The organism is Pseudomonas sp. WS 5503, assembly GCF_012985385.1.
Taxonomy (GTDB): Bacteria; Pseudomonadota; Gammaproteobacteria; order Pseudomonadales; family Pseudomonadaceae; genus Aquipseudomonas; species Aquipseudomonas paracarnis.
In genome coordinates this window covers 228,146-342,966 of the sequence record NZ_JAAQWI010000009.1, presented here as the reverse complement: position 1 = coordinate 342,966, position 114,821 = coordinate 228,146, and the positions used below count along the sequence as shown (strand labels likewise).

Below are 114,821 nucleotides of genomic sequence, written 5' to 3'. Positions count from 1 at the left end.
ACACTTACCTCGATGGGTTGGGCCATGGCACAAAATTGAGGATGGAATTCAAAGCCGCCGTCAGTCTTAGCAAGGTTGAAGCCGAGGCGATCAGCTTTCCGGTGGTGGAGTACACCGTCAATACACTCCCGGCAGAATTCCCTGTTCCCAAGTTGATCCAGGCCACGGGGACGGGTACCTCAGTTACCCTGGCGCCGTTGAATGCACAAAACGGCGCCACGGTGTCCGTGGAGTACACACCGATGTACACCACAGACAGCATCAAGGTGACGATGGTGGGGACAGCCGGAGCGGGTTCTCCGGTGATCCCGGCCAAGAATGGGGTAGCGACAGGCAAAGCCACGTTCGATATTACCAAGGCCGCGATTGCCGCCAACGTCGGCAATGCCAACAAGACGCTCACGCTTAAGTACGACGTAACCCGTAGCGGCAAGGTGGTTGCGTCCAAGGTGTTGACGGTGACGGTGACACCGATACCGACAACTGAGTTGGCAAAGACAGTGATCCGGATAAATGAAGCGGATGCTGCTACCAAAGTCCTGGATTTGAGTGGATCGGTTACCAATAAAACTCTACGCGTTGGGTCATGGCCGTTTATCGCGAGCTTCCAACCGGTAGCCATGTTATTGAGTGGCTTCAAGGCCGATGGATCGGTACATGAGCTGCAGGTATGGACTCTGGCGAGCAACGCGGTGACTGCTGGGTGGTTCAGCAATGGTTTCTATGATCAACGCGTCGCCGCCTCGTACTTCCTTGAACTGGGTCATGATACGAAACTGAAACTTCAGTTCAAGGCGACGCTTTCATCTAGTCAAGCCGAGGCTGACGCCATCATCTTCCCGATAGTGGAATACACTGTTAATACACTGCCGGCAGAATTCCCTGTTCCCAAGTTGACCCAGGCCACGGGGACGGGTACCTCAGTTACCCTGGCGCCGTTGAATGCACAAAACGGCGGCACGGTGTCGGTGGAGTACACACCGATGTACACCACAGACAGCATCAAGGTGACGATGGTGGGGACAGCCGGTGCGGGTTCTCCGGTGATCCCGGCCAAGAATGGGGTAACGGCGGGCAAAGTCACGTTCGATATTACCAAGGCCGCGATTGCCGCCAACGTCGGCAATGCCAACAAGACGCTCACGCTTAAGTACGACGTAACCCGTAGCGGCAAGGTGGTTGCGTCCAAGGTGTTGACGGTGACGGTGACACCGATACCGACAACTGAGTTGGCAAAGACAGTGATCCGGATAAATGAAGCGGATGCTGCTACCAAAGTCCTGGATTTGAGTGGATCGGTTACCAATAAAACTCTACGCGTTGGGTCATGGCCGTTTATCGCGAGCTTCCAACCGGTAGCCATGTTATTGAGTGGCTTCAAGGCCGATGGATCGGTACATGAGCTGCAGGTATGGACTCTGGCGAGCAACGCGGTGACTGCTGGGTGGTTCAGCAATGGTTTCTATGATCAACGCGTCGCCGCCTCGTACTTCCTTGAACTGGGTCATGATACGAAACTGAAACTTCAGTTCAAGGCGACGCTTTCATCTAGTCAAGCCGAGGCTGACGCCATCATCTTCCCGATAGTGGAATACACTGTTAACACACTGCCGGCAGAATTCCCTGTTCCCAAGTTGATCCAGGCAAGTGGCACTGGCACCTCGGTAACGCTCGCGCCCATGAATGCCCTAAACGGCGCCACGGTGTCCGTGGAGTACACACCGATGTACACCACAGACAGCATCAAGGTGACGATGGTGGGCACGGCCGGAGCGGGTTCTCCGGTGATCCCGGCCAAGAATGGGGTAGCGACGGGCAAAGTCACGTTTGATATTACCAAGGCCGCGATTGCCGCCAACATCGGTGGTACTGCCAACAGGACGGTCACCCTTGATTACGAAGTGACCCGCAACGGCAAGGTTGTATCGTCCCAGGTGTTGACGGTGACGGTGACGCTGATTCCGGTAACCGTGCTGGACAATACTATTGTCCGTATCAATGAGGCAGACCCGCAAACCAAAATATTGGATCTTTCAAGCGGTACGGCGAATAGGACAATTCGGATCGGCACCTGGCCGTTTATCACTTCTGGTCAAGAGGTGCTTCTTGAACTCCGAGGTGTTTCGGGGGGAATTCCTCTTCGTTTTCCAATTTGGAATGGTGGCAGCTCGAAGGTGAATCCAACGTGGGTCAGCCAAGGGTGGTGGGAAGTTACTTTAAGTTATGAGGCGTACTTGAAGAGATTGGACCATAACACCAATCTTCAAATGATGTTCAGTGTGCTACTTACTTCCGGTGTCGATTCAGCTTTAATTCACATTCCATATACGCTGTATTTTATTGTTAAGCACGCCACTTTTTATGATCTGACGACATTTAATAATTATAGTATGAATGGCTGGAGTATGTCTTTTGGCCAGTCAGCTGAAATTAAATTCCTAGAGGGTAATTATTACTTGGCCTTGGGGCTAAAGCGCGACTCCACTTATAGAGTAAGGCTGGATAAATACTATAGCAATTTGCAGCCCGGCAGGCGGTATAAGTTCTCGTTTGAAGTGAAGCGCGTCAGTTCCAATTACATTGCGACGGTGCTAGTGGAGGATGCGCAATATAACGCATCTTATACTAATATTGGGGCGTGGTTTGTATATATTGGGAGTTTTACCGCGGGAACACAATCTTCAGGAAAACCTATACGTGTTTCGCTGGTATTTGATACACATGACGCCAGCCTTGACTCTTTACAAGTTGATAATATTCATCTGCGTCTTTTATAATGATAGGGGAGGTGATGCGGGGCAGGCCTATTTAAAGATAAGTCTGCTCCGTATGTTTCTTGATATGAATGGCGTAAGGGGCAGCCTTATCGAAATTTAAGAGAGGACAAGTGATTTATTAATCAGTGTCATGGCAGTGGGGTGCAGTTTTATTTAAAATAATTCTGTTTCGTATGCTCTCAATTTGTTACGGGTCAGCCGGTCTCGCCCCGGTGGCGAAGACAAAGACAGTCTGCCCAGCCACCAGGGGTTGGTGTATGCGATCCCACCGGAGATCTTGCTGCATGGCGTCAATCAGGAGCAGGCACTGGCGGGGGTCAAGATCATCATTCGCTACTGGTTGAACATGCGTGCCTATGACCTGATCACTCTGGCCTGGGGATCTCAACAGGTTTTGCACTGAGTTCAGCCTGGCGAGGTGGACCGCGACATCACCTTGACTGTCGACTACGCCACCATCAGCGCCGCGCTTCAAACTCCGCCGCCAACCGCTGCGCCGTGCGCCCATAACTGCCCTGCAGGTCCGCGAGCATATGGCTCAACTCCCCGATACACGCATGCAGCGAGCGCGGCACGTCGCTGCGCAACAGCAGCAGTTCCGACACCGAGCGGGCATTCAAGGCATTGGGAGACAGCTCGGTGTATGCCTCGAATGACGACAATTCGTGGAACACGGACTGATTCAAAAGCGGGTTTGCCCCATACTTGATGCTAGATAACAAGACCCGGTCCTGAACTGGAATTGAGCGACGGTCAAATGTGGGAGCTGGCTTGCCTGCGATGGCATCAACTCGGTGTTTCAGTTGCACCGAGTCGTCAGTATCGCAGGCAAGCCAGCTCCCACACTTGAGTGTATCGGCCTCAGGGCTTTGCCATCACGGCGGTAAACAGTGGGGACTCAAGGAACCGCTGTAACCAAATCTGCAAACGCTGATACGGCGTCCCCGCAAACCACTCCCGATCCACATGAGCAAACTGCCGCACAAACGGCGCCAGCGCCACATCCGCCAGGCTCAGGTGTTCGGCGAGCAAGTACTCACGCTCCGCCAGCAAGCCTTCCAATTTCTGCAAGAACCCCTCACCCTCGGCCCGATAATGCTCCATCGGCTGCTCCGGGTAGCGCTCGGCATACTTGTATCGATTCAAGTGATGCTTGAACACCTGATCATTTTCGTCAATCAACGCCAGCACCGCAGGGTCACCTTGCAGCAGCCAATCATCCGGGTCGTGCTGCGCCAGCGCCCATTGCATGATCTCCAGGCTCTCCTCGATCACTCGACCTTCGACACTCAACACCGGCACCGTACCCTTGGGCGACAGCGCCAGCATCTCGGCTGGCTTGGCCTTGAGGCTCACCTCGATGATTCGCACAGGAACGCCTGAGTAACGCAAGGTCAGCCGCGCCCGCATTGCATAGGGGCAGCGCCGGAACGAATAAAGCAGCGCTTCGTTCACTTGACCTCCAGGGTACTCAAGCCATTGCCCTGGCGCTGGACCTGGATTTGCACCGGAATGCGTTCATGCATTTCCTGTACGTGGGAGATCACCGCCACCTTGCGGCCCTGGGCCTGCAAACCATCCAGAGCGTCCATCGCCAATTGCAACGACTCCGGATCAAGGCTGCCAAAGCCTTCGTCGATAAACAGCGACTCGATCTTCAAGGTGCTCGACGCCATCGAGGCCAGCCCCAACGCCAGTGCCAACGACACCAGGAAAGTTTCGCCACCGGACAGCGAATGCACCGAGCGCAGTTCATCGCCCATCTCTGTGTCCATCACCAGCAGCCCCAGCATGCTGCCGCCGCGTTTAAGCCGGTAGCGGCGCACCAGTTGGCGCAGTTGCACGTTGGCATGGTGCACCAGCAAGTCGAGGTTGTAGGCCTGGGCGATCTTGCGGAAGGTGTCGCCGGTGGCCGAGCCGATCAGCGCATTCAGGCGTGCCCAGCGCTGCCACTGCTCGTAAGCCTTGGCGATCTGTTCGGCCAGGGCCTGGTTGGCATTCTGGCGGCGCTGGTCTTCGGCCTGGCGTGCGCGCAGTTCGGCGCAGTGTTTCTCACCCTCGAGCAGTTGCTGGTCAAGCGTTGCCAGGGTGGCGTCCAGTTGCTCGGCCTCCAGGTTGCCGTTGTGCAGGGCCTGGTGTTCGGCCAGGCGCTGTTCGCGCTCGTGCAGCAGAACCTTGGCTTGCTCGACGGCCTTTTCGCTGCTGTGCAGGTGCTGACGCAACTGCGCGACCTGGGCTTCATCAAGGGCCAACAGGCGTGCCAGGCCCTGATCCTCCAGGTCTGGGTGCTGGGCGCGCCATTCGCCGATGCGTGTCGCAAGGGCGTGCTGCTCCGCTTCCAATGCCTGCTGGCGTTGCTGCTGGGCCTTGAGGTCGGCGGCCAGCTGTACTTGCGCCGTGTGCACGGCGTGCAGTTCCTGGTTGGCGTCGGTCTCGCTTTGGCGCGACTGCGTGACGGCTTGCTCCAGCTGCTGTTGCCAGTGTTCGGCGCTGGGGGAATCCCCTAGCAAGGCGCGGAGTTTTTCCTGGACGGCGTGTTGCTGGTCGGCCAGCTCGGCGACTTGCAGATTCACAGCGTCGAGTTGCTGCTGACGATGCTGTTGGTGGGTGTGTTGTTTCTCGATGGCCTGTTGGCGCTCTTGCTGCTCGGCCTGCTCATCGCGTTGATGGCCCAACTGCTCAAGGCGCTGGCTGACCTGCTGGTCGAGCTGCATGAAGGTCGCCGCAGGTGCGCTGCGCAAGCCTTCCAGCGTCTGGGCGGGCAGCAGGTTGGCGAAGGCGCTGAGTTCCGCCTCCAGGCGTTCGCGGTCGCCGGCCAGTTGCCGCTGTTGGTCCACCAGCAATTGCCGGGCTTGCTGGCTGGCATCCTGGGCCGCTTGTAATTGTTGCTGCAAGCGCCCGGCGTTCTGTTGCAGGTTGAGCAGGGCGCCTTGGCGTTGTTCGTCCTGGCTGATGCTTTGGGTCAATTGGGCCAGTTGCTGGGCCAGCCAAGGGCTGCGCTTGGCGGCGTCCTGATTGAACAGCGAGGCAGACAGCGGGTGGGCTTGCAGGCTCGGTGCCAAACCCTGCTGCTGCGTGGCCAACTGTTCCTGCTGTTGCAGGAGCTCTTTTTGCTGAGCGATCAGGCCGCCGACTTCACCGCGCAGTTCGGTAAGTTTTTCCTTGAGGCTGTCGACGGCTTTCTGCGCCGCCGCCTCTTCACTTTCATCATGGCGGCCCAGGCTTTGCAGCAGGGCTTCAGGCTGGTGATAGGGGTGTTCGTGGCTGCCGCACACCGGGCAGGGTTGGTCATCCTGCAACTGCTCGCGTAATTCCTCGACGCTGGCACTGCGGGCCAGGCGTTGGCGCTCAAGCAGTTGCTTGGTCACCGCCAGGGTTTGTTCGGCAACGGTGAGTTCGGCCTTGGTTTGCAGGCCGGTCTGGTTCAGTTGTTCGCGTTTTTGCGCGGCCTCGGCAAGCCTTTGCGTGAGCGCAGCGGCCTGTTGATCCAACTGTTGCTGGCTGTCCCACAAGCGGGCCAGGTCTTCGAAGGCGCGCTGTTGCTTGCGATTGTCTTGCAGCAGGCTGGCCAGCAATTGGATTTGTTCGGCCACCGCGTGCGGTTCGGCACCGGCCTCATGGTAGAGCAAATCCAGGGCTTCGCGCTGTTGGGTGAACTGTTCGCTGGCGGCGTTGGCGCGCTGTTCGAGTTGCCCCAGCTCGGCCTGGCCTTGGTTGAGGCGATTGCCGATCAAAACCAACTGTTGCAGGCGGTCACGGTAGGCGTTCCAGGCATCGCTCAGCGGCGCGAGGGCGGCGCTGTGCTCAAGCTCGGTGGCCAGGCGTTGCAGGCGCTCGGTGCCTTGGGCCTGGGTGTGTTGCAAACCGTCGAGCAGGGCCTGGCCTTCGGTGCAGGCGCTTTCGTGCTGGTGTTTTTCCTCGTTGCGCTTGACCAGTTCGCGGCTCACATGGGCGAGGGTGTTTTGCTCTTCGATGGCCTGGCGCAGCAGGGGTGCGGCGTCGGCCTGGTGTTTCAGGGCCTCGGCCAGTGCTGCCAGGGCGGCCACTTGCTGGTGTTGCGCCTGTTCCTGGCGGGAATGCAGGGCGGTTTGTTGCTCGAGGTGCTGCGCAATCTGTGCCGCCAGGGGCGTCAGCAGGGTGCCGAGTTCTGCCTGGCGCAGGAAGTGATGGCGTTGCGGTGCCAACTGCTCCAGCAGGCTGAGGTCTTGGCGTTGCTGGCCTTGGCTGGCCCAGGTTGCTTCGTCGCGTTGCAGTTGCTCCACTGCGTGTTGATGGCGCTCCTGCCATTCACGCAGTTCCTTGAGCCAGGTGTGCTGCAACTCCAGCTGCTTGAGCTGGGCTTGTTGGGTCTTGAGCTGCTGCTGGGCGTGGGCCAACTGTTGATCCAGCTCGGCGCGGGCTTCGGGGGCCAGGGGTACCACGCCGGTGGCTTGGTCCTGCAGCTGTTTGTGGGCGTCCTTGGCCTCTTTGGCCTTATCGAACGCACGGCGGCCGAGCTGGGTGTAGAGCGCGGTATCGGTGAGCTTTTCCAGCAGTTCGCTGCGCTCATTGTCATTGGCCTTGAGGAAGGCGCTGAACTCGCTTTGCGCCAGCAGCACTGCACGGGTGAACTGTTCGAAGTTCAGGCCCAGGGCCAATTCGAGCTGGGTCTTGTATTCGGTTTTCTGGCTGGCCAACAGTTGGTCGCTGTCCAGGTCGATCAGGCTTTGCCGGCTGTTCTGCAACTTGCCGCTGGCCTTGTCACGGGCGCGGTTGGCTTCCCAGCGCGCACGGTAGCGACGGCCACTGACACCGACAAAATCCACCTCGGCATAGCCACCACCGGTGCCGCGTCGAATCAGGGTGCGCGGGTCGCCGATGGAAATATCCGTGTCGGCGTCCGGCATCTTGGCCTGGCCGGTGTCACCCAGGCGCGGCACCGCGCCAAACAGCGCCAGGCACAGCGCATCGAGCAGGGTACTTTTACCCGCGCCGGTCGGCCCGGTGATGGCGAACAGACCCGCACTGGCCAGGGGCTCGGCGGTAAAGTCGATTTCGAACGGGCCCGCCAGGGAGGCGAGGTTTTTCAGGCGGATGGCGAGGATCTTCATGGCTGTTCGCCCTCCTGTTGCACTTCCTGGAGCAGCACGGCGAAGTCCTTCAAGGTCTGTTCATCCACTTCACTGCCGTAGCTGTCCTGCCAGGCGCGGCTGAACAGTTCCTGGGGCGTGAGCTGGTCGAGTTCGATCAGTTGCGCATCGTCTACCTCTGCGCTGCCGCGTGTGCCGGCATACTCGGCGGCGATACGCACCAGGCGCACGGCCTTGCCTTGCAGGGCGGTTTCGATCTGTTGGCGCAGGTCCGGTTGCGGCTCGTCGAGGCGCACGCGCACTTCCAGCCAGGGGTGGCGCTGGGTTTCGGCGAGCAGGTCGATGTCGGGCAGCTCACCGAGTTGCTTGAGGATATCGGCCAAGGGCGCGGCATCCAGGCGTTGCAAGTTGACGGAGCGGGGAATCAGGATCGGTTCGCAGCCCACCAGCCTTTCGCCCTGGAACGTCACGTCGAGAATCTGGTGCTTGTAGCCGATTTCGGAGAACGACAGGGGGATTGGCGAGCCGCTGTAGCGAATGCGCTCCTCGCCATTGACCTTTTGCGGTTTGTGCAAATGGCCGAGGGCCACATACGCCACGCTTCGGTCGAACAGTGTGGCAGGCAGCGCCTCGGCATTGCCGATGATCAGGCTGCGTTCGGAGTCTTCGGATACCGACCCACCGGCCATGTGCGCATGGCTGATGGCTATCAGCGCCTGGCCCTTTTTGCGTTTGGCATTGGCCGCCGCGATCAGCCATTCATGCACTTGGCCGATGCCGCGCAGGTAATCATCGCCCAGCTGTGCGCCGGTGACTTCCGCCGGGCGCAGGAAGGGCAGCGCCAGGCACCAGGCGACGATCTTGCCTTTGGCATTGGGCAGCGGGATCAGCAGCCGGTCGGCATCCAGTTGCCCGTCATCCAGCCACAGCACCCGGCCCAGGGCATGGGTGCGCAGGCGGCGCATCAGAGGCGCAGGCAGCTCAATGCGCGAGCCGGAGTCATGGTTGCCGGCAATCATCACAATGGTCAGTGTCGGCTGTTGTTCGTGGGCGCTGATGATGAAGTCATACAAGCGCTCCTGGGCCTTGAGCGGCGGGTTGACCGTGTCGAAGATATCGCCGGCGATCAACAGCACATCCGGGCGCTGGGCCTTGAGTTGGCCCAGCAGCCATTCAAGGAAACAGGCGTGTTCGAAGTCGCGTTCCTGGCCGTGGAGGTTTTGGCCCAAGTGCCAGTCGGAGGTATGAAACAGACGCAAGGCGAACTCCGTGGAGAAGATGAAAAGGAGGGGAGTTTACCTGTAAAAGTGCGCGTGGACTCATGGCTGACGCGATCAACGGAGTGTGGGCCAGCCCTGATGGCTGATTGTAGGAGCGAGCTTGCTCGCGAAAAACGTCAACGATAACGCGTGTTTCCTGGATAAACGCGGCGCCTGTGAGTTCTTCGCGAGCAAGCTCGCTCCTAGGGGGTTATGGCGTGGCAATCGAGCGCACGGTCGGCGAGGGTGCGGGCCATGTCGATCAGGCGACGCAGATCCACTGTGGGAGCTGGCTTGCCTGCGATGGATGAGTATCAGCCAGCACATCTGCCGACTGTTACACCGCCATCGCGGGCAAGCCCACTCCCACAGGGTTTTGTGGTGTTGGTTGAGGCTGGGTTACTTGGAGTAGAGCGGCGGCAAACTGGTGGTGTCGGTGGCCGGGTCTTGCTCGCGTTCGGCCACGGGGATCGCTTTGATCGCGCGCCATTGATCGTTCCCACGCTTTGCGTGGTAATGCATCCCGTGACGCTCTGCGTCACCGTTGCACAGGGCGTGAAACCTGGACGCGGAGCGTCCGGGGCGGCATTCCCACGCAGAGCGTGGGAACGAGCAGGCTCGGGGGTTACTTGGGGTAGAGCGGCGGCAAGCTGGTGGTGTCGGTGGCCGGGTCTTGCTCGCGTTCGGCCACGGGGATCGCCTTGATGGCGCGCCATTGATCGTTCCCACGCTCTGCGTGGTAATGCATCCCGTGACGCTCTGCGTCACCGTTGCACAGGGCGTGAAACCTGGACGCGGAGCGTCCGGGGCGGCATTCCCACGCAGAGCGTGGGAACGAGCAGGCTCGGGGGTTACTTGGGGTAGAGCGGCGGCAAGCTGGTGGTGTCGGTGGCCGGGTCTTGCTCGCGTTCGGCCACGGGGATCGCTTTGATGGCACGCCACAGGTCGTCACCCAACCAGTATTGGCCGCTTTCGCTATACAACGCGCCATTCAACCCATCCAGGGCATCGGACAGCGGCACAAACCGCGCGGCCATGTCGGCCAGCGTTTCCGGCTGTTGCCGTGCCCAGGCGTCGAGGGCCTGGCGGGTAGCATGAGGGTCGTTGGCCTGGGTGGCGCGCTTGAGGTCGTCGAGCAGGGTGCGTGGGCTGGGGCCGGTTTGCGCGGCGCGTTGTACCGCCGGTTGCCGGCGTGCGCGCCACCACAGGCCAAAGCCCAGCAGGGTGGTGCAGGCCAGTATCAGTGTGCTCAGTTGCCACAGCCACAGGCGGTCATCATCGGGGGCGGTGATGATGGTCGGTGTCGCCGGGGTGTCCACCACCAAGCTGGGGTTCACCGCCACTTGCACGGTGCGCGCCGGCAGGCTGGTGCGTTCCAGATGATCTTCGTGGGTGTTCCACCACACCACTTCCACGGCGGGCAGTTCCAGCTCGCCGGCGCGGGTCGGCACCAGGGCTTCGCGGTCTTCACGGCTGCCGGTCAGGCCGCGGTCGCTGGTACGGTTAGCCATCACTGGTTGGTCGGGGTAGCGGCGCAGGCCGTTGACCTCGGTGCCGGGCAGCGCCGGCAGCTGTGCGCTGGACAGGCCTTCGGCCTCCACGGTAAGGCTGCGGGTCAGGGAGTCGCCGACTTGCACGTGGTCCGGCGTGGGGTTCCAGCCTTCGCTCAAGGTCAGGCTGCGCGCGGGCAGCCAGGGAGTGTCGGCGGGGTAGGCGTCCGGTTTGGGTTTGACCGTCAAGGGCAGGGGCGCAGAGCTGACATGAATCATCTTGCCCGGCTTGGTGCCCTGCAGGGTGTTTTCCTGGGGCGGTCGCGATTCCACCAGGGTGGCGCTGAAGGTCTGCGCCGGAATCACCACGGCGCCACTGTGTTGCGGGTAGAGGGCGTAGCGGGTTTCGATCACGCCATGGCGGATGCTGTTGATGACCTTTTCATAGGTGCGTGATTCGCCCAGTTGTTCGACACGTGCATCCGGTATCTGCAAGGGCGTGAGGCTGCTGTCGTCATACAGCGACACCGAGTGGTACACGCGTACGGTCAACAGGGCCTGGGCCTGGACGTACACGCTGGTCTGGTCGAGGCTGGCTTCGATGAACACCGGGGCCAGTTCGGCGCTGGTGTTCTGGCTGGCGCTTTCCACCACTTGCAGGGTGATCGGCTGGGTCTTGAGCGCGCCCACCTGCAGCGGCGGGATCACCACGTTGCCGTTCACCTTGGGCAGCAGGGTGATGATCCAGCGGGTGGTGGCGTGGTTGTCGCCGTCCAGCGTGGTGAGTTGGTTGATCTGGCGGGTGCCGCTGACTTCGAACTGCGCGTCCAGGGGCGACAGGTCCGGTTTGCCAAACTGGGTCACATCACTGGATTGCACCGTCAGCTCCACCGTTTCCCCGGAGTTGAGGCGGCTGCGGTCTACGCTGGCGACCAGGTCCGCCGCCTGGGCGTGGCCTGCCGACAACGCGAGCAGGAGCAAAAGGGTGGTGCGGCGGCTCATCGAGTGGTGTCCTGATGTTGTTGCTGTTCGTACCAGAATTTGCGGCGCAACAGCTCGCCGGGGTTGTCCGGGATCTCCTGCAACCATTGCTCCAGTGCTTGGCGGCGCTCGCCCTCCAGGCGCGTGTCGGCAGGGCGCAGTGGCGGCGTGGTGGTCTGCTCGTTACCCAGTTCGCTGCCTGGCACTTCATTGCCGCCGGCCTGTGGCGGGGCGTTTGGCTGAGTCTCACCCGTGCCGGCTTCGCCCTGGCCGTGGGACGATTGCTCGCCACCCTGGGCCGTTTGTGCGTTGGTGCCCGGTTGCGCAGTTTGGCCGGGTTGGGCGGTTTCGTCATCTGCGTTTTTTGCAGGCGGGTCCGGCTCGGGCTGCGTTTGCTCCTGCATCAGCGCTTCAACCAAGGCTTTGTTTTTCAGCGCCGGCTGCAAATCGGGCTGGGCTTCCAGGGCTTGTTCATACGCATCAATGGCCGCTTCAAGTTCACCGGCCTTGGCCAGGGCATTGCCGCGGTTGTAGTGGGAATAGGCGTCGCTGCCTTGGGCAAACCGCTTGATGGCCTCGGCGTAATTGCCGGCTTCGTACAGCGCCACGCCTTGCCATTGCGGGTCCTGGAAGTGTTCTGCGGCTTCGGCCGGGCGTTTGTGCTTGAGCAGGTACTGGCCTTGTTGGTCGGGGCGCAGCCACAGGTCCTGCAGCCCAAAAGCATAGCTGGGTTGCGGCGCGCCCATCAACAGCAAGGGTAGGCAGAACAGCCAGCCGCGACGCCCGGCGCACGCGGCCAGCAGCAACAACGGCAAGAGCAGCCAGTAACCCTGATCGGCCCAGCTGTCCAGGCGCAGCCGTTGGGCGTCGTCGCGCAGGGCTTGGGCGCTGTCGAGCATGCCGAGTTGGCGCAGGTCCTTGTCATCCAGGCGCGCCGCACGGTAGCGGCCACCCATTTCGCTGGCGAACGCCTTGAGGGTCGGGCTGTCGAGGCGCGGCACCAGGATCGCGCCCTGGTCGTCCTTGAGGAATTCGCCGCTCTCCTGAGTCACCGGCGTACCTTCGCGACTGCCGATGCCGAGGATCGACAACGTTGGAGCCTGGGCACTTTGCAGTTGCAGGCGGATGCCTTGGCGCTCTTGTTTGGACAATGAGGAACCGATCAGCAGCAGGCGCCCCTGGCCGAGACCGCCTTGCTTGAGCAGGCCCAGGGCTTTTTCCACGGCAAGATCGGCACGATGGCCGGGCTCGGGCATGATCGACGGGCGCAGGGCTTCCAACAGGTTGCGGCTGGTGGCCAGGTCATCGGACAGCGGCACCAGGGTATGGGCGCTGCCGGCATACACGATGATGGCTGTTTGCGCATCGGTGCGCGCTTGCAGCAAGTCATACAGCTTGCGCCGTGCCTGTTCCAGGCGGTTTGGCGGGCTGTCGGTGGCGAGCATTTCCGGGGTCAGTTCCAGCAGCACCACCAAGGGGTCGGAAGGTTTCTGGCTGGCCTGTTCAACCCGTTGCCAACTGGGGCCCAATAACGCGAGCACGGCCAACAGCCAGGCGATGCCGAGCACCACCCACGGCGATTTACTCTCGCGGCCATTGCCACCGCTGAGCAACTCGGCATGGAACGCCGGCGGCAGGATCATCTGCCAGCGCCCGGCGCGCTTTTGCCGGTGCCACAACTGCCACAGCAACCAGCCAAGCAGGGGCAGCAACAACAGCCACCAGGGGTGCAACCAGTGCGGCCACAGCGCGATCATCGACGCCTCCGCAAACGCAGGCGCTGCAGACGCTGGCGCCATTCAGGGTGTTGCTGCAAAAAAATGCCCCTGCTCGATAGCCTATTGAAGCCGCGTTGCAAAGCGTTGTTCGGCCAGCGTTCCTGGATCACCAGCAACAGGCTCAACACCAACGCCAAGGCCAATGGGCCGCTGTACAGCGCCTGGGCCGGGCGGGCCTGGGTGGGTTGTTGTTCCACGGGCTCGAGGGTGTCGAGGGTGTCCTTGATCTTCAGCAGTTCCTCGCCGTCTCGGGCGCGGAAATACTGGCCGCCGGTGGTCTCGGCCAGTGCCTTGAGCGCCGGTTCGTCGAGGTCCAGGCTCGGGTTTACGCCTAGGATGCCCAGGGAGCCGGTTTGCTCGGGGTCGGCGCCGATGCCGATGGGGTAGATTTTCACGCCTTCCTCGGCCGCCAGGCGCGCGGCGGTCAACGGGTCGATCTGCCCGGCGTTGTTGGCGCCGTCGGTGACCAGGATCAGCACACGGCTTTGCGCCGGGCGCTGGCGCAGGCGTTTTATGGCCAGGCCGATGGCGTCGCCGATGGCGGTGTTCTTGCCAGCAATGCCGATGCGCGCTTCATCCAGCCAGGTGCGCACGGTGCGGCGGTCAAAGGTCAGGGGCGCTTGCAGGTAGGCTTGGCTACCGAACAGGATCAGGCCCACGCGATCACCTTCACGCTCCTCCAGAAAGTCTCCCAGCAGGTGCTTGACCAGGGCCAGGCGGCTGACGTCCTCGTCCTGCCAATGCATATCGGGAAAATCCATGGAGCCGGACACATCCACCGCCACCAGCAAATCCCGGCCGCTGGCAGCAATCGGCAAGGGTTCGCCCAGCCATTGCGGGCGGGCGGCGGCGGTCAACAGCAGCAACCACAGCACCACGAATGGGGCTTGCTGGCGCCAGCCGGGCAGGTTGACGCGGGCACGGCGGCGGGACAGGCCTTCGAGGTCGCTGAGGTAGCTGACTTTCAGCGCCGGTTCGCCGCTGTCGGCCACGGGCAGCACCAGGCGCATGACCCAGGGCAGTGGCAACAGGGCGAAGATCCACGGCCAGGCGAACTCAAACATGTTTGCGAATCCAGGTGTCGACGGCTTGGGTGAGGCCGGCGATGGCTTTGTCGTCGAGCTTGCATTCGGGTTTGTAGGCGCCTTCCACCAACACCATCCAGCGCGTCAGGCCGGCGGCAGGGCAGCGGTTGTCCAGGAAGGCCAGCCATTTGCGCCCGTTGAGGGTATGGCTCTGGCTATAAGGGTAGTCGTTACGGCACAGGCGCTTGAGCAGGCCGTTGAGTTGCTGCAGCCAGGCGCCCGCAGGCGCACCGTCGTAGGGCTTGGGCATCAAAGCCAGCTCGGCCAGGGCGGCGATACGCAACGGGTCTAGCGGTTGTTCGGCGCGGGCCACAGGGCGGCGGGCCGGCAGGAAACGGCGCAGCCACCACAAGCCCCAACCGAGCAGTGGGATCACCAGCAGCAACAGCCACCAGCCCGGTGCCGGTGGCCAGAAGCCAATGGCGGGCGGGGCGATCAGCGGTTGCAGTTGGTCCAGGCTGCTCATGGTTTTTTAACCGGGCGTTGCGGGTTGAGATATTCGCGCAGTTGCTCGACCATTTCACTCTGGGTGCTCAAGGGCATCAACAACAGCCGCAGCTTCTGCGCGAGCAGTTCCCAGCGGGCGATACGCGCTTCGGCCTGAGCCTTGTAGGCCTGGCGCAGGTCGATGTTCAGTGTGTCCAGTTCCAGTTGCGCACCTCTTTGTGCGAAACGCAGCAGCCCGGCGGCGGGCAGGGCGTGGTCCAGCGGGTCGGAGATCGGTAATAACAGCAGGTCGCAATGGCGCGCCAACAGGCTCAGCTGTTGCTCGGCGCCTTCGGTGAGGGCGCGCTCATCACAGATCACCACCACCAGGCTGCCGGGGCGCAGCACCTCGCGGCCACGGCGCAAGGCCATGCCCAGGGCATCCGCTTCCGGTTGACGCTCGGTGTTCAGGCTCTGGTTGACCCGCACCAGCCGGTTGAGCAGTTGCAACAGGCTCTGCTTGCTGCGCCGTGGCTTGATCTCGTAGTGCTCGTTGTCGCCGAACACCAGCCCGCCCACCCGGTCGTTATGGCCCAGGGCGGCCCAACCGATCAGGCTGGCGGCCTGGGCGGCAAGCACCGACTTGAACATTTGCCCCGAGCCGAAAAACAGCCGGCAACTTTGCTCGACCATGATGAAAATCGGTCGCTCGCGCTCTTCGTGGAACAGCTTGGTGTGCGGCTCCTGGGTACGCGCCGTCACGCGCCAGTCGATGGTGCGCACATCGTCGCCGGCCTGGTACACGCGCACCTGGTCGAAATCGACGCCACGCCCGCGCAGCTTGGAGTGATGAAGGCCCACCAGCGGGCTACGCTGGCCAGGCGTGGAGAACAACTGCACCTCACGCACGCGGTGGCGCATCTCAATCAATTCACTGAGGGTTACGCGGATGCCATCGCTTGCGTTCATCGACTTCAAGCGACGGCAACGACGTCGAGAATGCGTTGCACCACGCGGTCCTGGTCGACACCGGCGGCCTCGGCCTCGAACGACAGGATGATGCGGTGACGCAGCACGTCGAACAAGACCGCCTGGATATCTTCCGGGCTGACAAAATCGCGACCGGCCAGCCAGGCATGGGCCCGGGCACAACGGTCCAGGGCGATGGAACCACGGGGGCTGGCGCCATAGGCGATCCACTCGGCCATTTCCGGATCGAACTTCGCAGGGGTGCGCGTGGCCATCACCAGTTGCACCAGGTATTCCTCCACGGCATCGGCCATGTACAGGCCGAGGATTTCCTTGCGCGCAGCAAAGATGGCCTGCTGGCTGACCCGGCGCTCGGGCTTGGTTTCGCCATTCAATGCTTCGCCACGGGCCTGTTGCAGGATGCGGCGCTCGACGGCGGCGTCCGGGAAGCCGATCTTGACGTGCATCAGGAACCGGTCGAGCTGCGCTTCGGGCAGCGGGTAGGTGCCTTCCTGTTCGATGGGGTTCTGCGTGGCCATCACCAGGAACAGCGGCGACAGCTCGTAAGTGCTGCGGCCCACGCTGACCTGGCGCTCGGCCATGGCTTCGAGCAATGCCGACTGGACCTTGGCCGGGGCACGGTTGATTTCGTCTGCGAGCACCAGGTTATGGAAGATCGGCCCCTGCTGGAACACGAAACTGCCGGTTTCCGGGCGATAGATCTCAGTGCCGGTGATGTCGGCGGGCAGCAGGTCGGGGGTGAACTGAATACGATGGAACTGCGCTTCGATCCCTTCGGCCAACTCCTTGATCGCCTTGGTCTTGGCCAGCCCCGGTGCGCCTTCGACCAGCATATGGCCGTCAGCGAGCAGGGCGATCAGCAGGCGATCGATGAGTTTTTCCTGGCCGAGAATCTGCGTAGAAAGAAAGGTTCGCAGCGCAAGCAGCGCTTCACGATGTTCCATCGATGACGGTTCCTGGAAAGATGAGCCTGGGTGTCGTGACAGAACACCGGGCCTGGGGCGTTTACTTTAATGCATCGCGGGGTGCGGCGACTAACGGCTTGATGGGTATTTTTGGCGAAACTTACAGGATTGCGGTGTGAGAGGCATAACAGCTGGGTAGGTAGAGCACGGTCACTGTGGGAGCTGGCTTGCCTGCGATCCAGTCAACTCGGTGATTCAGGCACACCGAGTCGATACCTTCGCAGGCAAGCCAGCTCCCACATTTGGATCGCCGTGCCTCAGCCAGATCAGCGTCGGCTGTCAGGCCGTCACGGGAGCAAGCTCCCTCGCCACAGATTTAGCGTCGTGACGAAGTTTCAAGTGACCGGTTTCAAGTCCGAATGAACGTGCCGGTGCCTGTGAGGATGTTCTGCAGGGTTTCCTGCACTTCGGCCATGTCTGACGCTGCGGTGCTGTGGGTGATCTCCAGCTGGTCCTTGCCGCCCAGGGCATCGGCATCGCCGGCCGCCAGTTCGATCAATAAGGTGGTCTCGCCCAACGTCACTTTCAGCCCATCCAGGGTCGAAGGTTCGTAGTCCCAAGTCAGCTCCACTTCGTCTTCATCCGGGTAACGGGTGAGCATGAACATTTCGCCGTTCTTGCCGTGACAGCAAAGCATGGCCATGTTGTCTTCTTCGTCGTCGCACGGGGTGGCCATCAGGGCGTCGGTTTTCAGCTGCAGCATGGGGCAATCCTGTGTAGGGGAGGGCAATTGTGCCACTGCGGCGAATTTTGTGCTTCATCCTGTGTCGGAAGTCAGGCATGACCTGACGGGCCGGATCGGTCATTTCTGGTACTGATGGTGTGCAAAGTAGCAAGATTTTCTACCGAAAATCCTGGGTTGCCCAAGTTGCAACCGACACCCTGCTTACCGATGACCGAATATGTCGCAGCGTCGCAAGCAGCGTTCTTCCTACACTCGTTAAGCTGCGCAACGGATGTGCCCTGTGCCAGGCGCCTGACCTGCCCGTCGTATCGTCATCTGGCCAACGGCATGCCGTATGGAAGTTGTATGTGACCTGACTGTCCTGTCCAGCTTCACCCACCTGTCACCCTGATTCGTTTATGGTGCTTGTCAGCACACCAGCGAACAGAGCTGACGGTCTCCCCGCAAGGGGATAACACGCGACGCTTTCATCAATAACAAGCCCAAGCGGAGTACCACAGATGGCGTTCTTCACCGCAGCCAGCAAGGCCGACTTCCAGCATCAACTGCAAGCGGCACTGGCGCAGCACCTCAGTGAACAGGCACTGCCACAAGTGGCGCTGTTCGCTGAACAATTCTTCGGCATCATTTCCCTGGACGAACTGACCCAGCGTCGCCTTTCCGACCTGGCCGGTTGCACCCTGTCTGCCTGGCGCCTGCTTGAGCGCTTTGATCACACCCAACCGCAAGTGCGGGTCTACAACCCCGATTACGAACGTCATGGCTGGCAATCGACCCACACCGCGGTCGAAGTGCTGCACCATGACCTGCCGTTTCTGGTCGACTCGGTACGCACCGAGCTGAATCGCCGGGGCTACAGCATCCATACCCTGCAAACCACCGTGCTCAGCGTGCGTCGTGGCAGCAAGGGCGAGCTGCTGGAAATCCTGCCCAAGGGCACCCAGGGCGAAGGCATCCTGCAAGAATCGCTGATGTACCTGGAGATCGACCGCTGCGCCAACGCCGCCGAACTGAACGTGCTGAGCAAAGAGCTTGAGCAGGTGCTGGGTGAAGTACGCGTGGCTGTGGCCGATTTCGAACCGATGAAAGCCAAGGTCCAGGACCTGCTGGCCGGTATCGACGCCAGCGCGTTCGCCATCGACGGCGAAGAAAAAGCCGAAATCAAGAACTTCCTCGAATGGCTGGTGGGCAACCATTTCACCTTCCTGGGCTACGAAGAGTTCGTGGTACGTGACGAGGCGGACGGCGGTCATATCGAATATGACGCCAGCTCTTTCCTCGGTCTGACCAAGCTGCTGCGCGCCGGCCTTACCGCCGAAGACCTGCGCATCGAAGACTACGCCGTGGCCTACCTGCGCGAGCCGACCGTACTGTCGTTCGCCAAGGCCGCCCACCCAAGCCGCGTGCACCGCCCGGCCTACCCGGACTACGTGTCGATCCGCGAGATCAGCGCCGACGGCAAGGTTATCAAGGAACACCGTTTCATGGGCCTGTACACCTCCTCGGTGTACGGCGAAAGCGTGCGGGTGATCCCTTACATCCGTCGCAAGGTCGCGGAAATCGAACGTCGTTCGGGCTTCCAGGCCAAGGCGCACCTGGGTAAAGAGCTTGCCCAGGTGGTGGAAGTACTGCCCCGTGACGACCTGTTCCAGACTCCGGTTGACGAGCTGTTCAGCACCGTGATGTCGATTGTGCAGATCCAGGAACGCAACAAGATCCGCGTGTTCCTGCGCAAAGACCCCTACGGTCGTTTCTGCTACTGCCTGGCGTACGTGCCACGCGACATCTACTCCACCGAAGTACGCCAGAAGATCCAGCAAGTGCTGATGGACCGTCTGAAGGCCTCGGACTGCGAGTTCTGGACCTTCTTCTCCGAGTCCGTGCTTGCCCGTGTACAACTGATTCTGCGGGTTGACCCGAAGAACCGCCTGGACATCGACCCGCTGCAACTGGAAAAAGAAGTGGTGCAGGCCTGCCGCAGCTGGCAGGACGACTACGCCAGCCTGGTAGTGGAAAGCTTCGGCGAAGCCCAGGGCACCAACGTGCTGGCGGATTTCCCCAAAGGCTTCCCGGCTGGCTACCGCGAGCGTTTCGCCGCGCATTCGGCTGTGGTCGACATGCAGCACCTCAACAGCCTGACCGAAGCCAACCCGCTGGTAATGAGCTTCTATCAGCCGCTGGGCCAGGTCTCCGGCCAGCGCGAGCTGCATTGCAAGCTCTACCACGCCGATACGCCGCTGGCGCTGTCCGACGTGCTGCCGATTCTGGAAAACCTCGGCTTGCGTGTGCTGGGCGAGTTCCCGTATCGCCTGCGCCATGCCAACGGCCGCGAGTTCTGGATCCATGACTTTGCGTTCATCGCCGCCGAAGGCGTGAACCTGGATATCCAGCAACTCAACGACACCCTGCAGGATGCATTTGTGCACATCGTGCATGGCGATGCCGAGAACGATGCGTTCAACCGCCTGGTCCTCACTGCCGGCCTGCCATGGCGCGACGTGGCGCTGCTGCGTGCCTATGCCCGTTACCTGAAGCAGATTCGCCTGGGCTTCGACCTGGGTTACATCGCCAGCACCCTGAACAACCACACCGATATCGCCCGCGAGTTGACCCGGTTGTTCAAGACCCGCTTCTACCTGGCGCGCAAGCTCACTGCCGACGACCTGGAAGACAAGCAGCAACGCCTGGAGCAAGCGATCCTCAGCGCCCTGGACGACGTTCAGGTGCTCAACGAAGACCGCATTCTGCGTCGCTACCTGGACCTGATCAAGGCCACCCTGCGTACCAACTTCTACCAGACCGATGCCAACGGCCAGAACAAGTCGTACTTCAGCTTCAAGTTCGACCCGCGTGCCATCCCCGAGCTGCCCAAGCCAGTGCCGAAGTTTGAAATCTTCGTGTACTCGCCACGGGTCGAAGGCGTGCACCTGCGCTTTGGCAACGTGGCTCGTGGCGGCCTGCGCTGGTCCGACCGTGAAGAAGACTTCCGCACCGAAGTGCTTGGTCTGGTAAAAGCCCAGCAAGTGAAGAACTCGGTAATCGTGCCGGTGGGCGCCAAGGGCGGCTTCCTGCCGCGTCGCCTGCCATTGGGCGGCAGCCGGGACGAGATCGCGGCCGAAGGCATCGCCTGCTACCGCATCTTCATTTCCGGCCTGCTAGACATCACCGACAACCTGAAAGACGGCGCGCTGGTGCCGCCGGCCAACGTCGTGCGTCATGACGACGATGACCCGTACCTGGTGGTAGCGGCGGACAAGGGCACTGCGACCTTCTCCGACATCGCCAACGGCATTGCCATCGACTACGGCTTCTGGCTGGGCGATGCGTTCGCCTCCGGTGGTTCGGCTGGTTACGACCACAAGAAAATGGGCATCACCGCCAAGGGCGCGTGGGTAGGTGTACAGCGTCACTTCCGTGAGCGCGGCATCAACGTGCAGGAAGACAGCATCACAGTGGTAGGCGTCGGCGATATGGCCGGTGACGTGTTCGGTAACGGCTTGTTGATGTCGGACAAACTGCAACTGGTCGCAGCCTTCAACCACCTGCATATCTTCGTCGACCCGAACCCGAACCCGGCCACCAGCTTCGTCGAGCGCAAGCGTTTGTTCGAACTGCCGCGTTCGGCCTGGACCGACTACGACACCAGCATCATGTCTGAAGGTGGCGGTATCTTCTCGCGCAGCGCGAAAAGCATTGCCATCTCGCCACAGATGAAAGAACGCTTCGACATCCAGGCCGACAAGCTGACCCCGACCGAACTGCTCAACGCCTTGCTCAAGGCGCCGGTGGACCTGTTGTGGAACGGCGGTATCGGTACCTACGTCAAGGCCAGCACCGAGAGCCATGCCGATGTGGGCGACAAGGCCAACGACGCACTGCGCGTCAACGGCAACGAGCTGCGCTGCAAGGTAGTGGGCGAGGGCGGTAACCTCGGCATGACCCAGCTGGGGCGTGTGGAATTCGGCCTCAATGGCGGCGGTTCCAACACCGACTTCATCGACAACGCCGGTGGCGTGGATTGCTCCGACCACGAAGTGAACATCAAGATCCTGCTCAACGAAGTGGTGCAGGCCGGTGACATGACCGACAAGCAGCGCAACCAACTGCTGGCGAGCATGACCGACGAAGTCGGCAACCTGGTGTTGGGCAACAACTACAAGCAGACCCAGGCCCTGTCCCTGGCCGCGCGCAAGGCTTACGAGCGTGCTGCCGAGTACAAGCGCCTGATGAGCGACCTGGAAGGCCGTGGCAAGCTGGACCGCGCCATCGAGTACCTGCCGACCGAGGAGCAGCTCACCGAGCGCGCCTCCTGCGGCAAGGGCCTGACCCGTCCGGAACTGTCGGTGCTGATCTCGTACAGCAAGATCGACCTCAAGGAAGCATTGCTCAAGTCGCTGGTACCGGATGACGAGTACCTGACCCGTGACATGGAGACCGCGTTCCCACCGAGCCTGGTGGCCAAGTTCGGCGAAGCCATGCGTCGCCATCGTCTGAAGCGCGAGATCGTCAGCACCCAGATCGCCAACGATCTGGTCAACCACATGGGCATCACCTTCGTTCAGCGACTCAAAGAGTCGACCGGCATGAGCCCGGCGAACGTCGCCGGTGCCTATGTGATCGTGCGGGACATCTTCCATCTCCCGCACTGGTTCCGTCAGATCGAAGCCCTGGACCACCAGGTTTCCGCTGACGTGCAACTGGAGCTGATGGACGAGTTGATGCGCCTGGGCCGTCGCGCTACGCGCTGGTTCCTGCGCAGCCGTCGCAACGAGCAAGACGCCGGGCGCGACACTGCGCACTTCGGTCCGCACCTGGCGGCGCTGGGCCTCAAGCTCGACGAACTGCTGGAAGGCCCGACCCGCGAAGGCTGGCAGAACCGCTACCAGGCCTACACCCAGGCCGGCGTACCGGAGTTGTTGGCGCGCATGGTTGCGGGTACTACCCACCTGTACACCTTGCTGCCGATCATCGAAGCCGCCGACGTGACCGGGCATGACGCCGCCGAAGTGGCCAAGGCCTACTTCGCCGTCGGCAGCGCCCTGGACTTGCCATGGTACTTGCAGCAGATCAGCGATCTGCCGGTTGCCAACAACTGGCAGGCCCAGGCCCGCGAAGCCTTCCGCGATGACGTGGACTGGCAGCAACGGGCGATCACCATCTCGGTCCTGCAAATGGCCGATGCACCACAAGACATGGAAGCCCGCGTGGCCCTGTGGCTTGAGCAGCATCAAGACATGGCGGATCGCTGGCGCGCCATGATGGTGGAAATTCGTGCCGCAGTGGGCACGGACTACGCCATGTACGCGGTGGCCAACCGTGAGTTGCTGGACCTGGCGTTGAGTGGCCAGTCGGTGTTGCAACCGGCTTGATGACTCGCTAAACCAAAAGCCCCCGCATCGTGAGATGCGGGGGCTTTTTGTTTGATCTGGAATGCGATCAATGTGGGAGCTGGCTTGCCACCTTACTGTAGGAGCGAGCTTGCTCGCGAAAAACGTCAACGATAACGCGTGCTTGCTGAATGAATGCGGCGCCTGTGAGTTTTTCGCGAGCAAGCTCGCTCCTACAATGGCATTAAGGCAAGCCAGCTCCCACAGGTTGATCTTCATTCACTGGGGATCAGTGATGTTTCAGTAGTCGGGTTTCCAGGTGATCCAGGTGCTGGGTCATCAGGGCGACAGCCGTGTGGGCGTCGCGCTGTTCCACGGCATCCACAATCGCCACATGCTCCTGCCATGCGCAATAGGTGCAGGCCTTTGTTTCAAATTGCGCAATGATCAACGACGTCAACGGCACCAGGCTGTTGAGAAACTGTGCCAGCGGCGCATTGCCTGCCATGTGCGCCAGTTGCAGATGAAACTCTCCCGAAAACCGGATCGCCGGCCCCCGCTGGTCACGCTCAATGGCGTTGCGCTCCTGTGCAATCAGCTCGCGCAGTTGGCGAATCTGCATCGCTGTGGCCTGGGCGCAGGCCAGTTGTACCACGGTCATTTCGGTCAGGCGCCGTGCTTCCAGAATCTGCCGTGTGTGCTGGGCATCCGGCGCGGCGACCTGGGCGCGCTGGTTGGGGCGCAGGATGACCACTTGCTGATGGGACAGCTTGGCGAGCACCCGGCGAATCACGCTGCGGCTCACGCCAAAGAGTTCGCCCAGGCCTTCTTCGGTGAAGCGGCTGGCGGGCGCAATGCGTTGCTCAAGAATGGCGTCGAACAAGCGTGGGTAGATATCGTCCACCGAGGGCTTTTTTTCGGGCGTCCAGCGTAGGGACGTGAGGGTGGAGTCGCGTTGCAGGGCGTGAGCGTTCATGGCCGGTCTCCGAAAATCAACTGCCCAGATGGTCGTCCGGGATATTCAAGCGAATGCCCATGCGCAGGCCTTCCTGCAGGATGTGCCGGCGCATTTCGGCACTGGCCAGGGCGCTGTTCTTGTTGCGGATGGCGCGTACCACGGCTTCGTTCTCTTGCAAGCGTTCGGCCAGGTGTTCAGGGGAGTTGCGCAGTACCTGGGCGCTTTGTTTGAGCGCGGTGCTGGTTTGCTGCACCACGTTCTGGAAGATCGGGTTGGAGGTCAGGGCGAAGAGTTCTTCATGGAAGTCGATATAGGCGTTCATGCCGGCCTCGGCATCGCCGGCATCCAGGGCTTCGCGCATGTCCATCAGGGTCAGGCGCAGTTGGCCGATTTCCTTGCTGCTGATCGACTGCGCCACCAGGCCGACGATGAAGGGTTCGAGGGTGTAGCGCAGTTGCAGGATGTCCTCGAGGCTGGCATCGGCCACGGCGTCGCTCGATTGCGGCTCGCTGACGCTGGTTTCCAGCACGACCACGCCTTTGCCCGGCATGGAGCGCACCAGGCCGAGGGTCTCCAGCACGATCACCGCTTCACGCAGGCTCGGGCGGCTGATGCCCAGCTGTTCGGCCAGTTCGCGCTGACCGGGCAGCATTTCACCGCGGCGCCACTGGCCTCGCGCCAAGGCGGCGCGCAGTTTTTCTACCACTGAATTGACGACGGTTGAGGTGCTGATCACGTCGTGCGCTCCTTGATAATGAATAATCCCGCCATCTGTAGGAGCGAGCTTGCTCGCGAAGATCGTCAACGATAGCGCGGGCAGCCTGGATGCTCGCGGTGTCTTGAAGTTTTTCGCGAGCAAGCTCGCTCCTACAGGGGGCAGCGGTAACGTTGTTAGAACTCCTGATGCGCCGGCAGCACCGGCTTCTTGGCCTGGAAGGCATAGCCTTGCTGGCCGTCGAGCACTTTGTTGGCGCGCTGGATATCAATGTCTTTTTCCCAACGGGCAATCGCCACCGTGGCGACGCAGTTGCCGATCAGGTTGGTCAGCGCACGGCCGATGCCCATGAACCAGTCCACCGCCAGCACCAACACCAGGCCGACCACCGGAATCGCCGGGATTGCCGTGAGCGTTGCCGCCAGGATCACCAGCGCCGAGCCTGGAATGCCATGGGCGCCCTTGGAGGTGATCAACGATACCAGGAGGATGGTCAGCAAGTCGGTCATCGACAGCGGCGTGCCGGTGGCATTGGCGATAAAGACGATGGCCAGGGTCAGGTAGATCGAGAAACCGTCGAGGTTGAACGAGTATCCGGTGGGGATTACCAAACCCACGGTGGAGCTGCCAATACCCAAATGTTCCAGCTTGCGCATGATCTGCGGCAGTACAGCGTCGGACGAAGCGGTGCCCATCACGATCAGCAGTTCTTCGCGCAGGTACTTGAGCAGCGGCAACATGCGCAGACCCGACAGGCGCATCACCAGCCCGAGGATCACCGCCACGAAGGCAAAGCAGGTCAGGTAGAAAAGCCCCACCAGGCTGCCCAGGTGTTGCAGTGAGTCCAGGCCATAGGTGCTGGTGGTGAAGGCGATGGCACCGAATACGCCAATCGGCGCCAGGCGCACGATCATGCCCATGATGCGGAAGATCACATGGCTCAATTCGTTGATCAGTCGCGAAATCCCGCTGGCCGCTTCGCCCACCAGGTTCAGCGCGCTGCCGAACAGCACCGAAAACAACAGCACTTGCAGCACGTTATTATCGGCAAAGGCGCCGACTACCGAGTTGGGGATCAACTCCATCAGAAACTGGCTGGTGCCGCGGATGTGCTGGCCCTTGTCGGCCAGTTCATTCAAACCGGCGGAAGAGAGTTGCTCCAGGTGAATATTGGCGCCGCTGCCGATGCCGGTGCTGAAGGCCATGATCAGGCCGAGCACCAGGGCGACGGTGGTCAGCATCTCAAAATAGATCACCGACTTGAGGCCGATGCGTCCGACCTTCTTCAAGTCGCCCGCGCCGGAAATACCGCTGACCACCACGCAGAACACGATCAGGCCGATCAGCATTTTGATCAGCTTGATAAAGCCGTCACCCAAGGGTTTGAGTTGCGAGGAGAATTCGGGAAGGGCCAGGCCGCAGGCGATGCCGAGCATCAGGCCAATCACGACTTGCAGGAAAATCGAACGCGAGCACCATCTGAGCATGGGAGGGATCTCTATTCGGTGCCCTGGTGGTTCCAGGGCTTAATTGTTGTGGTCTTACCGGTAAGTCCAGTGCGGGGCCAGTCTACGCTCGGTTTTTTTCAAATCACAAGTAAATATTTGGCGGTTGGCAGGTCCCGGTCTGACCAGTTGGTCGGTAAGTACGATGCTTGAGCGGTTGGCGGAGATTAATTTTTTTTGCGTATCATCGTCCTCGGCATACGAGGTGATGGATGGACCAATCAGGGCTGACAACCGACGAAGCAGGGCGCATGTACTGCGCCTGGCGCACTGCAGCGCCTGCTTACCTGCATTACCACGACCACGAATGGGGCGTGCCGGTGGCGGATGACATCGCGTTGTACGAGAAGATCTGCCTGGAGGGCTTTCAGGCGGGGATGGCGTGGATCACCATCCTGCGCAAGCGCGAAAACTTTCGACAGGCGTTCGAGGGTTTTGATTTTCGCCGGGTGGCGCACTACGGCGAGGCGGACATCGAGCGGTTGATGAGCGACCCGGGCATCGTGCGCAATCGCGCGAAGATCGTCTCGGCCATCAACAACGCGCGCCGGGCCTGTGAACTGGTGGAAGAGACCGGCTCGCTGGCGCGCTGGCTGTGGGCGTTCGAACCCGGCGCGCAAGAGCGGCCGGCAGTGGTGGACATGGCTTACTGGACGGCCAATCCGACCTCAGCGGCTTCGGTGCGCTTGTCCAAAGCCCTGAAGAAACGCGGCTGGACCTTTGTCGGCCCGACCACGATGTATGCGCTGATGCAGGCGATGGGGATGGTCAATGATCATCTGGAGGGTTGTGAGTGCCGCCCGCGCATTGAACACCAGCGCAACCTGTTCAAACGTCCCTGAATCACTGGCAGAGCAGGTTAAAAACTGTGGGAGCCAGCTCCCACATGGGTTTTGTGGTGTTGCTGATTACTTGGGAAGTGGGGTAAGTACCTCAGCCTTGTCATCCAGCACCATCACTACCAGCAGCTTGGCCGGTTGGGTCTGGCTGGCATTGCTTGACTCAAAATGCCGCGAGCCGGCCGGTTCGTAGAACGATTGCCCGGCTTTGTAGGTGATCGCCTTTTCATCATTGACCCGCGAGGTGATCTCGCCTTCGAGCACATAAGCCACGGCGGTGCCAGTGTGGCTGTGGGGCACGGTGGCCTGGCCGGGGGCGTAGTCCACGGTGAGCATGATGGTTTTCTTGCCCGGCACGTTGGTCAAGGCGTGTTCTTGCAGCACCTTGAGCGTTTCCTTGTTGTAGACCGGGTCGTGGGCAAATGCACTGAGGGAGGCGAGCATCAGGGTAGCAGCGAACAAGCGTTTCATGATGAGGGTTCCATCGGGTGAAAGACCGCTTCACCCTACGCCGCCGAGGGCTTGCCACCAATGACCAATGCGCCGGAAAACCGCCTAGCCAATCTGCAGGAGAATATCCCGCACCTTGTCCAGCGCCGGGTCGATATCCAGGGTCTCGATGGCGCCGAAACCCAGAATCAGCCCCGAGCGCACCGGGCGGTCGTGAAAAAACACGTCCAAGGGATATAAACCCACCTCGACCTGACGCGCCCGTTCCATCAGCAATGGAATATTCACCGGCACCTTGCACAGGGCCGCCAGGTGAAAGCCCGCCACCGTCGGTACTGCCTCGAACCACGGCGACAGATCGCCCGCCAGACGCTGCAGGATGCGTTCGCGACGCCCCGCGTAGACGCCGTGACAGCGGCGAATATGTTTGAGCAGGTAGCCTTCGCTGATGAACTTGGCCAGTGCCCACTGCGGCAAGGTAGCGCTGTGCTGGTCGGTCAATTGCTTGGCCTTGAGCACCGCACCATAAATGGCCGGCGGCAGCACCGCGTAGCCCAGGCGTAACTCCGGCGACAGGGTTTTGGAAAAGGTGCCGACGTAGGTGACCACGCCTCGGGTATCCATGCTTTGCAGGGAGTCGGTGGGGCGGCCTTCGTAGCGGAATTCGCTGTCGTAATCGTCTTCGATGATGATCGCGCCGAGCGCAATGGCGCGGTCCAGCAGGGCTTCGCGCCGCGCCTGGCTCATGGGCATGCCGAGGGGGAATTGGTGGGACGGCGTCACATAGATCAGGCGCGTGCCATCCGGGATCTGGTCGACCTGCAGGCCCTGTTCGTCGACGGCAACACTGGCGACGCGGGCGCCCATCGCGATGAACAATTGGCGTGCGGGGCTGTAGCCGGGGTCTTCCATCGCGACCAGGCTGCCGGGTTCAAGCACCACGCGGGCAAGCAGGTCCAGCGCCTGCTGTGCCCCGTTGGTGACTACGATATCGCGGGCGCCGCATTTGACCCCACGGGAAAACGCGATATGCCCGGCGATGGCTTCGCGCAGGGCGGGCACGCCTTCTGGCTGGCTGTAAAAGCCACTGTTCTGGGCGATGCGACGCAACGCATCCTGGGTGCAACGCCGCCATTCATCCTGGGGGAATTGGTGGCGTGTCGTCGCGCCGCCGATAAATTCGTAGCGCAGGATCTCCTCGCGGGCGGGGTGGCCTATGGGTGAGGGCAGTGCGGCCCATTTGCCCAGGTTGGCGGCACACGCCAGGTCGGTGGCGGTTTGCACGCGGTCGGGCTGTGGCGCCCACGCATTGACGAAAGTGCCGCGGCCGATCTTGCCAACCAGCAGGCCCTCGTAGGTCAAGGTGGCGTAGGTGTCCGACACCGTCTTGCGCGAGATGCCCAGTTGTTCGGCGAGCAGTCGGCTGGGGGGCAGTTGTGCGCCTGCCGACAGCCGCCCGGTGGCGATGGCTTCGCGCAACTGCTGGTAGAGCTGTTCGGCCAGGTCCTTGCGGCCATTGATGACTACGTGCAGTTCCATGTTTCATCCCAAGGCTTCACTCCGCGCCAAGATTACTCGCTTGCGGTGCGGGCTCAAAATATCTATGACTCAGTTGCCCCTGCGTATAAGTATCTACCGTCGCCTGGCTATTACCGGCCGCCATGATTTCCCCTATTGCAGGCACCGATTGCCTGCCGCCCGCGTTATTCAACGTGATGGCATAGGGAGCCGGACTCATGACGACATCGACAACACATACTAAAAAGAGGCGCGAGACCTTGCTCGCCCTGGACCAGAGCCTGGGACCGCTGGTGGTTGGCGAGTTGACTGTCTCGCGTATAGACCTGGCCGCCATGGGTGCCCAGGTGGCGGGAAAACCGGTCAAGACCCATCGTCTGGCGGTACGCGAGGCAGATCAGGCGCTGCTGGATTCAATTCGGTTCTCGGCGTCCAGACTGCAGCGTTATCTTCGTGGGAGTAGTTCTGTCAGCGACAGCAGCGCCGCTGTGCTATTTGAGTTCGCGGCGTTGCGCTCTACACAAGCTGCGCCTTTACTGGTGGTCAAGCCGGGAGACGAAAATGCCGGTGCAGTGGGCAAGCTCGATAGGCTGTTACGTTCAGTGCAGAAAACCAATCTCAACCAAGCGGCGCAGTTGGAGGGAATGCCTGGTTGGGTCGAGCCGAAGAAAAGCCGAAGCTTGGCGGTAATGGGTGCGGGGCTGGAGGTTTACGGGTACTACAGTGCGATCAACGCGTTGGCCGAAGCGATCAAGACCGGCGATATCAATGAGGCGGTAGTCACAGGCGCAGAGTTGTTTGCCAACCTCACGGGCACGGCACTGGAGTTGGCGCTGGAGCGCTTGGGCAGACGGCTGCTGGAAAACGGGCATAAGGTGTTAGCAGGTTTCAGCGCCAGTTCTCTTGGCCAGACCCTGCGACGGGGCGCCGGCCTGTTCGCTCTGGTGCTGACGTTGCCGTTTGACTATCACAATGCCAAGCAATCGCTGCATAAGGCGGCGAACAGCACTGGCAAGGAAGCGCTTGATCATTACGTCAACGCCGGCTTCAGTATCGTGAGCGCCAGCGTCAGTGTGGCCCTGGGGGTTGCAGCGTTGGCTGGATTCGGCGTGGCCGGCCCGCTGGGTATTGCCGCCGCCGCCGTATTGATGTTTGGCGCGCAACTCTATGCGGCGGTTCGTCAGGTGGATGAAATTGATGACTATATCGAGCTGAGTGTTTTCGAGCGGCTGCACACGGGCTGGTTGGCATTTCAGGGCAAGGAACCGGAGAAAGAAATACGTGAGCGGTTCGCCCTGGCCAGGATGGAAAATTGGTATGCGCAGCACCTGACCAATCAGGCCGAGACCTGGCTCAGGGGGGCGCTCAGAGGCACCGTACAGGCGGTAGTCAATGGTGGGTTTGAGGTGCGGCTGAGCCCGGTCCGGCATTGGAAGCATCGATGGAACGAAGCCGAGGGTGAGGATCCCTACATCGACACCACCGAGCCGATGCTCGTCGACCAGAATGATCAAATAGATGCTTCCAGCGCCTCGGTTGGCCGTCTGCCTGGTGTGGTGCTTGGTCAGGGTGATGCGAATTCCGCGGTGCTTTGGCGGCTGGGGGGCGGCAATGACGATGTCAAAGGCTTCGCTGAGATCCCCAATATTTTTCAGTTCGGTGAAGGCCAAAAGCAGCTGACCGGTGGCGCCAGGGACGACGTATTCAGCTATGACATGCCGACGGGCACACTGGACGAGGCCGACGCACATCGCCCGGCCAGTCAGCTGCGTGGCGAGGCAGGCAGCGATACGCTCTACCTGTCCAACTCGGCAATCTATGAGCACAACACGCAAGGCTATGCCATCGACCTGCAGGCGGGCACCGTCGTGCGGCGCAAAGATATCGACAAACCGCTGCCTCATCACTCGATCAGCCTCGACTCGATAGAAAATATCGCCACGCCAGCCGGGGTTGCCAGCCAAGTCAAGGGTTCGGAACAGGCCAATACGATAATCGCAAACGGCGATGGCGATCGGATCGAGGCCGCGCAGGGCAATGATACGGTGATCGTGCTGGGTTCCAACGCCTGGGTGGACGGCGGAGCGGGCAAGGACCGTTATGTTCTGGCCACCAACCGCGGCACGGTCTCGCTATACGAGCAGGACTGGGCCGAGGGTGCCGTGATCGAGATGCGCTGGCCTCTCTCGGCTATCGCCCATTGGGGCGTCCAGGGGTGTGCGTTGGTCATTGTGGTCTGGCGGGGCGTTAATGGCGAACTGCCGCAGCACGTGATCAAGCTTGAGCAGCTCTATACGCAAGGTGATGACCGGCGCTGGTTGAACAAGCACAGCCTGCTGTTTCTCACGGAGGACGGCTACATGCTTGAGCCGATTCTCGAACCGACATTGGTTGGCAACGAGGACGCCGACGTGACCGTCGCCGTGAGAGCAGGTGGCCAGGGCGTCAGCCTGGACAGGGTGTTGAACGCCGGAACGTTCGTGGTGCCCCATGGGCGTTCGACCCGCTGTTTCATCGAACGTGGGCCACACAGAAAGGTGGTCGAAGTTCGTCTTAAAAGCGACGCGACTGCTTGCGTGTTGTACGTGGATTATTCGTCGCAGGAGGTTCTCCAGGTATTGGCCGGTTACCGTGTGACCCTACGCAGGTTGGTTCACTTCGATTCGCTGACCTATAGCGACGTGAAATTAACCATCAGTTTCACCGACGGCAGTCAGTTGGTCCTCTGCGAATATGCCAGTGATCGATCCTCGATACGCACCAACGTGACGTCAAACATCATCGCGGTCAGCCTCAAACTGGACTGCCAGTTTGTACTGGTCATGAATGATGGCGTCTCATACCGGATACAGGCGGCCCAGCAAACCTATACCCAGGACCGCGCCTCACCAGGATTCAATACCTTCGATGGCAGCTCGGCATTGGTAAAAAGGCCAGGGATACACGGTTTTTTTCGACCGCACAGTGCCAAGGGGGTCTGGTTGCAATCGTCGCCGCAGAAAGTCGTTATTCCTGCCCCACCGCATTATCAAAAGTCTTACTCGTTGATGGGGCGGGCGTCGACCTATGAAGTGGTGCCCAGTACCGGCTCAACGATCTACCTGTCCACGCCGGGCGCGCTGGCCAAAAAGTCGGACGCATCGTTCTGGCGGATCAACACGGCCAAGCTTGGTGAGCTGATTGAGCGGGCGCACATCGTCTTGAACGAAAACACGCTGACCCTCGGCAGCGTGAAGGTGCTGCTGCCACCCGTGACAGACCCTTCGGTGCCGCTGGAACAAGTCAGCGTACTCACCAAGGAGGGCGAGCAATACGACATCCGCCAGGACCTGGGGGGCATCTATCTCGCGCAACTGGATGCCTCCCCTTATCAGACTGTAGCCGAGGTCTGGGAAGCGTTGCGGCGTTCTCGCCAGTGGTCAACCTTGATGGCGCGTCAGCTGCGCGTTATCGGCTTGGAGCTGAGCGACGGCACGGTGTCAGGCGTTCATTACGATTCAGGCCGCGATTGCTGGGGGGCGGATGTTGATCCGCTGCGTACCGTAACGTCTGCGGACTTGCGGTTCAGCGGTGTTGACCCAGTCTGATTGATCATTAAAAGGGATTTTTTATTTATGCAGCAAAAACCGCAATCGCCCAGAACTGCCGGCCGACCCTCTGGGCGTGCCGGTGACGGTGCCGACACTGTCATGGTCAGGGACTATGGCCGCCCGGCCAGTCCCACTCAACCGGCGTATCAAGGCGCGCAGCGCACGCGATACCGCAATGGTGGTTTGCTTGGGGTCCCGCAAATAAGTGCTTTGGATCTGCCTGGGCCGCCACCGCCAACGGCTGTATGGGTGACAGGCGATACGCTTGGAGCCGTCAGTGCCGAGGGTATGCATGATGTGAACGGCCGCAGTTACGTCAATCTGGATACCGGGCAAACGGTGCAAGTGGTCCATCAGCCGGCCAGTGGTACTTATCACCCGCGCTTGGCGCATCAACTGGCTGCCGGCTCAGCTGTGGTACAGAGGGTTGGGAATACTTCAACCTGGACAAACGTGACGACCGCAGCGCATTCCAGTGTTCCGATAGCCACGCCAGTGACGATGCCAACACCCGGGCCGCGAGATCCGCAGTGGGATCTGCAGCTCTACGATGCGCGAGGTGCTGGTGCAGCGACGGGGACTCCTATCCCGGGGAAAAAACAGTACGTCATTGGCGGGCAAAACTACTACGGTGATGAACTGTTTTCGTTGGACCACTACAAGGCAGGCGATAACAGGCTCTACATGCAGAATGCGAATGGTGTGTTGCAGCCTCGCGGCTCCATCACCGAAGACGGGATGATTCAGCTCTCTGGTGACCCGGCCGTCGCCTATTTGGAGGTGGGGAGCGTGCTGGTTCGCGTCGAGCTTGATAGCACGAGAAATAAATACCAACTGATCCCGAATGGTTCCAACAGCGCGCCGGGTATTTACCTGGATACTGGCGGCAGCCGGGCATCGTGGGTGCCCGAAATGCGCTTGGACAGCATCGGCGCAATCATTAACGCCGCCCGCAAATCGCTGGGCTACACCGGTGTTACCAGTGATATGAGCCAGGGCTTGATGTCGACCGTGGACAAGCAGACGTACGGCTATATGCGCCAATATGCGCGGCAGATGATTGCATTCGATAACCCGCGTATCCGCAACGCGCCCGTGCAGCAGCGAGATCGCATGATTGATGCACACATCTGGACCCATGGCTACCCGTATGACCGCCTGTTGCTCGGGATGCACGCCAGGGCTGAGGGCGTCGCATTACCACCGGGTGTTGTGCAGTTTGATGCGTTTCAAGGCATGGCCACCGTGGCGGCCCGTCGTGAGGGAACGTTCAATCTAGAGGCCGTTGCCGTCAATGACCAGCTTCATTATCCCTATCGCGGCAGGCGCGGGGATGAACAGGATTTTTTTGATCAATGGAGGGCGTTGGACATTAAGCAGACCAGGCAGCGTGGGGCGGCCAATGAGCAAATGTACCGTGAGTTACTTAAAAATGATGGCTATCGAATCATTCCCGGTGGGACCTACGGCGGCAGCCAGAATGGCTTCGATCTGGTATTCATGGGGCCGGCGGGCGATGTCTATGTGCTTGAAGTCAAACATGCCAAATCCAGCCACGTCAGCATGGCTAGGGTCAATCAGCACTTCCAGATGGAGGATGGCTGGGTCACACGGGTCCTGAGCAAACTGGACAGTCACGATCCAGGTGCTGGGCAGCAGGTTGCGGATGCACTGGCACGTCAACGGCTTTTCAAGGTCATTGGTGCGACCCTGCCAGATGGCAAACTGGTGCTATTTAAGATCGACATGAGCGCTGTACGTGCGCGGTGACAAACAGGCGAGCCCGTTCGCCACCGACAGTGCCGGCGGCTTCAGGACAAGAAGCCACCGTCCACGTTGAGCGAAACGCCCGTGGTGTAGCTCGATGCGTCACTGGCCAGGTACAACACCGCGCCAGCCATTTCGCTGGGGTCGGCCACGCGCTTGAGCGGGATCTGCGCCAGGGCAACTTTCAGGATCGAATCGTTCTTGACCAGTGCCGAGGCGAACTTGGTATCGGTCAGGCCCGGCAGCAACGCGTTGCAACGGATACCGAACGCCGCGCACTCCTTGGCGAATACCTTGGTCATGTTGATCACGGCGGCCTTGGTCACCGAGTAGATGCCCTGGAATACGCCCGGCGAGATGCCGTTGATCGAGGCCACGTTGATGATGCTGCCGCCGCCGTTCTCGCGCATCAGCTTGCCGGCTTCCACCGACATGAAGAAGTAACCACGGATATTGACGTCAACGGTCTTCTGGAATGCGCCCAGGTCGGTGTCCAGTACGTTGCAGAACTGCGGGTTGGTAGCGGCGTTGTTGACCAGGATATCCAGGCGGCCGAACTGTTCACGAATGCCGGCGAACACCTGGGTGATCTGCTCCATTTCTCCAATATGGCAGGCAATGGCCGTGGCTTTGCCGCCCTCGGCGATGATCGCATCGGCCACGTGCTGGCAGCCCTCCAGCTTGCGGCTGGAGACAATCACATGGGCGCCTTGCTGGGCCAGCAACTTGGCGATGGCTTCACCGATGCCACGGCTGGCGCCGGAAACAAACGCAATCTTGCCATCGAGGTCGAACAGGTTGGTCTTGGACATGAGGGTTCCTTGTAGTTGCACTCAGAGCGCTGATTTGCCGATGACATTCAGGCTCATCTGCTCCAGCAGTTTGTTCATGTGGATGAACTGCGCGAAGCGTTTGTCCTGGGTCTGGCCATGGAAGAAGCGGTAGTAGATCTGCTGCACAATCCCGGCCAGACGGAACAGGCCGTAGGTGTAATAGAAATCGAAATTGTCGATCTGGATGCCGGAGCGCTCGGCGTAGTAGTCGACAAACTGGCGGCGGGTGAGCATGCCGGGGGCGTTGCTCGGCTGGCGGCGCATCAATTGCACCGGCGCCGGGTCCGCGGCCTCGATCCAGTAGGCGAGGGTGTTGCCCAGGTCCATCAGCGGGTCGCCCAGGGTGGTCAGCTCCCAGTCCAGCACGCCGATGATCTGCATCGGGTTGTGCGGGTCGAGGATCACGTTGTCGAAGCGGTAGTCGTTGTGCACGATGCTGGAGGTGGGGTGGTCGGCAGGCATCTTGTCGTTGAGCCAGGCGCGTACCGCCTCCCATTTTGGCGCGTCGGGCGTCAGGGCTTTTTCATAGCGCTCGCCCCAGCCGCGAATCTGCCGCGCCACGTAGCCTTCAGGCTTGCCCAAGTCGGCCAGGCCGCAGGCGTGGTAGTCGACCTGGTGCAGTTCGACGAACTTGTCGATAAAGCTCTTGCACAAGGCTTCGGTGCGGGTGGCGTCCAGGCCCAGCTCAGCCGGCAGGTCGGAACGCAGGATGATGCCGTTGACGCGCTCCATCACATAGAACTCGGCGCCGATCACCGATTCATCGGTGCAGTGCACATAAGCCTTGGGGCAGTACGGGAAGCCATCTTTGAGCTGGTTGAGAATGCGGTATTCGCGGCCCATGTCGTGGGCAGACTTGGCCTTGTGACCAAACGGCGGGCGACGCAGCACAAATTCCTGGTCGGGGTATTCCAGCAGGTAAGTCAGGTTCGACGCGCCACCAGGGAACTGGCTGATTTTGACGGTACCGCTCAGGCCCGGAATATGAGCTTTGAGATAGGGATCGATCAGGCTGGCATCAAGTTCTTCGCCTGGGCGAATCTGGGTCGATTGGTCGTTCAGCGCCATGCTTATCCCTTCTGCTTATTCTAAAGGCCTTGGACTATTTCCTAATCTAATGCGCATAGCCGCCCAGCGACAAGGTCGGGGCGGTTTAATAGGTTAGCGTGTTGAAGGGTGATCAGCGTGCCTGATTGGTCATTTTGCGGGCGCTGGCAAGGCCACCGGTGTAAGCACGGGGCGGCCGGCAAAGTATTCCACCAGATTATCAGCGACGCGCTGCACCGTGTCATGGGCCGCTTCCGGGGACAGGCCGGCCACGTGGGACGTCAGCACAGTATTGCTCAGACGCTTGAGGGCATCGGGCACTGCAGGCTCATCGTCAAACACGTCCAGCGCGGCGCCGCCGATGCGGCGCTGCTCCAGCGCGGCGACCAGGTCGGCGGTCACCACTACGCTGCCGCGCCCGATGTTGACCAGAAAGCCGTGCGGCCCCAGGGCGTCCAGGGCGTGACGGTCGATCAGGTGACGGGTGCTGGCACCGCCGGGCGTAGCCAGCACCAGGAAATCCGAGGTACGCGCCAGCTCGACAGCCGTCGCACAGTAGGTGTAATCCACGTCATCGCGGGGTTGGCGGTTGTGATAACTCACCTCCATGCCGAACCCCAGGGCGGCGCGCCGGGCAATCTCCATCCCCACCGCACCCAGCCCGAGAATCCCCAGGTGTTTACCGCTCAGGGAAGGGCGCATCACTTTCGGCCATTCGCCACGCCGCACCGCTGCATCCGTCTGGGGAACGCCACGCACCAGCGACAGCAGCAGCGCCATGGCATGGTCGGCCACCGACGGCGCATTTACCCCTGCACCGTTGGTCACCACGATCCCACGATTGCTCGCGGCCTGCAGGTCCACGTGTTCGTAGCCGGCACCGATCACGCAGATGATTTCCAACAACGGCAGTGCCGCGATTTCATCGGCGTACAACCCCAGCGGGCCACGGGTCAGCACGGCCTTGATCTGCCCACCGTGCAACTTGATCGCCTGAGCGCGTTCGACGGGCGTCGGCGCCAGAATCACATGAAAGTCATTGCTCTCGATGATTTGCAGGTACTCGTTGATGGTTTCAACCAGGACCAGAACGGTGGTGGGCATGGGGCAGCTCTCCGGTGAGTTCGATGCTCTGAGTATGCTGCATTTTTGTTGCGCGAAATGCCGAGGGCCCGAGAAAGCGCGACTGATTTTGCGAAAGGTGCCAGCGTCTCGGCGAGCGGGAGACGCTGTTTGCACGCGGGCGAATTATTTAGCGGGTGCAGGCTTGCGCACCTTGCTCTGTTCGGCCGCTACGATGTCCATGTAATCGTAGGTAGGAAAGAACTCTGTCCTGAAGGGCCCCCATGCAGAGCGTTCGATGGCGAGATTGACCTCCCGCAGGCGCGAGGCGGGGAAGCGTAGAACGATGACGTGGCCGATCCCCATGGCGATGGTCCAACTGACGATCTCTACCCCTTCAGGAGGGAATACTTTAAAGAGTTCCTGTTCGGTGAGTTTTGTTCTTATTTCGTTCAAGTTGCGAGATTGGTCATGTTTGAGGAAAACGGTCAGCAGCACCGCATTGTCAGCGCTGATGGCGACAGGTTTTCCTGATGTGGAAGCCTGCGCATGAAGGCCGCCTGCAACAAGGGTAGAGAACAATAAAACAGACGCCAATAAAGGCTTTAATAGCGTTTTCATTGAGTGAGGCCTTTTATGAGTATTGTCGCTACTCGTGGGGTGAGTGTTGAGGGTTAGTGGGTGGGGGTGGTTTTTACTGATCCGGTATAGGGCGCATGAACCACATGTATTCGAACAAGAGGGTTGGCGTCGATCATGTCGCGCGGCACTTCACGAGAGTAAGTGAATTCCTGATTGTTCAACGTCTCAAGTTTTCTGACGATGGTTCTCGTTGCACCTTTATCGGGTATCAGGATATGGTTTTTCCTGTCCCCTGTTACCATGAAGTAACCGCCGCCGCCGTTGTCATATTTTGATAGCCCGGTATCGGTGTAGAAAAATTCGTAGCGATTACGCTCAGGGTCCCACGCTGATATTCCAACGACACCTGGGTACTTGTCCTTTACATCGATCTCTGGGGCGCCCTCTATATAAACTTTTGTCGTCAGCCAGCGGGGGGATGTGCCCAGGGCACTTGCGTCGGAGTTTTCTACTGCCGGTTGTGCTTGGCTGGCCAATGGGCTGAGCATTCCGGTGGCAAGTATCAGCGAGAAAATAAGGTTGTGTTTTTTCATCAAGTCGCTCCTGGCGAGTGAGGTTTTTAATTCTGCTGTCGTGGGTTTAGAGGACTTTGTTTTTTTGAGCTGAGCTGGAATATAGACGTGATAGGAGGGGCTCTCAATGCTTGGGAAAACCCTTGCAACAAAACCCGCAATAATTAGAGTTTCAGTCCAGATGCGCTGATTAACTGTCTGTAAGAACTTTCTTATATGTGAGGGTGCGTAACTTTAATTGATGTTGGGTTTCTGTCAGCGGCTTGCCACTGGAGAACTTTGAATGACTGGATTTGTTTAAACACAGCTTCGCCGGCCTTGCCTGATCGACCCTCCCAATGCCACGCCGGCAGGGGGGGCTCGTGAGGTGGGTAAAGGCGGTGCGCATCTGGCGTTGACTCAACTGAGCTGCCCATGGACCGCCTTCCAGGCTTTGCACTGCATTGCCGTTCCTCAGCTAAGTCTTTGCTTATTCACAAGAATCCCGGACAATCGCGCCCCTGTTAAGGTCAGGGCGCTGCCTGTCAGGTTTTTCTGACTCGTCCTGGCCGTGTGAATGCGGAGATCCGACCGGATGAATGATCAGGCCAATAGCGTCGACGAACGCTATGCAACGACACCTGCAACGCTCACAAGCTGGAGCCGCCAGGACACCACCTGGATGCTCGGGCTGTTCGGTACCGCCATTGGCGCCGGTACTTTGTTCTTGCCGATCAACGCGGGCCTGGGGGGCTTCTGGCCGCTGGTGATCCTGGCGTTGCTGGCCTTCCCGATGACGTTCTTTGCCCACCGTGGGCTGACCCGTTTCGTGCTGTCCGGCCGCGAAGGTTCCGACATCACCGACGTGGTGGAAGAGCATTTCGGTATCAAGGCCGGTGCACTGATCACCTTGCTGTACTTCTTCGCGATCTTCCCGATCCTGCTGATCTACAGCGTGGCGCTGACCAATACCGTCAGCAGCTTCATGGAGCACCAACTGCACATCCTGCCGCCGCCCCGGGCGATCCTGGCGTTTGTATTGATCCTCGGCCTGCTCGCCGTTGTGCGCTGCGGTGAGCAGATAATCGTCAAGGCCATGAGCTTGATGGTGTATCCGTTTATCGTCGCCTTGCTGTTCCTGGCCGTGTACCTGGTGCCGCACTGGACCGGTGGCATCCTCAGCACCGCCAGCGAAGTCCCCGCGCCTTCAGCCTTGCTCAACACGCTGTGGCTGGCGATTCCGGTGATGGTGTTCTCGTTCAACCATTCGCCGATCATCTCGGCCTTTGCGGTGGACCAGAAGCGCCAATACGGCGCCCACGCCGAGGAGCGCAGTTCGCAGATCCTGTCCCGCGCGCACTTGCTGATGGTGGCGATGGTGCTGTTCTTCGTGTTCAGTTGCGTGCTGACCCTGTCGCCCGCGCAGTTGGCGGAAGCGAAAGCGCAAAACCTGTCGATCCTGTCGTACCTGGCCAACCACTTCGATAACCCGACGATTGCCTTTGCCGCACCGTTGATTGCGTTCGTGGCGATTGCCAAGTCGTTCCTGGGCCACTACATCGGTGCCAGCGAGGGCCTCAAGGGCCTGGTGGTCAAGACTGGCCGCCGTCCGGCACCCAAGACCCTGGACCGCATGACCGCCGCCTTCATGCTGGTGGTGTGCTGGATCGTCGCCACGCTTAACCCGAGCATCCTTGGCATGATCGAGACCCTGGGTGGGCCGGTGATTGCGTCGATTCTGTTCCTGATGCCGATGTACGCCATCCGCAAGGTGCCGGCCATGGCCAAGTACCGTGGGCAGGCGTCGAATGTGTTTGTGACTGCAGTTGGCTTGGTTGCCATTACGGCGTTGGTGTATTCGCTGGTTGCGTAGGAGCGAGCTTGCTCGCGAAGAACGTCAACGATAACGCGTGCTTCCTGGATGAACGCGGCGCCGGTGAGTTTTTCGCGAGCAAGCTCGCTCCTACACTGGATTAGGGCAGCCAGCTCCCACATTTGTTTTGTGTTGGCAGTAAAGGTTAATTCCAGGCATAAAAAAACGCCGCGTACCTTGCGATACGCGGCGTTCTTCACATCAACACACCGTTAAGCTTGAATCACCGGGATGTTGGCGCTTGCTGCGATCTTGCGGAACTCAGCGATCTGGTCGAAGTTCAGGTAGCGGTAGACGTCACTGGCCATGGTGTCCAGTTTCGCTGCGTAGCCCATGTACTCTTCGACTGTCGGCAGGCGACCCAGAGTGGAGGCGACTGCCGCCAGCTCAGCCGATGCCAGGTAGACGTTGGCACCATCACCCAGGCGGTTCGGGAAGTTACGGGTCGAGGTCGACACGACGGTGGAGTTCGGCTCAACGCGTGCCTGGTTACCCATGCACAGCGAGCAGCCTGGCATTTCCATACGTGCGCCAGCCTTGCCGTAGATGCCGTAGTAGCCTTCTTCGGTCAGTTGGTGAGCGTCCATCTTGGTCGGCGGCGACAGCCACAGACGGGTAGGCAGCTGGCCCTTGACCTGCTCCAGCAGCTTACCGGCAGCGCGGAAGTGACCGATGTTGGTCATGCACGAACCGATGAACACTTCGTCGATCTTCTCGCCAGCGACGCTGGACAGCAGACGGGCGTCGTCCGGGTCGTTTGGCGCGCAGAGGATCGGCTCGTTGATTTCCGACAGGTCGATCTCGATGATTTCGGCGTATTCGGCGTCGGCATCGGCCTCCATCAGCTCCGGGTTGGCAACCCAGGCTTCCATCGCTTGGGCGCGACGTTCCAGGGTGCGTGCATCGCCGTAGCCTTCGCCGATCATCCAGCGCAGCAGGGTGATGTTGGAGTTCAGGTACTCGGTGACGGACTCTTTGGACAGCTTGATGGTGCAACCGGCAGCCGAACGTTCAGCCGAGGCGTCGGACAGCTCGAAAGCCTGTTCTAGCGTCAGATCGTTCAGGCCTTCGATTTCCAGGATGCGGCCAGAGAAGGCGTTCTTCTTGCCTTTCTTTTCTACGGTCAGTAGGCCAGCCTGGATCGCGTAGTAAGGAATGGCATGAACCAGGTCACGCAGGGTGATGCCAGGCTTCATCTTGCCTTTGAAGCGCACCAGAATCGATTCCGGCATGTCCAGTGGCATTACGCCAGTGGCTGCGGCGAACGCGACCAGGCCAGAACCGGCCGGGAACGAGATGCCCATCGGGAAACGGGTGTGGGAGTCGCCACCGGTACCGACGGTGTCCGGCAGCAGCATGCGGTTCAGCCAGCTGTGGATGATGCCGTCGCCTGGACGCAGCGATACACCGCCACGGGTCATGATGAAGTCAGGCAGGGTGTGGTGGGTGGTCACGTCGATCGGCTTGGGGTAAGCCGCGGTGTGGCAGAAGGACTGCATCACCAGGTCGGTCGAGAAGCCCAGGCACGCCAGGTCCTTGAGTTCATCACGGGTCATTGGGCCGGTGGTGTCCTGGGACCCCACGGTGGTCATCTTCGGCTCGCAGTAGGTGCCTGGACGAACGCCTTTGCCTTCTGGCAGGCCACAGGCCTTGCCGACCATTTTCTGCGCCAGGGTGAAGCCTTTGCCGGTGTCGACAGGCGCTTCAGGCAGCTTGAACAGGTCAGTCGGGCCCAGGCCCAGCTCAGCGCGTGCCTTGTCGGTCAGGCCACGGCCGATGATCAGCGGGATACGGCCGCCAGCACGGACTTCGTCCAACAGCACTGGGGTCTTCATTTCGAAGGTGGTCAGGACTTCGTCGGTGCCGTGCTTGCAGACTTTGCCAGCATGCGGGTACAGGTCGATCACGTCGCCCATGTTCATGTTGGTGACGTCGAATTCGATTGGCAGTGCGCCAGCATCTTCCATGGTGTTGTAGAAGATCGGAGCGATCTTGCTGCCGAAGCAGAAACCGCCGGCACGCTTGTTCGGCACGTAAGGTACGTCGTCACCGAAGAACCACAGTACCGAGTTGGTCGCTGACTTACGCGACGAGCCGGTACCGACCACGTCACCCACGTAGGCGATCGGGAAGCCTTGGCCGCGCATTTCTTCGATCTGCTTCATCGGGCCGGTCTTGCCTTGCTCGTCCGGCACGATGCCTTCGCGAGCCATTTTCAGCATGGCCAGGGCGTGCAGCGGGATGTCAGGGCGGGACCAGGCGTCAGGCGCAGGCGACAGGTCGTCGGTGTTGGTTTCGCCGGTGACCTTGAAGACGCGCAGGCTGATCTTGTCGGCCAGGGTAGGGCGGTTGCGGAACCACTCGCCGTCAGCCCAGGACTGGATCACGCCTTTGGCGTGCTCGTTGCCGTTGCGGGCTTTTTCGGCGACGTCGTGGAACGCATCGAACATCAGCAGGGTGTGCTTGAGTTGGGCGGCCGCGACGGGCGCCAGTTCGGCGTCGTCCAGCAGCTCGACCAACGTCACGATGTTGTAGCCGCCCTGCATGGTGCCGAGCAGTTCAACAGCGCGTTTCTTGTCGATCAGGGGGGAAGTGGCTTCGCCCTTGGCCAGGGCAGACAGGAAACCGGCCTTGACGTAAGCGGCTTCGTCAACGCCTGGTGGAATACGGTTGGTGATCAGGTCAACGAGGAATTCTTCTTCGCCAGCCGGAGGATTTTTCAGCAGCTCGACCAGGCCTGCGGTTTGTTCGGCGTTAAGCGGCTGGGGAACGATACCCAGTGCTGCACGCTCTTCGATATGTTTGCGGTAGGCTTCAAGCACAGTTATTACCCTCATCAGTGGTCCCACGGGACGCTCATCCAGAAATGAACGGCACGCATGCGCTCGGGGGCTTTTTGGGCCGCAAAGCCAGCGCTGCCGGCATTCCTTACAGAAGCTGCTTTCAAAGTTTTACGCCTGCAGAACGGAGCTGATGAGGGTTGGCGCGGGCTCTGACCTACCGGGTCGAACCTGCGCCAACACCGTTCTGAAGGAACGACTGTGCTCGTGACGCTTTGAAAACAGCTTCCAGCGGATTATTGGCGCCTTACAAGGCCGGGTGATTCTACGGCAAAAAAAATCTAAAGGTAAGTTGCCTGCTCAAGTTTGCTGGGTGATCAACCTTAGACAAAGGGCTAACATGGCACACTGTTTCGCTGATTTGCGTGTTGCTGCTTATGCCCAACCAAACCATCAAGACCCCCTGCGTCGGCCTGTGCTCCACGGTCTACGGCGATCTCGTGTGCCGTGGATGCAAGCGCTTCCACCATGAAGTGATCCAGTGGAATGGCTATAACGAAGAAGAAAAACGTGCGGTCTGGCTCAGGCTTGAGCAGCTGTTGGTGCAGGTCATGGCCGGTAAAGTGGAGGTTTTCGACCCCAAGACCCTGCGCGGGCAGTTGGAGCAACGCAAGATTCGCTTTGTGCCACACCAGTCCGAGTATTGCTGGGCCTACCAGTTGATCGCCCGTGGGGCCCGGGTGATCAATAACCTGGAAGCCTATGGGATGGTGCTGTTGCCGGAGTTTCGCGACTGGGCGCTGCCTGAACTGCGCGATGCCATTGATCGCGAGTTCTTTATCTTGTCCGAGGCGCATTACCAGCGCTATATCGCGCCGGGGTTCTTGAAAGATGCGCTGGGTAACTGACTGGCGAGGTCAATGTGGGAGCTGGCTTGCCTGCGATAGCGGTGTATCAGGAGCAAATGCGCCCGCTTACCCACCGCAATCGCAGGCAAGCCAGCTTCCACATTTGATCCACATTGCCTGAAGGTCGGTGTCAGGGCTTGGTCGCCAGCTCTTCCAGATGGTCCATGAGCGTCTGCGGTTTGAGCACCAGCACATCGCTTTGCACCGCATCCAGCACCACTTCTGCGGTATTGCCGATCAACGCGCCGGAAATCCCCGTGCGCGCCACCGTGCCGATAATGGTCACCGCCGCCTGCAACCGATGGGCGATATGTGGGATCAGCACATCGGCCGGGCCTTCTTCGATATGCAGGTGCCTGTCGTCCACGTCGAACTCGGCCTGGAAGGCCTTGCATTGCTCGCGGTAACGCGCCTCGATGGTTTCCTTGAGCTGAAAGGTCGGGTCTGCCGCCGACAGCATGGGCGAGGGGTGAGCGCTGATCACATGCAACTGCGCTTTGGCGAGGCTGGCGATATCAAAGCCATGGTCGATGATCGAATTGTGCAGCGAGCGGTGTTCGCCGTCGGCGTTGCCCACGTCGATGGCCGCCAGGATCACGCCGCCCGCCCAGGGGGTGGCGGTCTTGACCAGCAACACCGGCGTTGGGCAGTAGCGCAGCAACTTCCAGTCCGCCGGGGTCAGCAGGGCTTTTTTCAGAGGGTTGTCGGGGAAGTGCTGTTTGATCACCAGGCCACAGCCTTCGGCTTGCTGCACATCGATGATGGTTTCATGCAGGCTGTCGTTCCAGGCCTGCTCGGTGGTGACGCTGTAGCCGTCTTCTTTCAAGCCTTCCTTGAGCAGGCTCAGCAGCGCCGAATGCTCGTGCTTCTTGTCACAGACCAGCAAGTGCAGGTGCGCGTCGGTGACTTTGGCAATCAGCTTGGCACGCTTGAGGGCCAGGCTTTCCGAATGCTCGGGCTCGATGACCACCAGGATGCTGCGGATGGCTTGCATGGTCGGGATCTCCAAAAGGGCGGGCGTTGGATAACTATAGTTGCTGCTACGCAGCCGTCATGTTGATACACATCAAGGCCGGTGGCTGGTGGTCTGCGACGGGGTCGGTATAATCGGCGCCCTTTTGTGATCCTTTGCCCGTGAGCCCGATGAACCTGCCCGAAATCCATGAATTCCTCGGCTGCCGCACCCCCGATGCCTGGGTCCAGGCCGCGTTGGCCGATCAGGAAACCCTGCTGATCGACCACAAGAACTGCGAATTCAAAGCCGCCAGCACCGCCTTGAGCCTGATGGCCAAGTACTACGGCCACGTTGACCTGATCAACATGATGTCGCGCCTGGCCCGCGAAGAGTTGGTGCACCACGAGCAGGTCATGCGCCTGATGAAAAAGCGCAAGGTCGAACTGCGTCAACTGCACGCCGGCCGTTACGCCTCGGGTTTGCGCAAGGTGGTGCGCAGCCATGAGCCGGTCAAGCTGGTGGATACCCTGGTGGTGGGGGCCTTTATCGAAGCGCGCAGTTGCGAGCGGTTCGAAGCGCTGGTGCCGCATTTGGACGAAGAACTCGGCAAGTTCTATTTCGGCTTGCTCAAAAGCGAGGCGCGGCACTTCCAGGGCTACTTGAAGCTGGCATACCAGTACGGCGACGCCAAGGATATCGCCCAGGTGATCGAGCGGGTACGGGCCACCGAGCAGGACCTGATCGAATCACCCGACGTCGAGTTCCGCTTTCACAGTGGCGTGCCAGCCTGAGGCTACGGCCACACCGATCAAGGCGGTGATCCCGGTCAGCAGCAGGATCACCGTTGGCGTGCCCAAAGGCGCTGCCAACACGGCAATCATCAAGCCCGCCAAGGGCTGGGCCAGGTTGTTGAGCAAGGTCATCACGCCAACGGTCTTGCCGAAGTCCTGCACCGGAATCACCCGTTGGCGGGTGCTGCGCAGGTACACGTTGAACATCTTGTCGAAGCCGGTCAGCAGCAGGAACCCCACCGTGTAGGCCCACACGCCGGGGCTGAGCGCGGTGATCAGCGCGCCGACGGTGATCATCGAGTACGACAACCCGCCCAGTACCTTCAGCTTCAGTGATGAATGCGCCAGGTAGAACAGAATCGCGATTGTCACCAGCGCCCCGGCGGCTTGCAGCAGGGCATAGGCGTCTTTGCCCGCTGCGTAGTGGCCGGTGACCATGGCAGCCGAGGTAGCCAGCGTCACGCCGACCATCAGGTTCACACCGACCGCCAGGACGATGATGCGTTTCAACTCCACCCGGTTGAGGATGTGGCCAAAAGCGGTGCGCAGGGGTTGCAGCCAGTTACCCGGCTGTTGTTCATGGATGTGCAGGTCCACCGTGGTGTTGCGCTGCCAGATCAGCATCGCCAGGTCTGCCAGCACAAACAGCGCGGCGACGCCCAGCACTACCCATGGCCACGCCCAGACTTCCAGCATCAGCGCCGCCACCAATGGCCCGAGCACCAGTCCGCCCTGGTCGGCGATCTGCGAATAGGACAAGGTCTTGGCGTAGGTGTACTGCCCGAAGATATGCGGCATCACCACTTCCCGCGCCATGATGCCCTGGGTGGTCAGCACGCCGCACAACGCGGACAGCATCACCAGCCAATGGATACCGTCGAACAGCCCATACAGCGCCATCGCCACCACGCAGGCCAGGGCCCGATACACCTGGCTGATATGCAGGATACGCACCGGTGAAAACCTGTCGCACAACGCGCCGCACACCGGAAACGCCAGGTAGCGCGGCAGTGACTCGATAAAAAACGCCAACCCCGCCCACGACACGCTTTGCGTGGTCTGGAACACGATCAGTGGCACGATAAACAGCAGAACCTGGTCGGCCAGCCGTGAAAGGAACAGCGAAATGAAGAACGCCAGGTAATCCTTGCGCATGGAACTCCCTGTCAATGGCGTTAAAAACTGCAGGCTATTTGTTAAAAACTCTTAAAAGCATGAAGCTTCTTCGCTGTGGACTGGTCAGCCACCTCTGTCGGCCAGCTTGCCACCTATAATGGCCCCATTTCAATCCGCGCATCCACACTGAGAACTTATGGAAAACCTGGGTCTGGGCAAGGTCCTGCTCGTTGAGGACGATGAAAAGCTGGCAGGGCTGGTCTCGCATTTTCTGTCGCAGCATGGTTTCGAGGTACGGGTGGTGTACCGGGGCGATGAAGCGCTGGCGGCGTTCCTGGATTTCAAGCCGAAGATCGTCGTGCTCGATCTGATGCTGCCGGGTCAGAGCGGGCTGCATGTCTGCCGCGAGATTCGCAACGTGTCGGACACGCCCATCGTGATCCTCACCGCCAAGGAAGATGACCTGGACCATATCCTTGGCCTTGAGTCCGGTGCTGACGACTACGTGATCAAGCCGATCAAACCGCCGGTGTTGTTGGCGCGCCTGCGTGCGCTGCAGTGCCGCCAGGTGCCCGAGCCCACCGTGCGCGGTGCCCTGGAATTTGGCCGTTTGTCGATTGATCGCAGTTGCCGGGTGGTCCGCCTGGGCGGCGAGACCATTGACCTCACCACCATGGAGTTCGAGTTGCTGTGGTTGCTGGCCAGCAGCGCGGGCAAGATCCTCTCTCGCGACGACATCCTGAACCGCATGCGCGGCATTGCCTTTGACGGGCTGAACCGCAGCGTAGACGTGTACATCAGCAAACTGCGCGGCAAGCTCAATGACAACCCCCGCGAACCGGTGTGCATCAAGACCATCTGGGGCAAGGGCTACCTGTTCAATCCGTTCGCGTGGGAGGTGTAGATGCTGCGCTTGTACCTGCGCCTCTATTTGATTCTCGCGCTCGGTCTGGCCGGGTCGATCTGGTTGGTCAACTTCGGCCTGGACGCTTACATGCCCGAATCCAACGAAACCTATAACCGTGAAGCCCTGCGCGGCCCGGCCTGGGCCTTGGTGGAACAGTTGCGCCCCGTGCAGGCAGAGGCGCGCCAGGCACGCCTGGACGAACTGCAACCGCATTACGGCTTGCGGCTCGAACTGGTGCAGCGCGACACCCAGGATTTGAGCGAACGGGAACAGAAACTCCTGGCGGCTGGCCAGGTGGTGGTGCGCGAGGACTTCATGAAATTTCTTGCGCCTATCGACGACGGCCCGCAACTGCTCGAAATCAGATTGCCGGAGGAACCCAAGTGGTTGTACCTCTGGGCCTACGCTTTCCTGGGCGTGAGCCTGGCCATCGTCCTGTATTTCTGGGTGCGTCCACACTGGCGCGACCTGGAGCACATCCGCCTGGCAGCGCAACGTTTCGGTGACAATGACCTGGGCTCGCGCATCTTGTTGCCGACTCGCTCCACCGTGCGTTCACTGGCCGGGCACTTCAACCAGATGGCCGAGCGCATCGAAGGTTTGATCGCCAACCAGCGCGAACTCACCAACGCGGTCTCCCACGAATTGCGTACGCCGATTGCGCGGCTGTCATTCGAGCTGGACCAGCTCAGGCAGCAGAGCGACCCACGGCAAAGCCGAGCATTGATCAACGACATGTACGCCGACCTCGGTGAGCTGGAAGAAATGGTCTCCGAGCTGTTGACCTATGCCAGCCTTGAGCCAGGCGCGACCCAGGTCACTCGCGAGCAAATCGAGGCCCACAGTTGGCTCGACAGTGTGATCGGCAGCGTGGCCCTGGAGGCCGAAGCGGAAGGGGTGCAGTTGTCGTTGCGCACCTGCGAGGTGGACGTTATCCAGATCGAGCCACGCTTTATGGCGCGGGCCGTGATCAACCTGCTGCGCAACGCGATTCGTTATGCCGATCGTCGCGTGGAAGTGTCGCTGGTCAAGTTTGGCAGCGGTTACGAAGTGCGGGTCAACGACGATGGGCCGGGAGTACCGCTGGAGGGTCGCACCAAGATATTCGAACCCTTCCTGCGCCTTGACGCCAGCCGCGACCGCCGCACAGGCGGATTTGGTCTGGGCCTGGCGCTGGTCAAGCGTGTCAGCCAGTGGCATGGCGGACAGGTGGAAGTGCAGGATTCGGAGTGGGGCGGGGCGTCGTTTCGAATGACGTGGGCCTATGCCGAGTAAGGGGGCTTGCCCCAATGCCATCGTGGAGCGAGCTTGCTCGCGAAAAACCTCAACGATAACGCGTGTTTTCTGGATAAACGCGGCGCCTGCGAGTTTTTCGCGAGCAAGCTCGCTCCTACAGAGGGCAAGTCAGATCAGAAGGTGTACTGCAGCTCCCCCAACACCGATGCCTGCAGCCGCTGCTCCACGATCGGGCTCTTGCCTGCTTCATCCGCCAGGTATTGCACATCCAGCAAGGTCGAGAACTGCGTGTGTTCGTTGATCGGCACGCTCCATGAAAGGTTCATGCCATTGCTGATATTGCCGGCCCTTGCCTTGTATTCCTTGAAGCGGCTGCGGGTGGCCTGGTCGGCAGTCACGCCGTACCAGGTTTGCAGGTAGTTGCGGTCACCGAAGTGGCTGTTGATGGCGGCATCGACGGAGCCGTAGCGGCCTTCATAGAGATTGGTACCCAGGCTCAACTCCAGGTGGGTAAAAGCCTTGCCGGTTTCCTTGTGTTTATCTTCTTCAAGCGCATGTTCCAGGGTGGCGCCGATGATCACACCGCCGAGGTTGTAGGCGGCACTCACCCCCAATTGCGGACGTGACTTGATCTCGCCCATGCCTTTGAGGCGTTTGGAGCCGGCATGCATGCTTTCATTTTTATCCTTGCGCGAATCGCTTGCGCCAACGTATGCGCTGAAGCTCAGGGCATTACCTTCGTAACCCCAGCCCAAGCCCGTATCAGTGTCGAGGAAGACGCCCCAGGGGCTGATGATTTTGCCACCGAGCACAGGCGCCGTCATACGTTCGTGGCTGCCACTGTAGCGGGGGGGCGTTGGCCATGCCGGCCTCGAGGCTGTATTGCCAGTCTTCGGCAAGCGCCGTATCGGCGGCGGCGAGCAGGCACAGTGAGGTCAATGACAGGCACAGGTTTTTTGAGTGCATCAGGGTGTTTTCCTGGTTAGAGGTTCAAGGGTGTGTGGGGTGAATGGGTGCGTTTGAACGAGTAGCCCGAAGCACTCAGGCCGTTGACCTGGCGGCTGACGGTATCGCCCAGGCCGTAGCCGTTGCCGGCCAGCACCGCATGGGCGTTGTCGATGGGCAGCAGGATGTAGTCGGTCAACGGCTCGCCGTGCAATTGGCCGCGAATCACCAGGAAACCGTCCTCCTGGCGCACGCTGATGCCACTCAATGGCGCGTCGGGTTCATGGCTGCTGAGCACCTGGTAGGTGCCGACCGTGTTGGCCCACGCGGCGGACAAGGGCGGCGGCTCGATGCGCTCGCCGATGGCAATGCGTTGGCCGTGGCTGCGGGCGGTGAGCATTTGGCGGCCTTGTACCGTGAGCACATCCAACTGCACGCGGCCCAACTCGCCGAGGTCCTTGCGCCAGAAACCCAGTATCTTTTTCTGCGCCCGCAGCCAGCCTTGCTCATCACGCAATAGCTGGAAATCGTAGCCGGCCAGTTCACCGCTCAAGCGCGCATGCTCATCCCTGATGCGGAACACGCCCCAGGCGGTGGCGTAGAAGCCTGCCAGGCGCTTGCGATCCACCGCCGCCGGTACATGGCGCAGCTTGAGGCCGTGGCTGGGGGCCTGGCAGTCATCGGCGCATACGGGCTTGCCGGTCTGAGCCTGGAGCATCAGGCGCAGGCTGTCGGTGGTCAGCGACACCACCATGTCTTCGGCGTTGCTGTCGTTGGCCATGATGACCACGGCCAGTTGCTGATCCGGCAGCAGGGTCAACTGGGCCACGAAGTCGTCGCCGCCACCGCTGTGCTGGTAGGTGCGCACACCGGGGCCGATGGGCTCGTCACCACAGGGCGCCAAGAACCAGCCCAAGCCCATCTGGCAGTCGAAATCCAAGGCATTGCCGGTGTTTTGCTGGGTAAACATGGCGTCGATAGACGTGCTGCCGAGGATCTGGCTGCCCTTGTAGGTGCCCTTGGCAAACAGCATGCGTACGTAGCGGCTGAGGTCTTTGGGGCTGGTCCACAGGCCGCCGGCGGCGAGGTCACGCACCTGTGGGTCGGTGCTGGCCTTGCCATCCTCGTAGCCGTGGGCGCGATAGCTCATTTGCGCACCGGTGCCCAGGAAACTGGACTGGTTCATTCGCAAGGGTGTGAGCAGGCTGCTTTGTAACTGGGCTTCGAAGCTTTTGCCGCTGCTGCGCTCAATGGCGGCGCCCACCAAGGCATAGCCAAGGTTGGAATACGCCACCTGGGAGCCCGGCAGGCTGCTCAGCCACACACCCGACACACGCATCGGCATTTGCCCCATGGCATAGGTGCTGCGCAGGTCGCGCAGGTGCTCGCTGGGCAAGCCGGATTGATGGCTGAGCAAGCGCCGCAAGGTGATCGCTCGATCCGCCTCGGCCTGGTCGCTGTGAAAGCGGGAGCGTACGTAGAACTCACGCAGGGTCTTCTGGATCGGCGCATCCAGCGCCAGGTGTTGCTGCTCCACCAGTTGCAGCGCTGCCGTGGCGCTCAGCAGCTTGGAGATGCCACCTGCGCGAAACGCGGTATTGGGCGTGACCGGCACCCCCAGGTCTTTGTCAGCCAGGCCAAAGCCGCGGGCCCAGATCAGCTCCTGGCCATTGACCAGGGCAATCGACAATCCCGCCACATTGTCCCGCGCCATCTCCCGGGGAATGCGGGTTTGCAGGTAGCGGATGATTGCGCCGTAATCGCCTTTTTGAATCGGCGGCGGGACAGGCGGTTGCGAGTGGCAACCGATACTGCCCAACAGGCAACCCAAGAGCGGAATACCGCGCAATCTGCGAAACATCAAGAGCACCCGAATGATGATTTGGATGCTGGAATGCTAGGGCGGCGGGGGCCGAGAATCTTTGAGTGCTTTGTCGGGAAACTGTCAAAGACTGTTAACGGCCGCTTATAAAAACATCAGGATTTGCCCAGGGGTGCGGGCATCAACGTGGCGATCAGGGCGCGAATGGTCCCCGGCAGCGCTTCCAGCTCGCGTACCAGGATGCTGCGCTCGCGAATCGCCCAGGGCTCGTCCAGTTTTACCGTCACCAGCTGCATGGTGCGGCTGTGACGCAGGGCGGCGGACTCGGGAATGATACCGATGCCCACGCCGGCCTCGACCATCCGGCAGATCGCCTCGAAGCTCGAGACCTGGATACGCAGCGACAATTGCTTGCCCAGACGCTCGACGTGTTCGCGCAGGAAACTCAACAGCGTGCTGCCTTCATGCAGGCCGATATGCTGATACGCGAGGGTCTGCTCAAGGGTCACCGAAGGCTGGTCGGCCAACGGATGCCCGACGGGTACCATCAGCACCAGTTCGTCGGTGCTGAAATGCAACACTTGCAGGCCGGAGGCTTCCACGGGGCCGGCGATGATGCCCATGTCACTGGTGCCATCGAGCACCCCACGCACGATGTCCCGCGACAGGCGCTCCTGCAGGTCGACGGTGACGCCCGGGCGCTGTGACAGAAAGCCTGCCAAGACCTCCGGCAAAAACTCGGTGACCGCCGTGGTGTTGGCGAAGATACGGATATGCCCGGCCGAATCCACGCCGTATTGGGTGAACTCGCTTTTGAGGTAATCCACCTGGCGCATGATCAACCGCGCATGGTGTAACAGGCGCTCGCCTGCCGGGGTGATCTCCACGCCCCGGCTATCGCGGTACAACAGGCGCGTGTCGAGCTGACCTTCCAGGGCTTTGATCCGCGCACTGGCGGCAGCCGGCGACAGGAAGGCGCGCTTGGCACCCTGGGTGAGGCTGGGGGATTCGGCGATATGGATAAACAGGCGCAGGTCGGCGAGATCGAAGTGCATGCAAAACTCCAGGCTTGTGATCACTCGTGGCGAGGGAGCTTGCTCCCGCTGGACTGCGAAGCAGACCTGTTTTTTGGGGCCGCTTCGCGCCCCAACGGGAGCAAGCTCCCTCGCCACAAGAGGTACGCATAGGAATGGTGCGTTCAGCTTAACCGAACGCTGGTTTATTGAAATGCAAATTCTCAGAACGGGCAGGCCCTTGCATGATCCACGGCAGACACCCACTGCCTGAGGACCTGCACCCGATGAGCGCCACTGATTGGATCGGCCGAAGTGAGACCGCCCACGACCACCTGAGCCATAACCTGCTCAAGCGCATCGCCGCGACGTTAGGTGAAGAGGTGCCTGCCGACGGCGACGCTGTGCCTGCGTTGTGGCAATGGTGCTTTTTCCAGGACCCGCTGCCGGAGGTGGCGTTGGGCAGCGACGGCCATCCGGCACGCGGCGGGTTCCTGCCGCCGGCCGATAACCGCAATCGCATGTGGGCCGGTGGGCGTGTTGAATTTCTGCACCCACTGCGGGCTGGCGAGGCGGCTACGCGCGTGTCGACCATCACCCAGGTCGAAGAAAAGACCGGGCGCACCGGCTCACTGCTATTTGTCACCGTGCGCCATGACTACTCCCAGGAAGGGCGCCTGGCCATCCGCGAGGAACAGGACATCGTCTACCGCGAAACCACGCCACCCAAGCTTGGCAGCGGCGACGCGCTGGCCCGGGGCGAATGGACAGAGGCCGTCGAGCCGACGCCGACCCTGTTGTTCCGTTACAGCGCCGTCACGTTCAACGGCCACCGCATCCACTACGACTATCCCTATGTCACCGGCACCGAAGGCTATGCCGGCCTGGTGGTGCATGGCCCGCTGATCGCCACTTTGAACCTGCGTGCGTTCTGCCGGGCGCACCCTGAGGCGACCCTGCGCCGCTTTGCCTATCGCGGCGTGCGCCCACTGATTGCGCCACAGCCTTTTGAGGTGGGCGGGCGTATCACCGCAACCGGCGTCGCAGAACTCTGGGCGGGCAATACTGAAGGCCTGGCACAGACCGCCCAAGTGCATTTCGAATAACCCGATAACAACAGGCGGAGAGCCGTTAATGAATGCCCATGACAACGAAGAACTCAAGGCCATCCGCGAAGGCGTGCGCGCCTTGTGCGCCGAGTTCGATGCCGCTTACTGGCGCAAGATCGATGAAGAAAAAGGCTTCCCTGAAGCCTTCGTCAAGGCCCTGACCGACGCCGGTTGGCTGTCGGCCATGATCCCCGAGGAATACGGCGGTTCCGGCCTGGGCCTGGCCGAAGCCTCGGTGATCCTTGAGGAAGTCAACCGCTGCGGCGGCAACTCGGGCACCGTACACGGCCAGATGTACAACATGTTCACCCTGCTGCGTCACGGCAGCGAAGCGCAAAAACGCTTCTACTTGCCCAAGCTGGCCAGCGGTGAATTGCGCCTGCAGTCGATGGCCGTCACCGAACCCACTACCGGCACCGACACCACCAAGATCAAGACCACGGCGATCAAGCGCGGCGACAAGTACGTGATCAACGGCCAGAAAGTCTGGATCTCTCGGGTACAGCATTCCGACCTGATGATCCTGCTGGCACGCACCACGCCCTTGGCCGACGTAAAGAAAAAATCCGAAGGCATGTCAATCTTCCTGGTAGACCTGCGCCAGGCCATCGGCAACGGCCTGACCGTGCAGCCCATCGCCAATATGGTCAACCACGAGACCAACGAGCTGTTCTTCGACAACCTGGAGCTGCCCCTGGACAGCCTGATTGGCGAGGAAGGCAAGGGCTTCAAATACATCCTCGATGGCCTGAATGCCGAGCGCACGCTGATTGCCGCCGAGTGCATCGGTGACGGCCGCTGGTTCATCGAAAAGGCCAGCGCCTATGCCCGCGACCGTGTGGTGTTTGGCCGGCCAATCGGGCAGAACCAGGGCGTGCAGTTCCCGATTGCCGAGGCGCATATCGAGATCGAAGCGGCCGACCTGATGCGCTGGCGTGCCTGCGAGGAATACGACAGCGGCAAGAACGCCGGGGCCAGTGCCAACATGGCCAAGTACCTGGCGGCCAAGGCGTCCTGGGAAGCGGCCAACGCCTGCCTGCAAACCCACGGCGGCTTCGGCTTTGCCTGCGAGTACGACGTGGAGCGCAAATTCCGCGAGACCCGCCTGTACCAGGTGGCGCCGATCTCCACCAACCTGATCCTGTCCTACGTGGCCGAGCATTTGCTCGAATTGCCACGCAGCTTCTGAGGGCCTTGAGCATGCATTATACCCAAGCCCTGTGCCGGTTCCTGGCCGAGCTGACGTACTCACAATTGCCCGAGCCCGTGCTGGCGCGTACCGAAGAGCTGTACCTGGATTGGCTCGCGTCCGCCTTGGCCAGCCAAGGCGCGCACCCGATTCCCTTGTTTGAACGCTACGCGCAGAAGATGGGCCCGAGCAGCGGCCCGGCCCAGGTGATCGTCAACGGCACCGGCACCAGCGCGTATTTCGCCGCACTGGTCAACGCCGCCTCCTCACACCTGGTGGAGCAGGATGACCTGCACAACTGTTCCGTGCTGCACCCGGCCACCGTGGTGTTTCCCGCCGCGTTGGCGGCTGCCCAGGACCTCGGCAAGTCTGGCCGTGAACTCTTGCTGGCCTCGGTGGCCGGCTACGAGGCGGGAATTCGCATCGGTGAGTTCATGGGCCGCTCGCACTACCGCATCTTCCACACCACGGCCACGGTCGGCACCCTGGCGGCGGCAGTCGCGGTGGGCAAGTTGCTCGATTTCAACGAAGAACAATTCATCAGCCTGCTCGGCAGCGCCGGCACCCAGGCTGCCGGGCTGTGGGAGTTTCTGCGCGATGCCGCCGACTCCAAACAACTGCACACGGCCAAGGCGGCGGCGGACGGCTTGCTGGCGGCTTACCTTACGGCCGATGGGCTGACCGGCGCGCGCAATATCCTTGAAGGTGAGCAAGGTTTGGCGGCAGGTATGTCCAGTGATGCCCAGCCGGGAAAATTGTCTGCCGAGCTGGGCAGCCGTTGGGCGCTGGTGGAAACCTCATTCAAATTCCACGCCTCCTGTCGCCACACCCATCCTGCTGCCGACGCGCTGCTGGCCGTGATGCAGCGTGAAGGCTTGAGCGCTGCGCAGATCTCCCAGGTGCGAACCCACGTGCACCAAGGCGCCATTGACGTACTCGGCCGAGTGACGGTACCGGCCACCGTGCACCAGGCCAAATTTTCCATGGGCACCGTGCTTGGGCTGATCGCTGTGCATGGCAAAGCCGGGTTGCCTGAATTCCATGAGCTGGCGTTGACCGATCCTGCGGTCGCGGCGTTTCGCGACAAGGTCAGCATGACCCTGGACCCGGAAGTCGACAGCGCCTACCCGCAACGCTGGCTGGGCCGCGTCACGGTCACCACCACCGATGGCCGCACGCTGCGCGGTGCCATTGATGAACCCAAGGGCGACCCGGGCAACACCCTGAGTCGGGCCGAACTGGCGGATAAGTTCCAGCGCCTGGCCCACTTCAGCGGCGCCCGCACCCCGACCCAGGCCAGAGGCCTGATCGAGCAGGTGTGGAACCTGCGCACTACCGCGTCCATGGCCCATTGGCTTTGAGGGATTTGTCATGACTGAACAACGACCGCTGGACGGCATCACCGTCGTCAGCCTGGAACACGCGATTGCCGCGCCATTTTGCACGCGCCAGCTGGCCGACCTCGGTGCCCGGGTCATCAAGGTAGAGCGCCCCGGCACCGGCGACTTCGCCCGTGGCTATGACGAGCGGGTGCGTGGCCTGGCGTCGCATTTCGTCTGGACCAACCGCTCCAAGGAAAGCCTGACCCTGGACCTCAAGCAGGACGAGGCGGGCGCTATTCTGGATGCGCTTTTGGCCGATGCCGATGTGTTGGTGCAGAACCTTGCCCCCGGCGCGGCAGCGCGCATGGGCTTATCGTTCGAGGCGCTGCACGTGCGCTTTCCACGCCTGATCGTCTGCGATATTTCCGGCTACGGCGAAGGCGGGCCCTACGAGAAAAAGAAAGCCTACGACCTGCTGATCCAGAGCGAGGGCGGCTTTCTCTCGGTGACCGGTGGCCCAGGTGAAGAGCAGATGGCCAAGGCCGGTTGCTCCATCGCGGATATCTCCGCCGGGATGTACGCCTACAGCGGCATACTGTCGGCGCTGCTGCTGCGCGGCAAAACCGGCCAGGGCAGTCGCATCGATGTGAGCATGCTCGAAAGCCTGGTGGAGTGGATGGGCTACCCGATGTATTACGCCTTCGACGGCGCGCCGCCGCCACCGCGTGCGGGTGCCGCGCATTCGACGATTTACCCCTACGGGCCGTTTCCCACCGGGGGCGGCGGCACGGTGATGCTCGGCTTGCAGAACGAGCGCGAATGGGCGGCGTTCTGCGACAAAGTGCTGCTCACCCCGGCATTGGCTACGGACGAGCGCTTCAGCGCCAATTTCAAGCGCTCGGCCAACCGCGAGGTGCTGCGCCAGATCATTGTGGAGCGCTTTGCCCAACTGGACGTCGAGGCGGTGATCCAGCGCCTGGAGCACGCGCAAATTGCCAGTGCCCGGGTCAACGACATGCAAGGCGTGTGGGACCACCCGCAACTCAAGGCCCGCGACAGCTGGCGTGACGTCGACAGCCCGGCGGGGCCGTTGCCCTCGCTGCTGCCACCGGCCCGTAACGCCGCGTTTACCCCGCGCATGGACGGCGTTCCAGCGCTGGGGCAACACAGCCAAGGCATCCTCGACCAGTTGGGTTACTCCGTTGAGGCCATTAACAGTCTGCGTGAGCGCGGCGTTATCTAATCAGGAATCACGTGATGCCAAAGCCTTTAGTACGTTCTGCGCTGTTTGTGCCGGGCAGCCGCCCGGAGCGGTTTGCCAAGGCCCTGGCCAGCGGCGCCGACGCAGTGATTGTGGATTTTGAAGACGCGGTGGAAGAGCCGCTCAAACGTCAGGCCCGGGATAATCTGGGCGCGTTCCTGCACGCCCATCCTGAGGCCCAGGTGTGGGTGCGCATCAACGCGCCGCAACATGCCGAGCATTTTGAGGACGTGGCGTTCTGCAAGGCCCATGCAAATGTCGCCGGGGTATTGCTGCCCAAGGTCGAAAGCGCGGCCCAGGTGGCTGTGGTGGCCGCGACCGGCAAGGCTATCTGGCCGATTATCGAAAGCGCACGCGGTTTGCTGGCACTGGCGCAGATTGCCCAGGCGCCCCAGGTGGAGCGCCTGTCGTTCGGTGGCTTGGACCTGGCGCTGGACCTGAACCTGAGCAGTCACTCCCGTGCCGCCGAATTGGCCCTCGACCAGGCGCGCCTGGCGTTGATCGTGCATTCGCGCGCCGCGGGCCTGGCGGCGCCGCTGGACGGCGTGCACCCGGCCATCGACGACCCCGAAGGCCTGCACCGTTCGATCCGGCACGCCTATGAGATGGGTTTTGCCGGGGCGTTGTGCATTCATCCCAAGCAAGTGGCGGTGATCCATGCCGCGCTAGCGCCGAGCGCCCAAGAGCTGGCCTGGGCCAGGCGGGTGGTGGAGGCGGGCGTCCATGGGGCAGGGGCTTATCAGATTGATGGGCAGATGGTGGATGCGCCGGTGTTGCTGCGCGCGCAACGGCTGCTCACTGCCAGCTCTGACTGACGGAACCTGGAGCCAAATGTGGGAGCTGGCTTGCCTGCGATAGCGGCAGAACAGTCAATGTCTGTGTCGCCTGACACACCGCTATCGCAGGCAAGCCAGCTCACACACTGGACGCATTCGGCCAGGCCGAACGCAGGTATCTAAAATTCGAAATTCACGACACGCGTAACATCAGGCACCTTGCCTTAAACACAACAATAAGAAGGTGATTCCCATGCTCAAGCTTTCCCGGGCGCTGCTGTGCGCCGCCACCTTGTTTACCGCTGGCCTGGCCCAGGCGGCAGACCCGATTGTGATCAAGTTCGCCCACGTGGTTGCTGAAAACACCCCTAAAGGCCAAGGCGCGCTGCTGTTCAAAAAACTTGCTGAAGAGCGCCTGCCCGGCAAGGTCAAGGTCGAGGTGTACCCGAACTCGTCGCTGTTTGGCGATGGCAAGGAAATGGAAGCATTGCTGCTGGGTGATGTGCAGATGCTGGCGCCGTCCCTGGCCAAATTCGAGCACTACACCAAGCAAGTGCAGATCTACGACTTGCCGTTCCTGTTCAACGACCTGGCCGCCGTCGACCGTTTCCAGGCGGCCCAGGGCAAGCAACTGCTGACCTCGATGCAGGATAAAAACATCCTCGGCCTGGCCTATTGGCACAACGGCCTCAAACAACTCTCTGCCAACAAGGCCCTGCATGAACCCAAGGACGCCCGTGGCCTGAAGTTCCGCGTGCAGGCTTCCAGTGTGCTCGAAGAACAGTTCAAGGCGATCCGCGCCAACCCGCGCAAGATGAGCTTTGCCGAGGTTTACCAGGGCCTGCAGACCGGTACCGTGAATGGCACCGAGAACACTTGGTCGAACTATGAAAGCCAGAAGGTCAACGAAGTGCAGAAGTACTTCACCGAGTCCAACCATGGCCTGATCGACTACATGGTGATCACTAACGCGACATTCTGGAACGGCCTGGCGCCGGATGTGCGCAGCACCCTGGAGCAGATCATGGCCGAGGTCACCGTGGAGGTGAACAAGCAGGCCGAAGCGCTGAACCAGTCGGCCAAGCAGAAGATCATCGACGCCAAGACCAGCGAAATCATCGAACTGACCCCCGAGCAACGTGCGCTGTGGCGCGAAGCCATGCGCCCGGTGTGGCAGAAGTTCGAAGGCGAGATTGGGGCCGGCCTGATCAAGGCGGCGGACCAGTCCAATCAGTAATCCCCTGTGGGAGCGGGCTTGCCCGCGACTGATCGTTCCCACGCTCCGCGTGGTAATGCATCCCGTGACGCTCCGCGTCGCCTTACGCACGGCGTGATACAGAACGTGGAACGTCCGGGGCGGCATTACCACGCGGAGTGTGGGAACGATCTAGCAGGTTGACCTGGCTTTTTACCTATCTCTGCCTCGCGAGGTTTTGCCATGCAAACGCTAAGGCGCGTCTGGGAGCACCTGGAGGAAGGCTTTATCGCTTTCCTGCTGGCCGCCATGACCCTGGTGACGTTCGTCTACGTCATGCTCAACAACGTCTACACCCTGTTCTTTACCCTGGCCGACAAATGGGCCTGGAGCAGCCCCTTCTTCAATGCCCTGGGCGACGGCAGCATGACGTGGGCCCAAGAGATGACCTGGAGTGTGGCGCTGACCAAGGCCATGTTCGGCTGGTTGATTTTCTTCGGCATTTCCTACGGCGTGCGCACTGCTGGCCACCTGGGTGTGGACGCGCTGGTGCGGCTGACCCGGCGCCCGGTGCAGCGTCTGCTCGGCATGCTCGCCTGCCTGTGCTGCCTGGCCTATGCCGGGCTGTTCATGGTGGCCAGCTACAAGTGGGTAAGTGCGGTGATGACCGCGCATATCGGCGCCGAAGACCTCGACCAGTTCGGCATCGATGTCGGCGACATCGTGGTGATCGTGCCCATTGGCTTTGCGTTGGTATTGATCCGCTACCTGGAAATTTTCTACCGCATCTTTACCCACCGCCAGGTCGGGTTGGGGTTGGCCGACGAGGCCGGTGAGGCCAGCAAGTTGGCCGGCAGCCATGAGGAGCGTCACTGATGGCCGTGCTCTGTCTGTTTTTGCTGTTGTTCGTGTTCATGTTCCTGGGCGTGCCGATTGCGATTGCCCTGGGGCTGTCCGGTGCGGTGTCGATTTTGATGTTCAGCCAGGACTCGGTGAGTTCCCTGGCGATCAAGCTGTTTGAAACCAGCGATGCCTACACCTTCCTGGCGATTCCGTTTTTCCTGTTGTCCGGTGCCTTCATGACCACCGGCGGCGTGGCCCAGCGGCTGATCGACTTTGCCAACGCCTGTGTCGGGCATATCCGCGGTGGCCTGGCGATTGCGGCGGTGCTGGCGTGCATGCTGTTTGCAGCGCTGTCCGGGTCGTCACCGGCCACGGTGGCAGCAGTGGGTTCGATTGCCGTGGCGGGCATGGTGCGCTCCGGTTATCCGAAGGAATTTGGTGCGGGCATCATCTGCAATGCCGGGACCTTGGGCATTCTGATCCCGCCGTCGATTGTGATGGTGGTGTATTCGGCGGCGACCGAAACCTCGGTGGGCAAGTTGTTCATGGCCGGGGTGATTCCGGGCTTGCTGCTGGGCCTGATGTTGATGGTCGCGATCTACATCGTCGCCCGCATCAAGAAGCTGCCGGCGCAACCCCGGGCGACATTCCGTGAATGGCTGAGCTGTGCACGCCGAGCGTTCTGGGGCCTGTTGCTACTGGTGATCATCCTCGGCGGCATTTACAGCGGCATGTTCACCCCGACCGAAGCGGCGGCAGTGGCGGCCGTGTATTCAGCATTCGTCGCGCTGTTCGTCTACAAGGACATGAAGCTGCGCGATTGCCCCAAGGTGCTGCTGGAGTCGGGGCGCTTGTCGATCATGCTGATGTTCATCATCGCCAACGCCATGCTGTTTGCCCACGTGCTGACCACCGAACAGATCCCCCAGCAAATTACCGCGTGGGTAATCTCGGAAGGGCTGACGCCGATTGGCTTTTTGATCATGGTCAACGTGGTGCTGCTGATTGCCGGCAGCTTTATGGAGCCTTCGGCCATTGTGCTGATCCTGGCGCCGATCTTTTTTCCGATTGCGATGAAGCTCGGGATCGACCCGATTCACCTGGGGATCGTGATGGTGGTGAACATGGAAATCGGCCTGGTGCACCCGCCGGTGGGGCTGAACCTGTTCGTGACCTCGGCGGTGACCGGGCTGACATTGGGGCAGACTATTCGCGCGGCGATGCCGTGGCTGATGATCCTGTTGGTGTTCCTGATCATGGTGACGTACTTGCCGTTCATTTCCCTGGCGCTGCCGCAGTGGCTCGGAATGTAGGGTGGGAGGGGGCTTGCCCCGATGGCGATGAGTCAGACACTCCCTCATCGGGGCATAGGTATCTACACAACTCAGGGACGACGCAGGCCCTGTGGCGAGGGAGCTTGCTCCCGTGACTACCCAACGGCGGACGCTGATCTAACTGACGCGCCGCGATCCAAATGTGGGAGCTGGCTTGCCTGCGATGGCGGCCTTATTGGTCCATCGCACTCAAGATCGCGTGCGCTACTTTCACCCTTTCGGCATTCGGGTAGTTCCGGTTCGCCAGGATCACCACCCCCATGTCCTTGCTTGGCACGTACGCCACGTAAGCACCAAAGCCGCCAGTGGACCCGGTTTTGTTGTACAGCACGTTGGCCGGCTCGGCCTGGGCGGGTGTCAGCCAGGTGACCTTGTGCGGCTCCATCGCCATCGGTGTGGAGTTGCCGTCCAGTAACGCTTGCAGGCCGATGGGGTAGGGGTAGCGTTCCCAGCCCAGCCCCTGGGTCATGCCGTTGACGGTGTAGTAGCCGGCGTGAGTGGTGGCAATGGCCTGTTGCACCGGTTGTTCCAGGGTTTGCGGGTGCATGTTCGCGATCACGTAGCGGGCCAGGTCCTGGCTGCTGCTCTTGAGGCCGTAGGCTTCGAAGTCCAGGGCGCCAGGGTTGACGCGTACCGGTTTCTGCTGGCTGTCATAGCCCTGGGCGTATTGGCCAGCCTTGTCGGCGGGGACGCGGGTATAGGTATTGGTCAAGCCCAGCTTGGGCAGCAGGGTTTTTTCCATGGCGACGGTGAAAGGCTGGCCCAGGCTTTTTGCGGTCACGTAACCGAACAGGCCAATGCTGGGGTTGGAGTAAAGGCGTTGTTCCCCCGGCGCATAAGTGGGTTTCCAATGCTGGAAGTAATCCATCATGGTGGTTGCACTGTCGGCGGCATCCGGAAACTGCAGCGTCAGGCCGCCGGCGGTATAAGTGGCCAGTTGCAGCAGGCTGATGCGATCGAACGCGCTGCCAGCCAGGACGGGCAGATGTTGGCTGGTCATGTCCGACAGCTTGAGCTTGCCGATGGCCTGGGCATACCCGCCGAGGGTGGCGTTGAAGGTTTTGCTCACTGAGCCGATTTCGAACAGGGTGTTTTCGGTGACGGGTGCCTGGGTGTCTTTGGCGGCGACGCCGTAGTTAAAGTATTGCACCTTACCGTGTTGGACGACCGCGACCGTCAGGCCCGGGATGCCTTGCTGTTTCATCAGAGGGGTGACGTGGCTGTCCACGACCTGGCGCATATCGGTGGCTGCCATGCAGCTGCCGGCGCCGAACAACAAGGCTGAAACCGCATATTTTTTCAGGGTGTGTTTCATGGTTCGCTTCCATGTAAACAAGGCAATGACGATCGGAACCTGCGCAGGCGTGGCAAATGTAGGTGGATTTCCGGGCGCCGGCAAACGATGATATCTCGCACCTGCCATTAGAAAAATTTGGGTCAAGCCATGTTGCGTTCCCACCTGCCGCTCAATGCGTTGCGCGCTTTCGAAGCGTCGGCGCGCCATTTGAGCTTTACCCGTGCGGCCATTGAGCTGTGCGTGACCCAGGCGGCGGTCAGTCATCAGGTCAAAAGTCTCGAAGCGCAACTCAACGTCACGCTGTTCAAGCGCCTGCCACGGGGCTTGATGCTCACCAGCGAAGGCGAATCCCTGCTGCCCGTGCTGCGTGACGCCTTCGACCGTATTGCCCTGACCTTGGATCAATTTGAAGGCGGGCATTACCGTGAAGTCCTGACGGTGGGGGCGGTCGGCACCTTTGCGGTGGGCTGGTTGTTGCCACGCCTAGCGGATTTTCACAGCCGCAACCCGTTGATCGACTTGCGCTTGTCCACCCACAACAACCGCGTGGATGTCGCTGCCGAGGGCCTGGATTATGCCATCCGCTTTGGCGCCGGCGCATGGCACGGCACCGACGCCTGCCCCTTGCTTGAGGCACCGCTGACGGTGTTGTGCGTGCCGCAGATTGCCGAACAACTGCACAGCCCGGCTGACGTACTGAAACACACCTTGCTGCGTTCCTACCGTGCCGATGAGTGGAACCTGTGGTTCCAGGCCGCCGGTTTGCCCAGCGATACACGGATGCCGCGCAGCGTGGTGTTCGACTCTTCGCTGGCGATGATGGAGGCCGCGCTGCAAGGGACTGGCGTAGCACTGGCGCCAGCTCTGATGTTTTCACGGCAATTGGAGAACGATGTGATCCGCCAGCCGTTCGAGGTGGGGATCACCACCGGCAGCTATTGGTTGACGCGCTTGCAGTCGCGGGCTGAGACACCCGCGATGTTGGCGTTCAAAGGGTGGTTGCAGGCAAGTGTTGGATAACATTTGGGGAGGCAGGCCCTCATTTATGTAGGAGCGAGCTTGCTCGCTCCTACATCAGGTATTGGCGGAACCATCCCAGGGTGCGTTCCCAGGCAAGGTTCGCCGCTGCTTCGTCATAGCGCGGTGTCGAATCATTATGGAAACCGTGATTGGCGCCCTTGTAGATAAACGCCTCATACCTCGTCCCCGCGGCCTTCAATGCCTGTTCATACGCCGGCCAGCCTTCATTGATGCGCGTATCCAGCTCACCGAAATGCAACATGACCGGCGCCTTGATGCGCGGCACGTCCTTGGCGTCGGGTTGGCGCCCGTAGAACGACACTGCCGCGCCCAGTTCCGGGTAGGCCACCGCCGCTGCATTGGTCACGCCACCGCCATAACAGAACCCGGTGATGCCGACTTTGCCCGTGCTGCTGTCGTGCTGCATCAGCCACTCGATGGCGGCAAAGAAGTCGTTCATCAGTTTGGTCGGGTCGACGGTCTGCTGCAGGGCCACGCCTTTTTCATCATTGCCAGGGTAGCCGCCCACCGAGGTCAGGCCGTCGGGGGCCAGGGCGATAAAGCCGGCCTTGGCCAGGCGTCGGGCGACGTCTTCGATATAGGGGTTCAGGCCCCGGTTTTCATGCACCACCACCACGGCGGGCAGCTTGCCTGCCGCCTTGGCTGGGCGCACCAGATAGCCGCGCACGGTGCCGTTGCCTTTGGGCGAGGGGTAGGTGATGTAGTCGGCGACGATATCCGGGTCGGTGAATTTCACCTGCTCGGCCAGGGCGTAATTGGGGCTCAGGGCCGCGAGCAATGCCGAAGCGGTGAGGCCACCGAGGGTGAACAGCGCGGCGCGGTCGAGAAATTCGCGGCGGTTGATCTTGCCGTGGGCATAGCCGTCGTAGAGTTCCAGCAGTTCGGGAGCAAAGTCTTTCGCGGTCAGACGAGTCATCGGTGCAGTCCTCGATTAGCGGTTGCCGTCACTGTAGACCAGGATCAAACCTCGCGGCCATGGGCGGCGGCGGCCAGTTGCCCGGTGTCGACGCGCACGAACACCGAGTCGCCGACGGCGGTGAGCACGCTGCCTGCATACACTTCGCAGACCACCCGGCTTTTGCGACCGATTTCGCCTTCGACCCGCGCCCGCAGGACCAGGGGCACACCCATGGGCGTGGGCTTGATGAATTTGATCCCCAGGTTACCGGTGACGCAGTCGATGCGCGGCAGGCTGCCGGGTTCACGCTGTTCGGCGCGGTAGTGGTAGGCCATGGCGGTCCAGTTGGAATGGCAGTCCACCAGCATGGCGATCAGGCCACCGTAGACCAGGTCTGGCCAGCCGCTGTATTTGGCCTCGGGTTGATGCTCGGCAATGACGTGTACGCCATCGTCATCCCAGCGGCTCTTGATGTGCAGGCCATGAGGGTTGCTGTTGCCGCAGCCGTAGCAGATGCCTTCCGGCGCCGTGGTGTCCTGGAGAGAAGCGCTGTGCATGCAGAGTCCTTGTTGTTGTTTGGGCGACGCTTCTATTTAGCAGGCCAGGGGTTAGCGAGCAAACTTCTTCGCCCCGGCCACGCAGCCGATCACCGCCACCGTCACCAGCACCATGCCCAGGCTGACCTGTTCATGCAGCAAACCCGCCGCCAGCGCCAGGCCGAAGAACGGTTGCAGCAACTGCAACTGGCCGACCGCGGCAATCCCGCCCTGGGCCAGGCCGCGGTACCAGAATACAAAGCCGATCAACATGCTGAACACCGCCACGTAGCCCAGGCTCAACCAGGCCGGCAAGCTGATACCGCTGAGGGTAGACGGCGCCAACAACAGGCTCAAGGGCGCCACCACCGGCAGCGACACCACCAGCGCCCAGCAGATCACCTGCCAGCCGCCCAGGCTGCGCGACAGCTTGGCGCCTTCGGCATACCCCAGGCCGCATGCCAGCACGGCCAACAGCATCAACACATCGCCCGCGGGTGCGGCGCTCAAGCCTTGGGCAACGGCATATCCCATCACCAACAGGCTGCCCAGGATCGAAAACAACCAGAACACCGGCCTCGGCCGTTCACCGCCGCGCAGCACACCGAACACCGCCGTAGCCAGTGGCAGCAGGCCGATAAAGACGATGGAGTGGGCCGAGGTCACGTACTGCAGGGCCAGGGCCGTCAGCAGTGGAAAGCCGATCACCACGCCAAGCGCGACGATAACCAGCGGTGCCCATTGCTGGCGCGTGGGGCGTTTTTCCTTGAATACCCCCAATAGGCACAACCCCAGTAGCGCCGCGAGGGTGGCGCGGATCATGGTCAGGAACACCGGATCGAATTCCATCACCGCCAGGCGCGTGGCTGGCAGCGAGCCGCTGAAAATCACCACACCGATAAAGCCGTTGATCCAACCCTGGGTGCTGCTGTCCAGAGTGCCGAGAGGAGAAGTGCGTTCCATGGGGGACCTGTCCGAAAATGGCAGTTGCGTGCTGGGCATCCTAGGATTGAAGATTAGGACAATCAAAAAATTGTCATGGATACATCCCTATGCCCCGTGCTCGCTACAAGACGCTGGTCGATACCTTCGCCGAGGCCATCCGCAGCGGCCAATTGCAGCCCGGCACGCGGTTACCTACCCATCGGCGATTGGCCGCCGAGCATGGCCTGGCGCTGGTCACTGCCAGCCGGGTGTACAGCGAGCTGGAAGCCATGGGCCTGGTCAGTGGAGAAACCGGGCGCGGCACCTTTGTGCGTGAGATTGCCTTGCCACCGGGGCAGGGCAGTGGGCAGATGACGGTTGCGGCGGGTTTGCTTGACCTGAATTTCAACTATCCGTCTTTGCCGGGTCAGGCCGAGCTGCTGCGCACGGCGTTGCGCCAACTCGCCCTGTCCGGCGATCTGGAGGCGTTGCTGCGTTACCAGCCCCATGCCGGACGTGTGCACGAGCGCGCCGCCGTGGCCCGGCACTTGTTGAACCGAGGGTTGACGGTGCAAGCCGAGCAGGTGCTGGTGGTCAGCGGCGCCCAGCATGGCCTGGCGGTGAGCATGATGACCTTGCTCAAGCCTGGGGATGTGGTCGCGGTGGATGCACTGACCTATTCGGGGTTCAAGGTGCTGGCCGAAACCCTGCACCTGGAACTGGTCGCCATCCCAGTCACAGCCAACGGCCCTGATCTTGACCACCTGCACAGCCTGTGTCGCCAGCGCCCGGTGCGAGCGGTGTACAGCATGCCGACCCTGCATAACCCGCTGGGCTGGGTGATGAGCCTGGCGCAGCGCGAGCGCTTGGTGGCAATCGCCCGGCAGCACAACCTGATGATCATCGAGGATGGCGCCTATGCGTTTCTCGCCGAAGAAGCGCCGCCACCCTTGGCGACCCTCGCACCCGAGCGCACGGTGTACATCGGCGGGCTGTCCAAGAGTGTCGCCACCGGTTTACGCGTGGGCTTTATCGCTGCGCCTATGGCTTGGGTGAGCGGCTTGGAACGCACGATCATGGCCACTACCTGGAACGTGCCGGGGGTGATGAGCGCGATTGCGGTGGGCTGGCTCGAGGACGGCACGGTGGCGCAACTGGAGGCGCAAAAGCGTGCGGATGCCCAGGCTCGTCAAGCGTTGGCAGCACAGGTGCTGAGGGGCGTGAAGACCATCAGTCACCCGTCCTCCTACTTTCTGTGGCTACCGTTGGCGGAAGACGCCCGCGCCGATCAGGTCGCCATGACCTTGCAGCGCGCGGGCATCTCGGTTTCAACCGCCGAACCGTTCGCGGTCTCGGCCCAGGTGCCCCACGCGCTGCGCCTGGCCCTGGGTTCGGTGCCCATGGCGGCATTGCGTGAGGCGCTGGTGAAGGTGCGCAAGGTGGTGGCGTGGTGAGTTTTGCTCAGTACTTGTAAGCCTGGCGCCCAATCAGCAGCCATTGGCCGTGCTGTTTTTGCCAAACCTGAAAGTTGTCGATATCGGTTGGTGTGTCCACACCGCTGTTCACTGCCAAGGCGTGGAAGTGGTTGCGCACCAGAGCGGTATCGCCGTTGAGAGTGATGGTCTGGTTTTGCATCTCCAGGGTTTTGAATGCGCTGGTATGGGTTTCCAGGTCGGCAATGAATTGCGCCTTGTTTTGCACCTTGCCGCTGGAGTGGCCGTAGGTGAGCTTGTCGGACGTCAGTGCATGAAGCTGCTTGAGGTCCAGATGCAGCATGGCTTGGGTCAATTGATCGACTGCCTGGGCTACATCCCTCTCGGCGGCGCCGGGCGCGGCGGCGACGTAGCCGGAGAAGAGGCACAGAAATCCGATCAGCACTTTGAAGTTGGACATGGGTGTTTCCTTATTGTTGTTAAGAAATACGACGAGGTATGTCGTCGTACAACCATGCAATATTCTCAAGGCGGAAGGAAAGTGAAATTTTGCAGGAGCTTGAGGTGAGTAGGCGCTAGAGTGTTCATCACATCCGCGCAGCCGAGGTACATCATGGATTTTGACTGGCACAGCGACGTCATCACCCGCGCTACACCCGTCACCCCTAGCTATAAAAACACCCAGAACGTGCGCCGCTTTATGCTTGAGCAGTGTGGCCCGGCGTTCAAGTTCAACCGTCCATTCATGGCGTGGATTCGTAACGGCGCACCCAAGACTTTGGGGGATGTGGTGGAGGAGTGGCAGCGTCGCAACGAGGTGCTTCGGTTCTCGCACCACGGTGTTTGAACTGAAATATGAACAAAAAGTGTGGGAGCGGGCTTGCTGTGGCGAGGGAGCTTGCTCCCGCTCGACAGCGCAGCTGGAGCCGGCTTTTTGGGGGCGCTACGCACCCCAGCGCAAGCAAGCTTGCTCGCTACAGCAAGCCCGCATTTGAGTGAGGAGCCCAGCTAGATAGCCGCCAGCGGTGGCGTACGCGGCGGGATCATCCGTTTGCTGCCGGTGGCTTCGAACGCCGAGGCAAAGCGCAACAGCGCCGAATCGTCATAGGCACGCCCGGCGAAGGTCAGCCCCACCGGCATGCCGATGTCTGCCATCACCCCCATCGGCACGGTGACGGTGGGCACGCCCAGGTGGCGGATGGCGAGGTTGCCGTTGGCCACCCACACGCCGTTGCTCCAGGCAATGTCGGCAGACGCTTCGTTCACATCGGCATCCGCCGGGCCTACGTCGGCCACGGTGGGGAACAGCACGGCGTCCAGCCCGAGGGTGTCCATCCAGTCTTCCAGGTCCAGGCGCCGGGTTTGCTCCAGGCCGCGCAGGCCATCGGGCACGGTGCTGATCTGGTCCCATGGCGTTATGCCGCGTTGGGCCATGCGCACGTATTCGTCCATGCCGGCGGCCAGGTCGTCTTCACGGTTGGGCAGGGTGCCGGGGTCGTGGGGGAAGATGCTCGGCCCGTCCACATCGGCCAGGCGGTTCAGGTGCGGGTCGCCGTTGGCGCGCAGGAAGTCATCGAAGGCCCATGCAGACAGTTCCCACAGTTCGTCGTGGAGGAACTCTTTAGAGACCAGGCCACGGGTAAACACCGTCGGCGCGCCGGGGCGGTCGCCTTCGCAGTTGGACACCAGCGGGAAATCCACTTCGATCACTTCGGCACCCGCCGCTTCCAATGCCTGGCGCGCGGCTTGCCACAGTTCGATCACCGTGGCGCGGGTGTGGATCTTTTGTCCGGTCGGGCCGCCGATACCCGGTTTTTCGCTGGTGCCAGCATCCGGGTCGGCGTTGATGTACATGCGCGGCACGCCAAAGCGCTTGCCAGCCAGGTTTTCGCTGTCGACTGCCAGCGCCGCGTAGGACACCGGGCGCACCGAGGTGACGCTGGGGATCGGCACCCAGGGTTGCAGGCGCCACAGGTCACCACGTGTGTCCGGGTCTTCGGCCACCACGACGTCGAGCACTTCCAGCAGGTCTGCCATGGTGCGTGCATAAGGCACCACCACGTCCATGGTCGGGGTCAGTGGCCAGTTGCCGCGCACCGAAATCACGCCACGGGACGGCGTGTAGGCACACAACCCATTATTGGAGGCCGGGCCGCGACCGCTGGACCAGGTTTCTTCAGCCAGCCCGAACGCGGCAAAGCTGGCGGCGGTGGCGGTACCAGCGCCGTTGGAGGAACCCGACGCAAACGGCGCGGTGAGGTAGTCGGCGTTGTAGGGGCTTTCGGCGCGACCGTACACGCCACGCTGCATACCGCCATTGGCCATCGGCGGCATGTTGGTCTTGCCCAGGCAGATAGCGCCACCGGCACGCAGACGCTCAATGGTGAAGGCATCGCGCTGGGCCACCAGCTTGGCAAACGCCGGGCTGCCGGATGCAGCCGTCAACCCCTTGACCAGGTAACTGTCCTTGGCCGTGTAGGGGATACCATCCAGCGGCCCCAGGGTTTGCCCCTTGGCGCGGCGTGCATCAGACGCCTGGGCTTCTTTGAGCGCATCGGGGTTGCGTACCACCACGGCGTTCAGTGCAGTGGCCGTCTGCGGGCCATCGTAGGCATCGATCCGCGCCAGGTACGCCTGCACCAGTTCAACTGCCGTGGTCTGGCCGGCTTCAAGCGCAGCGCGCAATTGGGCAATGGAGACTTCAGTAACTTGCATCACGTTTTTTTCGCCGCCTTCAAGTGGGGGTATGGCGGCAGTCTACGTACAGATATTTCACAAAACCAGCGCGGCATACTTCGTGTAGGCGGCGGGAACGACATCACCAAGCAAGGCGTCAGCAACATTGCGAGTGGCCGCCCTTTATCGCTAAGGTGATCGCGTTGATTAACGTTGCACTTCAAGGAAGAGACCATGCACAGACCTTATATCGCCCTGGCTGCCTTGCTCGGGTTTACCCTCTATACGGTGGCGACCATGCTCACGGCCGAGCAGTCACTGCTGGCATTTGGATGGGAACTGATGTCCCGGCCCGATACGGCGCAGGTGGTGATTGACCTGTATCTGATGGCGGTGCTGGCGTGTGTGTGGATGTACCGGGATGCGCGTAGGCGAGGGCGGTCGATGGTCTCAGTGCTGCCGTATTTTTTACTGACGGCAGTGTTTGTGTCGGTAGGGCCTTTGCTCTATATCGTGGTTAATGGATTTTCTCGCCGGGCCATGAAGTGAGGCTTGTTGCTCCCGTGACGACCTGCCAGCGACGCTGATCTGACTGACACACGACGATCCAAAGTGGGAGCTGGCTTGCTCGCGAAGGCGGCCTGGCAGTCAACACAGTTGGATTGTGGACATATCCGTAGCAGATCAAGAGCGGCTCGCTTCGCATCGTGGTTACCGTTGAGCGCTAAGGAGTTGTGTCGATACCTATGGTTATCGCAGGCAAGCCACCCACCTCTGGATCGTGGGGGGGGGGGCAGGTAGATAGGCTTCGGCTAGCAGGCCGCCATCGCAGGCAAGCCAGCTCCCCCATTTGGATCTAGTGGTGTCAGATAAATATGCATCGGCTGGCAGGCCGTCACGGGAGCAAGCTCCCTCGCCACAGGTCCCGCGTCGCCCCAAAGTTGTAGATAACTACGGCTATGGGGCGACGCAACCGATCAAACGCCTTTGGTCGACGGCAACAGTACCGTGAGGATGCCCACCAGCGGCAGGAACGAGCACAGCTTGTACACGTATTCGATGCCGTGATGGTCAGCGAGCATCCCGAGCAGCGCCGCGCCGATCCCGCTGAAGCCGAACATCAGGCCGAAGAATATCCCGGCGATCATGCCCACATTGCCCGGCACCAATTCCTGGGCAAACACCACGATGGCCGAGAACGCCGAGGCGATGATAAAGCCGATGACCACGCTGAGTACGGCGGTCCAGAACAGGTCGACGTAGGGCAGGGCCAGGGTGAACGGTGCGGCGCCGAGGATCGAGAACCAGATGACTTTCTTGCGGCCGATCTTGTCGCCGATCGGGCCGCCGGCGAAGGTGCCCACGGCCACTGCGCCGAGGAACAGGAACAGGTACATCTGCGAGCTGGCTACCGACAGCTGGAATTTCTCGATCAGGTAGAACGTGAAGTAACTGGTCAGGCTGGTCATGTACCAGTATTTGGAGAACACCAGCACAGCCAATACCACCAGGGCGAAGGTCACGCGGCCTTTGGACAAACCGTGGGTCGCCTGGCTGCCTTGCTTGAGCTTGAACAGGTTGAGGTGGTGGCGGTACCAGCGGCTCAAACCGTACAGCACCAGGATGGCGAACACCGCAAACAGGCCGAACCAGGCAATGTGGCTTTGGCCGTAGGGAATGATGATCGCCGCCGCCAGCAACGGGCCGAAAGCGCTGCCGGTGTTGCCGCCGACCTGGAAGGTCGATTGCGCCAAGCCGTAGCGCCCACCGGAAGCCAGGCGTGCGACGCGGGAGGTTTCCGGGTGGAAGGTCGATGAGCCCACACCCACCAGCGCCGCCGCGAGCAATATCGCCGGGAAGTTGCCGACAAAGGCCAGCATCAGGATGCCGATCAAGGTGCACACCATGCCCGCTGGTAATAACCAGGGTTTGGGGTGGCGGTCGGTGTGGTAGCCGATCCACGGTTGCAGCAGCGAGGCGGTCAACTGGAAGGTCAGGGTGATCAGGCCGACCTGGGTGAAGCTCAGGCCGTAGTTGGCCTTGAGCATCGGGTAGATCGATGGCAGCACAGCCTGGATCAAGTCATTGATCAGGTGCGCCAGGGCACAGGCGCCCAGGACGCGCATGACTAAGGGGCTTACTTGCGGGCTGGTCGAAGGTGCGGCGGGTGACGCTGTGACTGTGGACATGCGGGCATTCCGTACAAGGCAGCTGACAGGCGTGGAGGCGGGCGGCGGTGATGTGAACCGCCACTCCATCTGGACTCGGCGTTTATGCTAGATTCGGCGCCAATGCCTGTCTCGCGCAATTCGTGCAGAAACCATCGCAAAAAGGGCGAAATGATCAAATCACTGGATAAATTTCTGCGAGAGATCGATGAGGGCGACTGGGCCGTCATCAGTTCGGCCACCGATTACCCCGAAAACTGGGTGATCCCCGAACACAGCCACAACAAGCACCAACTGCTGTACGCCATTGGCGGTGTGATGGTGGTGTACTCGGCCCTGAGGCAATGGACGGTACCGCCCAATCGTGGCTTCTGGATGCCTTGCGGTCAAGTTCACTCACTGCGTTGCGTGGGTACGCTGAAGATGCGCAGCGTGTTCGTGCGCCCGGACAGCTTCCCCAACCTGCCGGCCGAGCCCAAGACGGTGACCGTTTCGCCGCTGCTGAGTGAACTGATCAAGGCCTCGGTGAGCTTGAAGCCGCCGTATGCCGAGGATTCACGCGACGCGCGGATCATGCACCTGATTCTTGACGAACTGGCCATTCTCCCGGCCTTGCCGCTGTCGCTGCCCCAGCCTGCCGACCCGCGCCTGAGCCCGATCTGCCTGGCGTTGCAGGATGAACCGAGTGATGCCTCCACCGTGGCCGACTGGAGTGCGCGGTTGGGATTGGACCAGACCACCATCCAGCGCCTGTTCCGCAAGGAAACCGGCATGACCTTCGGCCAATGGCGCCAGCAGGCGCGGTTGCTGCTGGCGCTGGAGCGCATTGCGGTGGGGGAGAAGATCATTGATGTGGCGTTTGAATTGGGCTACGAAAGCCCCAGCGCTTTTACCAGCATGTTCAAGAAACAGTTTGGTAAAACGCCGAGTCATTTTTTCAAGTAGCGTCGCTCGCCATGCGCGCATGAGCAGGGCGCCGGGATGCCAGGTAAGCCAGCAGCGTGGCGACTACCAGCAAGGCGGCGCTCAACTCGAAGGTGGCCCGGTAGCCGCTCAAGTCGAATGCCACGCCACCGACGGTGGCACCGGCGGCAATCGCCAACTGGATGATGGCGACCATCAACCCCCCGCCGGCCTCAGCGTCGTCGGGCAAGGTGCGTGCCAGCCATGTCCACCAGCCAACCGGAGCAGCTGTCGCTACCAGGCCCCAGCAGCCCAACAGCAGGGTGGTGACAATCGCTGAACCGCCGAACCCCACCAGCGCAAGGGCAATGCCGGCCATGATCAACGGAATGGCAATCAGCGTCGGGTACAGGTGACGCTTGAGCAAATGCTCAATCAACACCGTACCCGCCAGGCCGGCCAGGCCGAGCACCAGCAGCATCAGCGACAGGGTGGACACCTCGACCCGGGTCACGCCTTCCAGGAATGGCCGCAAGTAAGTGAACAGCATGAACTGGCCCATGAAGAACAGGCTGACGGCGCACATGCCCAAGGCCACCTTGGAGTTTTTCAGCAGGCGCAGCGCATTGCCGGTGGCCGCCGTGCCGCTGTGCTTGAGCGCCGGCAAGCTCAGCCACAGCCAGGCCAGCGCAATCACGGCCACTGGCACCACGCAAAAGAATGCGCCGCGCCAGCCAATCAGGCCGCCAAGAAAGCTGCCCAGCGGCGCCGCGATCACCGTCGCCAGGGCGTTGCCACCGTTGACGATGGCCAAGGCCCGTGGCACTTGGGCGGGCTCGACCAGGCGCATTGCCGTGGCCGCCGACAGTGACCAGAAGCCGCCAATCGCCACTCCAATCAACGCGCGCCCGAGCATGAACACCGCGTAATTCGGTGCGAACGCCACCACGCTGCCAGAGACGATCATCAGCAGGGTCAGGGCCATCAGCAGGCGCTTGCGATCCATCCGTGCGGCAACCGCCGCGATCACCAGGCTGGTGAGCAAGGCGAACACCCCGGACACGGAAATGCCCTGGCCGGCCTGGCCTTCAGTGATGTGCAAGTCAGCGGCCAGCGGTGTGAGCAGGCTGACCGGCATGAACTCGGAGGCGACCAAGGCAAACGCCGCGAGCGACATCGCCAGCACCGCGCCCCAGCGTTGCGGTTGAGGGGTAACGGAACTCACTGCAAGTGGCTCTGGAAGAAGGTGGTGAGCGTGTCAAATGGGATCAGTTCGACGCGGTCGTACAGGTCTACATGGCCGGCGTTGGGGATGATCAGCAATTGCTTGGGCTCGGCGGCGCGTTGATAGGCGTCTTCACTGAATTCACGGGAGTGCGCGTTGGCCCCGGTAATCAGCAGCAGTGGGCGCGGCGAGATCGTCTCGATATCGTTGAAGGGGTAGAAGTTCATGAACTTGACGTTACTGGTCAGCGTCGGCCGGGTGGTGGTCTGCGATGAGGCGCCTGCCGGGGTGACTTCGCCGCGGGGGGTGCGGTAGAAGTCGTAGAACTCGTCGCCGACCGGATCGCCCGTGAGGCTCTGCGGCGTGCCACCGGTGTAGAGGGTCTCGCCGCCCTGGAACTCTACATAGCGCTGGTTGGCGGCCTGGCGCAGGATCTGCTGGCGCTGTTGCAAGGTCATGCCGTGCTTGAGGCCATTGCGGTTGGCCGCGCCCATGTCGTACATGCTGACGGTGGCGATTGCCTTGAGACGCGGATCGATCTTCGCAGCACTGATCACAAAACTGCCGCTGCCACAAATGCCGATGGCACCGATGCGTTCCCGGTCGACCTGTGGGCGAGTGCCGAGAAAGTCCACGGCGGCGCTGAAGTCTTCCACGTAGAGGTCGGGCAACACCGCGTTGCGTGGTGTGCCGGCGCTTTGGCCCCAGAACGACAGGTCCAGGGACAGGGTCACGAAGCCCTGTTCAGCCATTTTGGTGGCGTAGAGGTTGGCGCTTTGCTCTTTGACGGCGCCCATCGGGTGGCCGACGACCAGGGCTGCGTGCTTTGAGCCTGGGGCAAGGTGCCTGGGCATGAACAGCGTGCCTGCGACCTGCATGCCGTATTGATTGTTGAAGGTGACAGGTTCGGCCGTCACTGTGTCGCTGCTGTAGAAGTTATCCGCACCGTTAGACATATCGGCTCCAAATGAAGAAAGAGAAGTCACCAACAAACCCAGGGCGAGCAAGAGGCGTTTCATAGGGGTGTTCCTCGTGAAGTGTCAGCACATTTTCCGGGTGACGGCAGGGCTTCTGTAGTGCATTTGAGTGGATTACTTGCCTGATCCTCTGAGTTTCAGTGCCAGGTGACGACGCCCGTGGCTTGCGCGAGTAAAGTGCAATGAAGCATCGAAAGGGTCTGTCATGACGTCCACTCCCACCCCCCTGAACGCGCTGATCCAGTCGATTGGTTCGCGCACCCCGTCGCCCGGCGACTACGCCATGCCGATCCCCGGCCTGGGCTTTTATCGGCGTGAGCAACCCGCTGCACCGGTGGTGTGCATGGTTGAGCCGTGCATCGTGCTGGTGGCCCAGGGCGAGAAGCAGTTGTGGGTCGGTGGCGAGGGCTACCCCTACGACACTTCCCGGTTCCTGGTGACGTCGCTGGACATTCCGGCCAATTCCGAGGTGCTGGCGGCCAGCCCCGAGCAACCGTGCCTGGGGCTGACGTTCAAGCTGGACCTGCGCATGCTCGCCGAGCTGATCGCCCAGGGTGGCTTGCCACCGGTGCGTGAGCGCGCAGTCATGAAGGGTGTGGGGATCGGCACGGTCACCGACGGCATGCTGGCCGCATTCGCGCGCCTGGTGGCGTTGCTGGATGAACCCGAGGCTATCCCGGTACTTGCGCCATTGATCCAACGCGAGATTCATTACCGGCTATTGAAAAGCGACCAGGCCGGCCGACTGCGCCAGATCTGCTCGGTGGACGGGCAGGGCTATCGGATTGCCAAGGCCATCGACTGGCTGAAGTTGAATTTCGACGGGGCCCTGCGTGTGGAAGAGCTGGCAGCGCGGGTGCAAATGAGCGCGGCGACCTTTCACCATCACTTCCGGCAACTGACCGCGATGAGCCCGCTGCAATACCAGAAATGGCTGCGTCTGAATGAAGCACGACGATTGATGTTGAACGAGCACCAGGATGTCTCCAGTGCCGCGTTCAAAGTCGGGTATGAGAGCCCGTCGCAATTCAGCCGTGAGTACAGCCGGCTGTTCGGGGTGCCGCCCAAGCGTGATATGGCAACACTGCGGGGCCGGGCGGGTGTCAGTGATCCGCCGGGGTCAGATTAGCGTAGAAGATGCAGCCAATCAGCCGTGCGAACAGGCTCAGGGTTTCCGGCAGGTTCGGGTCGTCGAACAGCATGGCCCGTGAGTCCAGCGCACACAGCGCCCCGAACAGGCGGCCATCGGGCAGGAAGATCGGCGCGCCGGCGTAGCTTTCGATGGCGTATTGCTTGACCACCGGGCGTGACGCGAAACGGCCGTTCTGGCTGATCTGGGGGATGAACAGGGTGTGTGGGTTGATGCAGAACTCACTGCACAGGGTGGTTTCAAGGTCGAGTACGTCGTCGACGTTGATGCCCATTTGCAGCGGGTCGTAGGCCGAACACACCACCCATTCCTGGTCGGTGAACTTGGCGATGCCGGCGAATCTCATCCCGGTCAGACGAGTGACCAGCTTGAGGATGTTGGTGGTTGCTTCAATTTCGGCAATGGCGGCGCGCTCGTCTGCGCTGAGTAACCTGTGTGCGGCGGTGACGCTTGAAACCATGCTGAACGCTCCAATGGCGTGGTCGCAGGCCGCGACCACGCACAGTCAGGTTATTAGTTGATGCGCGGGTGTTGCTGTACCAGGTTTTCCCGCTTGGTTTGCAGCGCGGCAATCTCGGCATCGATGTCTTCGATTTTCTGCTCGATATTGTCGTGATGCTCCTGCAGCAGCTCCTTGGCTTCTTCCATGTCGGAAGCCGCCGGGGCCGCGCCACGCAGGGGCTTGTTGGCGGTTTCCTTCATGGTCAGGCCCGTGATCAGTCCAACCACTGCAAACACCATCAGGTAATAGGCGGGCATGTACAGGTCGTTGGTGCTCTCCACCAGCCAGGCCACGGCGGTCGGCGTAACACCGGCGATCAGTACCGAGACGTTGAACGCACTGGCCAGGGCGCTGTAGCGCAGATGGGTGGGGAACATCGCTGGCAAGGTCGACGCCATCACGCCGATAAAGAAGTTCAGCACCACCGCCAGAATCAACAGGCCGCCGAAAATCAGGCCGGTCTTGCCACTGGTGATCAGCATGAAGGCCGGGATCGACAGGAACAGCAGGCCAATGCTGCCGGCGATGATGAAGGGCTTGCGGCCGATCTTGTCGCTGACAAAACCAATGAACGGCTGCACGAACAACATACCGACCATAATCGCGATGATGATCAGCACGCCGCTGTTTTCGGCATAGTGCAGGTTGTGGGACAGGTAGCTCGGCATGTAGGTGAGCAGCATGTAGTAGGTCACGTTGGTGGCCGCGACGATACCGATGCAGGTCAGCAGGCTGCGCCAGTGCTTGGTGGCGATTTCCTTGAACGAGACTTTAGGGCCGTGGCTCAGGCCTTCGCGGTCACCCTGTTCGAGTTTGTCGACATGCTGTTGAAACGCCGGGGTTTCTTCCAGCGCGTGGCGCAGGTACAGGCCGATGATGCCCAGGGGCAGGGCGAGGAAGAACGGCAGGCGCCAGCCCCAGGCCTCGAATTCGGCTTCACCGAGCACGGTGGAGATCAAGACCACCACACCCGCGCCGAGCACGAAACCGGCGATGGAGCCGAAGTCCAGCCAGCTGCCAAGGAATCCGCGCTTGCGGTCCGGGGCGTACTCAGCCACGAAAATCGACGCGCCGGTGTACTCGCCGCCCACCGAGAAACCCTGGGCCATTTTGCACAGCAGCAACAGGATCGGGGCCCAGATGCCAATGGAGGCATAGCCGGGGATCAAGCCGATGGCAAAGGTGCTCAAGGACATGATCACGATGGTGGCGGCCAGGACTTTTTGCCGCCCGTACTTATCGCCCAGTGCGCCGAAGAACAGGCCGCCCAGCGGGCGAATCAGGAAAGGTACGGAGAAGGTGGCCAGTGCTGCGATCATCTGCACGCTGGGGGAAGCGTCGGGGAAGAACACCTTGCCCAGCACATAGGCGACAAAGCCATAGACGCCAAAGTCGAACCATTCCATGGCATTGCCAAGTGCGGCGGCGGTGATCGCCTTGCGCATCTTGTTGTCGTCGACAATGGTGATGTCTTTCAATCCGATGGGTTTGACGCGTTTTTTACGTAGTTTCATGCGGGCCACTCAAAAGCTGAACAGGGGAGGTGCCATCGCTACGATGGCACCGCTCTGTCAGTTCAGATACAAGTGGACACGAAATAATTCACCGCTTTGTGTATTTTTTATCGCATGGGATGAAACGTCGGTTTTCGAGGCTTATGCATAACTAGCGGCAAAACAGATCAAATGTGGGAGCTGGCTTGCCTGCGAAAGCGGTGGTTCAGTCAAAAATTCAGTGCCTGGCACTCCGGCGAGGTGACGAGGGCGGCTGTACTGTTGGCATTTGTGTTGTCTGACCTATCGCCATCGCGGCCTCGCTACAGCTCGAGCACTCCCACAGGGGGGTTGTCATTGTCAGTCAGGCAAAACAGGGAAGTCATTTAAATGCCAAGCAGTCATTCACGCCTTACCTACCGCCAACCACGACCCGCAGACGTTCAGCGATTGTTCGCGATCTTCGGCGATCCACAGACCAACCTGTTCAATCCTGCCGGCCCGCTGCCCAACCTGGGGGCGGCACAGCGGCTATTGGATCACTGGCTGGAACAATGGGCTTCCCAGAGCTACGGCTGGTGGGCGATTGCCCGCAAAGAGACCCCCGACCACATCATCGGGTTTGGCGGCATCGCGCCCCTTAATTACCTGACGCAGCGGCGCATCAACCTTGGCTATCGTCTGGCCGTGGAGGCCTGGGGGCAGGGGTATGCCACTGAGCTGGGTCGTGACGCCCTGGCGCTCGCGTTCGACACGCTATCGCTACCGGAAGTCTTCGGGTTAGTGCGGCCCGATCATGCTGCGTCGATCCGCGTATTGGAGAAGCTCGGCATGCAACGCTTTGGCCTGCTGGATGATGTCCCCGGTCAAGCGCCCAGCCTAGTGCTCAGGGTTTGTCGTCCTACAACTGCACAGCACTGACATTTTTCGAATTCACGTAAATACTGGATAAGCGGCAATCTTTGCGATTGACATTGCGCGGGCGTCTCGCTATAAAACTTGCAGTTGTACGACGACATATGACGTTACATATGTCCTACCTAACAAAAATAAAAAGTGATGCCATGAATCTGAACGAGCCCATCAGTTCCCTTCGTGTCGGCCAGGCGGTCGGCAGCTATCGCTGGACGATCTGCGCGATGTTGTTTTTCGCGACCACGGTCAATTACCTCGACCGCCAGGTGCTCAGCCTCTTGGCACCGCAACTGTCAACGCAGTTTGGCTGGAGCAACACCGATTACGCCAACATCGCGGCGGTGTTCCAGTTTGTCTACGCCATTTCCATGCTGTTTGCCGGGCGCTTCGTCGACAGGATCGGCACCAAGGCCGCCTATATGGTAGCCATTGGCATCTGGTCCACTGGCGCGATCATGCATGCGTTTTCGGTGCCGATGGGCGAGGGCATCGCGGCGGTCAGTGGTGCCATTGGCCTGGCCGTAATCCCGGTGTCCATTGCCGGTTTCATGCTCTCACGAGCGGTATTGGCGATTGGCGAAGCGGGTAACTTCCCGATCGCGATCAAGGCCACTGCCGAATATTTCCCCAAGAAAGAACGCTCCCTGGCCACCGGCATCTTCAATTCCGGGGCCAACGTCGGTGCGATCCTGGCGCCAATCTGTGTGCCACTGATTGCTGGTATGTGGGGCTGGGAGGCAGCGTTTATGGTCATTGGCATGCTGGGTTTTGTCTGGGTAGCCGTGTGGGCCGCTGTGTATGAAAAACCGGAACAGCAAAAACGCCTGTCACCTGAGGAACTGGCCTACATCCGTAGCGACCAGACCGTTCAACCATTTACCCCGGCACCGACGGGCACCGCAGGGAAGAAAGTCTCCTGGTTCAAACTATTGACCTACCGCCAGACCTGGGCGTTTGCCTTCGGCAAGTTCATGACAGACGGCGTGTGGTGGTTTTTCCTGTTCTGGTTGCCCACCTACCTGTCTGCCCAATACGGCATGAAAGGCGCCGATATCGTGATGCCGCTGGCGGTGCTGTACAGCATGACCATGGTCGGCAGTATTGGCGGCGGCTGGTTCCCCAGCTACTTCATGGCGCGCGGCGATGCCCCCTATGACGGGCGCATGAAAGCCATGCTGGTGATTGCGCTGTTCCCGCTGGTGGTGTTGCTGGCGCAGCCGTTGGGTTACCTCAGCTTCTGGGTGCCGGTGCTGCTGATCGGTGTGGGCGCTTCGGCACACCAGGCGTGGTCATGCAACATTTTCACCACCGTATCCGATATGTTCCCGCAGAAAACCGTGGCCTCGGTGGTCGGCATTGGCGGCATGGCCGGTGGCCTGGGTGGCGTGCTCATGACCAAGATCGGTGGCTGGGTGTTCGACTATTACAAGTCCATCAACGACATCCATACCGGCTACATGATCATGTTTGCCATCTGCGCCCTGGCTTACCTGGTGGCCTGGAGCGTGATGAAGACGCTGGTGCCGCGCCACAAGGAAATCACTGACCTGTAACGCCGCCTAGAAAGGTCATCAAGGCAGCGACGATGACCTCGGGCGCGTCCTCTTGCACCAGATGCCCCGCACGCGGGACGCGCGGGTAGCGTGCACCTAATCTACCTGCGAGCGCGTCGCCCTGTGCCACGTTGATCCATTGGTCCTCCTCTCCCCAGAGCAATTGCACCGGGCAACGCAGCCCGGTGAGCCGGTCTTCAATCTGGTCGGTATAGCGCTGGTCCATTTGCGCAATCTGGCGATAGAAGGCGGGCTGGCCAATCTCGCCTGTCCAGGGCGTGACGTAGGCGAGCAGCACCTCGGCAGGCAGCGGCGTGAAGGCGGCGCCCTGTAGATAGGCACGCACAATCGCCTCATGGATATAGGCCGGCGCGTCGCTGAAGGCCTGTTCATGGCGGCGCACATGCTGCACCAGCGGCGAACCCCAGGGCGCCATGGCGACGGGGTCGATCAAGGTCAGGCTGGCATAGTCGCAGCCATCGAGCAGATGCGCACGCAGCGCCGTGGCGCCGCCAAAATCATGGGCCAGCACATGAGGACGTTCCAGGCCCCAATGGTGTAGCAGGGCGGCGAGCAACAGGTTTTGCACGCCCAGGGACACGTCCTGGCCCGGCGCCTGTTCAGACTGGCCATAGCCAAGCAGGTCGTAATAGAACACGCGGTACTGCTGGGCGAACAAGGGCGCGATACGCCGCCACACATGGGAAGAGAACGGCGTGCCATGCACCATCACCAGCGCAGGCCCCTGGGTACCCAGCTGGCCCCAGCGCACGGTTTGATTGTGGAAGTCAAAGGTGTGGGGCAGTGCCAGTGCGTCGTTTGAATGGGTCATGGTTGTGTCTCCCCTAAGGTCTGATGGGTTGTGGCGGGTTTTGCCTGCGCCAGGAGGATACGAACCGCCATGACCACGCCGACGAGCACGGCAGCCAGGCCCACGGCTTCCATTGGCGTCGGCCAGCGCTGGTGAAAGCCTAGACCGAGCAGGCTGGCGAAGAGTGATTCCAGGGCAATCAACTGACCGCTCAGTACCATGGGCAGGCGCCGCGTTGCCGCATTCCAGGCCCAGGCGCCGACCACCGTGGACATCACCGCGATGCCCAGGCTCCAGGCATACAGCGGCCATGCCTGGCTCCAAGCCGCGCCAAGGGTCGGCAACCGGAACAAGCCCAGCGCGTATAGCCATGGCAGCAGGCACAGCGCCGCGCCGCCTGCGCCTACCAGCATCAGGGCAGTCCACAGACCGGTTGCGCTGGCTGGCAGGCGCGCCAGTTGCTGTTGATTGATGACGCTGAACCCCAGCCACAAGGCCACTGCGCCCAGGGAGAAGCACAAAGCCGCCAGCCAGGAACCGGTGCCGGAGGCGGGCAGTTGGAGGCTGCTGACCGTGGCCAGCAACAGCCCCATGGTGAGGCAGGACAACGGCATCACCAACTGGCGCCATTGCAGGGTCTTGTGACTGGCGTTGCCTATCAACGCCAGTAGCACCGGGACCATGCCGACAAACGCTGGCGTCAGCACCGGGCCGCCGAACATCACGCCGGCAGCAATGCACACGCCATAACCGAGGCAACCCAGTGCGCCCAGTGCTGCCGCCAGTACGCACTGGCCGGTGCTGAGTACACTCAATTGCGCCCTGCACACCATGATCCAGACGAGACCCAGCCCACCGGCCATCAGAAACCGTACGGCCATCAAGTCGTAGAGGCTGTAGACGCCGGTGACGTAGGGCGCAATGAAGTTCAGCGCCCAGCCAAGGGTGGCGACAACGGCAAATATCACACCGGTAAAGAGTGAGGTGCGGGCGCTGGTCATCAGGCTGATCCATGAAGTGAGGGATTCATGGTGCCCAGCGCTGCGGCTGTGCTACAAACGAGTTTTCAGCCTTGGATGCATAACCACAGATTATGAATGCACTTGGCAAAACCTTACCGCCTCTGGCCAGCCTCCTGCCGTTTGAAGCGGCGGCGCGCCTGGAGAGTTTCTCCAAGGCGGCCGATGAATTGCACATCACCCAGGCAGCGGTCAGTCGGCAGATCCGCGGGCTGGAGGACAACCTGGGGGTCAAGCTGTTTTGTCGGCGCAACCGTGGGGTGTTCCTGACGCAAGAAGGGCGTGAGCTGGGGCGGGTGGTCAGCCTGGCCTTGCACAGCATCAGTGAGGGCGCGGTCAGCCTGAGAACATCGCCCCAGCGAAATCGCGTGGTACTGCTATGCCAGCTATGCGAGGCGTTCTATTGGTTGATGCCGCGCCTGGCGACCTTCCACCAGCAATACCCGCAGATCGAGATCCAGGTGGTGACCTGCACGCGGCCGATCACCCAGTTCGACGGGCATTTCGATGTGGCCCTGCAAAGTACCCGACGCGCCAGTGGCAGCAATACGCTGATGTTCACCGCCTCCGACGAGGTGTTCCCGGTGTGCAGCCCCAGCTACCTCTGCCCGGAACAACCGTTATCACTGGCTGAATTAAAGCCCTGCACATTTCCGCACCACAGCTCCGAGCCTCCGCATTTGATGGAGTGGGATGAGTGGCTGCAGATGTTCGGCCACACGCTGGCCATGGATGCACGCAGTGCCACCTTCGACAGTTACCCGCTGATGTTGCAAGCCGCCGTGGAAGGGCACGGTATCGCCATGGGTTGGCGTCGTACCGCAAGCCGGCTGATTGAGAGTGGGGCGCTGGCGCGGCCCTGCGCAGAAAGCGTGTTTTTGCCCGAGGCTATTTCGGTCTACAGGCAGCAAGGGGCGGGCAGTCGGGAGGAGGTCACGGCGTTGTTGGCCTGGCTTGACGCACAATTGCAAAGTGACGGCTGACAGGGGCGTCGCTGCCCCTGTCATCTGCGGTTATTGGTTACGCGTGACGCGCCAAATCGTATTGGCCAGGTCGTCTGCAATGATCAGCGCGCCTTTGGGGTCTACCGTCACCCCCACTGGACGCCCACGGGTCTTGCCGTCGTCGCCGCGAAAGCCGGTGGCAAAGTCGATGGGCTCGCCCGCCGGTTTGCCGTTGCTGAACGGCACGAAGATCACCTTGTAGCCCACTGGGTTGTCACGGTTCCAACTGCCGTGCTCGCCGACAAACGCGCCGTCAGCGAATTTTTCACCCATGGCGGGGATGGAAAAATCCACGCCCAGCGCGGCCACATGGGAGCCCAGACTGTAATCGGGTTTGATCGCCGCAGCCACCTTGGCCGGGTTCTGCGGTTGTGCGCGGGGGTCGACGTTCTGGCCCCAGTAGCTGTAGGGCCAGCCGTAGAAGGCACCTTCACGCACCGACGTCAGGTAGTCTGGCACCAGGTCGGGGCCGAGTTCATCGCGCTCGTTGACCACGGTCCACAGTTGCCCTGAGCCCGGTTGGATGGTCAGCGCCGTCGGATTGCGCAGGCCCGTAGCGTAGGGCTTATGCGCACCGGTGGCGGCATCGATCTGCCAGACCATTGCGCGGTCGATCTCCACTTCCATGCCGCGTTCGGTGATGTTGCTGTTGGAACCGATGCCCACATACAGCTGACGCCCGTCGTCACTGACGGCCAATGACTTGGTCCAGTGATGGTTGATCTGCGCCGGCAGGTCGGTGACTTTGACGGGCGGGGCGCTGGCCTTGGTTTGGCCGTCGGCGTAGTCAAAGCGCACCAGTGCGTCCTGGTTGGCCACATACAGTTTGCCGTCGGCGAATGCCAGCCCGTAGGGAGCGTTGAGGTTGTCGGCGAATACCGTCTTGAGTTCATAGGTGCCGTCACCGTCGGCGTCACGCAGCAGCGTAATGCGGTTGCCGCCCTTGACCTTGGTGTTGCCCTGGGCCTTGATCACACTGGCGATCACGTCCTTGGGCTTGAGCTTGGCCGCACTGCCGCCACGGCCTTCGGCCACCAGGATATCGCCGTTGGGCAGCACCAGGGTCTGGCGCGGGATCGCAAGGTCGGTGGCGATGGCGGTGACGCTGTAGCCTTCGGGTACCTTGGGCTTTTGATCGCCCCACGGCGTGGGCTCGGCAATCTTCATGCTCGGCAACAGGCTGCTTTGTTGTTCGGGCAGCTTGGGGTCAGGGCCGCGCGCCTGGGTCTTGTCACCTTCGCCGCCACAGGCACTCAGCAACAGGGCGGCGCTGAGCAGGGTCAGTGTGTTGAGTGGTTTCATCGGGCAGCTCCTGAGCGCAGGTTGGTCAAGCCGATCCAGGTGGCGACAATCGCCAGCACGGTGACGATCGCCGACAGCACCAGGCCAGCAGGCATCATGGCGTAGGCATCCTTGGCATGTTGAAAGGCGTTCACCAGCCCCAGCACCCAAGTGCCCAGCAACAGCAGGAAGTACGCCACCGGGCGCCCGCCCTTGTGTTCGGCGCGCACCAGGTTGACCAGTGCAAACAGCAGGGCAAAACCACAGAACGCCAGCGCCCCGGCGATCAGCCAGGAGGCAAAATTGGCCCATTGGATCTGGTAGGTCTGGCCGTAGGCGATATCACTGAGCAAGGCCCCGAGAAACAACGGCACGGTGCCGGCAAGCAATGTGCCATGCAACGGCCCAGGCCTGACGACGGGGTAAGTGGAGAGGGTAGTCATGTTGGTGGCGGCTCCTTATCGTTCTGCACCCTGGGCTCAGGGCGCGCTGACTTCGCATAGGAAAGGAGCATGGCACTTGTAAGAAAGTTCACTGGGATGGCGTGTCGAGGTGTTTCTCGAACCATGCCCAATAGGGCGTATTTTTGACCTGGCGGCGGTTGTAATCCGGGCTGCCATCGCCCCACCACACAGGGCCACGCTCGCCCAACGCGACCTTGCCGCGCTGCACCCGTTGCCGGGCGGCGTTCAAGGCATCGGGGTCGGCGCTGCCCTTGGCTGACTTGACCGCCCGGCGTGCATCCATCAATTCATTGACCCAGTATTGGCGCGTCGCTTCATCCAGCGCCGGATTGGTACAGCGCCACAACTGCCCCTTGACCACAAAGTAGCGACCGTCCGGGGTGCTAAGCATGGTGCCAGCGCAGCACTCGCAGCACACCCCATAGCATCGAAATCACAATCGCCATCCAACCGGCAAACAGACTGAAGAGTGTCATTGCAAGGTTCATCACCACCTCCAATTGCGTTGTCGTCTCCTGATAAGTGACCTCGCTCGGGAACGAGGATTCAACTGGATGTGTTTACGATAATGCCTGCATGACTCATCCTGTTGGGCTCCTCCAAGGAATCGTTTTATGCCAACCCTGCACCTGTTATGCGGCAAAATCGCCTCCGGCAAGTCCACACTCGCCAAGACCCTCGCCACCGAGCACGCAGCCATTGTGCTCAGCGAAGACCAGTGGCTGGCCAGTCTCTACCCTGGTCAGATCCAGAGCATTGCCGACTACCTGCGCTGTGCCCAGCAGGTTCGTGGAGTACTTGAGCCGCTGGTGATCGATCTGTTGGCGTGCGGCGTCAATGTGGTGCTGGATTTTCCGGCCAATACCCTCGCCAATCGTCAATGGTTACTCGGCCTGGCCCAGGCAGCCAAGGTGCCGCACTGCCTGCATTACCTGGAGCTGGACGATGCCACCTGTCGTGCGCGCCTGCATGCGCGCAATGCCCGAGGTGAACATGATTTTGCCGCCACCGATGCCGAGTTTGACCTGATCACTCGCCATTTCAGTGTGCCGAGTGAAGAGGAAGGGTTGGTGATTGAGGTGCATCGCCCGTGACTACCCAAAAACCTGCTGGCATCGATGGCGACGGCTATATCCTCACCGTCGCTGATGGACCTATACAACCGGAGTTCCAGCCCCTGCTGGCGGACGTTTGCGCTACCTTGTCCCGGCCTGAGCTGGGGCTGCACGGGATCTACCTGTATGGCAGCATCGCACGGGGCGAAGGTGAGACCGGCATTTCTGATCTTGACCTTTCCCTGATACTGGTCGAGCCACCGGATGCGCCTGTGCTTGAACAATTGGAGTCGGCCCGACTCGCTTTGGAGCAACGGCATCCCCATGTCACCAAGATCGACTTTGATATCGGTCACCGCGCCCAGGTGTTGGCGCCTGAAAACCTAAACAGTTGGGGCTTCTGGCTCAAACATCATTGCCGCTGTCTCTGGGGCGAAGACCTGTCCCTGCACGTCGAACCGTTTCGCCCGTCCCGCGCCATCGCCCTGGCGGTCAACGGCGATTTTGAACAGGCGCTTACGGCGTACCTGTTGCGCATCGAACAGGCCAGTACTGAACACACACGGCTTGGCCTGCAGCGGGAAGCATCGCGGGCCTTGATCCGCGCTACCCACACCCTGCGAGCCGAGGATGCGCAAACCTGGCCGCAAACCCTGGAAGACTACGTCGGGCTGTTCGTTCAGCATTACCCGACCATGCGCGTGCAAATCGCCTACTTCCTGTTTGAGGCACGCAACCCGAGTGCCGAGGGCGAGGCATTTACGACACGCCTACGGGCGTTTCTGAGCTGGATGGTTTCGGCCCTCATAGAAAGGAATCAATCAGATGCGTGAACGCAAAGCCGCACGATTACTGGTCATCAACCCTGCACAGCAAGTGTTGCTGTTTCGCTTCGTGCATAAAGACGGCGCCCTGGCCGGCCAGGATTACTGGGCCACGCCCGGCGGTGGCGTGGAGGCAGGGGAGAGCTTCCATAGCGCTGCGATTCGTGAGTTGCGCGAAGAGACTGGTATCACCGTCAGCAGCGTTGGGGAATCCGTGGCAGAGCGTAGTTTCCCGTTGATGTTACCCAGCGGTGAAACCGTGTTGGCAGTAGAGCGGTACTTCGTTGTGCATGCATCCAGCGACGCGCTTTCCAGGGCCGAATGGACAGTAGAGGAGACCCAGGTGATGGCGGATCATCATTGGTGGTCGGCAGAGGCGCTGCTCGCGACGAGCGATACGGTATGGCCGCAGGCGTTGCCGCAAATGCTGGAGGATGCCGGGGTGTTTTAGCCGTTTTCCATGAACGATGGGGGCAGGCGAATCGGGGCGACATTTAGGTAAGCGGCGGCTTTAGGGCTGTCACGGGAGCAAGCTCCCTCGCCACAGGTGCAGCATTGCATCAAAAAGCGCATCGCGGGTTACATGGATCTAATATTTCCCCGGTATTGAACACCCTTGCATAGTCCATCGCCAGGTTACTGAGCGACAACGCATGCACATCCTCTGCGGCCCACAGCCGTCCCGACAAGTCGGTTTGATCGAAGGTAAAACACGCATCCGCCGCCACGATCACGTCGAACCCCAGGTTGCCGCCCGAGCGTGCGGTGGATTCCACTGAATTGTTGGTGATGACCCCGACGATTACCAACTGCTGGATCGAGCGCAGGTGCAGCCAGCGCTCCAGGCCCGTGGCGCTGAATGCATCCGGTACGTTTTTTTCCACCACATGCTCATGGGCCAGAGGGTGCAGCGCATCCTGGAACTCACAGCCGGGCTGGCCTGGCCGGAACACCGAAGCGCCAGAGCGGGAGATATGCCGCACATGAATGATCGGGCGTTGCGCCTGGCGCCAGGCATTGAGCAATTGCTGTATGTGCTGCTCAGCGTCTGGGTTGTTGCGGCGGCCTAGTGTGGGATCGGCCATGCCTTTTTGCATATCGATGATCAACAGTGCGGCGTTCGTCGCTATCGGTTCCATGGCCTGTCCTGGCGGTGGTGAACATTATCTAACTGGAGCAACGCGCTCCCACAGGGTGGACGTTAGCACCGATCAGCAGCCCATACGCAAAACCCTGAGACTTCCCGGCGAAACGCTTCATAATGGCGGCCAATTTGTTTAGCTCGTTATTCTGGTGTGCCCGCATGGAAATTAAGGTCAACTTTCTCGACAACCTTCGGCTTGAAGCCAAGTTCGATGACTTCACGGTCATTGCCGACCAGCCCATCCGCTACAAGGGCGATGGTTCGGCACCGGGGCCATTCGACTACTTCCTGGCTTCGTCGGCGTTGTGTGCGGCGTACTTTGTGAAGTTGTACTGCCAGACGCGCAATATTCCCACCGAGAATATTCGCCTGTCGCAGAACAACATCGTCGACCCGGAAAACCGCTACAACCAGATTTTCAAGATCCAGGTCGAATTGCCCGCAGATATCTCCGACAAGGACCGCCAAGGCATCCTGCGCTCCATCGACCGCTGCACCGTGAAGAAGGTGGTGCAGGCCGGGCCGGAATTCGTGATTGAGGAAGTCGAGAACCTCGACGCCGATGCCCAGGCGCTGTTGATGCCCAACTCCACGTCCGCAGCAGGCACCTACATTGCCGGCAAGGACCTGCCGCTGGAGCAGACCATCGCCAACATGTCGGCGATTCTCGCGGGCCTGGGCATGAAGATCGAGATTGCCTCGTGGCGCAATATTGTGCCCAACGTGTGGTCGCTGCATATCCGCGACGCCCATTCGCCGATGTGCTTTACCAACGGCAAAGGCGCGACCAAAGAGGGCGCGCTGGCGTCGGCGCTGGGTGAGTTCATCGAGCGTCTGAACTGCAACTTCTTCTACAACGACCAGTTCTGGGGCGAGGACCTGGCCAACGCGCCGTTCGTGCATTACCCGGACGAACGTTGGTTCCAGCCGGGCCCCAACGATGAGCTGCCGAGTGAAATCCTCGATGCCTACAGCCTCAAAGTCTACAACCGCGAGGGCGAGCTGCGTGGTTCACACCTGTTCGACACCAACTCCGGCAACGAAGCCCGTGGCATTGTCTCGCTGCCGTTCGTGCGTCAGTCCGATGGCGAGGTGGTGTATTTCCCGTCCAACCTGATCGAAAATCTCTACTTGAGCAACGGCATGAGCGCTGGCAACACCTTGGCCGAAGCCCAGGTGCAGTGCCTGTCGGAGATTTTCGAGCGAGCGGTGAAGCGCGAAATCATCGAGGGCGAATTTGCGCTGCCGGACGTACCCGCCGAAGTGCTGGCCAAGTACCCGGGCATCCTGGCGGGTATCGAAGGCCTGGAAGCCCAGGGCTTTCCGGTGCTGGTCAAGGACGCGTCCCTGGGCGGTGAATTCCCGGTGATGTGCGTGACCTTGATGAACCCGCGTACCGGCGGCGTGTTCGCTTCGTTCGGCGCGCACCCCAGCCTGGAAGTGGCACTGGAACGCAGCCTCACCGAGCTGCTGCAAGGCCGTAGCTTCGAAGGCTTGAACGACCTGCCGCAGCCGACCTTCGAAGGCCAGGCGGTCACCGAGCCGAACAACTTCGTCGAGCACTTTATCGATTCCAGCGGCGTAGTGTCGTGGCGCTTCTTCAGTGCCCAGTCGGATTATGAATTTGTCGAGTGGGACTTCTCCGGCCAGGGCGAAGACTCCAACGTCCAGGAAGCCGCCACGCTGTTCGGCATCCTCGAAGGCATGGGCAAAGAGTCGTACATGGCGGTGTATGAGCACTTGGGAGCTACCGCCTGCCGCATCCTGGTGCCGGACTACTCGGAAATCTACCCGGTGGATGACCTGATCTGGGACAACACCAACAAGGCGCTGTTTTTCCGCGAAGACATCCTCAACCTGCACCGCCTCAGCGAGGAGGAGCTGCAGGCGTTGGTCGAGCGCCTGATAGAAAGTGAGCTGGACGACTACACCGATATCACTACGTTGATTGGCATTGAGTTCGATGACAACACCGCGTGGGGCCAACTGACCATCCTGGAGCTCAAGCTGCTCATCTTCCTGGCCTTGAAGCAGTATGAAGAGGCCAAGGAATGCGTAGAGATGTTCCTACAGTACAACGACAACACCGTTGAGCGCGGCCTGTTTTACCAGGCGATGAACGCGGTGCTGGAGATGGAACTGGATGACGACCTGGAATTGGCTGACTACGAGGCCAACTTCCGGCGCATGTTTGGTAATGAGCGCATGGACGCGGTGATCGGTTCGGTTGACGGCAGTGTGCGCTTTTATGGGCTGACGCCGACCAGCATGAAGCTGGAAGGCCTGGACCGGCATTTGCGCTTGATCGACAGCTACAAGAAGCTGCATGCGGCGCGGGCCAACATCACCCAGGGCTGATACGCAATGATCGTTCCCACGCTCTGCGTGGGAATGCAGTCAGGGACGCTCTGCGTCCCCAAGCGTGACGCAGAGCGTCACCGGATGCGTTCCCACGCGGAGCGTAAGAACGATCAAATTGAGTTAGATGTGGGCCAAGGCTTGCGCCAGATCGGCGCGCAAATCCTCCACATCTTCAACCCCCACCGACAAGCGCACCAGCCCATCGCCAATCCCCAATTGCGCTCGCGTCGCCGCCGGGATGCTGGCATGAGTCATGATCGCCGGGTGCTCGATCAGGCTTTCCACGCCCCCCAGGCTCTCGGCCAGGGCGAAGATCTTCACGTTTTCCAGAAAGCGCGTCGCGCCGGCCAAGTCGCTGTTCAAGTCCACTGAAATCATCCCGCCAAAGCCGCGCATCTGCTGTTTCGCCAGGTCGTGCTGTGGGTGGGATTTGAGACCCGGGTAGTGAACCCGTGACACTTGCGGCTGTTGCTCCAGCCAGGTGGCCAGGTCCAGGGCATTGCTGCAATGGCGCTCCATGCGCAGCGCCAGGGTTTTTACCCCGCGCAGGGTCAGGAAGGCATCGAACGGCCCGGCGATGGCGCCGATGGAGTTTTGCAGGAAACCCAGGCGTTCGGCCAGTTCAGCGTTGTCACCGACAACAGCGATACCACCGATCACATCAGAATGCCCATTGAGATATTTGGTGGTGGAGTGCACCACGATGTCGAAGCCCAACTCCAGCGGGCGCTGGATCCAGGGGCTGGCAAAGGTATTGTCGGCCACGCAGATAATCCCGCGGGCACGGCAGATGCGGGCGACGGCGCGCAGGTCGGTCAGGCTCAGCAGCGGGTTGCTTGGGGTTTCGACCCAGACCATGCGCGTGTCGTCCTGCAATGACGCTTCAAACGCCGACAAGTCGCTGAGGTCGACATAGCTGAAGCGGTGCCCGGCACTGCGCTGGCGCACTTTGTCGAACAGCCGGAAAGTGCCGCCGTACAGGTCGTTGCCCGAGACGATATGCGCGCCGGCATCCAGCAGCTCCAGCACGGTGGAGATCGCCGCCAGCCCCGAGGCAAACGCAAATGCCTGGCTGCCGCCTTCAAGGTCGGCCACGCAGCGTTCCAGGGCGAAACGCGTGGGGTTATGGGAGCGGCCATAGTCAAACCCCTTGTGCACGCCGGGGCTGTCTTGCAGGTAGGTGGAGTTGGCGTAGATCGGCGGCATCAGCGCGCCCGTGGTCGGGTCGGGTGACTGCCCGGCGTGGATCACACGGGTGGCAAACGCGCTTTTATCGGGCTGGCTCATGCAAGGGATCTCCGTAGGTGGTTAAGCAGGTCGACGCGGGTGATCAGGCCATGAAAGCCTGCGGCGTCGGCAATGATGGCGACCAGGCCGCGATCCAGCTCGGCCTGCAGTTCGGCCAGGCTGGCGCTGGGGGCCAGGGTGTGCAGGGTGTTGGTCATGGCGCTGGCGACGCTCATGGAAAAATCCGCGGCGTCGTGGTGCAGGCCCAGCAGGATGTCGGACTCGTCGATCACGCCCACCAGGGTCTGGCCATCGACCAGCACCGGCAGTTGCGACACGTCCGCCAGGCGCATGCGCTGGAAGGCGGTGAGCAGGGTGTCGTCGGGGCTTACGCTGATCACGCGGCCGTCTTCGAAGCGGCGCGCGATCAGGTCGCGCAGGTCACCGTAGTGCTTGTACTGCAACAGGCCGGCGTCGTTCATCCACTGGTCGTTGTAAACCTTCGACAGGTAGCGCGTACCGGTGTCGCAGACGAAGGTGACCACGCGCTTGGGCTCGGTTTGCTCGCGGCAGTAGCGCAAGGCCGCGGCGAGCAGTGTGCCGGTGGATGAGCCGCCGAGTATGCCTTCGGCCTTGAGCAATTGGCGGGCGTGGTCGAAGCTGTCTGCATCACTGATGGAGTAGGCGTGGCGCACGCTGGACAGGTCGGCAATCGAAGGGATGAAGTCTTCGCCAATACCTTCCACGGCCCAGGAACCAGGGGTTTCCAGCTTGCCGCTGCGGCTGTATTCGGCCATCACCGAACCGACCGGGTCGGCCAGCACCATGGCCAGTTCGGGTTGCACGCGCTTGAAGAACCGCGTCAAACCGGTGAGGGTGCCGGCCGAGCCGACGCCCACCACAATCGCGTCCACGTCGTGCTGAGTCTGTGCCCAGATCTCCGGCGCGGTGCTGGTCTCGTGAGCCAAAGGGTTGGCCGGGTTATTGAACTGGTCGGCGAAGAACGAGCCTGGAATATCTTTGGCCAAGCGTGCCGCCACGTCCTGGTAATACTCGGGATGGCCCTTGCCCACATCGGAGCGGGTGATATGCACCTCGGCGCCCATGGCCTTGAGGTGCAGCACTTTTTCCGTGGACATCTTGTCGGGCACCACCAACACCACCCGGTAACCCTTGGCCCGTCCCACCAGCGCCAGGCCCAGGCCGGTATTGCCGGCGGTGGCTTCAATGATGGTACCGCCAGGGCGCAAACGACCGTCGCGTTCAGCGGCGTCGATCATCGCCAGGCCGATGCGGTCCTTGATGGAACCGCCGGGGTTTTGCGATTCAAGCTTGAGAAACAGCGTGCAGGGGCCGGTATCGAAGCGGCTGACCTTGACCAGCGGGGTGTTGCCGATCAGCTCAAGTACAGCAGGGCGTGAAGGGGTGGGCATGTCGTCTCCTGGTTATGGGATGGGCGCAGGGCGGGGGACAGCAAAAAAACAGCATGGCTTGGAACATAGGCCGGTATTGACGGTGTCGCAACCGGGCGTCCGTTGTATGACTTTTTTTGCCGCATGGGGGAGGGCGCGCGATCCAGATGTAGGAGCTGGCTTGCCTGCGAAGGCGGTCTGCCAGCCGACCGGGATATTGGATCTGACCGAGTACATATCCATTATTAAGGTAACGGCCACCGATGGTTCCGCCCTGACGGCGGCTCACTTTGCAAAAGCCGGGATGCCGGCCCAGGCCAAAGTAAGCAAAACGCTCTTGCCCCACCACTCGGCACCTCGCCTAGGCTCGGTGTGCCCGTAATCCGCCAGCGCGGTTTAATGGGGCGCCTAAGATCAAGAGCGACTCGCTTCGCATCGTGGTTGCTGTCTGCTGTTACGCTGGCTGACCCACCGCCATCGCGGCCTCGCCAAGGCTCGAGCGCTCCCACCGTTCAGTTTCCGGCAATGGCGGCTTCGATGGCAGCGATGTCGATTTTGGTCATGGTCATCATCGCTTCAAATGCGCGCTTGGCGACGGCAGGATCTTTACTGGTAACTGCATCGACCAACACCCGCGGCGAGATCTGCCACGACAGCCCCCACTTGTCCTTGCACCAACCGCAAGCGCTCGCCTGCCCATCGTTGTCGATGATGGCATGCCACAACCGGTCGGTTTCCTCCTGATCCTCGGTAGACACCTGAAAGGAAAACGCTTCACTGTGCTTGAACAGGGGGCCGCCATTGAGGCCCACGCAGGGGATACCCAGTACGGTGAATTCCACGGTCAACTCATCACCCTGCTTGCCGGATGGGTAGTCGCCAGGCGCACGGTGTACGGCCTTTACTTCGCTGTCGGGGAAGGTCTGCGCGTAGAAGGTCGCTGCCTCCAGGGCATCGCCGTTGTACCAGAGGCAGATCGTATTCTTGTTGTTCATCGCAAGGCTCCTCGGGTTGAAAGGTGCATGAAGTCTAGACGAACAACCTGCACGCTACTCAGGCTTGCACCGCCTCCCGGCCAGCGCGTGAGTCGGCCCGCCGCGAACGCCAACTCAGCCCCAATACCATCAGCAAGCCCAGGCCCGCCATCAGTGCGCCTGCCAGGGATATGGCCGGGTAGCCCAGCCCGGCATTGATCACCGCGCCACCCAATGCCGCACCAATCGCATTCCCAAAATTGAACGCACCGATGTTCATCGCCGAAGCCAGGTTAGGCGCGTCTTTGGCGGCCTCCATCACCCGCATCTGCAGCGGCGGCACCAGAGCAAAGCTGGCTGCGCCCCACAGTAGGATCGACAGTGCAGCGGGCAACGGCCATTGCATGAGCACCGAAAAGGCCAACAGCACGGCAATCAACACCACCAGCGAGATGATCAAAGTGCGGTCCACTGAGCGGTCCGCTGACTTGCCACCCCATACATTGCCCAGGGTGAGCCCGATTCCGAACAACACCAGCATCCCGGTGACGAAGTTGGTCGAAGCGTGGGTAACGTCCCGCAGAATCGGCGCGATGTAGGTGAATACCGTAAACATCGCACTCGAGCCCACCACGGTCAGGGCCAGCGCGGCCAGCACCGGCCCGCGCCCCAGCACACGGATTTCCGCCATCAGCCCGCCGCCTTTGGGCGCCGGCGCATTGGGCAAGGCCCACCACAGCGCGGCCATGACCACCGCGCCAAGCCCACTGATGCCCCAGAACGCAGTACGCCAACCAAAGTTTTCGCCAAACCAGGTCGCCAGGGGCACGCCGCCAATGGTTGCCAGGGTCAGCCCCATGAACATCGCCGCCACAGCCCCCGCGCGCTTCTCGGGCGCCACCAGGCTTGCGGCCACAATCGAACCAATCCCAAAGAACGCTCCGTGATTGAGCGACGTCACCAGCCTGGCGATCATCAATGTCTGGTAGTTACTGGCCAGCGCCGAGAGCAAATTACCTAGGGTAAAAATCGCCATCAGCCCGATCAGCAGAGAACGGCGGGGCACCCTGGCCGTCGCCAGGGTCATGATCGGCGCGCCAATCAACACGCCCATGGCGTAGGCGCTTACCAACAGCCCTGCAGCGGGAATGGAAACATCAAGATCAGCGGCGATACCGGGCAACATGCCCATAGGGGCAAACTCAGTGACCCCGATGCCAAAGGCACCGACGGACAATGCTACAAGGGGGGGATTGATACGCATGGGTGACTCCTCATCTGTGAGCCAAATGCTACAATCCTGCCTTTTGCAGCAGTAGCCCTTGGTTGGGAACTACAGCTTTGCGCAGGAGGCACAAATGGACATCGGCGGGCGTTCGGGAGAGATGGAAGTGTTCACCATGGTCGCCGAGCACGGCAGCCTGTCGGGCGCGGCAAGGGCTTTGGAACTGACCCCATCGGCCATCAGCCGCATCATCACCCGCACCGAACAGCGCATCGGCACCCGTCTGCTGCTGCGCACCACCCGCGCCATCACCTTCACCGCCGAAGGCGAAGCCTACCTGCGCGGCGCCCGACGCATCCTCGCCGACATGGCCGAAGTCGAAGACGCCATCACCGACCAGGGCGCCCCACGCGGACGCTTGCGCGTCAGCGCCGCACTGGCCCACGGCCGCATGACCATCGTCCCCCTGGTCGCCGCCTTCAGCGCCCGCTACCCCGCCATCGTCGTCGACCTGATGCTCGGCGACGAAGTCGTAGACATCCTCGGCGGCCAGGCCGACGTCGCCATCCGCTTCGGCCCCCTCGCCGACAGCCCCCTGACTGCTCGCCTTATCGGCTCTACCAGGCAGGTGATCGTCGCCTCGCCGGAGTACCTAGCACGGCATGGCACCCCCGTGACGCCGCAGGATTTACTGCAGCACAACTGCCTGCGCTTCAACTTCCGCCGGGCGGCGCCGGATTGGCCATTTCGGGTGGAGGGGCGGGAGTTTTCGCTGAAAGTAGCGGGGACGATTGAGGGGAACAGCGGCGAGGCATTGGCGCAGTTGGCGAAGCTGGGGGCGGGGGTGGCGAGGATTGGGGCGTTTAGTGTGGTGGAGGAGGTGAGGCGGGGGGAGTTGGTGGTGTTGTTGGAGGAATTTAACCCGGGGGATGTGGAGCCGATTCATGCGGTGTTTGTGGGGGGAGGGGCGATGCCGGCGCGGGTTAGGGCGTTTGTGGATTTTTTGGTGGAGAAGCATGTGGGTTGAGGGGTGGGATTTTTGGGGAGGAGGGGGCTGACCGGCGGATTTCGGCCAATAAATGCCGGTCGTAGCGACACCCTCTGGGACTTAGCCATTTCGTAGCGCGTAAGGGCCAGAACTCAGGTGTGCACTCAGAAACTCCAGGCATACCCTGATCTTCATCGAGCCAGAAGCCCGAATCGTAGTGACTGCGGACACATTCGCCGGCTGGAAATGTTCAGGCAGAATGCGAATGAGTGTCCCATTCCTGATGCTCGGGGCCACATCCCAGGTTGATGCCATGATGATGCCGAAACCATCATGCGCCCACTCTCGAACGACATCACTGTGATTGGACGCCATCGGCCCTGTGACTTTCACCGACTCAAGACCGTTTGGCCCCTCGAGCCGCCATACACCAAAGCTTTGATCCCTCCCACGAAACAACAGGCAATCGTGGCGTTGAAGCTCGCTCACAGAGTTTGGATTACCGCGCTCTTCCAGGTAACTCGGAGCAGCACAGAGAATCCTCTGGCTATCTGCGATTTTGTGAATAATCAGATTTTGCTCGTTAACTTCTCCAACTCGGATATCGATGTCGAACTGCTCCCCAATGAGGTCAGTTCGACGGTCAACCAGCTCAAGCCACACCTCTAATTTTGGGTAGCGTTTACGAAGCAAGGCCAGAACTGGAGCGATGTGAAATCGTCCCATTCGCTGGCTTGTGCTGATACGCAGCGTGCCTCTGGGCTCGACCCGGTCACCCAGTGATGTCTCCAGCATCCCATTGACGTTGTCCATGATCGTCTGCGCCCAAACGAGCATCGTTTCGCCATCTTTTGTGATCGAAACCCGCCTGGTTGTCCGGTTAAAGAGCTTACAGCTCAGCGTCTCTTCCAACTCCAAAACACGCTTGCTGACATGGGCGGGAGAAATTCCAAGCTCTGTCCCGGCCGCGCTAAAACTTCCACGTTTTGCGATGACTGAGAACAGAAGCAGATCCCTCAGGAAGGGATCATTATTTACTAATGGAGAATTCTGATTTTCCATATGGCTCAATTATAGCTTTGCGCGTTGATAGTAGCCTTGATCCTAGCAGATCGAATCACGACTTCAGTACGTCGAGATTTAAAACAATAACGCTCGCGAAGATCAAAGCATGTCCAAAATCAGAATTGCGGTAGCGGGTGCCGGCCTCATCGGTCGACGCCATATCGAACTCATCCAAGCGAGTTCTTCTTGCGAACTGGCAGCCGTTATCGATCCGTTCGAACTTGATGGCTCCTACCTAGACTCGCTGGGCGCCTCGCAGTATGAAAATCTTCTGGCTTGTTTCGCCGAGGACAAGCCTGATGGCGTAATTCTCGCCACTCCAAACGCCTTACATGTCGAACAGACTTTGCAATGCATTGAGGCTGGTGTTGCCGCGCTGATAGAGAAGCCGGTGGCGCACAGCGTTGAGGAGGGCAGGCGGTTACTCGCTGTTGCCGATGCAACTGACGCCAAGCTGCTCGTAGGACATCATCGAGCGCATAGCCCAATTCTTGCCAAGGCGCGAGAGATCATCCGTGACGACATTCTTGGAGACATCGTTGCCGTGCAAGGCAGCGCTCTGTTTTACAAACCAGATGACTATTTCGACGCTGCCATCTGGCGACGCCAGGAAGGCGGTGGCCCTATCTTGATCAATATGATCCATGAGATCGGCAACCTGCGTTCGCTGTGCGGAGAAATTGTTGCTGTTCAAGCAATGCAGTCGAGTGTCGCACGTGGATTTCCTGTCGAAGATACCGTGTGTATCGGCCTGCGCTTTGAGAATGGAGCTCTCGGTTCCTTCTTGCTTTCCGATAGCACCGGATGTGCCCGCAGTTGGGAACAAACATCGCAAGAAAACGCGAGCTATCCGTCCTACGAGGATGAGGATTGCTACGTCATCAGTGGGAAGAACGGCTCACTGTCAGTGCCCACAATGCGCCTCAAATACTACGTGAAGGCCGAAGACAGATCATGGTGGAAGCCCTTCCAAACGGGCCACTGCGCTGTCGACCGCACAGATCCCCTTGAGATCCAGCTTGAGCACTTTTGCAACGTCATACGAGGCACGGAAACGCCTTTGGTCTCCGTGCGCGACGGACTGCGGAATCTGATTATCACTGAGGCTATTTCACAGGCCGCAAAAAGCGGCTCGATCATAGAAATCGACCGTATTTGAGCCCGGCATGGCTTCCAGTCATGCCCTGTTTTGCGTGTACCGGGGGCGGTTTTTGCTGCCCTGCCAGACCTATAAAAACAATATCTGGAGTAGTCAGATGAACACAGCAACAGCGACAGAGCAGCACCGTTCCAAGCAAGCCAAGAAAGCCACCGCGAGTGGTTGGATCGGCTCCGCGTTGGAGTATTACGACTTTTTCATCTATGCCCAAGCGGCAGCACTGATATTTCCACAACTCTTCTTCCCATCAACCGATCCAAAGATTGCCATCGTGGCGGCTATGGCGACTTACGGGGTTGGGTACATTGCTCGCCCTATCGGCGCGTTCTTCTTGGGGCACTGGGGTGATACTCGAGGACGCAAGAACGTACTGCTGCTATGCATGTTCCTGATGGGATTCGCCACCATGGCGGTAGGCCTGCTGCCGACCTACCACCAGATTGGTATATGGGCACCTATCCTGCTAGTAGTTCTGCGACTGGTGCAGGGGTTTGCTGTAGCGGGAGAGATCTCGGGAGCCAGCTCAATGATTCTGGAGCATGCACCCCAAGGACGAAGAGGATACTTCGGCAGCTACACACTTCAAGGGGTACAGGCAGGTCAGGTACTCGCAGCAGCCATTTTCCTGCCTCTGGCCTATTTCATGTCCGATGAAGCCTTCAATAGCTGGGGCTGGCGTATTCCCTTTCTTTTGAGCGCTGTGGTGCTGATCGCTGGCTTTATCATTCGCCGGGAAGTTGAGGAACCGCCAGTATTCGTAGAGCAAACAAAGAAAGATGAGAAGTCTGAATCGCCGGTTATCGGAGCTTTCAAACACAGCTGGAGAGGCATGCTGGTGGTCGTTGGGGTTTCGTTGATGAATGTTATTCCAGTCATTACGACCGTGTTTGGAGCGGCCTATGCGGTGCAACCTGCCTATGGCATCGGTTTCGATAAAAGCGTGTACCTGTGGATCCCGGTCGTTGGCAACATCGTGGCGGTGCTGTGCATCCCTTTCGTGGGCAATCTTTCTGACAAGGTTGGGCGCCGGCCTCTGATCATCGCAAGCGCCTTTGGTTGCGGGCTGATGTCCTTTGCTTATTTATACGCAATCAGCATTCACAGCCTCCCGCTTGCTTTCGGCGCCTCACTGCTGATGTGGGGAATGATCTACCAGGGCTACAACGCGGTGTTCCCATCCTTTTTCCCAGAGCAATTTGAAACACGTTACCGCGTGTCGGGGATGGCAATTTCGCAAAACAGCGGACTGTTCATCACCGCAATGTTACCTGCTCTGTTTGCCCTGATCGCAGGCCCTGGGACTGAAAACATACCCTTGATTGTCGGTGGGATCGCCTGTGTGTGCACGTTGCTAGCTGGTATCGCGGCCTGGTGCGCGCCCGAGACCTCTCGAATTCCTACAGCCGACCTCGGTAACCGCGATGCCCAATCCACAGAAGCCGGCGAATATCATAAGGCACGTCTGGCAGCCATGAGTACCGTAAAGAAATGAAGCGACTCGCGAGGATTAAATGATGAAAACCATCCTGGTTTTGAACGGCCCTAACCTGAACATGTTGGGATTGAGAGAGCCCGAGGTGTATGGGTCGGAAACATTGGCCGACGTTGAGCAGACATGTCGTGAGTACGGCGAAGAACTTGGGCTTGTAATTGAGTTTCAGCAAACCAATCACGAAGGGCAAATGATTGAATGGATTCACCACGCCCGTAGAAGGATTGCGGGGATTGTGATCAATCCAGGAGCATGGACCCATACATCGGCAGCCATCCACGATGCGTTGATTGCAGCCGAGGTACCGGTGATTGAGGTTCACATCTCAAATGTCCACAGGCGTGAAGATTTCAGGCATTTTTCCTACGTGTCACGCGTTGCCAAAGGCGTGCTCGCAGGGTTCGGCACTGATGGGTATCGAATGGCGATACAGCACTATGCAAGCAGCCTGGAACAATCAAACGCCTAACCGAGACGTTTGCTGGCACTGCCTAGAGCCAGAAATTGTGGATTACCACGCTTCGGGTCGATTTCCGCCGTTCACGATCGGCAGTTTTCGACCCATTGCTGCCGGTCACACCCCATGGATGTCGGACAAATAGCCCAAACGCCTGCGCATTCCCAGGCTGATATTTGAGAGGGTAAACTGAGCACCTTTCCATCTGTGGTACCGATATGGACATCAATCTACTGACCGAATCCATGCTTGGTCACTGGCGTGCTCCCTCGGGTGTCTGGCAATGCGAATTCCAGTTCGGCAGCCGATTGATTTACGTCCAGCACCACAATGACGAGCCACCTTACGCCAGGCTCGCCGCTGCGCAACGCGCGGTCAAGGCTACGTGGGATGATTTGCCCCAGGCATTGAGGTTTGCCGAACAGCACTGTAAAGCACAGATGCCCGAACTGATGCGGTTGTACGAAACCCACATGCCGTGGGAATCTCCGTTGTTCGTGTACTCGATCCACTTCGATCTCGACAAACCTTACCCTAGCTATACCATTTCCAAGAACCCTGACTTCGATTGGGATCGCATCCTGATCGACGAAGATGAACTGTACCAGGATCAAAGTGTTTGCATGGAGCAATATGAGCCAAAGGATGACTTTTGGGTTTACGTCAGGCGCGTGGGGTTTCAGCAATTCGAGCTTAGGGATTAGCTTGGCAATCAACTATGTATAGGGACTCTGGAGAGCGTCCGCTTCTGGCCGATTGCAGCCAATGAGTCAACGCAAGGTTGTAACCGGCACGGATGGACCAAAGCTCATACACCGCCCACTCGCGTTTTCGTTCCAGCCTGCCCGCAAGCGCATCGCCTTGACCTCCTGATCTGTTCCACCTGCTTCATGGCCTTTCCACACACGGTCTCGTCTTTTAAGCTTGCTGAAACGTTTCATCGAGTTTATAAAACGCAAACAACTCCAATAAAGGCCACCGCCATGACCCCGCTAAAACTCCTCGTTGCCCTCAGCGCATTCTCTGCCGCCTCTCAAGCCCTGGCCTGGGATTACGTGTTGCTCGACACGGACAAAGCCGCCCAGAACTGGCGGGTCACCAGCCAGCAACTCGGCATCCAAACCGATAAGCCCTTCAGCGTTACCCTACGCACCCTGCACGGTGGTCGGCAGGAGGGCGTGAGCATCGTCGATATCGATAACGGCACGATGAAGCTCTCGGTAGTGCCGACACGTGGCATGAACGTGTTGCAGGCGTCGGTCGGCGATGTGCGCATGGGGTGGGATTCGCCGGTCAAGGAAGTGGTGAATCCGTCCTTCATCGAGCTCAATGGCCGCGGTGGTCTGGGATGGTTGGAAGGTTTCAATGAGCTGGTTACTCGCTGCGGCTACGAATGGGTCGGGCACCCTGGTATCGACAACGGCGAGCTGCTGACCCTGCACGGGCGGGCCGCTAATATTCCCGCGAATAAAGTCACCCTGCATATCGATGAAAAACCGCCGTACGCCATCACCTTGCGCGGCGAACTGAAAGAGCAGGCGTTCAAGAAGGTCGATTTCTCTGTTGCGACCGAACTGGTCACCGAGCCTGGCAGTGTGGTGTTCGCCCTCAACGACACGCTCACCAACAATGGCGATTATCCGAAGGAATACCAGGCGCTGTATCACAGTAACTTCAGTACGCCGTTTCTGGAGCAGGGTGCGCGGTTCGTTGCGCCGGTGAAGCAGGTGTCGCCCTTCAACGACAAGGCCAAGGGCGAACTGGCCGACTGGCAAACCTATCGTGCGCCGACCAAGGACTATGACGAAACGGTCTACAACGTGGTGCCGTATGCCGATGCCAAGGGCGATACCTTGACGGTGTTGCATAACAAGGCCGGTAGCCTCGGGGTTTCGGTGGGTTTCAATACGCAGACACTGCCGGTGTTTTCGCTGTGGAAGAACACCGATACCCAGGGGCAGGGCTATGTCACGGGGTTGGAGCCGGGGACGAGTTTTTCGTACAACCGTCGTTATCAGCGGCCATTGAACCTGGTGCCTACGATCGGGGCGAAGGAACATAAGCAGTTCCGTATCAGCTACAGCTTGTTGGCGGATAAGGCGGCTGTTGAAAAGGCCTTGAAGCAGGTCAGCGAGATTCAGGGTGGGCGGGAGACTGAGGTGCGGCAGACGCCTTTGGTGGATCTGACCAAGGGGTGACATTGGCTGGAGCCTCCACGCGGAGCCTGGCGTTCTTCATCGACGCCGGAATCGCCCTGCAACTGTAGGAGCGAGCTTGCTCGCGAAAAAACCACAGGCGCCGCGTTCACTCAGGAAGCCCGCGTTATCGTTGAAGCTCTTCGCGAGCAAGCTCGCTCCTACATTGGGGTTGGCATTGATATTGGGCCCTGTTCAGCGCAGGGCTTTCTGTCATCGACGGGCATGCATACTGGAATAACCGTATTTCAGGAGCATCTCCATGATTCGCAGAGCATTACCCACCGACGCAAAAGCCATTGCCCAGGTGCATATCAGCAGTTGGCAGGATGCCTACCGTGACCTGATGCCCGCCCAGTTCTTGAGCAGGTTGCAAGCAACGCTGGCTAGGCGCGAAGCCCATTGGGTTCGCTCGCTTGCCTTGGGTGAGTCGACGGTATGGGTTGCCGAGGTAGGCCAGCAGGTGGTTGGCTGGATAGCTGTGGGCGCCAGCCGTGATGAAGATGCTGTGCAGGCTAATGCAGGTGAGGTCATGGCCATCTACGTGCTCGCCGAGCATTGGCAAACCGGCGTTGGGCTGGCCTTGTGGAAAGCCGGCTTGCAGGATCTATTGGTGCAAGGCTATGAGCGTTTAACGCTGTGGGTGCTGGCCGGTAATGAACGGGCTATTCGATTTTATCGCCGGGCGGGGTGTGTGGAGGAGGCCGGGACTGAGCGCGATCTTGAGAGGGGCGGTGTTGCGCTGGTGGAGGTGAGGTATGGTTTGCCGTTGAGATAGCCTAGGTATTTACGCAACTTGGGCATCAGTGGGATCGTTGTCGGCTGCCAGGCCGTCATCGCAGGCAAGCCAGCTCCCACATTTGGATCACGGGGCATCAATTATATTGGCGTCGGCTGCCAGGTCGTCACGGGAGCAAGCTCCCTCGCCACAGGTGCAGCGTCGTACTGAAGGTAGGTGGATACCGATGACGGCTATCTTCACAGGCGCATTCACACCTCACTCATGCCTTACGCGCAGTCAACAACACCGCCGCGGCCGCTGACAACAAACCCGCGCAGCAGCGATTGAACAGGCGCTTGCCCTTCGGCTCGGCAAACCAGCGGCGCATATGCAGGCCCATATAGGCGTAGGCGCTGATAGCCACCCATTCCAAGGCCAGGAACATCACACCCAGCAGGGCAAATTGCGCGGTGATGGGTTGGCCGGGCACCACGAATTGCGGGAGGAAGGCGGTGAAAATCAGGATCGCTTTGGGGTTGCCCGCGGCCACCAGAAATTCCTGCCGCGCCAAGGCCCACAGGCCTACCTTGCTCGTCGCGGTGTCCACCTGCTGCTGCGGATCTGCGCGCCATAGCTGATATGCCAGGTAAAACAGATACGCCGCGCCGAGAATCTTGATCCCGTAGAACAACAACTCCGAGGTTTGCAGTACCACCGCCAAGCCAGCGGACGCGAGGGCGATCATGCCGGCGAAGGCCAGCAGACGGCCGAGACCGGCGAGGCAGGAGGTGCGGTAGCCATAGCGGGTAGCGTTGCTCACGGATAGCAGGTTATTGGGGCCGGGGGCCATGTTCAGGGCGAAGCAGGCGGGCAGGAAGAGGGCGAGGGTGGCGAGGTCCATGGCGGCTCCGGGTTGGCAGGTCGGGGAGTCTTGAGGATAAACGCATGAAGCGCGGTTTAACACTCCGTGGCTGGGCTTATGGCCCCGCGAGCGCTTCAGGTGCCGCGCCAAACAACCGATCGGCAATTTGCCTGCCCCGTTCCAAGCCTTCCTGCGTCAACCAAATGGATTTGTTTTTGTTCACCGGATTACTGATAAAACCTTGCTCGTGGAGTCGGTTCATTATTTGAAAGTCGTGGCCTTTCCATGAGTTGCCGTTATCAAAGCTGAAGGTGGTCAGCAGGGCAAGTACGGCTTCCTCAATCAGTTTTTCGTCGTATTCCATAATGGGTACTCCGCTTGAGTTACACAGACCCTGTCGAGCTTAGCGCAGCATTCGCTTGAGGCGTTATGATGCCAATTCCTGTTTTGGTCATGGACGGAAAAATCTTGGCGACTCGCTCTGGAAGTCACACATTGGGTGCACCGTCCGAACTCGATTATTACGATTACAGGTCGGTGCCATTGTCGGCTGAGATCAGCGCGCTGGATGCCTGGAACATCATGACCGCCGAATCAGGGCCGCTGTTGCGATTGGCCTTTCGGATCAGGGATGGGATTTCTTCAAGGTTTGGCGTAAAGCGCATCGGCGGGTTCTCCGGCAATCGGCGCGTGACGGTGCAAGCGGGTGAGCGGCTTGATTTTTTCTTGGTAGAGGACTGCGCGCCGGATAGGCTGGTGCTGACTGAGCGTGACCGGCACCTGGATGTGATGATTTGCCTTTCAATTGCTGATCGTGTGCTGACGATCACTTCATCGGTGATCACCCACAACACCTTCGGGCGCCTTTACATGCTACCGGTGGGGCCGGCGCACAAACTGATCGTCAATCGGTACATGACGCGCTTGCAGCGCAAGCTGCAACAGCTTTGAACCCAGAACAGGCTCACACAACGCAACCTGTTCTCGGTTGGAGATGTCGAGCTTCAGCGATACAGCGAAAGCGCTGGATCACGGCGCAACGCTCCACACCGCCAGTTCATACCCATCCAGGTCGGTAAAGTGGAACCGGCTGCCACCGGGAAACGAAAATGTCTGGCGGGTTATCACCGCTCCCAGCTGTTGAAGCCTCTGCTGCACACTGTCCAAGTCATCTGCGTACACGATAACCAAGGGGCCGCCCGGCCGCACAGGCTCGCCGGTGGTGAAACCACCCGTGAGCCGGCCATCGCTGAACTCGCTGTAGGTGGGGCCGTAGTCGACGAATGTCCAGCCGAATGCAGCGCCGTAGAAGGCTTTACTGCGGGCAATGTCGCTTACGTTGAATTCGATATTGTCGATCTGTCGGTCTCTGCCACGAGTACTCATGGGGGCTTCCTTGGCCGGCGTGCAAGGCCGGAGTGTAGCGTACCTCACATCCTTTTCATTCACCGATAGGGCCTTTGTGATTAGCCAGTATCTCTGAACACTGCATCCAGCCAAGGTGTGCTTATCTTTGTCGAGGGCCACTCTAGAATGGCGGCGTACTTCTCCCAATTAAAGGAATGTTGTCATGCCTAATCATTCAATCAACGGCAAGGTTGCACTGATCGCGGGTGGTGCGAAGAACCTCGGCGGGTTGATCGCCCGCGATCTGGCCAAGCATGGCGCCAAGGCTGTGGTCGTGCACTACAACAGCGCTTCCAGCCAGGCTGACGCGAACGCAACCGTCACCGCAATCGAGGCGCTAGGCGCGAAGGCTGTGGCCTTGCAAGCAGACTTGACCACGGCGGGAGCGATGGAAAAACTCTTCAACGATGCCGTCGCCGCAGTCGGCAGGCCGGACATCGCGATCAATACCGTGGGCAAGGTGCTGAAAAAGCCAATGGCTGAAATCACGGAGGCGGAGTATGACGAGATGATGGCCGTCAACTCCAAGACTGCGTTCTTTTTTATCAAGGAAGCCGGCAAGCACCTCAATGACAATGGCAAGATCTGCACTATTGTCACTTCACTGCTGGGCGCTTTCACGCCCTTTTACGCTGCATATGCTGGCAGCAAGGCGCCGGTAGAGCAATTTACGCGAGCGGCGGCGAAGGAGCTGGGCGTTCGAGGTATTTCGGTCACGGCAGTAGGGCCGGGGCCGATGGACACGCCGTTCTTCTACCCGGCCGAAGGTGAGGATGCGGTCAGTTACCACAAGACGGCTGCCGCGCTGTCGCCGTTCTCGAGCACGGGCCTGACAGATATCGAGGATGTGGTCCCGTTCATCCGTAACCTGGTCAGTGACGGGTGGTGGGTGACGGGCCAGACAATTTTGATCAATGGCGGCTACACCACCAAGTAAACGGTTAACGCGCTGGCGCAGACGTGGTGAGCGCCGATCGATCCGTGCCCCCCGAGCATTGAGAGCCCATGGATAGAATCGAACAGTACCGCGTCTTCGTTCAGGTCGCAGAGCTTGGCAGTTTCATACAAGCGGCACGGCTGATGAGGCTGCCACGCGCGAGCGTGTCGGCCGCCATTCAACAGATGGAGGCCAATGCTGGCACTCGACTGCTGCACCGGACAACCCGCAAGGTCTCCCTGACCGCCGATGGCACCCAGTTACTGCTGAAGGCGCGCCAGGTCTTGCTGGACATCGATGATATCGACCAACTGTTTAACCGCCATCAGGAACAGGTCATGGGCCGTCTGGAAGTGGACGTGCCCAGCCGCATAGCGCGGCGCCTGGTGATGCCTGCGTTGGCCGAGTTTCTCCACCGCTACCCTGGACTCCAACTCGGCCTGGGCTCCACCGATCGCGCCATTGATCTGGTACAGGAAGGCGTTGACTGTGTCATTCGTTTTGGCACCCCGCAGAACAGCAGCCTGGTGGTGAAACCTTTGGGTAAGGTGTTGCTGGTCAATTGCGCGAGCCCCGCCTACTTGGCGGAATTCGGGGTGCCCACACAGCCTGGCGATTTGCAAGATCGGCATGTCTGTATCGGCTACAGCACGAGCGCAGGCGGTCAGGAAACGGCGTGGGAATATTGCGTCGATGGCACCGCGCAGGCTGTCATGATGCCGAGCCGCGTGGTGGTCAACAATGCCGAAAGCTACATCGCAGGATGCTGTGCAGGGCTTGGCTTGATTCAGGTGCCGTTGTTCGATGTTCAGCATTTATTGGACAGCGGCGAATTGGTGGAGGTGATGGCGGCCTATCGGCCGGCCCCCATGTGCGTTTCAGTCCTGTACCCGACTCGCCGCCAACGCTCTCGTCGCCTTGGCGCGTTCATCGATTGGTTTGCCGCCTTGATGGCTCCGCATCTGGAACCTTGATGCACTCCAGCGCTCTGCCCACCTGTTCTCTCTGACTCGCCATGTTCCGGGTTGGGCTCAAGGATGAAACCTGCGCCCCAACGCATCCAGCCGCACCGCGATCGGTGGCAGGCGTTCGCTGCTGCGGGCGAGTGTCTCGACGTCGTCGGCGGTGTTCTGGGCGATGCTTTGTACCGACTGCAAGCGCTCGACGATCTCCAGGTTGGCCGAGGTCTGCTCGCGGGTGGTGGTGACGATGTGGCCGTTGAGTTGGTCGATGTGCGCGATGTCCTCGCCCACAGCCCGTAGCATCTCCACGGCCACTTGGCTGTCTGCCACGCAGCGCTCTACGCCTTCGCGGCTGGCGTGCATGGCTTCGACGGCTTGGCGGCTGCCGTGTTGCAGGCCCTCGATGATGCTCTTGATTTCCTGGGTGGAGAGGGCGGTGCGCTGGGCCAGGCTGCGCACTTCATCGGCCACCACGGCAAAGCCACGGCCTTGCTCGCCGGCGCGGGCGGCCTCGATGGCGGCGTTGAGGGCCAGCAGGTTGGTCTGGTTGGCGATGCTGCTGATCACTTCCAGCACCGAGCCGATTTGCTCTGCCTGCACCGCCAGGGATTCCACGGTCGATTCCGTGCCGTTGATGCGCGAGGCCAATTGGCTGATTTCATGTTGGGCGCGGCCGACGCTTTCCTGGCCGCGCACAATCTGCTGGCTGGCCTGGCCTGCATGTTCCACTGCCTGTTCGACCTGCACCGTAATGTGGCCCATGGCGTCTTCCATGCGCTGCATCGAACCGGTCATTTCGCCGATCTGCGCCAGTTGATGCCGTGCGCCTTTTTCCAGGGTGCCGCTCGCACTGGCCAGTTCCTGGCCGAGCTGGCCCAGGCCATGGGAGTCGCGGGCGACGCCGTCGATCAGGTGGGTGAGTTGCTGCAGGAAGTGGTCGAACCGCTTGGCGAGGGACACGTGGGCCTTGCCTTCACCTTGGGCGGTTTCCACCGTGAACTGCGAGGTAACGGCGAGCATCTTCTCCAGCATTTCCTGGCTCTCCACCGCTTCGGCCTGGCTATGGACGGCCAGGTAGAGCAGGGCGACGGTCTCCATCACCACATAGAAGGCGTGGACGAACACCATCGTCCAGCCGCCGTGATGCTCCATCACAAACACAGGGAAACCCTGGTGCTGCAAGGCATGGAACACCACGTGATGCACCGCGATGGTCAGTGCCGCCACCAAAATCGGCAGCCAGTCACGGTAGAAGGTCAGCACCGCCAACAGCGCGAAAATGCCGAAGTGGGATTCGATCACCCCGTGCGCCTGGTTGATGTGCAACGCCGCCATCACCATCAAGCCGGCACCCAGTGCACAGCGCATCACGCGGGTGCCGCCGATGACGCGATACAGCGCCGTGAGCACCACGCCGGTGCCCCCACCGACGATCACGGCCTGCATGAGGGTGTCGTGCCAGAACGCCAGGCCGAGGGAGAACAGGAACATCAGCCAGATCAATGCCAGCATGATGCGGTCGGCCTTGCGATAGTGCTCTTGAAAACGAACGGGCATTCACTCTTACTCCATGAGAGGGGGGCGTCGAGGTCAAGCAAGCACGCGGTGTGCCACACAGGCGCGCCGCTGTGGAGTCAAGCAGATATTCAGGATTGTTGCCGGTTACCCACGCGTTATAGGCATGTGGGCGTGGGACTTTAAGAGCGGCTGCCCGAGCGGGCAGCCGAGGTGGGCATGGGGCTCAGAAACTGTACTTGGCGGTCAGCATCATATTGCGGGGGCTGCCATAGGAGTCGCCACCATAGTCCACATCGTTGGAGATGGACTGGTAGTAGTGGCGGTCGAAAATGTTGTTGGCATTGAGCTGCAAGTCCAGGTGCTGATTGACCCGGTAGCCCGCCATCAAGTCGGTGACGGCGTAGCCGCCTTGCTGGAGCCGGTAGTTGCTGCCATCCGCTAGCTTGATGTCGTTGTACATGCGGCTTTGCCAGGAGATATTGCCGCCGACGCGGAGTTTTTCCAGCGGGCCCTGGAAGTTGTAGCGGGTGGTCACTTTGAACAGATGTTCCGGGATGTCGGTATCGAACTGCTTGTTGACCTTCTGCGGGTTGGCGTCGTCCTTGATGGTGTGGGTGCGCGCATAGGTATAGCCGCCGCCGACCTGCCAGTTTTCGGTCAAGGCGCCTTGCAGTTCGAAGTCGATACCCTGGCTGCGGATTTCGCCCGAGGCTTCTGCACAGGACGCCTGCGGGCAGTTGGGCACCACCACGGCCACGGCGCGGTTTTCCTGGTCGACACGGAACAGCGCTACGCTGGCATTCAACGTGCCACCGAAGTATTCGCCTTTGACGCCCACCTCATAATTTTTACCGACGATGGGTTTGAGCGGAGTGCCGGCTGTGCTCTTGTCTTTTTGCGGCGTGAAGATGTCGCTGTAGCTCACATAAACCGAATGCTGGTCGTCCAGATCGTAGATCAGGCCTGCGTAGCGGGTGAGGTTGCGGGTGACCTTGTAGTCGCCGGCGGCATCACGGTTGTCGTAGTCGTACCAGTCCAGACGAGCGCCGAGGATCAGCTTCAGCGGGTCGGCCAGGCTCAGGCGGCTGGTCAGGTAGAAACCGTCCTGGGTGGTGACTTCGCGAACGTTGTTGGTGCGGGTGAAGTTCGGCTTGCCCGCATTGATCGGCCAGTTGAGGTCGTACGGGCTGTAGTTGTGGGTGGTCATGTCGTAGATGCGCTTGCTGGCGCCCACCACCAGTTCATGGGTACGGCCGAACGCCTCGAACGGGCCGCTGGCAAAGGCGTCGAGCCCGGCCTGGTTTTCATCGTAGCTGGCCTGGTACACCGTGCGGGCGAGGGTGTCGTTGGTCCAGCGCGATTGGTAGGAGCCGGAGAACAAGGCGTTCTGTTCGGCATAGTTGGCGTTGACCTGCAGGCTCCAGTCGTTGGCCAGGCGCTGGCGCAGCTCAGCGAACACGGTGTTGATTTCCTGGTCCTTGTTCTCCCAATCGGTGCCTGGGTTATAGGAGCGCGACAGGCCCAGGTGGCGCCCATCCAGGCCGACCATCGAAGCGCCCCAGAAGTAGTTGGTCTTGTCCTTCTGGTTCGAGTAACCGAGGGTCAGGGTGGTGTCTTCGCTCAGGTCGGCTTCGGTGACGGCATAGAACAGGCCATGATCCTGCTCGGCCTTGTCGATAAAGCTGTTGGCATCGCGGTAAGAGGTGACGACGCGGCCGCGCCAGGTGCCACTGTCATTGAGCGGGCTGGAGGCGTCGAGCTCGCCGCGGTAGTCGTCCCAGCTGCCGACGGCGCCGGTGAGGGTAACTTTCTGCTCATCCAGTGGCCGCTTGCGGATCAGGTTGATGGCAGCCGAAGGGTTGCCTGCGCCGGTTACCAGGCCGGTAGCGCCGCGTACCACTTCGACGCGATCGAACATCGCCAGGTTCGGCTGGGCGCCTACCGACGCACCGTTGTAGCCGCTGGGGATACCGTCATACATGAGGTTGTCGATATCGAAACCGCGTGCGGTAAAGCCTTGTCGCCCAGGGCCGTTGGAGTAATTGAGGAACAGCCCCGGCGTGGCGTTGACCACGTCGTTGATGCTGGTCATGGCCTGGTCATCCATGCGCTGGCGCGTGATCACGGTGACGGCCTGCGGGGTTTCGCGCAGGGTCAGCGGCAGTTTGGTTGCGGTCTTCATCGAGCCGGTGGTGTACGACTCGCTGCCTTCGGTGGTTGCGCCAAGCTGTTGGCCCGAAACCTCGGTAGCGCCCAGCTCAATGGTGGCCGGTGCGTCGGCGGCAATGGCCGCATTGGAGGTTGCTAAAGCGATAGTGATTGCCATCAGACTGGGTGTGAAAACGTTGCCGCCGCGTTGTTGCACAAACATGAAAGTAGGGCTCCCCAAGTGCCTTCCGTGGCGAATAGTAAATCTGTTGATAATTATTCGCATCAGTCTGACAGATTGAGTCTGTAGGGAAAAGTCCAAACTCTGTAGGAGCGAGCTTGCTCGCGAAAGACTCACAGGCGCCGCGTTGATTCCGGAAACCAGCGTTATCGTTGAGGTTTTTCGCGAGCAAGCTCGCTCCTACAGGGTGGTGTTCAGGTGAACAGGATTTCGTAGGGCTCGCGCATGCGCTCCAGCAATATCTGAGCGAGCATCGGCGGTAAGCCAATTTGTGGGTCACCCACCAACTGGCTGGCGTAGGCATGGGCGGCGTGCAGCTTGCGCGCGACGGTCCAGGTGTCCAGGCGGACCTTGCGTGCACGTTGCCAGGGCATTATCGCGCTTTCCCGGGCCGGCCAATGCCAGGCCCAGATCGGCAGTTCATACAGTTGCGCACCTACCAGGCTGCACGCCTTGGCACTCGCGCGGCCGACGGCGTCATGGTCGTCATTGCCGTCGTTGCGCCAGGTGGTAAACACCACGTCGCCAGGTTGCAGGTAGCGCGCGATGAATTGGCTCATGGGCTGTTCACGGGCGGCCAGTGCGTCATCACAAAACCCGCCACGAATCCATTTCAGGCTGTGCAAGGGCATACCCAATCGCCGTAGGGCCTCGGCACTTTCCTGGGGGCGCACCACGCTCAAGCGGCTGGCCGGCCATACCTGAGAGCCGGGATGGCTGGCGCTGCCATCGGTGATGGAGATCAATTGCAGCGGATGCTTGCGGGTGCTGAGCAGTTGCAGCAAACCGCCGCACGCCAGCACTTCATCGCCAGGATGAGGTGCGATTACCACGACGCGAGCACCGGGTGGTACCAGGCTGTTCAGGGAGATGATGGGGGTTTGCGCCAACTGCGGCGCACTGTTCCAGATTTGCACGGGGCCGCGACGGCCTTCGCTTAAGGAGGCAGGTTTCATGGGGTGTCACATCCTTGTCGGTTGATACCGGGTCGTGCTCCGTTGACGAGACGACGCTCTTGTCTTCACCGCAGGCTCCGCTGGGTGAGTGCGCAGCATGCCAATCAAGGAATGCCATGCAAGGCGTTAGGAGCATAGACAGGCATGGGTATCTGCACAACTTTGATGCGATGTTTGCTGGGCTGACGTCATCGCAGGCAAGCCAGCTCCCACAGAGGGTCTATGTTGCCCACAAAATCTGCGCCTGGCATGGATCCCTGTGGGAGCTGGCTTGCCTGCGATTTTGTTTTTACCCAGCCCGCATCAAGCTCTTCAAGTAATCACCAAATCCACCCTCAGCCCGGCAATCCAGTCGCGCACTGGTCACCACTTGCGGTGCATGGCTCCAGGCAATGGAGGCACCGCAACGCTCCAATTCACGTACCAGTTGTACATCCTCGTGGCATTCCAGCGGTTCAAACCCACCGGCCTCTACATAGGCGCGGGCACTCACGCCCAGGTTGGCCCCATGAATATGCCGATGCCCATCGCGGGCCTGGTAGGCCTGGTGATAGCGAATCTGCGCGGCCGGGTCGAAGCCGTCGCTCCAGGCGTCCACGGTGACTGTGCCGCACACTGCGTCGCAGCCTTGGGCCAGTTGGGCCACCAACCAGTCAGGGGCGACACGGCTGTCGGCGTCGGTGCAGGAAATCCACCGCGCGCCTTGCTCCAGCAAGTACCGTGCACCCACGCCGCGGGCGTGGCCGACATTGCGCGCCTGCACGTGCAGGCAATGCACCTGGTGGGCCTGGGCAATCGCCGCGCTGGCATCGCTGCAACTGTCGAGTACTACCAGAATCTGTACCGCTTCACCCAGCAAGCCCGGGTGGTTGGCGGCGATCCGCGCAGCCCTCAGGCAATCATCCAACAGGGCTTCTTCGTTATGTGCCGGGATCAGAATACCGATCATCGTAAACCCTCATGGCGAGCGACCGAGGTGCCATCCAGGCTCCACAGGTCGAGCAGGAAATCCGGGTCCTGGTACTGCACCAACGGTGCTACACCCAGCCGCTGTTGCAGCACGGCGTGCACCTGTTCGGCGGTTTGTGGGCAACCGTCAATGGGCACTCGCCAATGACAGGCCAGGATTTGCCCGTCAGCGGTCAAGGCGGCGAGAGCGCAATCGATCAGACGATTAAAATCACCTACATCGAGGTAATAACAAAGCTCACTCAATACGATCAGCTCGAATTGCCCGCCGGGCCATTGTTCCGGCAGGCGACGCTGCTCCACCCGGGCATGAGGAAAACACTCCAGCCGCGCTTGTGCCAGCCGTACCGCCGCAGTTGCAGTGTCGCAACACAGCAGGCGTTCACAACGCGGGGCCAGCTCGGCACTCAGTTCACCGTTGGCAGAACCCGGCTCGAATATCGACGCATAGCGCGGCCGCGTCAGCATGGCCAAGGTCAGGGCGCGCTTGCGTTGTTCGTACCAGCGCTGACGAAAAGCCCAAGGGTCGTCATTACCCGCAAACAACTGGTCGAAGTAGGGGGTTGCCACACTCATACGAACACCATCTCAAAAGGTTGCAGCAAGCGCTCCACCACATAGGGCGCCA

The 114,821-nt window shown here is 60.7% G+C and carries 100 protein-coding genes and 3 pseudogenes (1 of these 103 cut by a window edge); 43 read left to right on the top strand and 60 right to left on the bottom strand.

Going from position 1 to position 114,821, the window contains the following annotated elements:
• Positions 1-41 precede the first annotated feature (41 nt).
• Together HBO10_RS23275 and HBO10_RS23270 are read left to right on the top strand one after the other, a co-directional pair.
• Positions 42-2,777 carry a hypothetical protein gene (locus HBO10_RS23275; protein WP_169922118.1) on the top strand — a complete coding sequence of 912 codons (2,736 nt, stop codon included), beginning with the start codon at positions 42-44 and terminating at the stop codon, positions 2,775-2,777.
• Positions 2,778-2,961: 184 nt separating this feature from the next.
• Complete coding sequence (locus HBO10_RS23270; RefSeq protein ID WP_034126029.1) at positions 2,962-3,180, top strand: hypothetical protein; 219 nt, start codon at positions 2,962-2,964, stop codon at positions 3,178-3,180.
• Between the two features lie 61 nt (positions 3,181-3,241).
• Here HBO10_RS23270 and HBO10_RS23265 read toward each other — a convergent pair.
• From HBO10_RS23265 to HBO10_RS23215, 13 genes and pseudogenes are all read right to left on the bottom strand, one after another.
• A pseudogene (locus HBO10_RS23265) lies at positions 3,242-3,439 on the bottom strand (alpha-E domain-containing protein); the annotation flags it as partial.
• Positions 3,440-3,638: 199 nt separating this feature from the next.
• Entirely contained in the window at positions 3,639-4,232 is a 594-nt protein-coding gene (locus HBO10_RS23260) for a glutathione S-transferase (protein WP_060764232.1), read from the bottom strand.
• The gene (locus HBO10_RS23255) at positions 4,229-7,867 is read right to left on the bottom strand and encodes an AAA family ATPase (protein WP_034126026.1); all 3,639 of its coding nucleotides are present in this window, start codon (positions 7,865-7,867) and stop codon (positions 4,229-4,231) included. Before HBO10_RS23255 ends, HBO10_RS23260 begins: the two co-directional genes overlap by 4 nt.
• Positions 7,864-9,105, bottom strand: coding sequence for an exonuclease SbcCD subunit D C-terminal domain-containing protein (locus HBO10_RS23250; protein WP_034126025.1), 1,242 nt, complete (start codon positions 9,103-9,105; stop codon positions 7,864-7,866). Before HBO10_RS23250 ends, HBO10_RS23255 begins: the two co-directional genes overlap by 4 nt.
• Before the next feature lie 399 nt (positions 9,106-9,504).
• On the bottom strand, positions 9,505-9,627 hold the full coding sequence (locus HBO10_RS31450) for a hypothetical protein (protein ID WP_262378119.1): 123 nt from the start codon (positions 9,625-9,627) through the stop codon (positions 9,505-9,507).
• A 103-nt stretch (positions 9,628-9,730) separates the two neighbouring features.
• Positions 9,731-9,853, bottom strand: a complete 123-nt coding sequence (locus HBO10_RS31445; RefSeq protein ID WP_254989527.1) for a hypothetical protein — start codon at positions 9,851-9,853, stop codon at positions 9,731-9,733.
• Positions 9,854-9,956: 103 nt separating this feature from the next.
• Positions 9,957-11,597 carry a BatD family protein gene (locus tag HBO10_RS23245; protein WP_034126024.1) on the bottom strand — a complete coding sequence of 547 codons (1,641 nt, stop codon included), beginning with the start codon at positions 11,595-11,597 and terminating at the stop codon, positions 9,957-9,959.
• Positions 11,594-13,333: a tetratricopeptide repeat protein gene (locus HBO10_RS23240; RefSeq protein WP_034126023.1), complete on the bottom strand. Its 1,740-nt coding sequence runs from the start codon at positions 13,331-13,333 to the stop codon at positions 11,594-11,596. The genes HBO10_RS23245 and HBO10_RS23240 overlap by 4 nt, the downstream gene beginning before the upstream one ends.
• Positions 13,330-14,418 carry a VWA domain-containing protein gene (locus tag HBO10_RS23235; protein ID WP_034126022.1) on the bottom strand — a complete coding sequence of 363 codons (1,089 nt, stop codon included), beginning with the start codon at positions 14,416-14,418 and terminating at the stop codon, positions 13,330-13,332. Before HBO10_RS23235 ends, HBO10_RS23240 begins: the two co-directional genes overlap by 4 nt.
• Positions 14,411-14,905 carry a DUF4381 domain-containing protein gene (locus tag HBO10_RS23230; RefSeq protein ID WP_003190798.1) on the bottom strand — a complete coding sequence of 165 codons (495 nt, stop codon included), beginning with the start codon at positions 14,903-14,905 and terminating at the stop codon, positions 14,411-14,413. The genes HBO10_RS23235 and HBO10_RS23230 overlap by 8 nt, the downstream gene beginning before the upstream one ends.
• Positions 14,902-15,834, bottom strand: a complete 933-nt coding sequence (locus HBO10_RS23225) for a DUF58 domain-containing protein (protein WP_034126021.1) — start codon at positions 15,832-15,834, stop codon at positions 14,902-14,904. The genes HBO10_RS23230 and HBO10_RS23225 overlap by 4 nt, the downstream gene beginning before the upstream one ends.
• Before the next feature lie 5 nt (positions 15,835-15,839).
• The gene (locus HBO10_RS23220; protein ID WP_020301524.1) at positions 15,840-16,799 is read right to left on the bottom strand and encodes a MoxR family ATPase; all 960 of its coding nucleotides are present in this window, start codon (positions 16,797-16,799) and stop codon (positions 15,840-15,842) included.
• Between the two features lie 370 nt (positions 16,800-17,169).
• Positions 17,170-17,523: a hypothetical protein gene (locus HBO10_RS23215; protein ID WP_034126020.1), complete on the bottom strand. Its 354-nt coding sequence runs from the start codon at positions 17,521-17,523 to the stop codon at positions 17,170-17,172.
• Between the two features lie 482 nt (positions 17,524-18,005).
• Here HBO10_RS23215 and HBO10_RS23210 point away from each other — a divergent pair, with 482 nt between their 5' ends.
• Positions 18,006-22,874, top strand: coding sequence for an NAD-glutamate dehydrogenase (locus tag HBO10_RS23210; protein WP_034126019.1), 4,869 nt, complete (start codon positions 18,006-18,008; stop codon positions 22,872-22,874).
• 247 nt (positions 22,875-23,121) lie between these two features.
• Here HBO10_RS23210 and HBO10_RS23205 read toward each other — a convergent pair whose 3' ends face one another.
• Positions 23,122-23,808 (bottom strand): GntR family transcriptional regulator, encoded by a 687-nt coding sequence (locus HBO10_RS23205; protein WP_034126017.1) that lies wholly within the window; start codon positions 23,806-23,808, stop codon positions 23,122-23,124.
• Positions 23,809-23,824: 16 nt separating this feature from the next.
• Entirely contained in the window at positions 23,825-24,526 is a 702-nt protein-coding gene (locus HBO10_RS23200; RefSeq protein ID WP_014718317.1) for a FadR/GntR family transcriptional regulator, read from the bottom strand.
• A 25-nt stretch (positions 24,527-24,551) separates the two neighbouring features.
• On the opposite strand from HBO10_RS23200, the pseudogene HBO10_RS31440 reads away from it, so the two are divergent.
• Positions 24,552-24,662 (top strand): annotated as a pseudogene (locus HBO10_RS31440) (outer membrane lipoprotein carrier protein LolA); the annotation flags it as partial.
• Between the two features lie 19 nt (positions 24,663-24,681).
• Here HBO10_RS31440 and HBO10_RS23195 read toward each other — a convergent pair.
• Positions 24,682-26,007: a C4-dicarboxylate transporter DctA gene (locus HBO10_RS23195; RefSeq protein ID WP_169855370.1), complete on the bottom strand. Its 1,326-nt coding sequence runs from the start codon at positions 26,005-26,007 to the stop codon at positions 24,682-24,684.
• A 215-nt stretch (positions 26,008-26,222) separates the two neighbouring features.
• On the opposite strand from HBO10_RS23195, the gene HBO10_RS23190 reads away from it, so the two are divergent.
• On the top strand, positions 26,223-26,852 hold the full coding sequence (locus HBO10_RS23190; RefSeq protein ID WP_034126016.1) for a DNA-3-methyladenine glycosylase I: 630 nt from the start codon (positions 26,223-26,225) through the stop codon (positions 26,850-26,852).
• Positions 26,853-26,918: 66 nt separating this feature from the next.
• Here the strand turns inward: HBO10_RS23190 and HBO10_RS23185 are convergent, their stop codons facing one another.
• Positions 26,919-27,320, bottom strand: a complete 402-nt coding sequence (locus HBO10_RS23185; RefSeq protein WP_019820196.1) for a cupin domain-containing protein — start codon at positions 27,318-27,320, stop codon at positions 26,919-26,921.
• 84 nt (positions 27,321-27,404) lie between these two features.
• Positions 27,405-28,838, bottom strand: coding sequence for a PLP-dependent aminotransferase family protein (locus tag HBO10_RS23180; protein ID WP_034126015.1), 1,434 nt, complete (start codon positions 28,836-28,838; stop codon positions 27,405-27,407).
• A gap of 197 nt (positions 28,839-29,035) precedes the next feature.
• Between HBO10_RS23180 and HBO10_RS23175 the strand changes: the two genes are divergently transcribed.
• Together HBO10_RS23175 and HBO10_RS23170 are read left to right on the top strand one after the other, a co-directional pair.
• Positions 29,036-32,404: a calcium-binding protein gene (locus HBO10_RS23175; RefSeq protein ID WP_169922117.1), complete on the top strand. Its 3,369-nt coding sequence runs from the start codon at positions 29,036-29,038 to the stop codon at positions 32,402-32,404.
• Between the two features lie 291 nt (positions 32,405-32,695).
• Positions 32,696-34,177, top strand: a complete 1,482-nt coding sequence (locus HBO10_RS23170) for a hypothetical protein (RefSeq protein WP_230633828.1) — start codon at positions 32,696-32,698, stop codon at positions 34,175-34,177.
• 41 nt (positions 34,178-34,218) lie between these two features.
• On the opposite strand, the gene HBO10_RS23165 is transcribed toward HBO10_RS23170, so the two are convergent.
• The 5 genes from HBO10_RS23165 to HBO10_RS23145 all read right to left on the bottom strand — a co-directional run bounded on the left by HBO10_RS23165 (position 34,219) and on the right by HBO10_RS23145 (position 38,291).
• Entirely contained in the window at positions 34,219-34,986 is a 768-nt protein-coding gene (locus tag HBO10_RS23165) for an SDR family oxidoreductase (RefSeq protein WP_034126013.1), read from the bottom strand.
• A 21-nt stretch (positions 34,987-35,007) separates the two neighbouring features.
• Positions 35,008-36,075 carry a phosphotransferase family protein gene (locus tag HBO10_RS23160; protein ID WP_034126012.1) on the bottom strand — a complete coding sequence of 356 codons (1,068 nt, stop codon included), beginning with the start codon at positions 36,073-36,075 and terminating at the stop codon, positions 35,008-35,010.
• 129 nt (positions 36,076-36,204) lie between these two features.
• Positions 36,205-37,158 carry a 2-hydroxyacid dehydrogenase gene (locus HBO10_RS23155; RefSeq protein WP_034126011.1) on the bottom strand — a complete coding sequence of 318 codons (954 nt, stop codon included), beginning with the start codon at positions 37,156-37,158 and terminating at the stop codon, positions 36,205-36,207.
• A gap of 144 nt (positions 37,159-37,302) precedes the next feature.
• On the bottom strand, positions 37,303-37,737 hold the full coding sequence (locus HBO10_RS23150; protein ID WP_034126010.1) for a hypothetical protein: 435 nt from the start codon (positions 37,735-37,737) through the stop codon (positions 37,303-37,305).
• A 53-nt stretch (positions 37,738-37,790) separates the two neighbouring features.
• On the bottom strand, positions 37,791-38,291 hold the full coding sequence (locus HBO10_RS23145) for a DUF4822 domain-containing protein (RefSeq protein ID WP_034126009.1): 501 nt from the start codon (positions 38,289-38,291) through the stop codon (positions 37,791-37,793).
• 553 nt (positions 38,292-38,844) lie between these two features.
• On the opposite strand from HBO10_RS23145, the gene HBO10_RS23140 reads away from it, so the two are divergent.
• Complete coding sequence (locus tag HBO10_RS23140) at positions 38,845-40,122, top strand: serine/threonine transporter (protein ID WP_034126008.1); 1,278 nt, start codon at positions 38,845-38,847, stop codon at positions 40,120-40,122.
• A gap of 212 nt (positions 40,123-40,334) precedes the next feature.
• Here the strand turns inward: HBO10_RS23140 and acnB are convergent, their stop codons facing one another.
• On the bottom strand, positions 40,335-42,944 hold the full coding sequence (acnB, locus tag HBO10_RS23135) for a bifunctional aconitate hydratase 2/2-methylisocitrate dehydratase (RefSeq protein ID WP_003190828.1): 2,610 nt from the start codon (positions 42,942-42,944) through the stop codon (positions 40,335-40,337).
• 395 nt (positions 42,945-43,339) lie between these two features.
• Here acnB and HBO10_RS23130 point away from each other — a divergent pair, with 395 nt between their 5' ends.
• On the top strand, positions 43,340-43,810 hold the full coding sequence (locus HBO10_RS23130) for a DUF1289 domain-containing protein (protein WP_032892118.1): 471 nt from the start codon (positions 43,340-43,342) through the stop codon (positions 43,808-43,810).
• Between the two features lie 130 nt (positions 43,811-43,940).
• Here the strand turns inward: HBO10_RS23130 and HBO10_RS23125 are convergent, their stop codons facing one another.
• The gene (locus tag HBO10_RS23125; RefSeq protein ID WP_034126007.1) at positions 43,941-44,804 is read right to left on the bottom strand and encodes a universal stress protein; all 864 of its coding nucleotides are present in this window, start codon (positions 44,802-44,804) and stop codon (positions 43,941-43,943) included.
• Between the two features lie 149 nt (positions 44,805-44,953).
• On the opposite strand from HBO10_RS23125, the gene miaE reads away from it, so the two are divergent.
• Positions 44,954-45,556 carry a tRNA isopentenyl-2-thiomethyl-A-37 hydroxylase MiaE gene (gene miaE / locus HBO10_RS23120; protein ID WP_032892116.1) on the top strand — a complete coding sequence of 201 codons (603 nt, stop codon included), beginning with the start codon at positions 44,954-44,956 and terminating at the stop codon, positions 45,554-45,556.
• On the opposite strand, the gene HBO10_RS23115 is transcribed toward miaE, so the two are convergent.
• Positions 45,512-46,711, bottom strand: coding sequence for an MFS transporter (locus HBO10_RS23115; RefSeq protein WP_034126006.1), 1,200 nt, complete (start codon positions 46,709-46,711; stop codon positions 45,512-45,514). The genes miaE and HBO10_RS23115 overlap by 45 nt on opposite strands.
• Positions 46,712-46,868: 157 nt before the next feature.
• Between HBO10_RS23115 and HBO10_RS23110 the strand changes: the two genes are divergently transcribed.
• Positions 46,869-47,576 (top strand): response regulator, encoded by a 708-nt coding sequence (locus tag HBO10_RS23110; RefSeq protein ID WP_034126005.1) that lies wholly within the window; start codon positions 46,869-46,871, stop codon positions 47,574-47,576.
• Positions 47,577-48,854 carry an ATP-binding protein gene (locus tag HBO10_RS23105; RefSeq protein WP_034126004.1) on the top strand — a complete coding sequence of 426 codons (1,278 nt, stop codon included), beginning with the start codon at positions 47,577-47,579 and terminating at the stop codon, positions 48,852-48,854. It abuts the gene before it with no gap.
• A 134-nt stretch (positions 48,855-48,988) separates the two neighbouring features.
• Here HBO10_RS23105 and HBO10_RS23100 read toward each other — a convergent pair.
• The 3 genes and pseudogenes from HBO10_RS23100 to HBO10_RS23090 all read right to left on the bottom strand — a co-directional run bounded on the left by HBO10_RS23100 (position 48,989) and on the right by HBO10_RS23090 (position 52,637).
• Positions 48,989-49,781, bottom strand: a pseudogene (locus HBO10_RS23100) (MipA/OmpV family protein).
• 16 nt (positions 49,782-49,797) lie between these two features.
• Positions 49,798-51,621: a serine hydrolase domain-containing protein gene (locus HBO10_RS23095; protein WP_034126003.1), complete on the bottom strand. Its 1,824-nt coding sequence runs from the start codon at positions 51,619-51,621 to the stop codon at positions 49,798-49,800.
• Between the two features lie 116 nt (positions 51,622-51,737).
• Positions 51,738-52,637, bottom strand: coding sequence for a LysR family transcriptional regulator (locus HBO10_RS23090; protein WP_034126002.1), 900 nt, complete (start codon positions 52,635-52,637; stop codon positions 51,738-51,740).
• A gap of 245 nt (positions 52,638-52,882) precedes the next feature.
• Here HBO10_RS23090 and HBO10_RS23085 point away from each other — a divergent pair, with 245 nt between their 5' ends.
• The 8 genes from HBO10_RS23085 to dctM all read left to right on the top strand — a co-directional run bounded on the left by HBO10_RS23085 (position 52,883) and on the right by dctM (position 61,603).
• A complete protein-coding gene (locus HBO10_RS23085) occupies positions 52,883-53,701 on the top strand; it encodes a MaoC family dehydratase N-terminal domain-containing protein (RefSeq protein ID WP_034126370.1) in 819 nt (272 codons plus the stop codon).
• Positions 53,702-53,729: 28 nt separating this feature from the next.
• The gene (locus tag HBO10_RS23080; protein WP_034126001.1) at positions 53,730-54,893 is read left to right on the top strand and encodes an acyl-CoA dehydrogenase family protein; all 1,164 of its coding nucleotides are present in this window, start codon (positions 53,730-53,732) and stop codon (positions 54,891-54,893) included.
• A gap of 11 nt (positions 54,894-54,904) precedes the next feature.
• The gene (locus tag HBO10_RS23075; protein ID WP_169922115.1) at positions 54,905-56,254 is read left to right on the top strand and encodes an MmgE/PrpD family protein; all 1,350 of its coding nucleotides are present in this window, start codon (positions 54,905-54,907) and stop codon (positions 56,252-56,254) included.
• 10 nt (positions 56,255-56,264) lie between these two features.
• On the top strand, positions 56,265-57,458 hold the full coding sequence (locus HBO10_RS23070) for a CaiB/BaiF CoA-transferase family protein (RefSeq protein WP_034125999.1): 1,194 nt from the start codon (positions 56,265-56,267) through the stop codon (positions 57,456-57,458).
• 14 nt (positions 57,459-57,472) lie between these two features.
• Positions 57,473-58,291 (top strand): CoA ester lyase, encoded by an 819-nt coding sequence (locus tag HBO10_RS23065; protein ID WP_034125998.1) that lies wholly within the window; start codon positions 57,473-57,475, stop codon positions 58,289-58,291.
• Positions 58,292-58,505: 214 nt separating this feature from the next.
• Positions 58,506-59,489, top strand: coding sequence for a TRAP transporter substrate-binding protein (locus HBO10_RS23060; RefSeq protein ID WP_034125997.1), 984 nt, complete (start codon positions 58,506-58,508; stop codon positions 59,487-59,489).
• A 201-nt stretch (positions 59,490-59,690) separates the two neighbouring features.
• Positions 59,691-60,323: a TRAP transporter small permease gene (locus tag HBO10_RS23055; protein WP_034125996.1), complete on the top strand. Its 633-nt coding sequence runs from the start codon at positions 59,691-59,693 to the stop codon at positions 60,321-60,323.
• Positions 60,323-61,603: a C4-dicarboxylate TRAP transporter large permease protein DctM gene (gene dctM, locus HBO10_RS23050; RefSeq protein WP_014718351.1), complete on the top strand. Its 1,281-nt coding sequence runs from the start codon at positions 60,323-60,325 to the stop codon at positions 61,601-61,603. Before HBO10_RS23055 ends, dctM begins: the two co-directional genes overlap by 1 nt.
• Positions 61,604-61,796: 193 nt before the next feature.
• On the opposite strand, the gene ampC is transcribed toward dctM, so the two are convergent.
• Positions 61,797-62,939 (bottom strand): class C beta-lactamase, encoded by a 1,143-nt coding sequence (gene ampC / locus HBO10_RS23045; RefSeq protein ID WP_034125995.1) that lies wholly within the window; start codon positions 62,937-62,939, stop codon positions 61,797-61,799.
• 129 nt (positions 62,940-63,068) lie between these two features.
• On the opposite strand from ampC, the gene HBO10_RS23040 reads away from it, so the two are divergent.
• Positions 63,069-63,941, top strand: coding sequence for a LysR family transcriptional regulator (locus HBO10_RS23040; RefSeq protein ID WP_034125994.1), 873 nt, complete (start codon positions 63,069-63,071; stop codon positions 63,939-63,941).
• A gap of 49 nt (positions 63,942-63,990) precedes the next feature.
• Here HBO10_RS23040 and yghX read toward each other — a convergent pair whose 3' ends face one another.
• Genes yghX through HBO10_RS23025 form a run of 3 tightly spaced genes read right to left on the bottom strand, consistent with a single transcriptional unit; the run spans position 63,991 to position 66,359 of the window.
• Positions 63,991-64,878 carry a YghX family hydrolase gene (yghX, locus tag HBO10_RS23035; protein ID WP_034125993.1) on the bottom strand — a complete coding sequence of 296 codons (888 nt, stop codon included), beginning with the start codon at positions 64,876-64,878 and terminating at the stop codon, positions 63,991-63,993.
• Positions 64,879-64,922: 44 nt separating this feature from the next.
• Complete coding sequence (locus HBO10_RS23030; protein ID WP_034125992.1) at positions 64,923-65,417, bottom strand: thioesterase; 495 nt, start codon at positions 65,415-65,417, stop codon at positions 64,923-64,925.
• A gap of 51 nt (positions 65,418-65,468) precedes the next feature.
• Positions 65,469-66,359 (bottom strand): DMT family transporter, encoded by an 891-nt coding sequence (locus HBO10_RS23025; protein WP_034125991.1) that lies wholly within the window; start codon positions 66,357-66,359, stop codon positions 65,469-65,471.
• Between the two features lie 89 nt (positions 66,360-66,448).
• Between HBO10_RS23025 and HBO10_RS23020 the strand changes: the two genes are divergently transcribed.
• Positions 66,449-67,774, top strand: coding sequence for a PLP-dependent aminotransferase family protein (locus tag HBO10_RS23020; protein WP_034125990.1), 1,326 nt, complete (start codon positions 66,449-66,451; stop codon positions 67,772-67,774).
• Between the two features lie 7 nt (positions 67,775-67,781).
• Here HBO10_RS23020 and HBO10_RS23015 read toward each other — a convergent pair whose 3' ends face one another.
• Positions 67,782-68,213, bottom strand: a complete 432-nt coding sequence (locus HBO10_RS23015) for a nuclear transport factor 2 family protein (protein ID WP_034125989.1) — start codon at positions 68,211-68,213, stop codon at positions 67,782-67,784.
• Positions 68,214-68,366: 153 nt separating this feature from the next.
• On the opposite strand from HBO10_RS23015, the gene HBO10_RS23010 reads away from it, so the two are divergent.
• Entirely contained in the window at positions 68,367-68,600 is a 234-nt protein-coding gene (locus tag HBO10_RS23010) for a DUF6434 domain-containing protein (RefSeq protein WP_034126369.1), read from the top strand.
• 161 nt (positions 68,601-68,761) lie between these two features.
• Here HBO10_RS23010 and HBO10_RS23005 read toward each other — a convergent pair whose 3' ends face one another.
• The gene (locus HBO10_RS23005) at positions 68,762-70,471 is read right to left on the bottom strand and encodes an amidase (RefSeq protein WP_034127601.1); all 1,710 of its coding nucleotides are present in this window, start codon (positions 70,469-70,471) and stop codon (positions 68,762-68,764) included.
• Positions 70,472-70,663: 192 nt separating this feature from the next.
• Here HBO10_RS23005 and HBO10_RS23000 point away from each other — a divergent pair, with 192 nt between their 5' ends.
• A complete protein-coding gene (locus HBO10_RS23000; protein WP_034127600.1) occupies positions 70,664-70,978 on the top strand; it encodes a DUF2834 domain-containing protein in 315 nt (104 codons plus the stop codon).
• A 428-nt stretch (positions 70,979-71,406) separates the two neighbouring features.
• Here HBO10_RS23000 and HBO10_RS22995 read toward each other — a convergent pair whose 3' ends face one another.
• Positions 71,407-72,618 carry an MFS transporter gene (locus HBO10_RS22995; RefSeq protein ID WP_003190861.1) on the bottom strand — a complete coding sequence of 404 codons (1,212 nt, stop codon included), beginning with the start codon at positions 72,616-72,618 and terminating at the stop codon, positions 71,407-71,409.
• Positions 72,619-72,720: 102 nt separating this feature from the next.
• Between HBO10_RS22995 and HBO10_RS22990 the strand changes: the two genes are divergently transcribed.
• Positions 72,721-73,542, top strand: coding sequence for a helix-turn-helix transcriptional regulator (locus tag HBO10_RS22990; RefSeq protein ID WP_034127599.1), 822 nt, complete (start codon positions 72,721-72,723; stop codon positions 73,540-73,542).
• Here the strand turns inward: HBO10_RS22990 and HBO10_RS22985 are convergent.
• On the bottom strand, positions 73,535-74,725 hold the full coding sequence (locus HBO10_RS22985) for an MFS transporter (RefSeq protein WP_034127598.1): 1,191 nt from the start codon (positions 74,723-74,725) through the stop codon (positions 73,535-73,537). The genes HBO10_RS22990 and HBO10_RS22985 overlap by 8 nt on opposite strands.
• The gene (locus HBO10_RS22980) at positions 74,722-75,744 is read right to left on the bottom strand and encodes an alpha/beta hydrolase (protein ID WP_034127597.1); all 1,023 of its coding nucleotides are present in this window, start codon (positions 75,742-75,744) and stop codon (positions 74,722-74,724) included. The genes HBO10_RS22985 and HBO10_RS22980 overlap by 4 nt, the downstream gene beginning before the upstream one ends.
• A 163-nt stretch (positions 75,745-75,907) precedes the next feature.
• Between HBO10_RS22980 and HBO10_RS22975 the strand changes: the two genes are divergently transcribed.
• Complete coding sequence (locus tag HBO10_RS22975) at positions 75,908-76,831, top strand: AraC family transcriptional regulator (protein ID WP_034127596.1); 924 nt, start codon at positions 75,908-75,910, stop codon at positions 76,829-76,831.
• On the opposite strand, the gene HBO10_RS22970 is transcribed toward HBO10_RS22975, so the two are convergent.
• Both HBO10_RS22970 and proP read right to left on the bottom strand, forming a co-directional pair.
• Complete coding sequence (locus HBO10_RS22970) at positions 76,806-77,312, bottom strand: GAF domain-containing protein (RefSeq protein ID WP_020302594.1); 507 nt, start codon at positions 77,310-77,312, stop codon at positions 76,806-76,808. The genes HBO10_RS22975 and HBO10_RS22970 overlap by 26 nt on opposite strands.
• 53 nt (positions 77,313-77,365) lie before the next feature.
• On the bottom strand, positions 77,366-78,868 hold the full coding sequence (gene proP / locus HBO10_RS22965; protein ID WP_014718644.1) for a glycine betaine/L-proline transporter ProP: 1,503 nt from the start codon (positions 78,866-78,868) through the stop codon (positions 77,366-77,368).
• Between the two features lie 369 nt (positions 78,869-79,237).
• Here proP and HBO10_RS22960 point away from each other — a divergent pair, with 369 nt between their 5' ends.
• Positions 79,238-79,768 (top strand): GNAT family N-acetyltransferase, encoded by a 531-nt coding sequence (locus HBO10_RS22960; protein ID WP_034127595.1) that lies wholly within the window; start codon positions 79,238-79,240, stop codon positions 79,766-79,768.
• 143 nt (positions 79,769-79,911) lie between these two features.
• On the top strand, positions 79,912-81,315 hold the full coding sequence (locus HBO10_RS22955; protein ID WP_034127594.1) for an MFS transporter: 1,404 nt from the start codon (positions 79,912-79,914) through the stop codon (positions 81,313-81,315).
• On the opposite strand, the gene HBO10_RS22950 is transcribed toward HBO10_RS22955, so the two are convergent.
• Both HBO10_RS22950 and HBO10_RS22945 read right to left on the bottom strand, forming a co-directional pair.
• The gene (locus HBO10_RS22950) at positions 81,302-82,147 is read right to left on the bottom strand and encodes an alpha/beta hydrolase (protein WP_034127593.1); all 846 of its coding nucleotides are present in this window, start codon (positions 82,145-82,147) and stop codon (positions 81,302-81,304) included. The genes HBO10_RS22955 and HBO10_RS22950 overlap by 14 nt on opposite strands.
• Entirely contained in the window at positions 82,144-83,127 is a 984-nt protein-coding gene (locus tag HBO10_RS22945) for a DMT family transporter (RefSeq protein ID WP_034127592.1), read from the bottom strand. Before HBO10_RS22945 ends, HBO10_RS22950 begins: the two co-directional genes overlap by 4 nt.
• A 92-nt stretch (positions 83,128-83,219) precedes the next feature.
• Between HBO10_RS22945 and HBO10_RS22940 the strand changes: the two genes are divergently transcribed.
• Positions 83,220-84,128, top strand: a complete 909-nt coding sequence (locus HBO10_RS22940) for a LysR substrate-binding domain-containing protein (RefSeq protein WP_034127591.1) — start codon at positions 83,220-83,222, stop codon at positions 84,126-84,128.
• A 30-nt stretch (positions 84,129-84,158) separates the two neighbouring features.
• Here the strand turns inward: HBO10_RS22940 and HBO10_RS22935 are convergent, their stop codons facing one another.
• From HBO10_RS22935 to HBO10_RS22925, 3 genes are all read right to left on the bottom strand, one after another.
• Positions 84,159-85,451, bottom strand: a complete 1,293-nt coding sequence (locus tag HBO10_RS22935) for a sorbosone dehydrogenase family protein (protein ID WP_014718638.1) — start codon at positions 85,449-85,451, stop codon at positions 84,159-84,161.
• Entirely contained in the window at positions 85,448-85,873 is a 426-nt protein-coding gene (locus tag HBO10_RS22930) for a DUF2231 domain-containing protein (RefSeq protein ID WP_034127590.1), read from the bottom strand. Before HBO10_RS22930 ends, HBO10_RS22935 begins: the two co-directional genes overlap by 4 nt.
• Before the next feature lie 88 nt (positions 85,874-85,961).
• Positions 85,962-86,285 carry a hypothetical protein gene (locus HBO10_RS22925; protein WP_034127589.1) on the bottom strand — a complete coding sequence of 108 codons (324 nt, stop codon included), beginning with the start codon at positions 86,283-86,285 and terminating at the stop codon, positions 85,962-85,964.
• Between the two features lie 223 nt (positions 86,286-86,508).
• On the opposite strand from HBO10_RS22925, the gene HBO10_RS22920 reads away from it, so the two are divergent.
• Genes HBO10_RS22920 through HBO10_RS22910 form a run of 3 tightly spaced genes read left to right on the top strand, consistent with a single transcriptional unit; the run spans position 86,509 to position 88,224 of the window.
• A complete protein-coding gene (locus HBO10_RS22920) occupies positions 86,509-86,988 on the top strand; it encodes an ATP-binding protein (protein WP_034127588.1) in 480 nt (159 codons plus the stop codon).
• Positions 86,985-87,782, top strand: a complete 798-nt coding sequence (locus tag HBO10_RS22915; protein ID WP_034127587.1) for a nucleotidyltransferase domain-containing protein — start codon at positions 86,985-86,987, stop codon at positions 87,780-87,782. Before HBO10_RS22920 ends, HBO10_RS22915 begins: the two co-directional genes overlap by 4 nt.
• On the top strand, positions 87,775-88,224 hold the full coding sequence (locus tag HBO10_RS22910) for an NUDIX domain-containing protein (protein WP_034127586.1): 450 nt from the start codon (positions 87,775-87,777) through the stop codon (positions 88,222-88,224). Before HBO10_RS22915 ends, HBO10_RS22910 begins: the two co-directional genes overlap by 8 nt.
• 109 nt (positions 88,225-88,333) lie before the next feature.
• Here HBO10_RS22910 and HBO10_RS22905 read toward each other — a convergent pair whose 3' ends face one another.
• Positions 88,334-88,912 (bottom strand): cysteine hydrolase family protein, encoded by a 579-nt coding sequence (locus HBO10_RS22905; protein WP_034127585.1) that lies wholly within the window; start codon positions 88,910-88,912, stop codon positions 88,334-88,336.
• Between the two features lie 164 nt (positions 88,913-89,076).
• Here HBO10_RS22905 and HBO10_RS22900 point away from each other — a divergent pair, with 164 nt between their 5' ends.
• Complete coding sequence (locus HBO10_RS22900; protein WP_034127584.1) at positions 89,077-91,275, top strand: OsmC domain/YcaO domain-containing protein; 2,199 nt, start codon at positions 89,077-89,079, stop codon at positions 91,273-91,275.
• A gap of 123 nt (positions 91,276-91,398) precedes the next feature.
• Here the strand turns inward: HBO10_RS22900 and HBO10_RS22895 are convergent, their stop codons facing one another.
• The 4 genes from HBO10_RS22895 to HBO10_RS22880 all read right to left on the bottom strand — a co-directional run bounded on the left by HBO10_RS22895 (position 91,399) and on the right by HBO10_RS22880 (position 96,155).
• Entirely contained in the window at positions 91,399-92,565 is a 1,167-nt protein-coding gene (locus tag HBO10_RS22895) for a cystathionine gamma-synthase (RefSeq protein ID WP_019817159.1), read from the bottom strand.
• On the bottom strand, positions 92,562-93,938 hold the full coding sequence (locus HBO10_RS22890; RefSeq protein ID WP_034127583.1) for a cystathionine beta-synthase: 1,377 nt from the start codon (positions 93,936-93,938) through the stop codon (positions 92,562-92,564). Before HBO10_RS22890 ends, HBO10_RS22895 begins: the two co-directional genes overlap by 4 nt.
• Before the next feature lie 491 nt (positions 93,939-94,429).
• Positions 94,430-94,912, bottom strand: a complete 483-nt coding sequence (locus HBO10_RS22885; protein ID WP_034127581.1) for a VOC family protein — start codon at positions 94,910-94,912, stop codon at positions 94,430-94,432.
• A gap of 58 nt (positions 94,913-94,970) precedes the next feature.
• Positions 94,971-96,155, bottom strand: a complete 1,185-nt coding sequence (locus HBO10_RS22880) for an MFS transporter (RefSeq protein ID WP_034127580.1) — start codon at positions 96,153-96,155, stop codon at positions 94,971-94,973.
• Between the two features lie 94 nt (positions 96,156-96,249).
• On the opposite strand from HBO10_RS22880, the gene HBO10_RS22875 reads away from it, so the two are divergent.
• Positions 96,250-97,143, top strand: coding sequence for a LysR family transcriptional regulator (locus HBO10_RS22875; protein WP_034127579.1), 894 nt, complete (start codon positions 96,250-96,252; stop codon positions 97,141-97,143).
• 81 nt (positions 97,144-97,224) lie between these two features.
• Here the strand turns inward: HBO10_RS22875 and HBO10_RS22870 are convergent, their stop codons facing one another.
• A complete protein-coding gene (locus tag HBO10_RS22870; RefSeq protein WP_034127578.1) occupies positions 97,225-98,166 on the bottom strand; it encodes a LysR family transcriptional regulator in 942 nt (313 codons plus the stop codon).
• 109 nt (positions 98,167-98,275) lie between these two features.
• Here HBO10_RS22870 and HBO10_RS22865 point away from each other — a divergent pair, with 109 nt between their 5' ends.
• From HBO10_RS22865 to HBO10_RS22840, 6 genes are all read left to right on the top strand, one after another.
• Entirely contained in the window at positions 98,276-99,328 is a 1,053-nt protein-coding gene (locus tag HBO10_RS22865) for a Gfo/Idh/MocA family oxidoreductase (protein WP_034127577.1), read from the top strand.
• Positions 99,329-99,425: 97 nt separating this feature from the next.
• Positions 99,426-100,820 carry an MFS transporter gene (locus HBO10_RS22860; RefSeq protein ID WP_034127576.1) on the top strand — a complete coding sequence of 465 codons (1,395 nt, stop codon included), beginning with the start codon at positions 99,426-99,428 and terminating at the stop codon, positions 100,818-100,820.
• A gap of 19 nt (positions 100,821-100,839) precedes the next feature.
• Complete coding sequence (gene aroQ / locus HBO10_RS22855; protein WP_034127575.1) at positions 100,840-101,289, top strand: type II 3-dehydroquinate dehydratase; 450 nt, start codon at positions 100,840-100,842, stop codon at positions 101,287-101,289.
• 206 nt (positions 101,290-101,495) lie between these two features.
• Positions 101,496-101,981, top strand: coding sequence for a hypothetical protein (locus tag HBO10_RS22850; protein WP_034127574.1), 486 nt, complete (start codon positions 101,496-101,498; stop codon positions 101,979-101,981).
• Between the two features lie 279 nt (positions 101,982-102,260).
• Complete coding sequence (locus HBO10_RS22845; protein ID WP_034127573.1) at positions 102,261-103,475, top strand: aldose 1-epimerase family protein; 1,215 nt, start codon at positions 102,261-102,263, stop codon at positions 103,473-103,475.
• A 259-nt stretch (positions 103,476-103,734) separates the two neighbouring features.
• Positions 103,735-104,250, top strand: coding sequence for a GNAT family N-acetyltransferase (locus tag HBO10_RS22840; protein ID WP_034127572.1), 516 nt, complete (start codon positions 103,735-103,737; stop codon positions 104,248-104,250).
• Positions 104,251-104,473: 223 nt separating this feature from the next.
• Here the strand turns inward: HBO10_RS22840 and HBO10_RS22835 are convergent, their stop codons facing one another.
• Together HBO10_RS22835 and HBO10_RS22830 are read right to left on the bottom strand one after the other, a co-directional pair.
• Entirely contained in the window at positions 104,474-105,094 is a 621-nt protein-coding gene (locus HBO10_RS22835) for a LysE family translocator (RefSeq protein ID WP_034127571.1), read from the bottom strand.
• 76 nt (positions 105,095-105,170) lie between these two features.
• Positions 105,171-105,419, bottom strand: a complete 249-nt coding sequence (locus tag HBO10_RS22830) for a transposase (RefSeq protein ID WP_003191615.1) — start codon at positions 105,417-105,419, stop codon at positions 105,171-105,173.
• A 65-nt stretch (positions 105,420-105,484) separates the two neighbouring features.
• Here HBO10_RS22830 and HBO10_RS22825 point away from each other — a divergent pair, with 65 nt between their 5' ends.
• Complete coding sequence (locus HBO10_RS22825; protein WP_052199971.1) at positions 105,485-106,006, top strand: DUF2867 domain-containing protein; 522 nt, start codon at positions 105,485-105,487, stop codon at positions 106,004-106,006.
• A 78-nt stretch (positions 106,007-106,084) separates the two neighbouring features.
• Here HBO10_RS22825 and HBO10_RS22820 read toward each other — a convergent pair whose 3' ends face one another.
• Positions 106,085-106,441, bottom strand: coding sequence for a VOC family protein (locus tag HBO10_RS22820; protein ID WP_034127570.1), 357 nt, complete (start codon positions 106,439-106,441; stop codon positions 106,085-106,087).
• Positions 106,442-106,625: 184 nt separating this feature from the next.
• Here HBO10_RS22820 and HBO10_RS22815 point away from each other — a divergent pair, with 184 nt between their 5' ends.
• Positions 106,626-107,399, top strand: a complete 774-nt coding sequence (locus HBO10_RS22815; protein WP_034127569.1) for an SDR family oxidoreductase — start codon at positions 106,626-106,628, stop codon at positions 107,397-107,399.
• Positions 107,400-107,467: 68 nt separating this feature from the next.
• On the top strand, positions 107,468-108,373 hold the full coding sequence (locus HBO10_RS22810) for a LysR family transcriptional regulator (protein WP_034127568.1): 906 nt from the start codon (positions 107,468-107,470) through the stop codon (positions 108,371-108,373).
• Between the two features lie 57 nt (positions 108,374-108,430).
• Here HBO10_RS22810 and HBO10_RS31635 read toward each other — a convergent pair whose 3' ends face one another.
• From HBO10_RS31635 to HBO10_RS22780, 6 genes are all read right to left on the bottom strand, one after another.
• Complete coding sequence (locus HBO10_RS31635; protein ID WP_169922114.1) at positions 108,431-109,918, bottom strand: methyl-accepting chemotaxis protein; 1,488 nt, start codon at positions 109,916-109,918, stop codon at positions 108,431-108,433.
• A 184-nt stretch (positions 109,919-110,102) separates the two neighbouring features.
• Complete coding sequence (locus tag HBO10_RS22800) at positions 110,103-112,250, bottom strand: TonB-dependent siderophore receptor (protein ID WP_034127566.1); 2,148 nt, start codon at positions 112,248-112,250, stop codon at positions 110,103-110,105.
• Positions 112,251-112,462: 212 nt separating this feature from the next.
• Positions 112,463-113,224 carry a PIG-L family deacetylase gene (locus tag HBO10_RS22795; RefSeq protein WP_034127565.1) on the bottom strand — a complete coding sequence of 254 codons (762 nt, stop codon included), beginning with the start codon at positions 113,222-113,224 and terminating at the stop codon, positions 112,463-112,465.
• A 289-nt stretch (positions 113,225-113,513) separates the two neighbouring features.
• Positions 113,514-114,173, bottom strand: coding sequence for a glycosyltransferase (locus HBO10_RS22790; RefSeq protein WP_034127564.1), 660 nt, complete (start codon positions 114,171-114,173; stop codon positions 113,514-113,516).
• Entirely contained in the window at positions 114,170-114,769 is a 600-nt protein-coding gene (locus HBO10_RS22785) for an SAM-dependent methyltransferase (RefSeq protein ID WP_034127563.1), read from the bottom strand. Before HBO10_RS22785 ends, HBO10_RS22790 begins: the two co-directional genes overlap by 4 nt.
• On the bottom strand, positions 114,766-114,821 hold the 3' portion of the coding sequence (locus HBO10_RS22780; protein WP_034127562.1) for a PIG-L family deacetylase. 703 nt of this gene lie beyond the right edge of the window; the window shows 56 of its 759 coding nt (coding positions 704-759); its start codon lies beyond the right edge, outside the window — the gene reads right to left on this strand; it ends in the stop codon at positions 114,766-114,768. Before HBO10_RS22780 ends, HBO10_RS22785 begins: the two co-directional genes overlap by 4 nt.

Coding starts and splice junctions, on each gene's coding strand:
- HBO10_RS22845 (WP_034127573.1), top strand. CDS start 102,261: ATGACCCCGCTAAAACTCCTCGTTGCCCTCAGCGCATTCTCTGCCGCC.
- HBO10_RS22790 (WP_034127564.1), bottom strand. CDS start 114,173: ATGATCGGTATTCTGATCCCGGCACATAACGAAGAAGCCCTGTTGGAT.
- HBO10_RS22975 (WP_034127596.1), top strand. CDS start 75,908: ATGACGTCCACTCCCACCCCCCTGAACGCGCTGATCCAGTCGATTGGT.
- HBO10_RS22870 (WP_034127578.1), bottom strand. CDS start 98,166: ATGGAAAATCAGAATTCTCCATTAGTAAATAATGATCCCTTCCTGAGG.
- HBO10_RS23060 (WP_034125997.1), top strand. CDS start 58,506: ATGCTCAAGCTTTCCCGGGCGCTGCTGTGCGCCGCCACCTTGTTTACC.
- HBO10_RS22960 (WP_034127595.1), top strand. CDS start 79,238: ATGCCAAGCAGTCATTCACGCCTTACCTACCGCCAACCACGACCCGCA.
- HBO10_RS22995 (WP_003190861.1), bottom strand. CDS start 72,618: ATGTCCACAGTCACAGCGTCACCCGCCGCACCTTCGACCAGCCCGCAA.
- HBO10_RS22835 (WP_034127571.1), bottom strand. CDS start 105,094: ATGGACCTCGCCACCCTCGCCCTCTTCCTGCCCGCCTGCTTCGCCCTG.
- HBO10_RS22955 (WP_034127594.1), top strand. CDS start 79,912: ATGAATCTGAACGAGCCCATCAGTTCCCTTCGTGTCGGCCAGGCGGTC.
- HBO10_RS23125 (WP_034126007.1), bottom strand. CDS start 44,804: ATGCAAGCCATCCGCAGCATCCTGGTGGTCATCGAGCCCGAGCATTCG.
- HBO10_RS23160 (WP_034126012.1), bottom strand. CDS start 36,075: ATGGCGCTGAACGACCAATCGACCCAGATTCGCCCAGGCGAAGAACTT.
- HBO10_RS23275 (WP_169922118.1), top strand. CDS start 42: ATGGAATTCAAAGCCGCCGTCAGTCTTAGCAAGGTTGAAGCCGAGGCG.
- HBO10_RS22885 (WP_034127581.1), bottom strand. CDS start 94,912: ATGAACAACAAGAATACGATCTGCCTCTGGTACAACGGCGATGCCCTG.
- HBO10_RS22880 (WP_034127580.1), bottom strand. CDS start 96,155: ATGCGTATCAATCCCCCCCTTGTAGCATTGTCCGTCGGTGCCTTTGGC.
- ampC (WP_034125995.1), bottom strand. CDS start 62,939: ATGAAACACACCCTGAAAAAATATGCGGTTTCAGCCTTGTTGTTCGGC.
- HBO10_RS23080 (WP_034126001.1), top strand. CDS start 53,730: ATGAATGCCCATGACAACGAAGAACTCAAGGCCATCCGCGAAGGCGTG.
- HBO10_RS23190 (WP_034126016.1), top strand. CDS start 26,223: ATGGACCAATCAGGGCTGACAACCGACGAAGCAGGGCGCATGTACTGC.
- HBO10_RS23155 (WP_034126011.1), bottom strand. CDS start 37,158: ATGCCCACCACCGTTCTGGTCCTGGTTGAAACCATCAACGAGTACCTG.
- HBO10_RS23220 (WP_020301524.1), bottom strand. CDS start 16,799: ATGGAACATCGTGAAGCGCTGCTTGCGCTGCGAACCTTTCTTTCTACG.
- HBO10_RS31450 (WP_262378119.1), bottom strand. CDS start 9,627: ATGCATTACCACGCAAAGCGTGGGAACGATCAATGGCGCGCGATCAAA.
- HBO10_RS23020 (WP_034125990.1), top strand. CDS start 66,449: ATGCCCCGTGCTCGCTACAAGACGCTGGTCGATACCTTCGCCGAGGCC.
- HBO10_RS31635 (WP_169922114.1), bottom strand. CDS start 109,918: ATGCCCGTTCGTTTTCAAGAGCACTATCGCAAGGCCGACCGCATCATG.
- HBO10_RS23105 (WP_034126004.1), top strand. CDS start 47,577: ATGCTGCGCTTGTACCTGCGCCTCTATTTGATTCTCGCGCTCGGTCTG.
- HBO10_RS22935 (WP_014718638.1), bottom strand. CDS start 85,451: ATGAAACCACTCAACACACTGACCCTGCTCAGCGCCGCCCTGTTGCTG.
- HBO10_RS22795 (WP_034127565.1), bottom strand. CDS start 113,224: ATGAAACCTGCCTCCTTAAGCGAAGGCCGTCGCGGCCCCGTGCAAATC.
- HBO10_RS22990 (WP_034127599.1), top strand. CDS start 72,721: ATGCCTGTCTCGCGCAATTCGTGCAGAAACCATCGCAAAAAGGGCGAA.
- HBO10_RS23230 (WP_003190798.1), bottom strand. CDS start 14,905: ATGAGCAGCCTGGACCAACTGCAACCGCTGATCGCCCCGCCCGCCATT.
- HBO10_RS23015 (WP_034125989.1), bottom strand. CDS start 68,213: ATGTCCAACTTCAAAGTGCTGATCGGATTTCTGTGCCTCTTCTCCGGC.
- HBO10_RS22810 (WP_034127568.1), top strand. CDS start 107,468: ATGGATAGAATCGAACAGTACCGCGTCTTCGTTCAGGTCGCAGAGCTT.
- HBO10_RS22815 (WP_034127569.1), top strand. CDS start 106,626: ATGCCTAATCATTCAATCAACGGCAAGGTTGCACTGATCGCGGGTGGT.
- HBO10_RS23040 (WP_034125994.1), top strand. CDS start 63,069: ATGTTGCGTTCCCACCTGCCGCTCAATGCGTTGCGCGCTTTCGAAGCG.
- HBO10_RS22930 (WP_034127590.1), bottom strand. CDS start 85,873: ATGACTACCCTCTCCACTTACCCCGTCGTCAGGCCTGGGCCGTTGCAT.
- HBO10_RS23070 (WP_034125999.1), top strand. CDS start 56,265: ATGACTGAACAACGACCGCTGGACGGCATCACCGTCGTCAGCCTGGAA.
- HBO10_RS23130 (WP_032892118.1), top strand. CDS start 43,340: ATGCCCAACCAAACCATCAAGACCCCCTGCGTCGGCCTGTGCTCCACG.
- proP (WP_014718644.1), bottom strand. CDS start 78,868: ATGAAACTACGTAAAAAACGCGTCAAACCCATCGGATTGAAAGACATC.
- HBO10_RS23245 (WP_034126024.1), bottom strand. CDS start 11,597: ATGAGCCGCCGCACCACCCTTTTGCTCCTGCTCGCGTTGTCGGCAGGC.
- HBO10_RS23085 (WP_034126370.1), top strand. CDS start 52,883: ATGAGCGCCACTGATTGGATCGGCCGAAGTGAGACCGCCCACGACCAC.
- HBO10_RS23255 (WP_034126026.1), bottom strand. CDS start 7,867: ATGAAGATCCTCGCCATCCGCCTGAAAAACCTCGCCTCCCTGGCGGGC.
- HBO10_RS22940 (WP_034127591.1), top strand. CDS start 83,220: ATGAATGCACTTGGCAAAACCTTACCGCCTCTGGCCAGCCTCCTGCCG.
- HBO10_RS22865 (WP_034127577.1), top strand. CDS start 98,276: ATGTCCAAAATCAGAATTGCGGTAGCGGGTGCCGGCCTCATCGGTCGA.
- HBO10_RS23010 (WP_034126369.1), top strand. CDS start 68,367: ATGGATTTTGACTGGCACAGCGACGTCATCACCCGCGCTACACCCGTC.
- HBO10_RS23090 (WP_034126002.1), bottom strand. CDS start 52,637: ATGCACTTCGATCTCGCCGACCTGCGCCTGTTTATCCATATCGCCGAA.
- HBO10_RS22890 (WP_034127583.1), bottom strand. CDS start 93,938: ATGCCCACCCCTTCACGCCCTGCTGTACTTGAGCTGATCGGCAACACC.
- HBO10_RS23180 (WP_034126015.1), bottom strand. CDS start 28,838: ATGGAACTGCACGTAGTCATCAATGGCCGCAAGGACCTGGCCGAACAG.
- HBO10_RS23185 (WP_019820196.1), bottom strand. CDS start 27,320: ATGAAACGCTTGTTCGCTGCTACCCTGATGCTCGCCTCCCTCAGTGCA.
- HBO10_RS23065 (WP_034125998.1), top strand. CDS start 57,473: ATGCCAAAGCCTTTAGTACGTTCTGCGCTGTTTGTGCCGGGCAGCCGC.
- HBO10_RS23025 (WP_034125991.1), bottom strand. CDS start 66,359: ATGGAACGCACTTCTCCTCTCGGCACTCTGGACAGCAGCACCCAGGGT.
- HBO10_RS23210 (WP_034126019.1), top strand. CDS start 18,006: ATGGCGTTCTTCACCGCAGCCAGCAAGGCCGACTTCCAGCATCAACTG.
- HBO10_RS23150 (WP_034126010.1), bottom strand. CDS start 37,737: ATGAAAACGCTATTAAAGCCTTTATTGGCGTCTGTTTTATTGTTCTCT.
- HBO10_RS22895 (WP_019817159.1), bottom strand. CDS start 92,565: ATGAGCCAGCCCGATAAAAGCGCGTTTGCCACCCGTGTGATCCACGCC.
- HBO10_RS23055 (WP_034125996.1), top strand. CDS start 59,691: ATGCAAACGCTAAGGCGCGTCTGGGAGCACCTGGAGGAAGGCTTTATC.
- HBO10_RS23240 (WP_034126023.1), bottom strand. CDS start 13,333: ATGATCGCGCTGTGGCCGCACTGGTTGCACCCCTGGTGGCTGTTGTTG.
- miaE (WP_032892116.1), top strand. CDS start 44,954: ATGAACCTGCCCGAAATCCATGAATTCCTCGGCTGCCGCACCCCCGAT.
- HBO10_RS22800 (WP_034127566.1), bottom strand. CDS start 112,250: ATGTTTGTGCAACAACGCGGCGGCAACGTTTTCACACCCAGTCTGATG.
- HBO10_RS22820 (WP_034127570.1), bottom strand. CDS start 106,441: ATGAGTACTCGTGGCAGAGACCGACAGATCGACAATATCGAATTCAAC.
- HBO10_RS22825 (WP_052199971.1), top strand. CDS start 105,485: ATGATGCCAATTCCTGTTTTGGTCATGGACGGAAAAATCTTGGCGACT.
- HBO10_RS22980 (WP_034127597.1), bottom strand. CDS start 75,744: ATGAAACGCCTCTTGCTCGCCCTGGGTTTGTTGGTGACTTCTCTTTCT.
- dctM (WP_014718351.1), top strand. CDS start 60,323: ATGGCCGTGCTCTGTCTGTTTTTGCTGTTGTTCGTGTTCATGTTCCTG.
- HBO10_RS23000 (WP_034127600.1), top strand. CDS start 70,664: ATGCACAGACCTTATATCGCCCTGGCTGCCTTGCTCGGGTTTACCCTC.
- HBO10_RS23145 (WP_034126009.1), bottom strand. CDS start 38,291: ATGAAAAAACACAACCTTATTTTCTCGCTGATACTTGCCACCGGAATG.
- HBO10_RS22925 (WP_034127589.1), bottom strand. CDS start 86,285: ATGCTTAGCACCCCGGACGGTCGCTACTTTGTGGTCAAGGGGCAGTTG.
- HBO10_RS22860 (WP_034127576.1), top strand. CDS start 99,426: ATGAACACAGCAACAGCGACAGAGCAGCACCGTTCCAAGCAAGCCAAG.
- HBO10_RS23110 (WP_034126005.1), top strand. CDS start 46,869: ATGGAAAACCTGGGTCTGGGCAAGGTCCTGCTCGTTGAGGACGATGAA.
- HBO10_RS22875 (WP_034127579.1), top strand. CDS start 96,250: ATGGACATCGGCGGGCGTTCGGGAGAGATGGAAGTGTTCACCATGGTC.
- HBO10_RS23205 (WP_034126017.1), bottom strand. CDS start 23,808: ATGAACGCTCACGCCCTGCAACGCGACTCCACCCTCACGTCCCTACGC.
- aroQ (WP_034127575.1), top strand. CDS start 100,840: ATGATGAAAACCATCCTGGTTTTGAACGGCCCTAACCTGAACATGTTG.
- HBO10_RS23030 (WP_034125992.1), bottom strand. CDS start 65,417: ATGCACAGCGCTTCTCTCCAGGACACCACGGCGCCGGAAGGCATCTGC.
- HBO10_RS22910 (WP_034127586.1), top strand. CDS start 87,775: ATGCGTGAACGCAAAGCCGCACGATTACTGGTCATCAACCCTGCACAG.
- HBO10_RS23165 (WP_034126013.1), bottom strand. CDS start 34,986: ATGTCCAAGACCAACCTGTTCGACCTCGATGGCAAGATTGCGTTTGTT.
- HBO10_RS22970 (WP_020302594.1), bottom strand. CDS start 77,312: ATGGTTTCAAGCGTCACCGCCGCACACAGGTTACTCAGCGCAGACGAG.
- HBO10_RS23115 (WP_034126006.1), bottom strand. CDS start 46,711: ATGCGCAAGGATTACCTGGCGTTCTTCATTTCGCTGTTCCTTTCACGG.
- HBO10_RS23075 (WP_169922115.1), top strand. CDS start 54,905: ATGCATTATACCCAAGCCCTGTGCCGGTTCCTGGCCGAGCTGACGTAC.
- HBO10_RS22785 (WP_034127563.1), bottom strand. CDS start 114,769: ATGAGTGTGGCAACCCCCTACTTCGACCAGTTGTTTGCGGGTAATGAC.
- HBO10_RS22900 (WP_034127584.1), top strand. CDS start 89,077: ATGGAAATTAAGGTCAACTTTCTCGACAACCTTCGGCTTGAAGCCAAG.
- HBO10_RS22905 (WP_034127585.1), bottom strand. CDS start 88,912: ATGGAACCGATAGCGACGAACGCCGCACTGTTGATCATCGATATGCAA.
- HBO10_RS22850 (WP_034127574.1), top strand. CDS start 101,496: ATGGACATCAATCTACTGACCGAATCCATGCTTGGTCACTGGCGTGCT.
- HBO10_RS23095 (WP_034126003.1), bottom strand. CDS start 51,621: ATGTTTCGCAGATTGCGCGGTATTCCGCTCTTGGGTTGCCTGTTGGGC.
- HBO10_RS23215 (WP_034126020.1), bottom strand. CDS start 17,523: ATGCTGCAGCTGAAAACCGACGCCCTGATGGCCACCCCGTGCGACGAC.
- HBO10_RS23175 (WP_169922117.1), top strand. CDS start 29,036: ATGACGACATCGACAACACATACTAAAAAGAGGCGCGAGACCTTGCTC.
- HBO10_RS23140 (WP_034126008.1), top strand. CDS start 38,845: ATGAATGATCAGGCCAATAGCGTCGACGAACGCTATGCAACGACACCT.
- HBO10_RS22830 (WP_003191615.1), bottom strand. CDS start 105,419: ATGGAATACGACGAAAAACTGATTGAGGAAGCCGTACTTGCCCTGCTG.
- HBO10_RS23170 (WP_230633828.1), top strand. CDS start 32,696: ATGCATGATGTGAACGGCCGCAGTTACGTCAATCTGGATACCGGGCAA.
- HBO10_RS22945 (WP_034127592.1), bottom strand. CDS start 83,127: ATGACCAGCGCCCGCACCTCACTCTTTACCGGTGTGATATTTGCCGTT.
- yghX (WP_034125993.1), bottom strand. CDS start 64,878: ATGACTCGTCTGACCGCGAAAGACTTTGCTCCCGAACTGCTGGAACTC.
- HBO10_RS23235 (WP_034126022.1), bottom strand. CDS start 14,418: ATGTTTGAGTTCGCCTGGCCGTGGATCTTCGCCCTGTTGCCACTGCCC.
- HBO10_RS22840 (WP_034127572.1), top strand. CDS start 103,735: ATGATTCGCAGAGCATTACCCACCGACGCAAAAGCCATTGCCCAGGTG.
- HBO10_RS22920 (WP_034127588.1), top strand. CDS start 86,509: ATGCCAACCCTGCACCTGTTATGCGGCAAAATCGCCTCCGGCAAGTCC.
- HBO10_RS22950 (WP_034127593.1), bottom strand. CDS start 82,147: ATGACCCATTCAAACGACGCACTGGCACTGCCCCACACCTTTGACTTC.
- HBO10_RS31445 (WP_254989527.1), bottom strand. CDS start 9,853: ATGCATTACCACGCAGAGCGTGGGAACGATCAATGGCGCGCCATCAAG.
- HBO10_RS23225 (WP_034126021.1), bottom strand. CDS start 15,834: ATGAACGCAAGCGATGGCATCCGCGTAACCCTCAGTGAATTGATTGAG.